Here is a 112,131-nt window from a genome sequence, read left to right as displayed (position 1 = left end):
CGGACGGCGGCGGAAACCGGGGGCCGTCACGCCGGCGCATTCGCCGCATGGATGGCACGAAAAACGCCCGCCGGTCTCCCGGCGGGCGTGTCTCGCGATCAGGTCGGGCGTCGTCGGCTCACATGCGCGAGGCGACGTTCTCCCAGTTGACCAGCTTGTCGAGGAAGTTCGACAGGTAGGCCGGGCGCTTGTTGCGGAAGTCGATGTAGTAGGAATGTTCCCACACGTCGCAGCCGAGCAGCGCGGTCTGGTTGAAGCAGAGCGGGTTCACGCCGTTCTCGGTCTTGGTGACCTTCAGGCTGCCGTCGCTGTCCTTGACCAGCCACGCCCAGCCCGAGCCGAACTGGCCCGCGCCGGCGGCGGAGAATTCTTCCTTGAACTTGTCGACCGAGCCGAACGCCTCGGTCAGCGCCTTCTCGAGCTCGCCGGGCATCTTCTTCTCGCCCGGGCCCATCATTTCCCAGAACTGGTTGTGGTTCCAGTATTGCGAGGCGTTGTTGAAGATGCCGTTCTGGGCCACGGCCTTGGGATCGTAGGTGCCCTTGATGATCTCTTCGACGGACTTCCCTTCCCACTCGGTGCCGGCAATCGCCTTGTTGCCGTTGTCGACATAGGCCTTGTGGTGGATGTCGTGGTGGTACTCCAGCGTCTCCTTCGACATGCCCAGGTCGGCGAGGGCGTCGTGGGCGTAAGGCAGATCGGGAAGTTCGAAGGCCATGATGACTATCCTTTCGGCTTTGGTCAGAGGGTGTTGCCCCTACATGTTACTCCTCGCGGCGGAAGGTCAAGGGCGGCCCCGGTGAAGAGAGGCGCCGCAGGGGTGTGGACCTCCGCACAGGCCTTGCGCGGAACCCGCGGAGCGGGGCGCGCTCGGGTGGCGCTGCGCCCGGGCCCCCGGCATGTCGCGGGAAGGATCACCCGGTGGGGCCAGCGCTTCCGCCGGGCGGGCGCCTTGACCCGCCGCGGCAACCCCTTGAGGAGGCGGGCGTTTCAGAACATCCCGACCCGGCCATCCGACGCGGCCGAGACCGAGAGCGCCTTGAAGACGTATTCGGCGACCGACCGGAAGCACATCACGCCGAAGCTGCCGTCGGGCTCGCACCAGAAGGCCGCCGGCACCTGAGCGAGGCGGCTGCGGCGGAAGGTCCCCGGCTCGAAGGCGGCGGGGGAGAAATCCACCGGGGCGAGCTTGGCGAGGCTTTCGCGCACCGCCGCCGGTTCGCCCGAGACGGCGAAGAGCGCGCGGGCGTCGGTGACCTCCACCGCGAGGTGATGGACCCCGCCGAGGGCCCCGGCGAGACGGTCCAGCACCGCCGCGACATCGGGGGCGGGCAGCATCAGGATCAGCTCGTCCGGCGACATCCAGCCGAGGCGCGTCTCGCCTTCGGCCGAGACCCGCCCGCGGCCGGGCAGCGCCAGCCCCGCGACTTCGGCGACCGCCTCGGAAAAGGCCGGGTCCCCGAGATCGCCGCGCAGGGTGATCATGCCGCGGCGGGGCATCTCGGCGACCCGTGCCGCCCCTTCGTGCACCGCGCCGCCGAGCGGCGTGACAGGCTCAGACATTCTGCTTCTCCCCGTCCTTGTCGTAGAACACCGGATCGACGATCCGCGCCGGCACGCGGCCGCCGTCGATCCTGCCGAAGTCGATCACCTCGCCCATCCGGTCGGGCCCGTTCAGCACGAGCCCCATGGCGATGCCCCGTCCGAGCGTCGGCGAGTGGTAGGTTGAGGTCACCCGGCCGATCACCCTGGCCTGGCCGTTCGCGTTGGTCCCCTGCCCCACGGCATAGGCGCCCTCGGACAGGACGGAGCCGTCGAGCGTCTCGAGCCCGACGAGCTTCCACCGCGACGGGTCGGTCATGTGCGCGCGCTGCTGCGCCCGCTTGCCGAGGTAGTCGTCCTTCTTCTTCGAGATCGCCCAGTGCAGCCCGAGGTCCTGCGGGATCACCGTCCCGTCGGTCTCGTCCCCGATCATGATGAAGCCCTTCTCGGCCCGCATCACGTGCAGCGCCTCGGTGCCGTAGGGCATGACGCCATGCGCGGCGCCCGCCGCGTGCAGCGCCTCCCAGAGGGCAAGGCCCTGAGACGCCGGCACCGCGATCTCGTAGGAAAGCTCGCCCGAGAAGGAGATCCGGTAGATCCGCGCCGCGATGCCCGCGACCGTGCGGTCTTCCCAGGCCATGAAGGGGAAGGTCTGGCTGTCCATGCCCTCGGCTCCGAGCGCCTCGATCACCTCGCGGGCCTTCGGGCCCACCACGGCGATCTGGGCATATTGCTCGGTCACGTTCGCGACGTAGACCTTCCAGTCCCACCATTCGGTCTGGAGCCATTCCTCCATATGGGCATGGATGCGTTCCGCCCCGCCGGTGGTCGTGTGGCAGAGGAAGGTCTCCTCGTCCCAGCGGGCCACCACGCCGTCGTCGATCAGGAACCCGTTTTCCGAGCACATCAGCCCGTAGCGGCATTTGCCCGGCTTCAGGGTGCTCATCATGTTGGTGTAGAGCATGTCGAGGAATTTCCCCGCGTCCGGCCCCTTCACCACGATCTTGCCCAGCGTCGAGGCGTCGAGCAGGCCGAGCGCCTTGCGGGTCTGGGTGATCTCGCGCGCGACGGCGTCCTGGTGGCTCTCCCCGGCCTTCGGGTAGCAATAGGGGCGGCGCCAGTGGCCGACCGGCTCCCAATGGGCGCCGTGGGCCTCGTGCCAGGCGTGCATGGGGGTGCGGCGGAGGGGCTGGAAGATCTCGCCCCGCGCCTCGCCCGCGATGGCGCCCATTGAGATCGGCGTGTAGGGCGGGCGGAAGGTCGTCGTGCCGACCTGCGGGATCGGCGTGTTGAGGCTCTGCGAGAGCACCGCCAGCCCGTTGATGTTGGAGAGTTTCCCCTGGTCCGTCGCCATCCCGAGCGTGGTGTAGCGCTTGGCGTGTTCGACGCTCTCGTAGCCCTCCTGCGCGGCGAGCATGACGTCCGAGACCTTCACGTCGTTCTGGTAATCGAGGAAGGCCTTGGCGCGCAGCTCCCTGCCGGCGCCCTGCGGCATCATCCAGACCGGTTCGATCGGGGTCTCGTCCCTGGCGGTGGCCTCTGGCGCGGCCTCCGCCTCGGCGGTCGCTCCGGTGCGCTGCGCGGCGGCGAGGCCGGCGGCGCGGGCGTTGGCGAGGATGGCAGGGAGGGAGAATTCACCGTCCGCGCTGCCCGCCGGGATCACGAAGGGTGCGCCATCGGCGCCCGTGGGGGCCTGCTCGGCGTTCGGGCGGAACATCGCGCCCGCCTCGTCCCAGGTGAGCTTGCCGCCGCAATGCGACCAGAGGTGCACCACCGGGGACCAGCCGCCGGACATGGCAACGGCGTCGCAGGAGATCGTCTCAAGCACCGCGCCCTCGCCCGCCTGGTGGCAGATGGCGACGCCGGTGACGCGCTTGCCGCCCTCCACCTTGGCGATGCCCTTGCCGTTTTCCACGCGGATGCCGGCCGCCCGGGCCTCCTCGGCCAGCGCGCCGCCGCCGCCCGCGCGGGCATCGAGGATCACCGGGACCGAGAGCCCCGCCGCCTTGAGCGTCAGCGCGGTGCGGTAGGCGTCGTCGTTGTTCGTCACAACCACCGTCCGGTCGCCGGGCGAGACCGCCCAGTTGGTCGCATAGTCACGCACGGCGGAGGCCAGCATGACCCCAGGCACATCGTTGCCCGCGAAGCTGAGCGGGCGTTCGATGGCGCCCGTCGCCGTCACGATCTGGCCCGCCCGGATCCGCCACAGACGATGGCGCGGACCGTCATGGCCCGGCACGTGGTCGGTCAGCCGCTCGTAGGCCAGCGCGTAGCCGTGATCGTAGACGCCCGCGCCCATGCAGCGGTTGCGCATGGTGACGTTGGGCATGGCCTCGAGCGCGGTGACCAGCGCCTCGACATGCGCCTCGGCCGCGCCGCCCGCGATCTCTCCGCCGTCGACCATGGTGCGGCCGCCCCAATGGGCGGTCTGCTCGACCAGCAGGACCTTGGCGCCGGCCTCGGCGGCCGCCTTGGCGGCCGTCAGGCCGGCCAGCCCGCCGCCGATCACGAGAACATCGGTGAAGGCGTAGAAATGCTCGTAGCGGTCAGCATCGCGGTCCTTCGGCGCTTTGCCGAGGCCCGCGGACTGCCGGATCACCGGCTCGTAGATGTGCTTCCAGAAGGCGCGCGGGCCCATGAAGGTCTTGTAATAGAACCCGGCCGGGAAGAAGCGCGAGAGCCTGGAGTTCACCACGCCCACGTCGAAATCGAGGCTCGGCCAGTGGTTCTGGCTTTCCGAGGCAAGCCCCTCGAACAGCTCCTGCGTGGTCGCGCGCTGGTTCGGCTCGAAGGTGCCGTCCGCGCCCAGCCCCATCAGCGCGTTCGGCTCCTCGGCCCCCGAGGCGACGACGCCCCGCGGGCGGTGGTACTTGAAGCTCCGCCCCGCGAGCATCTGATTGTTGGCCAGCAGCGCCGAGGCGAGCGTGTCGCCCGCGAACCCGCTCATCCGCTTGCCGTTGAAGGTGAACCCCACCCGGGCGCCGCGGTTCAGCAGCCGCCCGCCCCTGGAAAGCCGCGTGCTCATGCCCCGACCTCTTTCTTCATCATTGCCTGCATCACGAGAACTCCCGCCACGTCCAGCCGGGACGTTTCGCACTGATCTTGTCGCGGATCTCCTGCGGCGGTTCGGAGCATTGCGCCGTGTAGGTCCCGAAGACCTCGAGCGTGCGCGTGCAGCGCGCCGCGTGGAACCACTTGCCACAGCCGTTCACATGCCGCCAGCGTTCGAGATGCACGCCCTTCGGGTTCTCGCGATGGAAGAGATAGCCCTCGAAATCCGCATCCGAGCTCTCGGGCCCGTGGCGCTTGAGATGCGCCTCGCCGCCGCCGTGGAATTCGGTCTCTTCCCCGGCGACGCCGCAATAGGGACATTCAAGAAGCAGCATGGCACACCTCCAGCCCGCGCCCGGAACCCCCGGGAACGGAACGAAAAAAGGGGCGGAGGCTCAAAGCCTCCGCCCGAGGGGACAGGTAAGGGACAAGGGAAAACTGGCAATCCCGTTGGGGGCAGACCCGCAGGGTCAGTATCTTCCCAGGCAGTGACGGAGAAACGTCACAGGCGAACGGAAAGTTCCGGCCGCCCTGCAAAAAATCATGCGCCCCGATGGACGGAGTTTGCAAAGGCGCTACGGCCGCTTTGCAAAGGCGATCCGGGGTTTGCAAAACCGCGCCGGGAACGTTGCAAAGTCGCGAACAGCACGAAGGGCGGACGCCACGCGCCCGCCCTTCCACTCCGCCGGAGACGGAATTGCGATCAGTTGCCGCTGTCTGCGCCAGCCGTTGCCGCAACGCCCGAATCGCCGGTCGTCGCGCTGCTGCCGGCAGCGGCGTCGGACGAGCCGGTGTCCGCGGTTGCGGCCGCGCCGGTGTCGGTGCCTTCGTCAGCGGCCGCGCCGGCCGAGCTGTCGGAGGTTGCGTTGATCTCGACATCGGTGCCGCCACCGGCCGCGCCGGTCTCGATGTCCGAACCGCCGAAGACCCAGAACAGGATGAGGCCGACCGCGACGACGAGGCCGCCGACGATGAACGCGATGGTGCCGGTGCTGGTGCCGGTGGATGCGGGACGAACCTCTTTGGTTTCGTGATAGTGGTGTTCGGCCATGGGAGGACCTCCGTTGATGTGTGAACTCGCCGGCAAACGCCGCAAGTGCACCGGGGGTTCCCGCCTATGGTCCCGCAATCATCTGCGGATATTTTTGTCACTTTCACGTCAAAGTGTCGGCAGACGCCAATCCCGAGCCGCAAGATGTTGGAGGGACCCCGGAATCCGGTAGGCTTTTTCCACATCCTCTCAATATGCGGAGCCGTCCCATGCCCGACACGCAGACCGCCTTTGCCCGGCAGATCCACCTTGGCGGCGCGTCCGGCCGCATCTACGCCTTCACGCTCTGCCCCTCGCTGCAGCACCTGCCCGACAGCCCCGGCCTCTTCGCCTATCTCGCGATGCCGCCGGACGGCATCGCCCCGGCCCGCGCATTGTTCTTCGGCCGCGCGGAATGCGGGCTCGCCGCGACGATCCCCCGGCACGAGCGGTTCGAGCCGGCGCTCCGGCTGGGCCTCAACGCCTACGCGGTCCTGCCCATGGGCGGCCTGCTGGACGACGTCCAGGACGACCTTGTCGCGGGCACGCCCACGCCGCTCAACCTTCAGCGCGACGCGCTGCGCGAGATCAGCGAACTGACCGACCGGCACCGCCGGCTGACGCGGCGCGTGGCCGCGGAATAAGTCGGGCCGCAAGGCCATCAGTGCGCGACCCCCGCCGCGACGCTCTCGTCGATGAAACGGCCCTCGCGGAAACGGTCCATGCCGAACTCGGCGCAGAGCGCGCCCGGCGCGCCCTTCGCCATCATCTCTGCCATCGCCCAGCCGGAGCCCGGGATCGCCTTGAACCCGCCGGTGCCCCAGCCGCAGTTGATGTAGCACCCGCCGAGCGGCGTCTTCGAGATGATCGGAGACCGGTCCCCGGTCATGTCGACGATCCCGCCCCATTGCCGCAGCATCTTGAGGCGCGAGATCATCGGGAAGGTCTCGACCAGGGCGCGCACGGTCTCCTCGATATGGTGGAAGGATCCGCGCTGCGTGTAGTTGTTGTAGCCGTCCGCGCCGCCGCCGATCACCATCTCGCCCTTGTCGGACTGGGACATGTAGCCGTGCACGGTGTTGGCCATCACGACCACGTCCATGCAGGGTTTGATCGGCTCCGAGACCAGCGCCTGAAGGGCCACCGATTCGATCGGCAGCCGGAAGCCCGCCATCTCGGCCAGCACGCCGGAATGGCCCGCAACCACGATGCCGAGGCTGTCGCAGCCGATCTCGCCCTTCGTGGTCTCCACCCCCGTCACCCGGCCGCCTTCCGAGCGGACGCCGGTGACCTCGCATTGCTGGATGATGTGCATCCCCATGGCCGAACACGCCCGCGCATAGCCCCAGGCCACCGCGTCGTGCCGCGCGGTGCCGGCGCGCGCCTGCCAGAGCCCGCCGAGGACCGGGTAGCGCGGCCCGTCGAGGTTGATGATCGGCACAAGCTCCTTCACCCGCTCGGGGCTGATGAACTCGGTCGTCACGCCCTGCAGCGCGTTGGCATGCGCGGTGCGCCGGTAGCCGCGCACCTCGTGCTCGGTCTGCGCCAGCATGATCACGCCGCGCGGGCTGAACATGATGTTGTAGTTCAGATCCTGGCTCAGCCCCTCGTAGAGGTCGCGCGACTTCTCGTAGATCGCCGCGGACGGGTCCTGGAGATAGTTCGACCGGATGATCGTCGTGTTCCGCCCCGTGTTGCCGCCGCCAAGCCAGCCCTTCTCGATCACCGCGACATCCGTGATGCCGTGGTTCTTGCCAAGGTAATAGGCCGTGGCCAGCCCGTGACCGCCGGCGCCGACGATGATCACCTTGTAGCGTTTCCGGGGTTCGGGCGAGGCCCAGGCGCGTTCCCAGCCCGTGTGATGGCGCAGGGCTTCCCGGGCGATGGCAAAGGCGGAATAGCGTTTCATGGGCGGACGACTCCGGTGGTTCTGAGCGGCTTTCTGGACCGATAGCGAAGATCGGACCGGGCCGGGAGCGTCATGTCACATCACCTTTGCGACATGGCATCACGGCGCGGCCATTTGCCCTTTTTCCAAAGGCCCGGCCACGGTAAAGGATCGGTCGCAAAAGGAGTATCCATGCTCTTCTGGATCATCGCCGCAGCCCTTGCCTTCGCCGTCGCAGGCCTCATCGCCGCGACCGCCCTGCGCGCGCGTGCCGCAGACGAACCGGGCGGCGCCGACGTGGCCGTCTACCGGGCGCAGCTGGCCGAGGTCGACCGCGACCTGGCGCGCGGCGTGATCGGCGAAGACGAGGCCGCGCGGCTCAGGAACGAGGTCTCGCGCCGCCTGCTCGCCGCGGATGCCGAGGCGCAGGGGGCCGCGGCCACGGCACGGCGGAGCTCTCCGCTGGCGCTGGCCGGGCTCGGGCTGGTGCTGGTCGCGGGCTCGCTTGGCCTTTACGCCGTGCTCGGCGCGCCGGGCTACCCGGACCTTCCGCTGGCCGAACGCCTGGCCCGGGCCGACGAACGCGCCGCCAACCGCCCCGGTCAGGCCGAGGCCGAGGCGGAGGTGCCCCCCCGCCCCGCGCCCGAGGTCGAGGCGGATTTCGCCGCGCTGATGGACAAGCTCCGCACCGCCGTGGCCGAGCGTCCGGACGACGTCCAGGGGCTGCGGCTGCTGGCCCGGAACGAGGCGACGCTGGGCAATTTCGCCGCCGCCCATGCCGCGCAGGCCCGCGTGGTCGAAGCGCTCGGCGACGGGGCCCGCGCGCAGGATTACCTCGCGCTCGGAGAGATGATGGTGCTGGCCGCGGGCGGCTACGTCTCGCCCGAGGCCGAGGCGGCACTGAATGCCGCGCTGGCCCGCGCGCCCGACAACGGGGCCGCGCTCTATTACATCGCGCTGTCGCGCTGGCAGACCGGGCGGCCCGACCTCGCCTTCCGCATCTGGGAGGCGCTGCTGCGCCGCGGCCCCGAGGACGCGCCCTGGATCGCCCCGATCCGGGCCCAGATCGGCGACGCCGCGCGGCTCGCTGGCGTGCCCTACGACCCGCCCGCCGCAGCCCCCGCGCCGCGCGGCCCCTCGGCCGAGGACGTGGAGGCGGCCAGCGAGATGAGCGACGAGGACCGCGCCGAGATGATCCGCGGCATGGTCTCGGGCCTGTCCGACCGGCTGGCGACCGAGGGCGGCCCGCCGCAGGACTGGGCCCGGCTGATCGGCGCCTACGGCGTTCTGGGCGAGCTGGAGCGCGCGCGGGCCATCCATGCGGAAGCGCTCGAGATCTTCGCGGGCGACGAACAGGCGCTGGCACTGATCCGCGAGGCGGGCACGCGCGCGGGGGTCGACGGATGATACACGAGACGCTCGAGGATTTCGCAGCCGAGCTGCCGCCGATGCGGGCCATCGCCGGGCTCGACCTCGGCGACAAGACGATCGGCGTGGCGGTCTCGGATCGCCTGCTGTCGGTCGCGACGCCGATCACGACGATCCGGCGGAAGAAGTTCACGCTCGACGCGCAGGCGCTGGCGGCGCTCCTGAAGGAGCGCGAGATCGGCGGGATCATCCTCGGCCTGCCGCGGAACATGGACGGCTCGGAAGGGCCGCGCTGCCAGTCGACCCGGGCCTTCGCGCGCAATTTCCGGCAGGTGCTGGAGATACCGACCGCCTTCTGGGACGAGCGGCTCTCGACCGTGGCCGCCGAACGCGCGCTGCTCGAGGCCGACACCTCGCGCCGGAAGCGGGCCGAGGTCATCGACCATGTCGCGGCGGGCTACATCCTCCAGGGCGCGCTGGACCGGCTCCGGCACATGCGGGGGGCCTCATGACCGACGAGGTCTGGCGGCGCTCCGGCATCGAATCGCCCTGCGTGAAGATCTGCATGATCCACCCCGAGGCCGGGCTCTGCGCAGGCTGTCTGCGCACCCGTGACGAGATCGCGATGTGGTCACGTTACAGCGATGCGGAACGGGCCGAGATCATGGAGGCGCTGCCCGAACGCCGCGCCCGCCTCGTGCGCCGCCGGGGCGGCCGCCAGGGACGGCTTCACCGCAAGGACTAGGCCGCGTTGTGAAGCGGTCGCAGCTCGATGTGGTAGGGCTGGACAAGCCCGTAGCCGCCCGGCACCAGCGCCACCACCTTGCCGCCCAGCGTCACCCGCGCGGTCCCGGGCCATGTCGGGTCTTCCGAGATCCCGATGCGGCCGTCGCCGGCTTCGTCCGGGCTGTAGCCAATCACGATCTGGTCCTCGTCGGGGTCGAATTCGTCGATGACCGGCGGGCCCGCCCGATCCGGCCCCCGGCGCGGCGCGCGCGCGGCGGTGGCGCGGTCGGATTGCTGTTCCTCGAACTCGGCCCGGATCGCGGCGCTGATCGCCGCGTCGAAATCGGGATCCTCGTCCTCGCCGGGGGTGTCTGCCGCCGCCGCGTCGGCTGCGGCACCCTCCCGGTCCTCCTCGGGCGGCGGCGCGGTCGCGGAGACCGGCTCCGGTGCGCCTTCGGTTTCGGCGATCTCCGCCGGCTCGGCCGCGCGGTCGGGACCGCTCCCTGCCGTCGCGGGGGCGGCGGTCGCGTTCCGGGCCACCAGCGGCGGGATCGGCGCGTCGCTCTCCTCGTCTTCATCGTAGGTTTCGGCGCCAGCCGGGGCGACGCCCGCGCCGCCCTCGTCCCACTCGGCCCCCGTCAGGACCGAGCGGATCGCGGCGTCGGTCTCGGCATCGGACACGGTCGCATCCGCCACCGGCTCCGGCGTCCGGCGCAGCATCGCGACGCGTTCGCGCGCGGCGATGCGCGCCTTGCGGATGTGCTTGCGCTTGCTGCCGACGTCGATGCCGAGGATGCCGATGCCGCCCTCGTCCTCCGGCGCGCCCTCGTCGTAGAAATCGTCATCCACGTTCTTCCGATCCATCGACTCGGGCGTCGTGGTGGTGAAGTAGATGCCGATCGTCGCAAGGACGAAGACGATGAGGAGCTCGATCATTGGGCCGGTTTCCAGCTTGTTCAGACAGGATATGTCGGCGGGAAATCTGACCCTATCGTGGCACGGCTTGGGCGTTCTGCGGGAATTATCTTGCCGGGATCAGCCGAATATCGCCTTGCGCAGCATGTTCAGCGCCACCAGCAGCAGGAAGACCGCGAAGATGCGCCGCAGCGGCTTGGGGTCGGTCGCATGCGCCAGCTTCACGCCGAGCGGCGCCGTCAGCAGGGTCATCGCGATCACCAGCCCGAAGGCCGGCAGATTCACCGCGCCCAGGGTATAGGGCGGGACGGGCTGGCCCTCGGGCAGCGTGTAGAACAGGAAGCCCGTCACGGAGGGCACCGCGATGGTCACGCCGAAGCCCGCGGCGGTCGCCACGGCCCGGTGGATCGGCCGTCCGTAGAGCGTCATCAGCGGCACGCCGAAGCTGCCCCCGCCGATGCCCATGAGAACCGAGAGAAACCCGACCATCGGCGAGATCAGCAGCCGTCTGATCCCGCGCGGCATCTCGTCGCCAAGGCGCCATTCGGCCCGGCCGAAGGCGAGGTAGAGGCCGACCACGATGCCCAGGACCCCGAAGAGAACCTGCAGCGCCAGCGACCGCACCAGCGTCGCCACGAGCATCCCCGCGATCGCGCCCAGCACGATGCCCGGCGCCCAGCTTCGCAGGATGTCCCAGTCGACCGCGCCTTTCCTATGATGCGACTGCAGCGAGCGCAGAGAGGTCACGATGATCGTCGCCAGCGAGGTGGCCAGACAGATCTGCATGAGGTTCGGCCCGGCGAAGCCCAGCGTCGTGAAAGCGTAGAAGAAGGCCGGAACCAGCACGATGCCCCCGCCCACGCCGAGCAGGCCCGCCAGCACCCCGGCCAAGGCGCCGATCAGCGCCAGCAACGCCACCATCATGCCCAGCACCGCGGGATCGTCCATCGCCTCAGCCTCCTGCCCTAACTGCCGCCAGCTGAACCACTTTTCCGCTCAGCCCGCAAGCCGTCCGCCGATCGCTGCACAGCAGCATCCGCGGGCGTGCGGGAATGCGCGATTGGCAAGTGTCCGACACTTCCGTAATCAGGCGCGGTTTTTGCCCCCGCCCCCTCGGGCCCCCTATTGTCGGGAAGGACCTTCCATGCTTCGGCTCGCCATCATCCTGGGCCTTCTGGGCCTCGTCGGTCCCTTCGCGATCGACATGTACCTGCCCGCCCTGCCGCGGATCGCGGGCGATCTGAACGCGACCGAGGCGCAGATCCAGGCGACGCTGACGGCCTATTTCGTCACCTTCGGCCTCGGCCAGCTGTTCTACGGCCCGATGGCCGACCAGACCGGACGCAAGGCGCCGATCGTGCTGGGGCTCGCCGTCTTCCTTGCCGGTTCCGTCGGCGCGATGGCGGCCGGCGACGCGACCTCGCTCATGCTGTGGCGGGCCTTCCAGGGGCTGGGCGGCGCGGCGCTGATGGTGGTGACGCGGGCCGTGATCCGCGACCGCTACACCGGGTCCGAGGCGACGAAGCTGATGGCGATGCTCATGCTCGTGATCTCGGTCTCGCCGATGCTGGCGCCGCTCGCGGGCTCCGCGGTGATCGCGGTCTCGGGCTGGCGCATGGTCTTCGGCGTGCTGGCCGCGCTGGCGGCCGTGAACCTCGTGCTCGCGCTCTTCGTGATGCCCGAGACCCTGCCGAAGGAGCGGCGGGTGCCCGTCAACCTCGCCTCCATGCGGCGCGGGGCGAAGGTGCTGCTGACCGACCCGGCCTTCATGGGGCTGACGTTCATCGGCGGCTTCGGGATGGCGAGCTTCTTCGTCTTCATCGCCTCGGCCAGCTTCGTCTACACCGGCCAGTTCGGGCTCAGCCCGACCGGGTTCTCGCTGGCCTTCGCGATCAACGCGGTCGGCTTCTTCGGTGCCTCGCAGGTTGCCGCGATGCTCGGCGCGCGCTTCGGGATCCGGCGCGTGGTGCGGCTGGCGGTGACGGGGTTCTTCCTCTTCACCGGCACGCTCGCGCTGGTCGCGCTGGCGGGCTTCGCCTCGCTGCCGGTCATCACGGCGCTCCTGTTCTGCGGCAATGCCTGCCTCGGGCTGGTGATCCCCACGACGATGGTGCTGGCGCTGGACGATCACGGCGACATCGCGGGGCTCGCCTCGTCGCTCGGCGGCACGCTGCAGATGCTGGCGGGCGGGGTGATGATCGTGGTTTCCGGGCTCTTCTTCGACGGCACCGCGACGCCGATGCTGGTGGCCATCGCGCTCTGCGCGGCGATCAGCTTCACCCTGACGCTGATCAGCCTGCCGCGCCGGGCGGAAGCCGCCGCCTAGGCGCCGACCGGGGTCGCGCCCGCCACCTCGGCAAGCGCCCGCTCCACCAGCTCGGGCCCCGCGCCGGGGCGGTGCGCCCCCTCCGAGAGCACGCGCCGCCAGAGCCGCGCCCCCGGCTGGCCCGCAAAGAGCCCGAGCATGTGCCGCGTCACCTGCGCGAGCTTGCCGCCCGCCGCGAGATGCGCCTCGATATAGGGGAGCATCCGGGCCACCACCTCGGCCGGGTCGCTGTCAGGCACTTCCTGGCCGAAGATCACCCGGTCCGCGGCCGCGAGGACATCGGTCGGCGCGTGGTAGGCCGCGCGCCCGATCATCACCCCGTCCAGCCCCTGGTCCAGCAGATCCCGCGCCTGCGCGAGCGAGGCGATGCCGCCGTTGATCGAGACATGGAGCTCCGGGAACGCCCGCTTCATCCGCAGCACCAGCGGGTAGTCGAGCGGCGGGATGTCCCGGTTCTCCTTCGGGCTCAGCCCCTGAAGCCAGGCCTTGCGCGCATGTATCGACACCCGCCGGACGCCCGCCGCCATCACCTTCCCGAGGAAATTCGGCAGCACCTCCTCGGGCTCCTGCTCGTCCACGCCGATGCGGCACTTCACCGTGACCTCGACATCGACGGGCGCGCGCATCGCGGCCACGCACTCGGCCACCAGGTCGGGCTGCTTCATCAGCACCGCCCCGAAGGTGCCCGACTGCACCCGGTCCGAGGGGCATCCGACGTTCAGGTTGATCTCGTCATACCCGGCCGCGGCGCCCAGCCGGGCCGCCTCGGCCAGCTCCGCCGGGTCCGACCCGCCGAGCTGCAGCGCGACCGGATGTTCCTCGGGCGAGAAGTCCAGCAGATGCACCGCGCCGCCCCGCACCAGGGCGGGCGCCGTCACCATCTCGGTATAGAGCAGCGTCTCGCGGCTGAGCAGCCGGTGAAGGAAGCGGCAATGCCGGTCGGTCCAGTCCATCATGGGTGCCACGCTTAGGCGCGCGGCACGCCGGACATCCGAAACCCCTTGTTTTCCTGGCTCTGCGCTCATGGTCACCTGAACGATTATCCTCGATTTCCGGGCCTTTTGCCCCCATTTTCGGGGGTGTTGCAACAAATGTTGCGCCGAAACCCGAAGTGTTGCACCGCCCTCCAGTTCCTTCGGAGCCTCGGCCTCATCGCTGCGAAGGCGAGGTCTCCGCCGGGTGCGTCGACGCGATATCGAACCCTGGACAGATTTCCGGCCGCCGCGCGCCGTCCGGTTCGATCTCCCGACCATCGGCAACGATTTCCCGAAAGGAGACCCGGTTGGGTACCATCATGGTGCGCCAGAAGATAGACGGCGCGAAGAGCTTCACCGCGGCGATCCGCAAGGGCAGTAACCTTTGATCTGCGTCAAGGAGACATCCTGCGGGGACGTCCAGAAGGAATGTCAGTCGGAGAGAACCGGAGAACGATGTGAGTCGCACCAGCCCGCTTGGCCTGCTCCACGCAGTGACCCGCGCCCTCGCGCTGGTCACCGTGCTGCTTGTCGTCGGGTTCGGAACGTCGCTGCACGCCCAAGGCTTCCTGGTCGACGACGCGGTGCCGCACACGGGCTTCCTTGAGGACGTGGACCATGACGGCTCGCACCAGGACATCGGAGTCCTCGCTTCGGAGACACATTGCGGCGGCGGCGCCGTCTGCCTAGCGGCGCTTCCGTCAGCGACGCTCCTTCTGCCGGCACCAGAGACGCGCGATGCCGATTTCGCGATCGTCGATTTCCCTGGAGCGTCATCTCGGACTTGCGAGCTCTTGCGGCCTCCCCGCATCGGATAATACCGCGCCGCGCGGGAGACTGTCGTCCGCTCCTCGAACCTGACCTCCGGGCACGACGGGTCCTCAGCGGCCTCACGGGCTGAAACGTCCCGCTTGGTAGCGTCGGCGCTTCCGCCCCCTGGGGCGATCCACGCCGTCCGTCAGCAATCGCAACGGACACGTTCACCCCTGCAGATTCAGCAACCGACAGCTCTGAGCCCAAGCAGGTATGGCACCGTCCACCCGGGCCGCAGAGTCACCGAACCATAGACAAGGAACCAGACATGAAGACGATAACCACCTTCGCAGCCGCGATGAGCCTCTCGATTGTCGCCGCGGGCCATGCCGCCGCCGATAGCCATCATGGTCATTCCGGCGGACCGCTCGCGAACGACAGCGGACCCGCAGCCCCCCAGGGCGAGATGATGCACGACATGATGCGGATGATGATGCAGATGCATGGCCGAATGATGGACGCCGGTCCGGCCGGCGGATTGTCGATGATGGACGGCGACATGATGCGCATGATGATGGCGCCGGGCGGGATGGGAGACGGTCTGGCGGCAGATCCCGAACCTGAAGCTGCGCGTTCGGCGATGCTGGCCCGTCTCGCCGAGTTCGATGCCGATGGCGATGGCAAATTGTCGCTGGCCGAATTCGAGGCCCTGCACGCGGCGGTGACCCGCGAAACAACGGTGGACCGGTTTCAGCATCTCGACGCCGACGGCGACGGAAGGATCACCGAGACCGAGATGGGGGCGCCCGCTCGGCGGATGGAGATGCGGCGCGGGATGCCCGGGGCACCGGGCATGATGAGCGACCGGATGCCGTCCGGCAACTGACGCCTTCGATATCCGTTTCCCGACCCGGTCTGGAAATGCCGGGTCGGGATCGGGACTGGCCGACACCGAAAGGATCCGGACAATGATCCCAATCCTCTAATTCGATACGCCTCCTGCGGCCAAACAGCTCCCTCCAAGCGGCCATCCTTCAGGACGGCCGCCTGGCTATTCCATATGGTGGGTGGTCCCTTTGCCAGATGCGGGGCACCGGGCCTGCCGCCGGAAGCTGAAACACGACCTCAGCAGCAGCCGCTCCGTCCCGATGGCTTCGAGATCTCTTGCACCAGCTCCGCGGTTTCAGAGCCGTCGGCGCGCCGAGCGATATCTGCCTGGGCCACCATTCCGCAGCATTTGCCTTCGCTATCGGTCACGACGGCGCGCCTGATCTGCGTCTTCTCCATCCTGTTGCAGCAGCTGTCGAGATCCTCGTCGGGGGAGGTCGTCACGACATCCTCCGACATCACATCCGATACCTTGGTATCGGCGCCCTTTCCTTCTGCAACGGCGCGGCAGCAGATGTCCCGGTCCGTAACGATACCAACTGGCCGACCGTCATCATCGATCACCGGGATGGCGCCGATGGAATTCTCCGTCATGGCTTTTGCCACGTCCTGGATCGAATCCTCGGGCCCGCAGCAGGTCGGCTTGGATGTCATGATGTCTTGCACCTGCATGATTTCCTCCTTCGGTTGCTATGTCCGAAAACGAGCAGGCAGGGAGGCATGTTCCGGGGAGTCCGACCTGTCGGCGGCGATACGCTGAGGATACGGCGCCATCGCTGACGCCAGTTCTGCCCGACGTCACCGCGATCCCGCCATGTCGAGGAGAGTAACAACGGTCGTCCTCGCAGGCGCCGAGGCTCGGACCATGGGCTGGTCGCAGGATTTCCTTGGACCGACCTTGAGGCTCACCAGCAACCACAATTCGGTCCGATCCCGCGCCGAGGCGATCGAACCTCGCTTTTTCAGACCGGCGCGCGCGGGCCGACCATGATGATGGCGGCGCCCAGAAGGCAGAGGCTGACGCCGATCAGGTCCCATCGATCCGGCCGCACGCCTTCGACAGCCCAGAGCCACAGCAGCGAGGCCGCGATGTAGATGCCGCCATAGGCCGCGTAGGCCCGTCCGGCGGCGGCGCTGCCCGACAGCGTCAGCAGGTAGGCAAACAGGGCCAGCGAGGCCAGGCCGGGGCCGATCCACCAGACCGGCTTGTCGAGCCGCAGCCATGCCCAGAAGGCGAAGCATCCGGCGATCTCGGCGAGGGCGGCGCCGATATAGGCGGCAACGGTCGTCATAGGCGTTCGCTGTCCCGTGGTTCTCGTGCGCTCTACCCGGCGCAGCAGCTCAGGGCGGCCACGTCCTTCTCGAAGGTCTGGGCGGCGAGCTTCAGCCCCTCGACGGTGGTGAGGTAGGGCATGATGGTGTCGCCCAGCTCATCATAGGTGAGCCCGGCTTTCAGCGCCATCGCCGCCGTCTGGATGCTGTCGGCGCCCTCCGGGGCGAGGATCTGCGCCCCGAGCAGCCGCTTGCTGCCCGCCTCCGCCACCAGCTTGATCAGCCCGCGCGTATCTCGGGCCGCCAACGCGCGCGGGACGGCGGCGAGCGGCAGGACCGAAGTGACCACCTCGCGCCCCGCGGCGCGGGCCTGCGCCTCGCTCAGGCCGACGCCCGCCACCTGCGGATCGGAGAAGACGACCCAGGGCATCGTGCGGTTGTCGTAGCTGCGCGTCTCGCCCGCTGCGGCGTTCCGGGCGGCGATCTTGGCGCCATAGGCGGCCATGTAGACGTATTGGTCCCGCCCGGTGACATCGCCGGCGGCCCAGACCCAGGGGTTCGCCGTGCGCATATGGGTGTCGATGACGATCCCGCCGCGCGCATCTGTCTCGATGCCCGCGGCGGCGAGGTTCAGACCATCGCTGTTCGGCACACGGCCGGTGGCAAGCAGGAGCCGCTCGGCCTGAATCACTCCACCTTCCGCGAGATGAAGCGCCATGCCGTCTTCCTGCTGCTCTACCCGGCGGTACTCTCCTGTCCGCACCAGTCGGATGCCCTCGTCGGCGAGGTATCGCTCCAGCACCTCCGAGACCTCCGGCTCCGCCTCGGGCAGCACCCCGCGACGGCTGATCAGCGTGACCGAAACCCCTGCTCGCGCGAAAAGCTGCGCCAGCTCCACGCCGATATAGCCCGCACCCAGCACCAGCATCGAGGCGGGCAGTTCAGTCAGCTCCAGCGCCGAAGTGCTGTCGAGCGCGCCGACGGTCTCGATCCCCGGTATCGCCGGCACATGCGGGCGGGAGCCGGTCGCGATGACCACCTTCGCCGCCGGGAAGGCGGCTCCGTCCACGGTCAATCCACCGGCGTCGTCGAACCGGGCGCGCCCTTCGACATAGGTGATGTCCTCGTAGCGCGGCAGCACATCGGCGTATTTCGCCGCACGCAGCTCTTCCACCAGCGCCTGCTTCTGCGCCACCATGGCAGCCCAGTCGGTCACGCGCGCACTGGCCTTGATACCGTCGAACCGATTCGCGGCACTGGCGTGATGCAGGCCCTCCACCGCGCGGATCAAGGTCTTGGAGGGCACGCAGCCGAGGTTGACGCATGTCCCGCCGATGGTCCCGTCGCCGATCAGGGCCACCCGTACCCCGGCTTCGGCAGCGGTGATGGCGGCCGAAAACCCGGCCGATCCGGCGCCAATCACGGCGAGGTCGCAGGGCCCGCCCCTGGGGGTACAGCAGTTTTCCATGTCAGCCTCTCTTCGATCGGTGCGTTGGCGCCGCCAGAGCGCGTAGAGGGTTATGCCGATGAACACCACCAGCGCCGGCAGCAGCACGAGGATCAAGGAACAACACGATGGCCGACAGTCACGCTCCCGCGAGCGAGTTGAAGCGCTCGGATCTCGCCCGGATGACCGGCTGCAATCCGGAGACGATCCGATACGACGAGAGCGTCGGCCCGGGATCACGAGGGGCTTCCCTTGGCGGGGAATGTCGCGATGCCTCTGCCTTCTTCTTGTTTCGCCCGGCCGCTCTTTTGTACAGTCCGATCTTGCCAAGCTTCAGCAATGGAGGTCTGCATGCCCTGGAAGGAATTCGAGAAGCACGCCGAGGCTAACTCGCCGCAGATTTACCGCACCGTGATTGAAGGCGCGCCCGCGATGCTCTGGCTTGGTGACGCCGAGGGCAAATGCATCTTCCTGAACAGGATGCAGCGAGAGTTCTGGGACGTCGCCTTGGAAGACATTCCCAATTTCGACTGGTCCAACTCGCTGCATCCCGAAGACGTCGCCCAACTGGCCGAACCATTCCGAAAGGCTATGGAGACCCAGACCGAGATGCAGGTTGAGGCCCGGTATCGTCGCGCCGATGGCGTGTACCGGATCCTGAGGACCGTCGCTGAGCCCCGTTTCTCCGAGACCGGCGAGTTCCTCGGGATGGTCGGCGTCAACACGGATGTGACCGAACAGCGGGAGAGCGAAGACAAGTTGCGGCGCGCGATGGAGTCCCTGACACTCGCCACGAACGCCTCCCGGCTCGGATGGGGGGTCTGGGACACGGGTGCCGACATTGCCGAGTGGGATCCGCGGGGCCGCGAGATACTGGGTCTGACCCCGCACGAGACAACGGCCGAGGCGTGGCGCCGGCATATCCACCCGGAGGACCGGGCCGCGGTGTGCAGTGAACTTGAAGCCTGCGCGGAGAGTGGCCGCACCTTTGATCTCGTCTACCGTGTTCTTCACCCGGGCGGGAAGGTGATGCGCGTGCAAGGCACCGGGGTCCTTCAGAAAACGCCGGAAGGCGTGAGGGGCACCGGGCTGGTCCGGGACGTGACCGATCAGGCGAGGGAAGAAGAATTTCAGCAACTCGTCATCCAGGAACTCAACCACCGGATCAAAAACCTGCTTGGCCTGGTTAACTCGCTGGTCTCGCAGACCAGCGCCACCGGGGACGCAGCCAGTTACAAGACCACTCTCCAAGGGCGGCTGCGCGCGCTGGCGACGACCGTCGGGATGTCCGCTTACGGATCCTCGAGCAGTACCAACCTGCAAGGGCTCGTCGAGGCGGTGCTGAAACCGTATCTCGTCGACCGCCCGGACAGCATCCGGATCTCCGGACCTCCTTCCCGCTTGCCAGAGCGCTATGCGCGGATCGTCGGACTGGTCTTGCATGAGCTGGCCACGAATGCGGTCAAGTACGGTGCGCTGTCATGTGTCGAAGGTCGCGTCGAACTGGGCTGGAACCGCGTCAGCGAGAACGGTTCCGACCGCCTGCAGATCGTCTGGTGGGAGACGGGCGGTCCGGCCGTGAAGCCCGCGTCGAGAAAGGGTTTCGGTTCGCGCCTGCTTGAGGACCTTGTTGCGATGGAAACCGGTGCCCATTCGGAGCTCAGCTTCGACCGGACGGGTATTCGGTACAGGCTCGAACTTCCGATCGAGCAGCCGTCTTCCGCGCCCGCACGCGAGAAGATCCCGGCGCAGCAAGTACCGTAGGCTGCCCCACCTTCACCCCCCGGATGACGAGGTCATTTGCCCGTCGAAGCCGATTTGGGACCTGTCCGCGAAAGGACACTGCCCGGGCAGGTCGCGTGTCTCACCCAATGCAGGCGTGATGCGACCTCCGCTCGGCACGGAGAGAGGTCTTGCGTCGAGGGGCCTGTACCTGTGGACCACCCTGCGGGCCCGCGTCGGGGTTCCCCGGGCCCGAGTGAGGTCGGTGGTGATGTAGTCGTGCTGCCATGCCTGGACCCGCTCGCGGGCATCGTCGGTCGGGCCTGCGCTTCGCCCGGCATGCCGCCGCGGATGCGGTGCAGACCGGCCGCCTGGTCAGAGCTGCGAGGCCCATCGGGGGTGCTGGTCGTCGACCACAAAGCTGTGCGCGTGCCGGCGGTGGCCCTTCAGGTGCGGGTGGTCCAGCGGCAGGTTCTCGTGCGTGTGCTCCATCACCTCAGGGTCGTCTTTTGGCCAGATCCGTAGCGCGATTGCCGCGCCGAGGGCTGCGAGCCCCGCAAGCACGACCAGGGCCGCAACCGTCCCGAATTGCGTCAGGAGCCAGCCGGACAGCGGGTAGGTCACCAGCCAGCAGGCATGGGACAGGGCGAATTGGGCGGCGAAGACCGCCGGGCGGTCCTCAGGCTGCGACGACCGCCGCAGCAGCCGCCCCGAGGGCGTGAGCACCGCCGAATATCCCAGGCCCACCAGAAGCCACGCCCCCAGGAGCAGGGGCCAGCCCAGGCCGGACAGCGCGACACTCGCGGCCAGCCCCAAGAGGGTGGCCACCATCAGCACGGCACCGGCCAGCATCACCGGCCTGTCGGAGATCCGGTCGAGAATGCGCGGCAGGATCAGTGCCGCCAGCATGGACCCGGACCCGAAGGCGAACATCGTCCAGGCGAGAGCGCTCTCCGGAAGCCCGAGGGACCCTCGGACCAGCACCACCGTGTTGACCAGGACCATCGCTCCCGCCGACGCGGCCGCAAGGTTCAGCGCCAGCAATCCGCGCAGGCGCGGCGTGGCGAGGTAGATGCGGATGCCGCGCGTTGTCCGGTCGTGGATGCCGCGCGGCTCTGAAGGCCTGGGGTTGGGCAGCAGGACCGACACCACCAACAGGGCAGAGGCGGCGAAGCCCGCCACCGTGCCAAGGAACAGGGTGTTGTAGCTCATGACCGCCAGCAGCAGCGCCGCGAGCGTCGGACTGACGATGTTCTCCAGGTCATAGGCCAGTCCCGAGAGCGACAGTGCACGCGTGTAGCGCGCCTCCTCGGGCAGGACATCCGGGATGGTCGCCTGGAAGGTCGGCGTGAAGGCGGCCGAGGCCGATTGCAGCAGGAAGATAAGCACGTAGACCTGCCAGACCTCTGTCACGAAGGGCAGGCAGAGGGCCGCCCCGGCTCGGATCACGTCCAACGCGACCAGCAGAACACGGCGGTTCACCCGGTCGGCGAAGGCACCGGCGACCGGCGCGATCCCGACATAGGCGACCATCTTGATCGTGAAGACCGTGCCCAGCACCATCGCCGCGCCGTCGCCGGCGAGGTCGTAGGCCAAGAGTCCGAGCGCCACCGTGGCGAGGCCCGTGCCGAGAAGAGCGACCACCTGGGCCAGGAACAGGTGGCGGTAGGTGCGGTCGGCGAGGATTTCGAGCATGGACCCCTCAGAGATAGCGGGAGATGGCCTTCAACTCGTTCCGGTCGCCGGCATCGTCGCCGTCGAGGCAATGATCCATATGATCGTGGATGAGGGCCTGCTTGGCATTGCGCACGGCCCGCTCCACCGCCTGCAACTGCTGCGCGACGTCGAGGCAGGGCCGACCCTCCTCGATCATGGCGATGACCGAACGGAGATGCCCCTCGGCGCGTTTCAGCCGGGACGCGACCCTGGGGTGACTTGCGTGGACATGCGGTTCTGTCATAAGCGATGGCTATCCTCCCGAGGGGGATACCGCAAGATGCCGCCAAGACGCATCACGAGGGACAAGGGCAGTGCAGAAGGCGATCAAAAAGCGGGTTGGAACGCGGATCGGAGCGCCGTCCTTCGCCGTGCTGATCTGCTTGGCCCTGACCTTCTGGACCGTCTCACCGCACGCGTCGCATGTGCCGCAGGTCATCGAGACCTTGCAGGACCATGCGGAGATGATCGCCGAACATGGCCACTCCCACGGACTGGAGGAAGACCTGGTCTGGGCGATGCACGGGCACAGCCACGAAGTCGCCGATCACGACCACAGTCATGCCGCGCTGATGTCGGCGCGGCGCGACACCGTGCCGGTCGAGACGCGCGCCCTCTGGCATGGCTATGCCCTGGCCCACTGGGCCCCCCCCGTGTTCCGCCTGGAGCGTCCGCCACGCGCATGAGCCTTGCCCGTCACGGGCAGATCACAGCGCAACAACGGACAATCCAGGGAGACCCACATGCACTCCGCTTTCGCGGATGGCCGGCCATGGCGCAGCTCTCGCGCCGCCGCCATCCTGACGGCTCTCGCGGCCATGATGCTCCATGCCACGGCTGCGGCCGCGCATAACGTCACCGAGGGTGACGCAGGCTACATCCAGGAAATCTGGGGGGTCAACATCATCCCCTTCATGTATCTCGGCGCCAAGCACATGGTGACCGGATACGACCACATCCTGTTCCTGCTCGGCGTCGTCTTCTTCCTCTACAAGATGAAGGACGTCGGCATCTACGTGAGCCTCTTCGCCCTCGGCCACTCGACCACGATGCTGCTCGGCGTCTGGTTCGGCTGGGGCATCAACGCCTACGTCATCGACGCCATCATCGGCCTGTCGGTCGTCTACAAGGCGCTCGACAACCTCGGCGCCTACCAGCGGTGGTTCGGGTTCCAGCCCGACACCAAGGTCGCGACCCTGATCTTCGGCTTCTTCCACGGCACGGGCCTCGCCACCAAGATCCTCGACTACGACATCGCCCCGGATGGGCTCCTGCCCAACCTGCTGGCCTTCAACGTCGGCGTCGAGCTCGGCCAGATCATGGCACTCGCCGTGATCCTCATCGTCATGGGCTACTGGCGCCGCAGCCCCGCGTTCCTGCGCCAGGCCTACACCGCCAACGTGGTGATGATGTCCCTGGGGTTCATCCTCATGGGCTACCAGATCACCGGCTTTTTCGTCGCCTGAAACTCAGACAAGGAGACACGACATGTTCAATTCCAACCGCCCCTCGCTCGAAGAGCTGCCCAGCTCGGCGCAGCTTCTGAGATCCACCGTCATCGCCGGCGTCTCGGCCGTGGCGATCCTCGTCACCGTGGTCCTGCCCGCCGAATACGGCATCGACCCGACCCGTATCGGCGGCGTGCTCGGCCTCACCGAGATGGGCGAGATCAAGACCCAGCTTGCCGAAGAGGCCGAGATGGACCGGCAAATGATGGAGACCGAAGGCGAGCAGTCGAGCCTGTTGAACGATATCTTCGGCCTGTTTGTGGGCGCCGCTCACGCTCAGGAGGCCACACCGGCCGAAGAGAGCGAAGCGTGGCGGGATGAGATCACCTTCACGCTGGCACCTGGTGACTCCGCCGAATGGAAGCTGGTGATGGAAGAGGGCCAGACCGCCGAATACCTGATGATTGTCGAAGGCGGGCGGGTGAACTTCGACCTGCACGGTCACGGCGGCGGCGATTCCGTCACCTACGAGAAGGGCCGCGGCTCGACCGGAGGCGAAGGCGAGATCGTCGCCGACTTCGACGGCGAGCACGGCTGGTTCTGGCGCAACCGCGACAGCACAGAGGTGACCGTGACACTCCGGGTCCGCGGCGCATACGCCGAGTTCAAGGACGCGAGCTGACGTCAGGAGCTGCCATTCGCGCCCAATGCGGCGCATGGCAGCTCCCCGCCCTCAGTGCCTGCGGCGAAATTCCGGACACCCCCTCCTCCCCGTGTGGGCATCTACCGCTTCTGGCGCGACCTCGGCTATGCGATCGGCGGCCTCGGGCTCGGCCTCGCCGCCAGCCTCACCGGCCTGGCCGAGCCGGCCTTTTGGTTCGTCGCAGGCTCCATGTTCCTCTCCGGCGGGCTTCTGTTCTGGCTCTCCGAGGAGACCCACCCGCGGCTCGATCCCGCCGATCCTCCGGAGCCGGCAGAGGCCTGACGCCCCTGCCCGCCGACCCGGACCGCCCGTCGCCTGGAGCGCAGGGTGTCAGGCGGCGGCGTAGCTCGTGAACACCTCGGTGCGACCGTCCTTGCGGATCAGGAAGACGTAATAGGCTTCACGCTCGGCCTCGGGACCCATGCCGGGCGAGCCGTAGGGCATGCCGGGGACAGCAAGGCCGACGGCATCCGGGCGTTCGGAAAGCAGTCTTCGGATGTCGGCAGCCGGCACGTGTCCTTCGATCATGTAGCCCTCGATCTCACCGGTATGGCACGACGTCATGTTTTGCGGGATGCCGTTCTCGAGCTTGTGCTGCATCAGCAGCGTGCCGAGACTGCGCTCGGTCGTGACGGAGAAGCCATCTTCGCGCAGGATCTCGATCCAGGAAGTGCAGCATCCGCAATTCGGGTCCTTCAGGACGTGGATCGCGGGGCCGCCCTGGGCTGCCCCCGCGAGCGGAGCGGAGGCGGCGAAGCCTGCGGTGACTGCCATCATGGCGCGGCGGGTCATGGTCATCGGTGTATCCTTTCAGCTGGTCGCGGATGCGCTCTCTGACGTTGCATCAGATGTATGTCTTGAGGTGGGTTCTGCCACGGATCCCGCGCCGGACGGCCGAAAGAGCAGCAGCCGGAGCGCGTTCATCGTGACCAGCACCGTGGCGCCGGTATCCGCGAGGATGGCGATCCAGAGGCCGGTGATCCCGAGCACGGTGGTCACGAGGAAGACCGCCTTGAGCCCGAGCGCGATGGCGATGTTCTGGCGGATGTTCGACATGGTGGCCCGGGCGAGGCGGATCTTGGCCGCCACATCGGTCACGCGGTTGCGCAGGATCGCGGCGTCGGCCGTCTCGAGCGCCACGTCGGTGCCCGAGCCCATGGCGACGCCCACATGCGCGGCAGCGAGCGCCGGCGCGTCGTTGATCCCGTCGCCGATCATCATCACGCGGGCGTCCGTCGTCAGATCGCGGATCGCCTTCACCTTGTCTTCGGGCATGAGTTCGGAGCGATGCGCGATCCCGAGCCCCTCAGCGATGGCCAGCGCCGTGCGTGGATTGTCGCCGGTCAACATGATCGAAGAGATGCCAAGGTCGCGCAGCTGCGCGACCGCATCCGCCGCATCGGCGCGCGGCTCGTCCCTGAGCGCGATGAGGCCCCGAGGCACGTCATCGCAGAGCACGATCACAACCGTCTTGCCCTCGGCTTCCAGCGCCGACACGCGGGTCCGCAGGTCGTCCGTGAGCGCGCCGCGCTCGTTTGCCAGCCGCGGAGAGCCGACGCTGACGATCGCGCCGTCGATGGAGGCCTCAGCCCCCTTGCCGGGAAGCGCGCGGCCGCCGGTCGCCGCCGCCGCGTCCACGCCCCGCCTTTCGGCCTCGGCGCAGATCGCCTGTCCGAGAGGGTGGCTCGCGCCGCTCTCGACCCCGGCGGCGAGCGCCATGAGGTCGTCCACGCTTCCGCTCAGCACCGAAACGTCCGTCACGCGCGGCTTGCCATGCGTGAGTGTCCCGGTCTTGTCGAAGGCGACATGGGTGGTGCGGGCCGCGGCCTCGATCACCGCGCCACCCTTCATCAGCAGGCCGTTGCGGGCCCCGGTCGAAAGCGCCGAGGCGATCGAGGCGGGCACCGAGATCACCAGCGCACAGGGGCACCCGATCAGCAGGAGCGCCAGCGCGCGGTAGACCCATTCGCCCCAGGGCTGCCCGAAGAACAGTGGCGGCATGACCGCCACCAGCAGCGCGGCCCCGACCACGGCGGGCATGTAGACCCGGCTGAACCGGTCGATGAAGCGCTCGGTGGGCGCGCGGGCGCTCTCGGCCTCCTCCACGAGGCGGATGATGCGGGCGATGGTGTTGTCCTCGGCCGCCTTGGCGACCCGCACGCGCAGAAGCGCCTCGGCGTTGATCGACCCGGCGAAGACCTCGGCGCCCGGCTCCTTGAGGCTCGGGACGCTCTCGCCGGTCACCGGGCTTTCGTCGACGCCCGAGGTGCCGTCGATCACCTCCCCGTCGCAGGGCACGCGGTCGCCGGGCCGGACCTGCACGACCTGGCCCACCTGGAGCCTGTCGGCCGAGACCTCGCGTGTCCTGCTGCCCACCTCCAGCCGCGCCGTCTTCGGCACGAGTTTCGAAAGCGCCCGGATGCTGTCGCGTGCCTTGCCCGCCGAGACGCCTTCCAGCAGCTCGCCCAGGGCGAAGAGGAAGACGACCAGCGCGGCTTCCTCCGCCTCGCCGATCACCAGAGCGCCGCCGGCGGCGATCGTCATCAGCATCTCGATGGTGAAGGGCATCCGGGCACGCGCCATGGCGAACGCACGCCGCGCCACGGGGACGAGGCCGATCAGCGTGGCGAGGACAAAAGCCCAATGGGCGATCTCGGCGGGGAAAAAGAGCCGCGACGCCCAGGCCACCCCCAGCAGCGCGCCGGTGCCGAGCACCAGCCGGCCCTTGGCGGTTCCATACCACGAGGGAGCGGTGGCCTCCTCGGACGGTGGCGTTGCTGCCTCGGTGCCACTCTCGGCCTCCGAAGGCTCGGCCGCTCCGGGAAACGCCCCGTCCGGCAGCACGAAGCCCCCCGTGGGCTTCTCCGGCCGCGCCCCCCAGGGCGCAATGCCGAAGCCGACCCCGCGCACGGCCTTCTCGACGCCCTCGGGCGAGGTCTGCGCTTCGTCCAGTGTCAGCCGCAGTCGTTCGGCCATCAGCGCAACCTCCACCTCCGCGACACCCGGAAGACGTTCGACCGCGCCGCGCACCTTGGCCGCGCAGGATCCGCAATCCATCCCCGTCACGCGCCATTCGCGTTGTCCTGCGCTTCGGTCGGCCATGATCTTTCTCCGTCGTGAGTCCCGCTCGGATGGCGATATACGATCTACAGCGACTGTAGGTTCAAGGGTCTCAACTCATTGTCCGCGCGGACGCATGAACCTGCATTGAGTGTAGATACCGGAAGGAAGACGGACCGTCATTCTTTCCGCCCCTCGGGCCGGGTGACGCGAAGCCCGATACTCCTGCCGGCTCAGGCGCGTCACGCATCTGCACAAAGGTCTACCCCGTCCGTCCGCAGCAAGTGCATCAGCAATGCGACCGATGCTACGGTGACACTGCAGTCACGTCCTATTACGCCAAGTAAGGGGCAACACCGAGTGCACCAGATTTCACGGCGGGCGGACACGAAACGGCGATGGCACGGCCCGGCGTGGTCAGGGCCGATCCCGGGCCGGGTCCCCGCGCCGTGACCCCCGCGGGCTCACCGTTTCGCCTGCCACATATCCGCCATGCGCACCATGCCGCCTTGCAACGGCGGCGGGAGTCTCTAGGTGAACTGAACCAAACAGTTCAGAGGACCGATATGTCGCCCAGTGACCCGACCCCCGCCCCCGGCACCGAAGCCCTGTTCCGCCCGTTCCGGGTCGGCGCGCTCGAGATGAAGAACCGGATCGTCATGGCGCCGATGACGCGCAACATGGCGCCCGAGGGCGTGCCCGGCGCGAAGAACGCGGAGTATTACCGCCGCAGGGTCGAGGGCGGCGTGGGTCTCATCCTCTCCGAAGGGACCGTGGTCGACCGCCCCGCCTCGCGCAACCTGCCCCATGTGCCGTTCTTCCATGGGGACGACGCGCTCGGCGGCTGGAAGCAGGTGATCGACTCCGTCCACGAGGCGGGCGGCCGGATGGGTCCGCAGATCTGGCACACCGGCTCCACCCGCGGCTCCGCCGGCTGGGAGCCCGAGGCGCCGGTCGAGAGCCCCTCGGGCATCGTCGCGCCCGAGGATCCGCGCGGGGCCACCATGTCCGAGGAGGACATCGCCGACCTGATCGACGCCTTCGCCAAGGCGGGGGCCGAGGCCGAACGGCTGGGCTTCGACATGGCCGAAATCCACGGCGCGCACGGCTATCTTCTGGACCAGTTCCTGTGGGACGGCACCAACCTCCGCACCGACCGCTGGGGCGGGCCGAGCCTGCCCGAACGTTCCCGCGTGCTGGTCGAGCTGGTGAAGGCGATGCGCGCGGCCGTCAGCGCCGATTTCCCGATCTTCCTGCGCCTGTCGCAGTGGAAACAGCAGGATTACAAGGTCAAGCTCGCGCACAGCCCGGACGAGATGGCGGACTGGCTCCAGCCCCTGTCCGAGGCGGGCGTCGACGTCTTCCACTGCTCGCAGCGCCGCTTCTGGGAGCCGGAATTCCCCGAGCTGGACGGCGAGGACGGCCTGAACTTCGCGGGCTGGGCCAAGAAGATCACCGGCAAGCCGACGGTCAGCGTGGGCTCGGTCGGGCTGGACGGGGACTTCTTCCGCGCCTTCCGCGGCGACAGCGCGCCCGCGGCCGGGATCGAGAAGCTGACCGCCCGGATGGAGCGCGACGAATTCGACCTGATCGCCGTCGGCCGCATCCTGCTGAGCGACCCGGCCTGGCCCGAGAAGGTGCGCACCGGACAACCGGTGGACGGGTTCGACGCGAAGGCCCTGGCCGAACTGGTCTGAGCCGCGCCGCCTTCGGTGGACAGGGCACGCCCGCGCAGCGACATGCGCGGGCGGTCCGGCGTGCCGCCCCGATCCATCCGGCGCCCAAGGGGCGCGACCCGTACCGAAACCGGTCGCGAAACCGCGCCGTGTGATCATTTCCCGCGATCCTTCGGTAGCCTTCGCCCGCCAAACCCTTCTATATGCTCTGGCAGCCGGAGGGTGCTGAAGGCCGTGAGGCCAGGTGAAACGAAGGGGCCGAGGGGAAGGCAATGCAGACGTATCTCGACGCGCTCAGGACGGTCCGGGACCAGGGCACCCGGTCCACGGACCGGACGGGGACCGGAACGATCTCGTATTTCGGGATGCAGTGCCGCTACCCGCTGTCCGAGGGATTTCCGCTCGTCACCACCAAGAAGCTCCATCTCCGCTCCATCGTGCACGAGCTTCTGTGGTTCCTGTCGGGCGACACCAACATCCGCTACCTGAAGGAGAACGGCGTCTCGATCTGGGATGAATGGGCCGACGAGAACGGCGACCTGGGCCCGGTCTACGGGGCCCAGTGGCGGCGGTTCCCGGTCCTGCGCGAAGAGGACGGGCGCGTGGTGGCGGGCAGCGTCGACCAGATCGCCACCCTCGTCGAGGCCATCGCCCGGACGCCGGATTCACGGCGGCTGATCGTCTCGGCCTGGAACCCGGGCGAAGTGGACCAGATGGCCCTGCCGCCCTGCCACACGCTCTGGCAGGTCCGCCTGCTCGACGGGAAGCTGCATCTGCAGCTGTACCAGCGCTCGGCCGACATGTTCCTCGGCGTGCCGTTCAACATCGCCTCCTACGCGCTGCTGGCGCATATGCTGGCCCATGTGACAGGCCACGAGCCCGGCGATTTCATTCACACGATGGGCGACGCCCATATCTATCTCAACCACCTCGAGCAGGTCGAAACCCAGCTCTCGCGTGCGCCGCGGCCCGCGCCAAAGCTGCGCATCGCGCGGCAGGTCCCCTCGATCTTCGATTTCCGGTACGAGGATTTCGAATTCGAAGGCTACGATCCCGCGCCCGCGATCAAGGCGGCGGTGGCGGTATGATCACCCTGGTCGTGGCCCGCGCCCGGAACGGCGCGATCGGCAAGGGCAACCGGATCCCCTGGCACATCCCGGCGGATCTGAAGCTCTTCCAGCGCGAGACATCGGGCAGCGCGATCCTCATGGGGCGCAACACCTGGGAGAGCCTGCCGGTCAAGCCGCTGAAGAACCGGATGAACATCGTGGTCTCGCGCGACAGCGGCCTGGCCGAGCACGTCGTGCCCACGATTCCTCAGGGGATCGAGCTGGCCCGCACGGCAGGCCACATGCGGATCAGCGGCATCGGCGGCGAAGGGATCTACCGCGAGATGCTGGGCATCGCCGACCGGCTTCTGATCACCGAGGTCGATCTGGAGGTCGAGGATGCGGACGCCTTCTTCCCCGACTTCGACGAGAGCGCGTGGCGCAGCCTCGCGGAGATGCCGCTGGAGAGCGAGTCCGTCCGCTGCACCGTGCGAGAGCTGATCCGGCGGTAGCCGGGGTCCGGCCCGCAGCGCCCGGCGTGGCGGCAGGACGGCAAGCGAAGGCGTCACGCCTCCAGCTTGCCCACCTCCACCAGCGCCGAATGCGCCGAGCAGCCCTGCCCCAGCCGTGATGTCCCGACGTCCAGCGTCAGCACGTTCGGGTTCCCGTCCGGGTCGATGTTGCCGCCCGGGTCGCCGAACCAGGCGCCGGTCGGCATCGCGACCACGCCCCTGCGGATGTCGCCCGTCAGGGCCGCCCGCGCCCGGCAGGCGCCGCGGCTGTTGAAGACCTTCACGACCTCGCGGTCCGCGATCCCGCGCGCCGCCGCGTCCTCGGGGTGGATCGCCAGCGCCACGGGGCGGGCGCCCTCGATATCCGCCAGCGCACATTCGAGCTGGCTGTGCAGCTTGTCGCCCGGCTGCGGCGAGACGAGGTGGAGCGGATGCTCTCCGGCCGCGCCCAGCCATTCCTGCGGCGGCAGCCAGACCGGGTGGCCGGGGCAGTCGGCGTAGCCGAAGCCGTCGATCACCTCGGAGAAGATCTCGAGCTTGCCCGAGGGCGTCGGCAGCGGTGCGCCCTCCGGGTCCTCGCGGAAGGGGGCGAGCAGCGTGCGGTTCGGCGCCTCGGCGCGGATCGGCAGGCGCATCCAGTTCCGCTCCTGCAGGTCCTCGAAGGTCGGAACCTCGATCCCCTTGCCCGCCGCGTTCTCGCGGTACTGGGCATAGAGCAGCGGGATCCATTCGTCGCTCGTGCGACCTTCGGTGAAGGTCTCGGAAATGCCCATCCGCTCGGACAGGCCCGCGAAGATGTCGTAATCGTCGCGCGCCTCGCCCACGGGCGGGATCAGCGCCGGCATGTAGAAGAGGTAATCGTCGAGCGGCGAGCGCCCGATGTCCTGCCGCTCGTAGGGCGTGGTGGCCGGGAAGACGATGTCGGCGCGCTTGGCCGTGGCGGTCCACCAGGGTTCGTTGACGATGATCGTCTCGGGCCGCTGCCACGCCTCGTGCAGGCGGTTGAGGTCCTGGTGGTGGTGGAACGGGTTGCCGCCCGCCCAGTAGACCAGCCGGATATCGGGATAGGCCTCGCGCCGCCCGTTGAAATCGTAGGCCGCGCCCGGGTTCAGGAGCATGTCCGCGATCCGGGCCACCGGGATGAAGCGCCCGACCGGGTTCTCGCCCTGCGGCAGGGTCATGCCGTTCAGCCCGATGAGCGGTTTGCCGACCCCGCCGATGGCGCCGTAGCCATAGCCCACGCCCGCCCCCGGCAGGCCGATCTGGCCCAGCATCGATGCGAGGACCACCGACATCCAGTAGGGCTGTTCCCCGTGCTCGCCGCGCTGGAGCGACCAGGCGAGGGTAATCATCGTCCGCGTCCGCGCCATGTGGCGGGCAAGCTCGCGGATCGTCCCGGGATCGGCCTCGCAGAGCGGCGCGGCCCATTCGGGGGTTTTCGGCGTGCCGTCGCTCTCGCCCATCAGGTAGGGGCGGAACCGCTCGAACCCGGAGGTGTAGCGGTCGAGGAAGGCGTGGTCGGTCAGCCCCTCCTCCTCCAGCACGTAGGCCAGCGCCAGCATCAGCGCGGTGTCCGAGCCCGGGCGGATCGGCAGCCACTCGCAGCCCTCGGGCGCGTCGGTGCGCTGCGGGCCGATGTTGACCAGCCGCATCCCCTTGGCGCGGAACTTCTCGAACCAGCCGGCGGTCTCGTGTTCGGTCACGCCGCCCATGCTGACCTGCGAGTTCTTCGGGTTGATGCCCCCGAACATCACCAGCGTCTCGGCATTGTCGTGGATCGTCGGCCAGCCGTCCTGATGCTCGTAGAGGAACTGGATGAAATTGACCCCGAAGACATGCGGCATGATCGCCTGCGCGCAGCCGGTGGAATAGCTGCCGAACGAGGCGACATAGCCCCCCGCAGCGTTCAGGAAGCGGTGTGCCTGGCTCTGGGCGTGGTGGAAGCGCCCGGCCGAGGACCAGCCGTAGGAGCCGCCGAAGATCGCCTCGTTGCCGTGGGTCTTGCGGATGCGGTCGATCTCCTCGGCCGCGATGTCGAGCGCTTCGTCCCAGGGCAGTTCGACGAAGTCCTCCGAGCCCCGCCCCTCGCGGGTGCGGGTCTCGAGCCAGCCCTTGCGGATCGAGGGCCGGGCCACGCGGGAGCGGTGGTGGACGGCCGCCGGAACGATGGAGGGCACGTCATGCGGGTCCGGGTCCGCCGCGAAGGGACGCGTCGCGACGATGCGGTCCCCCTCCGTGTCGACCTCGAAGGCCCCCCAGTGGCTCGATGTGACCCGGGTCTGCCGTCCGCTGCCATCCGCCATGTCGCGACTCCTTCAAGGCTGTTCCGGGCCGGAGCCTATATCAGCCGCCGCGCGGGTGGAATGCCCCGACACAACGGCCCATGAGCCTGGGCAGAGCGGGGCAGGAACGGCTATTCGACCGGCTCGGCCGCGGGGAAGGTGATCCGGCAGACCAGCCCGGTATCGGCGAAGTCCCGCGTCAGCGTGCCGCCGAGTTGCCCCTCCACCACCAGCGGCAGCAGGGTCGAGCCGAAGCCCGTCCCGCGTTCGGGCGCCGAGGGGGCTTCGGAGAGATCGACGCGCTCGTGCCAGTCGATGCCCACCACGCCGCCCGGCAGCTTCTCCCAGGCCACGTCCAGCGTGCCGCCGAGCCCGGAGAGCGCGCCGTGCTTGGCAGCGTTCGTCACCAGTTCGTGCAGCACCATCGCCACGGACTGGGCCCGCTCCGAGCTGAGGATGACCGACGGTCCCGAGACCGCGATCCGCTCCCCTTCCGGTGCGCCGTAGGGTTCCAGTTCCTGGGTGATCAGATCTTCCAGCGTCACCTCGTGCCAGCGCTTGCGGGCCAGCAGGGTGTGGGTCCGGGACAGGGCGAGGATACGGTCCGAGACCTTGTCGCGCAGGCTTTCCGCATCGTCCGCCCGCGTCAGCCGCAGGATCGAGCGCACCACCGACAGGAGGTTCCGCGCCCGATGGTCGATCTCGCGCAGCATCACCTTCTCGCGCGACAGCGCGCGCTGCTGCTCGGCCCATGTCTGGCCGCGGTTGAGCGTGTCCTCGGCGGTCGCGACCTCCACGGCGGTCCAGCGGCGCGGCCGCGTCGAATGTATGGCGAGCACACTCTCGAGGCGGCCGTCGTGCATCCACGGGATCAGCAGGGCGGCCGAGGCCCCGCAGAGCAGCGCTTCGGCGCCGGTCTCCCCTGTGCCGCTGTCGAGCCGGACCACCCGGCCCTCGAGCAGCGCCGCGCCGGGGTCTCCCAGCTGGTCGACATCCACCTCACGGTCGAAGGCTCCGAAGACGCCGTCGGTCCACTGGTCGACGGCGGCGAAGGCACTGCCGCGCTCGCCCGTGCGGGACATGAGGGCCACACGCGCCGCACGCAGGAAGGTGCCGAGCTCGCGGATCGTCGTTGCGAGTGTCCGGGTCTCGTCCCCGGACTGCCGCAATCCGTCGCTCAGGGTCAGCAGGAACTCGGCCCGCCGCCGCTGCAGCACCCGCTCCGTCGTCTCGCTGCCCGAGTTGAAAATCCCGGCCACCGCCCCGTCCTCGCCCCGGATCGGGGTGAAGCTGTAGTTCCAGTAGGTCTCTTCCTCGAACCCGTAGCGCCGCATGGGCAGCATCTGATCCTCGACGAAGAGACCCTCGCCGGTGGCGAACACCTTGCGGAACTGCGGTTCGATGACATGCCAGATGTCGGCCCAGACCTCGCGCGCGGGCGCGCCGAGCGCGGCGGGATGGCGTGGGCCGGGGATCGAGGACCACGCGTCGTTGTAGAGCAGACGCAACTCGGGCCCCCAGTAGATCGCCGTCGGAAAGGCCGAGGTGAGGCAGATGCCGAGCGCGGCGCGCAGCGATTGCGGCCATATCTCGGGCGGCCCGAATGGATGGGTCGACCAGTTGAAGTCGCGGGTCCGCTCTGCCATCTCGCTCGAGCCGGCGAGAAAGCTCATGGGGTCGAAGGAAGAAACCTGACGGAACAGTTGGAACGTCTCTCTGTGGGCCGTCTGGAGACGGTCGGCCCCGCCGGTGCGGGCGGTTTCACCTTCTCAACATTCCGCCTTCACTGCAAGCATCGCCGTAGTGGAATACCTTAGGATGGCATCACTTTCCGCTCCGTTCGGGCCGGCCGACCAGGATCAGGGCAAAGTCGTCAGGGTCAGCCCGCCGATCCGCCACCGCGCGCCCGCGTGGTCCGGCCGGGGCAGGAAATCCGCGACGGTGGCGCGCGCTGCGCCCAGGCCAAGGGACCATGGCGCCGCGCGCCACGACCGCATCGCGACGCAGGCACAGAAGCCCGCGGGACACGGCGATGCCCCGGAGGAGGAAGCCCTGCGCCGCCGGCCGGATCGCGTCGCCGGTGCTCACAGGTCGAGGATCGCGTCGAAGCCGCCGAAGATCATGCGTCTGGGGTCCATGATCCGCGGCATCTCGTCGTCCATCCGCATCCGGGGATCGGCAAAGCTCTTTTCCATGCAGGCATCGTGGGCGGCCTTGTCGGGAAACTCCATCCACGAGAAGAGCACCGTCTCGTCCGCTTCGCGCCCGACCGCCATCGGGAAGGACGTCACCTCGCCCTCCGGCACCTCGTCGCCCCAGCATTCGACCACCCGGGTCGCGCCGTAGTCGCGGAAGACCCCGGCCACCTCCCGCGCGATCCGCAGGTAGGTCTCCTTCTCGGCCGTCTTCACGGCCAGCACATAGGCGCCGACGTACATGGGTCCCCTCCTCGCGCGCAAGTTCATCCCCAGCATAGCCGAATCCGCGGCACCGAGCACGGCGTATCACCCCGCGCCGCCGTGCCTCCCGGCCCGGCAGGCGTGCATCCTTGCTTGGCACAGGGCGGTTACGACGGCATAAACAACGCAGGGACAAATGCAGGAGAGGGCTCAGCATGGCTGGCAAATTCGAACTCTACACCGACAAGGCCGGCGAATACCGGTTCCGGCTCAAGGCCGGGAACGGAGAGATCATCCTGGCGAGCGAGGGCTACAAGCAGAAGGCCAGCGCGCTGAACGGGATCGATTCCGTCAAGAAGAACTCGGCCGTCGACGAGCGTTACGAGCGCAAGGACAGCGCGTCCGGCAAGCCGATGTTCAACCTGAAGGCCACGAACGGCCAGGTGATCGGCACCAGCGAGACCTACAGCTCGTCCAGCGCGCGCGACAACGGGATCGCCTCGGTCATGAAGAACGCGCCCGAGGCGACGGTCGAGGACATGACCACCGCCTGAGCGCGGTCCGAACCGGGGCCGCAGCAAGCGCGGCCCCGCCAGGACGGCCCGGGGCTCAGGCGAGGATCCGGACCGGCGTGCCCTTGTAGGCGGGCGTCTGCGAATTCTTCTCGTGGTAGCCGAGCGGCACCAGCGGGTTGAGTTCGGGGTAATAGCCCGCCACGCATTTCGGCGGCAGGTCGTAGGCCGTGACCTTCAGGCCCGGCACCCGGCGCTCTCCCCCGTCCTCGACGGCGCATTCCAGCGTGACCAGCTGGCCCTCGGCCAGCCCCAGCCGGGCCATCTCGTCCCGGTTCACCAGCACGATCATGCGGCTCCCCTCCAGCCCGCGCAGCCGGTCGGAAAACCCGTAGATGGTCGTGTTGAACTGGTCGTTCGAGCGCAGCGTCACCAGCGTCATCAGCTCCGCCGCCTCCGGCTCCTGCCCGAGCGCCGAGAGCGTCGTGGGCACCGTGAACCGGGCCTTGCCGCTGTCGGTCTTCCAGTCGAGGTCGCGCACCGGGTTGCCGCGGTAGAAGCCGCCCGGCTGGAAGAGCTTCGCGTTGAAATCTGCGAAATCGTCGGGGAAGGTCTCGGCGATCAGGTCTCGGATCAACCCGTAATCCCCGGTCCATTCCCGCCAGCGCAGCCGGTCGTTCGGCGGCAGCGTCGCCGCGGCGATGCCCGCGACGATGGCCACCTCGGAGCGGACCGCATCGCTCGGCGGCCTCGCGATCCCGACCGAGCCGTGAATATGGGAGAGCGAATCCTCGACCGACACCGACTGCCTGCCCGTCACCTGCACATCCTCGTCGGTGCGCCCGAGACACGGCAGGATATAGGCCACCCGCCCGGGCGCGAGGTGCGACCGGTTGAGCTTGGTCGCGATGCTCACCGACAGGTCGAGCCGGGGCCAGGCCGCCTCGATGCGCTCCCGGTCCGGCATGGCGCGCAGGAGGTTGCCGCCGAGCGAGATCATCGCCTTCACGCGTCCCTCCAGCAGGGCTTCGCAGGCATGAACGGCATTCATCCCCTCGGCCTCGGGCGCGTCGATCCCGAAAAGCGCCCTGAGCTTTTCCGCGGGCATGTGGGCGCTCTTTTCGCCCACGCCCACCGTCCGTTGGCCCTGCACGTTCGAATGGCCCCGGACGGGCGAGATGCCGCTTCCCTTCCGGCCGAGATTGCCGCGCATCATCAGAAGGTTGCAGTACATCCCGAGGTTCAGCCAGCCATGGACGTGCTGTGTCAGCCCCATGCCGTAGATGCCGATCACCCTGTCGGCGGAAAGATAGACCTCGGCGGCGTCCTCGATCATCGCCCGGGTCAGGCCCGACTGCGCCTCGATCTCGTCCCAGCCGAACGCCGCCACCGCGGCGATCATCTCGTCATAGCCGGTGGTCTGGTCGCGGATGAAATCGTGGTCGATCGTCCCGGGCCGCGCCTCTTCGGCGGCGAGGACGCATTTCATCATCCCCGCCATCACCGCGATGTCGCCACCGGGACGCACCTGGAAGTACTTCTCCGAGATCTCCGTCGGCTTGCCGAAGGTCATCTGCGACGCGCTCTGCGGATCGGCGAAGGAGATCAGCCCCCGCTCCCGCACCGGGTTGAAGGTGACGATCCGGCAGCCCCGGTCCACCGCGGCCTTCAGCGTGTGCAGGAAGCGCGGAGAATTCGACCCGGTGTTCTGGCCGAAGAAGAAGATCGCGTCGCAATGGTCGAAATCCTCGAGCGTGCAGGTTCCGACCGGGGTGCCGATGAAGGTCTTGAGGTTCACGCTCGTGGTTTCGTGGCACATGTTCGAGGATTGCGGCAGGTTCTGATGCCCCATGGCCCGGGCGAAGAGCGCGTAGAGATACGAGGCCTCCAGCCCCGCGTGGCCCGAGGCGTAGAAGACCGCCTCTTCCGGCGCGACCGCCCTGAGGCCCGCGCCGATCTCGGCGAAGGCCGCCTCCCAGCTGACGGGCAGGTAACGGTCGCTCTCCGCGTCGTAGAGCAGCGGCTCGGTCAGGCGGCCCGCCTTCTCGAGGTCGTGGTCGTGCCAGCCCCGCAGATCCGAAACGCTGTGATCCGCGAAGAAGGCCGCATCCGCGCGGTTGCCGTCCAGCTCCCAGAAGGTGGCCTTGGCGCCGCTCTCGCAGAATTCGAACTTGTGCGGCCCCTCCGGCTTGGTCCAGGCGCAGGCCGTACACATCACCCCGCCCGGCTTGTTGAGCTTCGAGAGCACCTCGAGCGCCTCGGCCTTGCGGCCCGGCTCTGCCATGAAGCGCGAGACGCCCTTGAGCGAGCCCCAGCCACCGGCCGGCCTGTCGTCGAAGGGCGTGTCGGCGTCCTGGCCGGCGGGGTCGTGATGCGGGGTGTCGGGCGTGCGGCTCATGGCGGGGTCCTCCGGCGGTGGCTGTTCAGCCAACGGCACCCGCGGGCGGGGGTTCCACGAAACCTGCCCCGGCGCCCCTTGGCCGAATGCGGTGCGCGGGGGCAGGATCGATGCGTCTGGACGCCGCTCATCCTTTTTTTTACCACACGACCGGATAACATAGGTAAATTCGCACTAGTCGGCGGGAACCTTTCCGGCCAAATAAGTGTTTCGACAAACTTCCGCAGATCCTGCGCGGACACGATGCCGGAAAGGGCGATTTTCAGGATATGGCGACAGAACGCCGGGGCGCTGCCGACCGGACACTCAGACAGGACCTGCGGACCGCGACGGCTCCTTCCCACGAGCGGCTTGACCACAGAATGATGGAACTCGACCTCGGCGATGCTGCCGACCGGGCGTGTTTCGACCTGATCCATCTGCGCGCCTACGACCGGATCGCGCGCGCCTGCGACCGCAGCGCGGCCGAGGCGACGCCCGTGCTCGCCCGCACGCTCGATGCGCTTTCCGCCTCCGGGCCTTCCGACCCCGATGCGCCCGGGGATGACCCCAGGCTCCATCCCGACGCCGTGGCCTACGTCACGCTGGGCTCCCAACTCGGCCTGACGGTGCTGCGCAAGCGGATTGCCCCCGATGCGCGCACCGGCCTGTTTTCACTCGAACCCGACCTCGCCGCGTGGAAGGCCTTCCTGCGCCGGATCGAGGTCACACCCCCCTCATCCGAAAGCGCAGCCCGCATTTGCCAGGATGCCCTGCGTGCTTTCGACATCTTCCTCTCCGAGGCGGACCGCCAGCTATCCGCGAGACGACAAGCCACAGTATGAACGATTCCTTCATTTCCACCGACACGCCGGTAGATCTCACCAATTGCGACCGTGAACCGATCCACATTCTCGGCAACGTGCAATCCTTCGGGGCGCTGATCGCCATCTCCGCCGACTGGATCGTGCAGCATGCCTCGGTCAACACCGGCGACGTTCTGGGCGTGGCGCATGACCAGATGATCGGCCTGCCGCTCGTCCGCTTCCTTCCGGCGAGCTCGGTCGAAGCGCTGCGCGAGAGGCTCGGCGGCTCCTCGCACGAGAACGCCGTCATGCGGCTCTTCGGCTTCGACCTCTTCGGCGACGGGCGGCTCTTCGACATTTCCGCCCACCAGTCCGGGCTGAGCTTCGTCTTCGAGTTCGAGCGCAAGACGCGCGGCAGGGATCATGACGAGCTGGCCATCGTCACGCCGATGATGCGCAAGGTCGCCGCGGAGACCGACCTGACCGGTGTCAGCCAGGTCGCGGCGCAGCAGCTGCGCGACCTCACCGGGTTCGACCGGGTCATGGTCTACCAGTTCGGCCCCCAGGGAGACGGCACCGTGATCGCCGAGGCCAAGGCGGCTTCGGACAGCGAAAGCTACCTGGGCCTGCACTTCCCGGCCTCCGACATCCCCCGGCAGGCGCGCGAGCTCTACAAGCGGAGCCTTCTGCGCCTGATCTCGGATGTCGACGGCGAGGTCTGCCCGATCGAGCCGCAGTTCAGCCCCGAGGGCACGCCGCTCGACCTGTCGCTGGCGGTCACGCGGGCGGTGTCGCCGATCCACCTCGAATACCTGCGGAACATGAAGGTCCGGGCCTCGATGTCGGTCTCGATCGTCATCAACGGAGAGCTCTGGGGCCTCTTCGCCTGCCACCACCGCGAACCGCTCTACGTCGATTACGAACGCCGCACCGCGATCGAGCTGCTGGCCCAGTTCTACGCCTACGAGCTGGAACGGCAGGAGGCACGAGGCGTGTCGGAGACCGCGGGCCGCGCGCAGCGGCTGCACGACCGGCTGATGATGAGCCTCAGCTCGGGCGAGGACCTCGTGCGCGGCTTCCCCGGCATCGCGCGCGAGATCGCCAAGGTGATCCCGCATGACGGCATCGCGCTCTTCTCGGACGGGAAGTACGTCACGCTCGGCAACGCGCCCTCCGAGAGCGATTTCCACACCATCGCGCGGTTCCTGAACACCGCCGCCGCCTCGCGCGTCTATGCGACCGACCACCTGATCTCGCGGCTGCCCTCGATGGCGCATGCGGTCGATTGCTGCGCCGGTATCCTCGCGATCCCGGTCTCGCGCTCGCCGCGCGATTACATCGTGCTGTTCCGGACCGAAGTGGTCCGGCAGGTGAACTGGGCCGGCAACCCGCACAAGCCCGTGGAGGTCGGCGGCTTCGGCGTCCGCCTCACCCCGCGCAAGAGCTTCGAGATCTGGAAGGAAGAGGTCGGCGCCCGTTCCGAACAATGGTCGCAGACCGCGCTGCGCGCGGCCGAGGCGATCCGCGTCACGCTGCTCGAGGTGGTGCTGAAGCTGTCGGACGAGGTCAATGCCGAGCGCAAGCGCGCCCATGACCAGCAGGAACTGCTGATCGCCGAGCTCAACCACCGGGTCCGCAACGTTCTGGGCCTGATCCGCTCGCTGGTGTCCCAGTCGCGCAAGTCCGCCACGACGATCGAGGATTTCTCCTCCGCGATCGACGGGCGGATCCACGCGCTCGCGCAGGCGCATGACCAGCTCACCCAGACCGAATGGAAACCGGTGGCCTTCCGCGACCTGCTGCAGGTCGAGCTTCAGGCCTATCTCGCCGGGGAAGACGAGCGGGTGATGGTCGAGGGCCCGACCATCCTGCTCGCGCCCGAGGCGTTCTCGACCATGGCGCTGGTGTTCCACGAACTGGTCACCAACTCGGTCAAGTACGGCGCCCTCTCGACCCACGCGGGCCGCGTCGCGGTGAAGATCGAAGAGGATCGCGACGGATTCTTCCGCATCCGCTGGTCGGAATCCGGCGGCCCCGCCGTCCGTCCGCCCGAGCGGCGCGGCTTCGGGACGACGATCATCGAGAAATCCATCCCCTTCGAGCTGAAGGGCCATGCCGAGATGACCTTCGAACTGACCGGCATGCGCGCGGAATTCCTTCTGCCCGAACGCTTCGTGAAGGTGCAGACGGAGCCCGCGCCCGTGGCCCCGAGCCCGAGCCAGACGCCCGAGCCGGTGAACCTCTCGAAGCTCTCGGGCGTCGCTATGGTCGTCGAGGACAACATGATCATCGCGATGGATGCGGCGGACATCCTCGGCGATCTCGGGGTGAAGACCGTGCACACCGCCTCCACCGTGGCCGAGGCGCTGCGGATCGCGGAATCGAACAAGCTGGTCCTCGCTGTGCTGGACGTGCACCTCGGAACCGAGACCAGCCTTCCGGTCGCGCAGGTGCTGGAGGCGCAGAAGGTGCCCTTCATCCTCGCCAGCGGTTACGGCGGACAGGGCGACTCGCTCGCGCATTTCCCCGCGGCCCCGGTCATTCCCAAGCCCTTCACGGTCGAAACCCTCTCGGCGGCGATCCTGCGGGCGACGGCGGGCGAGTGAGGCGCCGTCCCTAGCTGCGCCTGTCCGGCGGCACGTGCCGGCGCAGGTCTTCCACCGTGCGCGCCGCCCGCCTGCCGCTTTCCTCGAGATGGTCGGCAAGCGCGCGGGCGCGGTCGGGATTGACGCCCCGCCGCAGGATGTTCGCGGCACTGCTGGCTGCCGTCGCCAGGTTCGAGATGGTGTGTAGCGTTTCCCGAAGCACCTCCGCCGGGTCCGCGTCCATGGGCGCGCCTTCGGCCTGATCGGGTCTTTCCGACGGCGACAGGATCGCCACGACGCTTGCCGCGCCGGTCTCTCCGCTGTCGGAGGGAAACAGCTCGACCTCCCATCCCGCCACGGCCGCGGCGCCGGCGATGCGCCCGGCAAAGCTGACGGTCTCGCCGGACAGGGCAGCGGCGAGCGCCGCCTCGGCCCGCAGGCGGGACGCCGGTTCCCAGAGCGCCGCCCAGTCCCGGCCGCAGACGCCGTCGGCGTCGCGGCCCAGCAGGTCCAGACCGTGGCGGCTGACGGCCACGATCGTGCCGGACCGGTCGAGCAGCTGCACGCAGACGTTCGTCCGCCGCGAGAGGTATCCCGCGAGGCTGGCGATGGCAGAGGTCTTGAGGGACGGGTCGGCGAGGATCATGAACGGGACAGGCTGGGGTATGCGCCGGATGTGTATCCCCTTCCGGCGACCGGCGTTAATGACTTTCTGATTTTGGTTAATAATAGTTAATCGCAGCGCAAAGGCTGCCGGGACGGGGCATCGCCCCGTCCCGCCGGCGGGATCAGAAGTCCCAGTCGTCGTCTTCGGTCGCGACGGCCTTGCCGATCACGTAGGAGGAGCCCGAGCCCGAGAAGAAATCGTGGTTCTCGCTGTCGGGCGACAGCGCGGCCATGATCGCCGGGTTCACGCGGCAGGCCTCGTCCGGGAAGAGCGCCTCGAACCCGAGGTTCTGAAGCGCCTTGTTGGCGTTGTAATGCAGGAAGTGCTTCACGTCCTCGGTCAGCCCCAGGGGATCGTAGAGCTGCTGCGTATAGCGCGCCTCGATGTCGTAGAGGTCGAACAGCAGCGCGAAGGCGAAATCCTTGAGCTCGGCACGCTCGGCCTCGGACAGGCGCTCGGCGGCGCGCTGGAACTTGTAGCCGATGTAATAGCCGTGGATCGCCTCGTCCCGGATGATCAGGCGGATCAGGTCGGCGGTGTTGGTCAGGCGCGCGCGCGAGGACCAGTGCATCGGCAGGTAGAAGCCCGAGTAGAACAGGAAGCTCTCGAGGAAGACGCTGGCGATCTTCTTGCGCAGCGGGTTCGAGGTCGCGTCGTATTCGTCGAGGATCAGCCGCGACTTGGCCTGCAGGTGGCTGTTCTCGGCCGACCAGCGGAAGGCCTCGTCGACCTCGGCGGTCTGGCAGAGCGTCGAGAAGACCGAGGAATAGGACCGCGCATGCACCGCCTCCATGAAGGCGATGTTGGTCAGCACAGCCTCCTCGTGCGGGGTCTGGGCGTCGGGCATCAGCGAGGGCGCGCCGACGGTGTTCTGGATCGTGTCGAGCAGGGTCAGCCCGGTGAACACCCGGATGGTCAGCTGGCGCTCGTCCTCGGTCAGCTGCGACCAGCTCTGGATGTCGTTCGACAGCGGCACCTTCTCGGGCAGCCAGAAGTTCACCGTCAGGCGGTTCCAGATCTCGAGGTCCTTGTCGTCCTGGAGCCGGTTCCAGTTGATGGCGCGCGGGACGGGGCGGGTCTGGGTCAGGTCTTTCATCGGAACGCTCCTTCGGGAGTGCGGCGGTGCGTGCAGCGGCACGCATCCGACGGGCAGGTGGCAGGGTGCGTGCCTGCACGCACCCTTCGGGTCACAACGAACAGGAAACGCAGCCCTGCACCTCGGTCCCCTCCAGCGCCATCTGGCGCAGGCGGATGTAGTAGATCGTCTTGATCCCCTTCTTCCAGGCGTAGATCTGCGCGCGGTTGATGTCGCGGGTCGTCGCCTCGGCCGGGAAGAAGAGCGTCAGGGACAGGCCCTGGTCGACGTGGCGGGTGGCCGCCGCATAGGTGTCGATGATCGCCTCGGGCCCGATCTCGTAGGCATCGCGGTAATATTCGAGGTTCTCGTTCGTCATGTAGGGCGCGGGGTAATAGACCCGGCCGATCTTGCCTTCCTTGCGGATCTCGATCTTCGCGGTGATCGGATGGATCGAGGAGGTCGCGTTGTTGATGTAGCTGATCGAGCCGGTCGGCGGCACCGCCTGCAGGTTCCGGTTGTAGAGCCCGTGCGTCATGACCTGGCCCTTCAGCGCCTGCCAGTCCTCACGGGTCGGGAGCTTGATGCCGGCCTCGGCGAACAGCTCGGTCACCCGGTCGGTCTCGGGCAGCCAGTCACGGTCGACGTAATCGTCGAAGAAGCTGCCGTCGGCGTATTTCGAGGTCTCGAAGCCCTTGAAGACCGTCTTCTTCTCCTGCGCGATGGCGCTCGAGGCGCGCAGCGCGTGGTAGAGCACCGTGCAGAAGTAGATGTTGGTGAAGTCGATCCCCTCGGGCGAGCCGTAGTGGATGCGCTCCCGCGCGAGATAGCCGTGCAGGTTCATCTGGCCCAGCCCGATCGCGCGGCTCTCGTCGTTGCCCTTGCGGATCGAGGGGACGCTCTCGATCGCCGACATCTCGCTGACCGCGTTGAGCGCGCGGATCGCCGCCTCGACCGTCGCGCCGAGGTCGCCGCCGTCCATGGCCCTGGCGATGTTCATCGACCCGAGGTTGCAGGAGATGTCGGTTCCCATGTGGGCGTAGGAGAGATCCTCGTTGAACTCGGACGCCTCGTTCACCTGCAGGATTTCCGAGCAGAGATTCGACATCGAGATCCGGCCCTGGATCGGGTTCGCGCGGTTCGCCGTGTCCTCGAAGAGGATATAGGGATAGCCGCTTTCGAACTGGATCTCGGCGATCGTCTGGAAGAACGCGCGGGCGTTGATCTTCTTCTTCCGGATCTTCGGATTGTCCACCATGTCGTGGTAATGCTCGGTCACCGAGATGTCCGAGAAGGGCTTGCCATAGACCTTCTCCACGTCATGCGGCGAGAAGAGGTACATGTCCTCGTTCTTCTTCGCGAGCTCGAAGGTGATGTCGGGGATCACCACGCCGAGGCTCAGCGTCTTGATCCGGATCTTCTCGTCCGCGTTCTCGCGCTTGGTGTCGAGGAAGCGCAGGATGTCGGGGTGGTGCGCGTTCAGATAGACGGCCCCCGCCCCCTGCCGCGCGCCAAGCTGGTTGGCGTAGGAGAAGGAATCCTCGAGCAGCTTCATCACCGGGATCACGCCCGAGGACTGGTTGGCGATCTGCTTGATCGGCGCGCCGTGCTCGCGGATGTTGGTCAGCATCAGGGCCACGCCGCCGCCGCGCTTCGACAGCTGCAGGGCCGAGTTGATGCCGCGCCCGATGCTTTCCATGTTGTCCTCGAGCCGCAGCAGGAAGCAGGAGACGAATTCGCCCCGCGCCTTCTTGCCGGCGTTGAGGAAGGTCGGCGTCGCGGGCTGGAAGCGGCCCTCGATGATCTCGTCCATGATCTGCATCGCCACGCCTTCGTCGCCGCGGGCGAGCGCGAGGGCGACCATGACGACGCGGTCCTCGAAGCGTTCGAGGTAGCGCTGCCCGTCCCAGGTCTTGAGCGTGTAGGAGGTGTAGTACTTGAACGCGCCGAGGAAGGTCGGGAAGCGGAACTTCTTCGCCCAGGCGGCATCCCAGATCCGGCGCAGGAAGGCGGGATCGTATTGCGCCAGCACCTCGGGCTCGTAATAGCCGTTCTCGGTCAGGTAGCGCAGCTTCTCCTCGAGCGAGTGGAAGAACACGGTGTTCTGGTTCACGTGCTTCAGGAAATACTGCCGCGCGGCCATCCGGTCGGCGTCGAACTGGATGTTCCCCTCTGCATCGTAGAGGTTCAGCATCGCGTTCAGCGCGTGGTAGTCGAGAGTGGGGTCAATCCCGTGATCAAGCATCGTCCCAGAGCTCCTCTGCCAGGCGGACCACCAGCTCGAGCTTGCGCTTCTGGTCGTCCGGGGTGATCGCGTTGCCGTGTTCGGTCGAGGCGAAGCCGCATTGCGGCGCAATGCCGAGCTGGTCCATCGCGACGTATTTCGACGCCTCCTCGAACCGCCGCTTCAGGGCGTCCATGTCCTCGAGCTCGGGCGTCTTGGTGGTGATGAAGCCGGGCAGCACCCGCTTGCCGCCCTTCGGCAGCAGGCCCAGCGGTTCCAGCCCGCCTGCCCGCTCGGTGTCGTATTCCATGAAGTAGACGTCCACGTCGGTGCGGTTGAAGATCGCGTCGGCCGCGGCGTCATATCCGCCGGTGGCGACGAAGGTCGATTTGAAGTTGCCGCGGCACATGTGCATCCCGATCGTCATGTCGGCGGGCCGGTCCTTGATCGCCTCGTTCAGCATCCAGGCGTAGCGGTCGATCAGCCAGTCGGGATCGTGGCCCATCCCGGCGCGGATCGCGCGCTGCTCGGGGTCGCCGAGATAGGCGAAGAAGATGTCGTCGAGTTGCAGGTAGCGGCAGCCCGCGGCGTAGAAGGCATTGACCGCGTCGCGATAGGTCGCGGCGATGGCGGCGAAGAAGGCCTCCTGGTCGGCGTAGGGCTTGTGCAGGTTGTTCTCGGGCGTGACCCGGAAATGCACCGCCGAGGGGCCGGGGATCGAGATCTTCGGCGTGACCTTCGTGTGTTCGGCCACGAAGCGGAAATGATCGAGCATCGGGTGGTCGGCCGGGAAGGACAGCGGGCCGGTCACCTGCGGCACGATCGAGATCGTCGCGCCCTTGAAGCCGAGCGCGTCGCGGTTCGTGTCGACCATCTCGAGCCCGTCGAGCATGCCCATGAAATCGTAATGCCAGAAGGCGCGCCGCGCCTCGCCGTCGGTGACGACCTTGAGCCCGACGTCCTCCTGCATCGCGATCAGGCCGGGGATCTCGGCATCCTCGACGGCCTTCAGCTCGGCCCCGGTCTTGCCGGCGTTGCGGGCGGCGGCGACGGGAGCGGGGCGCAGCAGGCTGCCGACATGGTCGGCGCGGAACATCGGTTTGGTCATCGGGTCTTTCCTGTCGGTCGGGGTCAGGCGGCGTCGGCCTCGGACGCGGCCCAGAAATCGTGCAGCCCGGCGCGGATCCGGGCGATGTCGGTCTCGGTCCCGGCCAGCTCGAAGCGGGTCAGCACCGGAACGCTGCATTTGCGGGCGATCACCTCGCCCGCAAGCGCGAAGGTCGCGCCGAAATTGCGGTTGCCGCTGGCGATGACCCCGCGCAGGAGCGCCCGGTTGCCGACGACGTTGAGAAACCGGATCACCGGTTTCGGCACCGCGCCCCGGCCCGCGCCATCGGCGAAGGTGGGCGTGATCAGCACGAAGGGCAGCGCCGGTTCCGGCAGGGGCGCCTCGGGCAGCCGCGGAATGCAGAGCGCGGGCAGGTCCAGCCGGTCCACGAACCGGCGGGTGTTGCCCGACCGGGACGAGAAATAGACGATCCGCGCCGCGCCCCGCATCGGCTCAGGCCAGCTGGCCGATCATGTCGGGGCGGAAGCCCGCCCAATGCGCCTCGCCGGCGACGACGACGGGCGCCTGGCGATAGCCCATCTCCTGCACGAGCGACATCGCGGCATCGTCCTCGGTCAGGTCGATCACCTGGAAGTCGAGCCCGCGGGCCTCGAGCGCACGGGTGGTCGCGGTGCACTGCACGCAGGCGGGCTTGGAATATACGGTGATGGTCATGCTCTGTCCCTCAGGGTTTGGCGCGCAGGAGGGGACACGGGACCGGGGCACCGGGGGTGCCCTGTCACGCGCCCGGGCCCTCCGCCCGCGGTCGTCGTCTATCTCGCCCTGGCAGGTTTCCTGGCTCGCGGCTCGGACGCTTCGGCCCGCCTTCCCGGCGCGTCTGCACCAGTGGATTCGGACCTCGGCTTGCCGCTTACAGTTGCGGGGGCAGCGTCGGTTTCGCACCGTCTTCCCTCTTCCCGCGAGTCACCCCGCAGGCACCAAAGCATCATCATCTTGGGGCGACGCGGGGGGTGGTGTCAACATATGGGCCGAACCATCCACAGAAATTTTCCGCCCGATTTGCGTCCGCGTCGCATCACGCGCCGCCGAAGTCGCAATCGGCGCGTCGCGCCCGGCGGGCGGTCTCTATCAAGCAACCCAGCAAGGTGCGGACGCATGTCCGAGAATTGGGAAGCCGGTGCGAAACCGGCGCTGCCCCCGCAACGGTAACGGAGCGACGGGCGCGGCAGACGTCACTGGGGTGGAGGAGCTCCGGGAAGGCGCCGCGTCCTGGCCGGAAGGCCCCTCCGCAGCCCGGAAACCAGCCTTGCACGCCGTCAAGCCGCGGGTGGCGGTGCGGACGCCGGTGACGACCGCGGCTCCTCGCCCCGCCGCGGCCCGCGGCGTGCCGTGCCATCCGTTCAGAAGTTGTTTTGCCGCGGGGCGCGGCCGGAGGGCAGTGAAGCCATGCCGACACACGTTCAGGACCTACTCGCCCGGCGGACGCCGCGCCACGCGCTGGAACAGCCGTTCTACGGCGATCCCGACATCTACCAGGCGGATCTCGAAGCGATCTTCTACCGCGAGTGGCTGTTCGCCATTCCCGCCTGCGAGGTCCCGAAGGCCGGGAACTATGTCACCCACCAGGTCGGCGCCTACCGGGTCGTGATCGTGCGCGGCGCGGACGGGGCGATCCGGGCGTTCCACAACACCTGCCGGCACCGCGGCTCGATCCTGTGCAAGGCGGCCAAGGGGACCGCGCCCAAGCTGGTCTGCCCCTACCACCAGTGGACCTACGAGCTGGACGGCCGGCTGATCTGGGCGCGCGACATGGACGCCGATTTCGACGCCTCCCGGCACGGCCTGCGCCCGGTGCATTGCCGCGAGCTTGCGGGCCTCGTCTACATCTGCCTGGCCGAGACGCCGCCGGATTTCGACACCTATGCCGATCTCGCCCGGCCCTACCTCGAGCCGCACGACCTGGGCAACGCCAAGATCGCCTTCGAGTCGAGCATCATCGAGGAGGGCAACTGGAAGCTCGTCTGGGAAAACAACCGCGAGTGCTACCATTGCGGCGGCAACCACCCCGCGCTCTGCCGCACCTTCCCCGACGACCCGGCGGTGACCGGCATCGAGGACGGCGCGACCCCGCCGCACCTGATGGCGCATTTCGACCGCTGCGAGGCCGCGGGCCTGCCGTCCCGCTTCCACATCGCCGAGGACGGCCAGTTCCGCATCGCTCGGATGCCGCTCAAGGTCGGCGCCAAGAGCTACACGATGGACGGCGGCCTGGCCGTCCAGCCATGGCTGGGGCGCGTGCCCTTCGACGATGCGGGCAGCCTGCTGAAGTTCCACTACCCGACCACGTGGAACCACTTCCTGCCGGACCACGCGATCGTCTTCCGGGTCACGCCCGTCGGTCCGAAACAGACGCAGGTGACCACGAAATGGCTGGTCAACAAGGACGCGATCGAGGGGCGCGACTATGACCTCCAGCGCCTGACCGAGGTCTGGATCGCCACCAACGACGAGGACCGGCGCGTGGTCGAGGACAACCAGCAGGGCATCGACAGCCCCGCCTACCGCCCCGGCCCCTATTCCTCGACGCAGGAGAGCGGGGTGATCCAGTTCGTCGACTGGTATGCCCGCGTGATGGGCGAACGGACGGGCGGCGCGGCCGCCGTGGCGGCGGAGTAGCACCGATGAACGACCTCTCGCCGCTGCGCGCCCGGGCCATCTGGCGGGATGACGAGATGCTGGAATGCGTCTCGGTCATCCCCGAGGTGCCGAACTGCGCCACCTTCACCTTCCGGGCGCCCTCGGGCGCGCTGTTCGATTTCCAGCCGGGCCAGTTCCTGACGCTCGAGGTGCCGGTCGCCGGCGGCGCGGTGCACCGGACCTGGACGATCTCCTCCTCTCCCTCGCGGCCGCGGTCGCTCTCGATCACCGCCAAGGCGCAGGACGGCAGCCTCGCGACCCGCTGGCTGCTCGACAACCTGCGCCCCGGCATGCGGCTGCGCGCGATCGGCCCGGCGGGCCGGTTCAGCCACCTCGAACATCCCTCCGAGAAGTATCTCTTCATCTCCGCGGGCTCGGGCATCACGCCGATGATGTCGATGACGACCTACATGTTCGACCTCGGCGCCGAGCCCGACGTCGTCTTCGTCAACTGCGCCCGGGCGCCTTCCGAGATCATCTTCCGCGAGCGGCTCGAGCACATGGCGAGCCGGGTGCCGGGGATCGACCTGAAATGGGTGATCGAGACGCCCGACCGCTACCACCCCTGGACCGGCTACCAGGGCCGGTTCAACCAGCTGATGCTGGGGCTGATGGCGCCCGACTACCTCGAGCGCGAGGTCTTCTGCTGCGGGCCGGACCCCTTCATGACCGCGGTGCGCGAGGCGCTCGCGGGGCTGGGTTTCGACATGGAGCGCTATCACCAGGAAAGCTTCTCGGCCCCCGCTGCGACCGAGCTGCCGCTGCCCGAGGACGTCACCCCGGACGAGGCCGCGCAGGCCGAGATCGTCTTCGCCGCCTCCGGCAAGCGCACCGCCTGCGCCGAGACCGACACGATCCTCGCCGCGACGCGGGCGGCCGGCCTCAACATCCCCTCGGGCTGCACCTTCGGGGTCTGCGGCACCTGCAGGATCCGCAAGCTCGAGGGCGAGGTGCACATGGTCCACAACGGCGGCATCTCGGAAGACGACATCGCGGACGGCTACATCCTGGCCTGCTGCTCGCACCCGATCGGGTCGGTGACGGTCGAGGTCTAGCTCCGCTTCGGGGCGGAGCGCCCGCCCCGAAGCGCCACGGAGGCCATCCAGTCGCGTGCGCCGGCGAGGACCGCGTCGTAGCAGGCCCGCCCGACGACCTCGCCTGTCGCGGTGTGAAGTCCCGCGTATTCCGCGCCCCCCCGCGGCGCCGCGATGGCGAGGCAGTCGGTCCCGGTGCCCGTCGCCCGTCCGGTCGGCAGGTCCAGCCCCACCTCGATCACCGCCGCGGTGCGGGCCTCGGCCGCGATGGTCATCGCCTCGAGCAGCGCCTCGGGCGCGAGGCCGCCGTCGACCCGGACCGCGACGTTGATCGTGCCCCAGGACTGTCCGGTCCGGTCGAGCCGGGTGCCGACACGCTCCGCGTTCGACAACCCCACGGTCGCGACAGCCGTGGCACGGGCGGTCCCGCTCTCTGCCGCGCGCAGGACATGGGCGCCGATGTCGCGCGAGGTGAGAAAGCAGACCGCATCCGCCGCCGCGCGCGCCGCCAGTTCCCCCGCCAGCCAGTCGCGGGCGTCGAGGTCCTCGGGCAGATCGGCGTTGCGCACCTCGCGCCAGAGGATGCGCCGCGCGGTCACGGCCCCGGGGCGATGCGGGGCGAAGCTCAGCACCGGCATCTCGGAACCGAGGTCGAAATCGAGCCAGGGCGCGGACAGCGCGACGCTCACCGGATCACCCGCAGCGGCTGGAAGACCGGGCCATCCGCCGTCTCGGCGTGGAAGGCGGAGATGTGGAAGGCGCGGGCCAGCAGATCCGCGGTCATCACCTCCGAGGGCGGGCCCTCGGCGATCATCCGGCCCTCGGCCAGCACCACGACGCGGGTGCAGTGCCGCGCCGCGAGGCCGAGGTCGTGCAGCGAGACGATGATCCCGTGCCCGTCCCGCGCGAGGTCGCGGAAGACCTCCATCGTGGCGATCTGGTGGGCGGGGTCGAGCCCGGCGATCGGCTCGTCGGCCATCACGAGCGGCGTGTCCTGCGCCAGCGCCCGGGCGATCAGCGCGCGGGCCTGTTCGCCGCCCGAGAGCCTTGTCGCGGTGCGGTGGCGGAAGGGTTCCAACGCCATGCGGGCAAGCGCGGCATCCACGGCGGCCCGGTCGGCCGGTCCGGGGCGTCGCCCGTGCGGCAGGCGGCCAAGCGCGACCAGCGTCTCGACCGTCACCGGCCAGGCGATCTCGCGCGCCTGCGGCATCCAGGCGGCAGCCTTCGCGCGGGCCTCCGGGGACAGGGCGGCGAGCGAGCTTTCCCCGGTGGCCCCGATCAGCCCGAGCGCCGCCCGCATCAGCGTCGTCTTGCCCGCCCCGTTCGGACCGATGAGCCCCACGAGCTCACCGGGCCCGACGTCGAGCGAGACGCTGTCGAGAACCTGGCGCTCGCGCAGGGTGACGGAGAGGGCCCGGAGGCTCAGAAGGCTCATGCCCGCTCCCTCCGCACCTTCCAGACGAGATGCAGGAAGAAGGGTGCCCCGACCAGCGCGGTCAGCACGCCGAGCTTCAGGTCGCGCCCCGGCAGGATCACCCGCACCGCGATGTCCGAGGCCAGCAGCATCGCCGCCCCCCCGAGCGCCGAGGCCAGCAGCAGCGCCCCGGGCCGCCCCCCGGTGAAGGGGCGCAGGATATGCGGCACCACCAGCCCGACGAAGCCGATGGCCCCCGCCACGGCGGTGCCCGCGCCCACGACGCAGGCGGTGGCGATCACCACGCCCCATTGCAGCCGGACCAGGTTGATGCCCATCGAGGCCGCCGCATCCTCGCCCAGTGTCAGCGCGTCGAGCCCCCGGCCGACGGTTCCGAAGATCACCCAGCCGAGCGCCATGAAGGGCAGCGCCAGCCAGACATGCACCATCGAGCGGTCGGCGAGCGAGCCCATCATCCAGAACACGATCTCGTTCGCCGCGAAGGGGTTGGGCGAGAGGTTCAGCACCAGCGAGGTCAGCGCCGCCGCCAGCGCCGAGATCGCGATGCCGGCAAGGATCAGCGTCAGCGATCCGCCGCGCGGGCCCGCCATCGCCAGCAGGATCAGCACCGCCGCGAAGGCCCCCGCCAGCGCCATCAGCGGCAGCGCCAGCGCAAAGGCCGCCGAGAGCCCGGTCTGGATCGCGATCACCGCGCCGAGCGCGGCGGAGCCCGAGACGCCGATCAGCCCCGGCTCGGCCAGCGGGTTGCGCAGGTAGCCCTGCATCGCGGCGCCCGCCAGCCCGAGAGAGCCGCCGATCATCACCGCGAGCAGCATCCGCGGCAGCCGGATCTCGCGCATCACCAGCGTCATCGGCCCCTCCCCGCCCGCGAAAAGCGCGCGGAGGCTCTCGGCCATGCCGACGTCAGCCGGCCCGGTGGTCAGCGACACGACGCAGAGCACCACGACGAGCGGCACGAGTAGGGCGTAGAGCCGCGTCATTCGGCCTCCATCCTCCGGCGGATGTCGCGCATCTCCTCGATCGCGTTCAGCACCTGCGGCGTACCGCAGACCCAGTCCCGGTCGGTCAGCACCGCGCCGACCGCGGTGTCGCGGAGCGCCCGGACCACCGGGTGGCCGAGGATCTCCTCGGAGCGGGAGGCGCCGGGATAGGGCTGGCCCGAGATCACGATGTCGGGGTCGGCCATGGCGAGGATCTCGAGCGGCATGACGCCGCCCATGGGATAGCCCGCCTCGGCCGCGATGTTGTCGAACCCGGCAAGGGCGATGATCTCGCCGGCCAGCGTCCGGTCGCCCGAGGTATAGCCGTTCGCGTGGTAGATCGCGGCACGCGGGCGCGCCTCCACCTCGTCGCGCAGGGCGTCGAGCCGGGTCTCGAACGCCGCCACCGCCGCCTCGGCCTCGGCCGCGCGGCCGAGGACGCGGCCCATCTCGTGCATCAGGTCCGAGACCTGCGCCAGCGAATAGGCGGGCTCCATCACCGCGACCGGAACGCCGAGGCGCCGCAGCATGTCCACCGTCGCGCGGTTGGTGAAGGAGCCGGCGATGACGAGGTCGGGCTCCATCAGCCAGATCTCCTCGGCCCGGCCATGGTTGACCGCGTAGCCCGCCGCCTGCTCGGCCATCGGCGAGCTGCGGGGATCGGTCGACAGCGCGCTCACCGAGACGAGCTGCCCGGGCGCGGCCAGCATCATCGCCAGCTGGTCGGTGCAGAGGTTCATCGACACCACCCGCCGCGGCCTCTCCGGCGCGGCGTCGCTGGCGACGGCGCCGGTCGGCCTGAGCGCACCGCCATGCCCCTGCCCCGCGACGGCGGAGGGCAGGAGCACGGCGAGCGCGACGAGGGTGGCTCTCAGACCCACGCGTGTCTCACCATTGCGAAGAGACGCCGATATAGGCCGTCCGCCCGCGCGTGGCATAGCCCCAGCTTTCGGAGTATTCCTCGTCGAAGAGGTTCTCGACACGGGCGTTCAGCATCAGCGCATCCGTGACCGCATAGGTCGCCGCGACATCGACCTTCCAGTAGTCCGGCAGCTCCGCCGTGGCATAGGATCCGAAGAACTGCGGATCGTAATTGCCCGCGACATAGCGCGCATCGGCGCTGATCGTGCCCCTTCCGTCCGCGGAGCGCCAGGTCGTGCCGAGCCCCAGCTCGTGCATCGGGCGATTGGGCTCGACCGAGCCGTCGGGGTTCTCGGCATCGAGGTAGGTGTAGGACAGGCGGAACGACAGCGCGTCCGTGGCGTCAAAGCTGCCCTGCACCTCGACCCCCTGCCGGTCGCTCTCGCCGGTCTGGTTGATGTAGGTGTTGCCGCCACCGCCCAGGCTCACCGCGGTGATCTCGTCGGTCAGCGTCTCGTTGAAATAGGTCACGTCCACCAGCCCGCGGCCCGAGGCGAAGGGCATCTCGAGGCCGATATCGTAGGAGCGGTTGCGCTCCGGGTCGAGGTCCGGGTTGCCGACGTAGCCGAAGGCATTGGCGTAGAGCTCGAAATAGGACGGGTTGACCACCCCGGTCCCGGCCGAGGCGTGCAGCCGCATGCCGTTGGTCAGGAGCCACGAGGCGCCGACGTTCCAGGTCGTGCTGTCGCCGAAGACCGAGTTGTCGTCGTGCCGCACGCCCAGCTGAAGGTCGACCGCATCGGCAAGCGTCGTGCGGTATTCCAGCGCGACCGAACGGTTCTCGCGGTTGTAGGCGGGGTTGGCCGAAGAGCTGTCCTCTTCGCGTTCCACCAGCACGCTGACGACGTTCCCGCCCGCCGCGATCGGACCCGAAAGCCCGTAGCTGACCCGCAGCTTGACGGCCTCGGATTCGGTGTCGGTCGGGGTGCCGCCGTTGTAGCTCTGGTCGAAATCGGTGCGCTCCCAGCTCAGCCGGCCCGAGGCGCGGCCGTCCGGCGTGACGTATTCGCCGTAGACCTGCGCCAGCCGTTCGTCGCGGTCGCTGAACTGGGTCGGATCGTCGATGACGTAGTCGTCCGCGGTCGTGGCGCTGAAGCTGTTGCTGTCGTAATCGTAGGTCTCGTCCGACAGGCGGTAGGTGAAGCCCAGCGTCAGGCCCTCGGCCACCTCGTAATCGCCGGAGAGCTGCAGGGTCCGCCGTTCGATCCCGTCCTTCTCGCCGTCGGAGCCCGAGTAATCCCAGCCCTCGTCGTCGCGCCGCGCCAGGCTGAGCGCCACGCCGCCCCGTGCGTCGCGGTAGCTGGCGAAGGCATTGGCGGCCCATCCGCCGCCGTTTTCGAAGCCGCCGCCGGCGCGGGTGCCCTCCCCGCCCTTGCGGGTGATGATGTTGATGACACCGGCCGAGGCGTTCGATCCGTAATAGACCGACTGCGGCCCGCGCAGGACCTCGATCCGCTCGACATTCGCGGTCTCGAGCCCGGTGAGGATGTATTCCCCGTCGCCACCCGCGGCCTGAACGCCGTCGATCAGGATCAGCGTGTGGTTGGATTCGCCGCCCCGGATCCGGACCTTGGTGAAGGAGGCGCCCGTCCCGCTGACGGATACGCCCGGCACGCCGCGGAGCGCGTCCTGCACCGAGAGGATGCCGCGTTCGCGGATCTGCGCGCCGTCGATCACGGTGACGGAGCGGCCGTAGCGCTCGGCCTGCAGCGGCGTGAGCCCTGCGGAGACGACGATCGGCGCGAGGCTGATCGGCTCCTGTGCCGCGGCGGCGGTGGCGATGGTGGCGAGGGCCGTTCCGGCGGCCAGCAGGTGTCTGTTCATCTCGGTCCCTTCCTGCCGCTTTGCGGCTGAGATGGCGGTTGCGCGCCGACGGAAGAGACGGATCCGGCCGGCGCATGAGGTGCCACCGCGACGGAAAGGTCCGTAGCCTCGCACGCGCCCCGCATGCGGACTGGGTGATCGGCCTCGGCAGGTCTCCTGACTCGCGGGTCGATGCTTGGCCGGGTCTTCCCATCCTCTGAGGGACAGTGACATGGTCCGGCTTCGCTCACCGCCTACAGTTGCGGGGGCAGTTGCGGCATGGGCCCGAGACGGGCCGCACCGCATTCCCTTTCACCGGACATTCGTCCGGACCGAAGCATTGGCCTGATAGACGCGCGCGGGCCGCCGCGCAAGGGCGTCGGAGGTGCCTCGGATGCGCTGTCGGCGGCCGGGATCGGGGCGCGCGCGCGCCCCGGCCTGTCGCGTCCGGGCCGGCTCAGACGCCGTCCAGCAGCTCTGCCCAGTTCTCGGAGGTGATCCAGTCGCAGAAGGCTGCGATCGTCTTCACCCGCCTGTGGGCCCGCGGCAGCACCAGGTAGAAGCCGGGCACATCCGCCTCGGCCATGTCCGACAGCGCCTCGGTCCCGAAGGGGGCCACCAGCCGGCCGGCGGCGATGTCGTGAAGCGCGTCGATGCGCGAGACGAGGCCCACGCCGAGCCCGGAATGCGTCGCCCGCCGCATGGTGGCGGCATCGTGGAACTCGATCACGCTGGCCTCTTCCGCGTCCCCCGCCGCAAGATGCCGCAGCACCCGGGTCCAGAGGCTGCGCGACCGGACCGGGTGCAGCAGGGTCTGGCCCAGCAGGTCCCGCGGCGTTGTCAGAAGGGCGGCGAGATCGGGATTGCAGCAGAGGATCTTGGGATCCTGCACCAGCAGCGTCACGTCGTATTCGGTCCAGTTGCCGAAGCCCCACTGGATCGAGGCATCGACCTCGTCCCGGGCGAAATCCGGCATCTCGACCATGGTGGTCATCCGCAGGTCCGCGCCGGGCAGACGGTCGCGGAACCGCTCGAGCCGCTGCATCAGGTAGCGGGTGGCGAAATAGGGGCTCACGTTGATGTTGATCCGGTTGCGCCCGGCCGCGCTGGTGACGCGGCGGATGCCCTCGGTGAACTCGGCGAAACCGGCCTCGACGAAATGCGACAGCACGATCGCGGGCTCGGTCGGGGCGATCACCCGGCCCTTCCGCTCGAAGAGCGTCACGCTCAGGATGTCCTCCAGCAGCTTGATCTGCTGGCTGACCGCCTGCGGCGTCACCCGCAGCTCGTCCGCGGCCGCCCGGAAACTGCCCCGCCGCATCACGGTCCGGAACACCCGGAGCGCATTCAGCGGTGGCAGCCGGACCGTCTCGGTTGCCATGCTCCTGCCCCTCCTGCTGTGCCGCCGGGCAGGATAGCCGCTTTTCGCAGGGCGGACCATCGCTGACGCTCCGCCCCTTGCCGGCCCAAGGTCGGCAGGATGTCAGGCGGTCTCGTCGTCGTCCGGGTGGCCGAGGTTGACGAACCAGCCGCCGATCCGCTGGGTGGCGGGATCGTCCGGATCCTGGATCGGGGTCTTCGCCTCGACCTTGGCGCGGAACGGCTCGGCGCTGTCCTGCGGCACATAGCCCAGGTGGCCGGCGTGGGACATGTCCACCGGCTTCACCCTGTTGTCCGACATGCCCGCGGTGATCGTGAACCCGAGGTGCGGCGCGGTCAGGCAGGCCGTCACCAGCCGGCAGCAATCGTCGAACGACAGCCAGGACCAGAGCATCCGCCGGTCGGCCGGCTCCGGGAAGGAGGAGAAGATGCGCACGCAGGCGCTCTCGATCCCGAACTTGTCCCAGTAGAGGCTCGCCAGCGATTCCACGAAGCACTTGGACACGCCGTAGAGGCTGTCCGGCCGCCCCATGGCGTCGCCCCGGATGTGGTCGGCCAGCGGGTGGTAGCCGATGGCATGGACCGAGGAGGCATAGACCACCCGCCGCACCCCGTGCTCCCGCGCGCCTTCGTAGACGTGGTAGGAGCCGCGGATATTGCTGTCGAGCACCTCCTGCCACGGGCGCTCGTGCGGGGCGCCGCCCATGTGCACAATGGCGTCGCAGCCCGCGATGGCCGCCCGCGTCGCCGCCTCGTCGGCGAGGTCGAAGACGACGCCTTCCTCGTGCGGCTGGAGGTCTTCGCACGCGACCCGGTCGGCCAGCCGGAGCGTGTCAGCCAGCGGCGCGAGGCCCCGGCGCAGTTCCGAGCCGAGGCGGCCTGCGGCGCCGGTGATGAGGATTTTCTTGAAGGGTTTGGTCATGGGGTCCTCTGAGCGTTCGGGGTGGGCGACCGCGCCGCCACGCCGGGCGACGGCATGTCGACAGGCCTAGCGTCGGTGGCGGCCGGACGGAAGGCGGAGGTCGGGCGTTCCGTGGCGGGAAGGATCATTCCTCCTCCCCGCTGACATAGCCCTTGCGCAGGTCGTCGGCACGGGCCGCCTCTGTCCGGTCCGCCGGATCGCCGAAGCCGCCGCCGCCGGGGGCCTCGAGGATCAGCCGCCGTCCGGCGGGCACGAATTGCCAGCCCTTGGGCCGGAACACCGTGCCGTCGTCGAGCCCGACCTTGCCGGGCGCCCCGTCGGTGCCGCCGTCCCGGCCCCGGGCGGGCGTGGAGACGCGGTCGAACATGGCGGAGAATTCGAACTCGTGCCCCTCCAGCGGGGCGATCTCGATGATCTGGCCCAGACCGCCGCGGTATGCGCCGTCACCGCCCGAATCCGGACGCAGCTCCTTGCGCCAGATGACGATGGGGCCGGTGTGCTCGGTCGCCTCGATGGGCATCGTGTGCACGCCCGAGGGGAAAGCCGTCGCCGACAGCCCGTCGAGCCCCGGCCGCGCCCCCATGCCGCCCGAGTTGAACATCAGCACCTCGGCGCGGCGGCCCTCCTGCCCCGCGACCGGCCGGGCGGAGATGTGGATGTTCCAGAGCGCCCCGGCCCCCTCGGCCAGGATCTGCCCCGGCAGCGCCTGCGCCAGCGCGCCCAGCACCACGTCGGGCACCATGTGTCCGATCACGTGCCGCAGCGAGACCGGCGCGGGCCGCCCCGCGTTCACGATGTTTTCGGGAGAGGTCACCTCGATCGCCGCCAGCGAGGCCGAGTTGTTCGGGATGTCGGGCGCCACCACGCATTTGATCGCGTAGGAGGCATAGGCCTTGGTGTAGATCATCGGCACGTTGATGCCCCAGCGGCTCGGCGCGGAGCAGCCGTCGAAATCCACCAGCACGCCGTCCTCCCCGATCGTCACCGCCGCGGCCAGCCGGATCGGATCGTCGTAGCCGTCGGTGAGCATCTCGTTCGACCACGTCCCCTTCGGCAGCGCGGCAATCCGCTCCATCATCGCGGCGCGGGTGCGCGAGAAGATGAAGGCGCCGAGACTGTCGAGGTCGGTGAGCCCGATCTCCTCCAGCATCTCGATCAGCCGCCGGTGCCCGACATCGTTGCAGGCCGCGAGCGAGTAGAAATCGCCGATCACCTGGTTCGGTTCGCGCACGTTGGCCCGCAGAAGCGTGAGCAGCGTGCGGTTCACCTCGCCCCTCTCGGCGAATTTCATGATCGGGATCTGGATGCCTTCCTCGTAGACCGACTTGCCGTCCGCCCCGAAGCCGCGCCCGCCCACGTCCACCACATGCGCCGTGCAGGCGAAGAAGCCGATCAGCTCGCCCTCCATGAACGAGGGCGAGACCATGGTGATGTCGTGCAGGTGCCCGGTCCCCTTCCAGGGATCGTTGGTCACGTAGGTGTCGCCGGGAAACATCTCCTCGCGCGGGATCTCGGCGATGAAGTGCAGCACCGCCTCGGCCATCGTGTTCACGTGGCCCGGCGTGCCGGTCACCGCCTGGGCGAGCATCAGGCCCTGCGGGTCGAAGACCCCGGCCGAGAGGTCCCCCGCCTCGCGCACCGAGGTCGAGAAGGCGGTCCGCAGGAGCGTCATCGCCTGTTCCTCGACGACCGAGATCAGGCGGTTCCACATCACCTGCATGCGGATTTCCTCTACCTGGGACATGGCTCAGGCTCCTTTCCGGATCAGAAGGATGGTGCCGTCGGGCTGGATCACGGCGTCGAAGGGCGAGGTCACGATGGTCGAGGTCTCGGCCTCGACGATGACCGCCGGCCCCTCGACCCGCGCGCCGGGGGCAAGGCTGTCGCGGGCCAGGGTGGCGGTGGCAAGCGCCGCGCCCCGCGCCGGGTCGAAGACGGGCCGGCTGTCCGCGGCCGGAACCCGCGCCCCCGCGGTGTCCAGCCGCACCGTCGCGGGCGCGGGCCGGATGTCCTGCGCCTTGACCGAGAAGGTCACGAACTCGATCTCGGGCCCTTCGACGGCGCGGCCGAAGAAGGCGGCGTAGCGGCTGCGGAACGCCTCGGCGATCATCTCGCGGTCGGCGTCGGCGAAGGCCCGGTCGGGCAGCACGACGGGGATCTCCCAGCCCTGGCCGGCATAGCGCATGTAGGCCGTGATCTCGCGCTCGATCTCGCCCGAGGTGCCGGTGCGCACGAAGCTCTCGGCGGTGGATTTCAGATCATCGAGCAAAGCATTCAGCGTCCCCGCCTCGAAGCGCGAAAGCGCCATGATCCGCGAGGCGAGCGCCTCGTAGCCGAAGGGCGCCCTGAGGAAACCGATGGCCGAGCCCACGCCCGCGCCCTGCGGGATCAGGCAGCGGTCGATCCCCAGCTTCTCGCACAGCCGGGCGGCGTGCAGGGGGGCGGCGCCGCCGAAGGCGATCATCGTGTTGTCGCCGATGTTCCTGCCATTCTCGACCGCATGGACCCGGGCCGCGTTGGCCATGTTCTCGTCCACCACCTCGACAATGCCGAAGGCCGCGGCCTCGGCATCGAGGCCCAGCGTCTCGCCGACATGGCGGGCGATCGCGGCGCGGGCGTTGTCAGCCGACAATCTGATCTTGCCGCCCGCGAAATTCTCGGGATCGAGCTTGCCGAGCACGAGGTCCGCATCGGTGATCGCCGGCCGCTCCCCACCGCGCTGGTAGCAGGCGGGCCCGGGTTCGGAGCCGGCCGATTCCGGCCCGGTCTGGATCCGGCCCATGGCATCCACCCAGGCGAGCGATCCGCCCCCTGCCCCGATCTCGATCATCTCGATCACCGGGATCGAGATCGGCATGCCCGAGCCCTTGGCGAACCGGTAGGTCCGCGCGACCTCGAAGGTGCGGGCGGTCTGCGGCTGGAACTTCTCGATCAGGCAGATCTTGGCGGTGGTGCCGCCCATGTCGTAGCTGACCACCTTGTCGAGCCCGAAGCGCTGCGCCACGTCGGCGGCGAAGATCGCGCCGCCCGCGGGACCGGATTCGACCAGCCGCACCGGGAAGGCCGCGGCCGTCTCGACCGAGATCAGGCCGCCCCCTGAATGGATCATGAAGACCGGGCAGGACGCCCCCATCTCCTTCAGCCGCACCTGCAGCCGGGCCAGGTAGCTTTCCATCTGCGGGCGCACGTAGGCATTGGCGCAGACGGTGTTGAAACGCTCGAACTCGCGCATCTGCGGCGAGACCTCGGACGAGATCGAGATCGGGATGTCGAGCTTGCGCGCAAGGATCTCGCGCGCCCGCTCCTCGTGGGCGCCGTTCGCGTAGGCGTGGATGAAGCCGATGGCGACCGCGCCGAACCCCTCGGCGGCGATGTGGTCGGCCAGCGCCTCGAGCGCCGCCTCGTCGAGCGGCGCCAGCTCCTGCCCCTGCGCGCCGATGCGGCCCGCCACGGTGAAGCGGTCCTCGCGCGGGATCAGCGGCGGGGGCAGACGGATGTTCAGGTCGTATTGCTCGAACCGGTTCTCGGTCCGCATCTCGATCACGTCGCGGAAGCCCTCGGTCGTGACCAGCGCCGTGCGCGCCCCGCGCCGTTCGATCAGCGCGTTGGTGGCCAGCGTGGTGCCGTGGATGACGATGTCGATGTCCGCCGCCGTGATCCCCGCCTCGGCCGTGACGATGCCGATCCCGTCGAGGATCGCCTGCTCGGGTGCCGCATAGGTCGTCAGGACCTTGGTGCTGTAGAGCCGGCCGCCGACCTCGACCGCGATGTCGGTGAAGGTTCCGCCGATATCGGCGCCGAGGCGGATGTCCTGCGTGCTCGTCATGCGTCGTCCTTTGCGTGCAGCCCGGGGCTGCGGGGGTCACGGAGTCCCGCCCAGCCTGCCACGAAGCGCGGCCCGGATCCCCCAAGAAGAACTTGCGACAGACAAGAAACGCTTGTCGATGCCGGGCGTCCCCCCGCGAGGCGCGCGGGATTTGCGCACGGGGAAACCCCTCAGGCCGGATGTCACGCATATTTTCCCCGGCAGGGCGGAACTCTGCGCATCCTGCGCGTCCCGGCTGGGGTACCATCGCCCGAGATCCGGAATCATGAAGCCAGAGAGCCCGCCGCATGTACGTCTACCAATCCATCGCCCAATCCCTCGCCGATCATGAGCTCGACACGATGTTCGGGTTGATGGGGGACGCCAACCTCTTCATGGTCGATCACTTCGTGCGGGCCGGGGGCGGCACCTTCGTGCCGGTCGCCTTCGAGGGCAGCGCGGTGCTGATGGCGCTGGCCCACGGGCGCGTCGCGGGCAGGGTCGGCATCGCCACGATCACCCACGGCCCGGCCCTGACCAATTGCGTCACCGCCCTGACCGAAGCGGCGCGCGCGCATATTCCGATGGTCGTGCTGGCGGGCGATACCGCCGTGTCGAACCCGCAGAACCTGCAGAACATCGACCAGCGCGAGACGGTCAAGATCACCGGGGCCGGGTTCGAACAGATGCGCGCGCCCGAGACGGCCTCCTACGACGTGGCCCATGCCATCTACCGGGCGCAGGTCGAACAGCGCCCCGTCGTCCTGAACATGCCGGTCGATTTCATGTGGCAGGAGGTCGAGCACACCCGCCACGTCTTCCCCGCCTACACCGCGCGCTCCTACGTGCCCGAAGGCGACGATCTGGACGCGGCGATCGGCATGATCGCCAGCGCGAAACGCCCGATCATCCTGGCCGGGATCGGGGCCAAGGACGCCGTCGCGCAGATCGAGAGGCTGGCCGACCGGCTCGAGGCGCCGCTGGCCACCACGCTGAAGGCCAAGGGGATGTTCAACGCGCATCCCCACAACATCGACATCTTCGGCACGCTCTCGACGCCCGCTGCCTATGAGGCGATCGGCAAGGCCGATTGCATCATCGCCTTCGGGACCTCGCTGCACCATTTCACCACCGACAAGGGCGCGCTGATGAAGGGCAAGCGCGTGGTCCAGATCAACAGCACGGTCACCGAGGTCGCCAAGAACTTCCACCCCGATGCGGCGCTGGTGGCCGATGCCGGGCTGACCGCCGACAACATTGTCTGGTGGCTGGATCAGGCCGAGGTCCCCGGCAGCGGCTTCACCGCCGAGCTCGACATCGCCGCGCTGACCGCGCATCCGAAAGGCGACCCGGACAAGGCCGCACCGGGGTTCGTGAACTACGAATACGCCCTCGACCGGCTGGAGGAGGCGCTGCCGAAGGACCGGTTCCTGACCACCGACGGCGGGCGCTTCATGACCGAGGTCTGGTGCCGCATCTCCTGCCCGAGTGCCGAACGCTTCTTTGCCACCACGAATTTCGGCTCCATCGGGCTCGGGCTTCAGGTGGCCATCGGTGCGGGCTTCGCGGTGCCCGACCGTCCGGTGGTGCTGTTCACCGGCGACGGCGGTTTCATGATGGGCGGCATCAACGAGTTCAACACCGCCGTCCGGATGAAGCAGGACCTGATCGTGATCGTGGCCAACGATTCCGCCTATGGCGCGGAACATATCCAGTTCCTCGACCGCAAGATGGACCCGGGGCTCGCGATGTTCGACTGGCCGTCCTTCGCCCAGATCGGCACCGCCCTGGGGGGCCAGGGCATCCTGGTCGAAAGCAACGACGATCTGGACAAGGCGCTCGCGGCCATCGAGGCGCGGGACAGGCCGCTGCTGATCGAGCTGCGGCTCGACCCGAACGACGTGCCGCGCATGCGGATGTGACCCGACGCGCGGTGCCGCCGGCCGCCCCGTCAGGCGGCGCGGCGGCGCCGCATGATGGCGGATGCAACCGGGTAGACGATCAACCCGAGGGTGGCGAGCGCGATGACCGCCGAGATGGGCCGCGTCACCAGCTCGGTCACATCGCCCCGGCTGATCAGCAGCGCGCGACGCACGTTCTGCTCCGCCATCGGACCGAGGATCAGGCCGAGCACGATCGGCGCCAGCGGCACGTTCACCTTCTCGAAGACATAGCCCGCGAGGCCCGCCGCGAACATGATCCAGAGGTCGACGACCCGCCCGTTGATGACATAGACGCCGACCGCCATCAGCACGAGGATGGTCGGCACGAGCAGCACGCCGGGCAGCCGCTGGACCTGGGCGAAGACCTTGGTCGCTGCCGCGCCGCCGACGGCGAGGATCAGCAGCGACGTCAGCAGCATCTGCACCATGAACCCGCCGACGAGGCCGGGGTTCTGGTGGAACAGTTGCGGCCCGGGCTGCAACCCGTGGATCAGCAGCGCGCCGAGCACCAGCGCGGCGATCACGTTGCCGGGGATGCCGAGGGTCAGCGCCGGGATCATCGACGCCGCGTTGTCGGCGTTGTTGCCGCATTCCGCCGCCGCAACCCCGGCGGGATTGCCCTTGCCGAAGCTGTCGGGATCGTCGCTGGCGCTCTTGGCGGCGTTGTAGCTGAGAAAGGCCGCGATATTGCCGCCCGCGCCGGGCAGGATGCCCACGCCGATGCCGATCAGCGACGAGCGGATCCAGGTCGGCACGAAGCTGCGCACCTCGGACCACGGCACCTTGGCCGGTTCGAGCTTCAGCTGCGCGGCCGACAGGCCCTTGAGGTCCGCGGCCTCGGCCAGCGCGATGACCGGCGGGAGGGCATAGAGGCCGACGAGGATCACGATGAGGTCCAGACCGCTCAGCAGCCAGACCTGGTCGAAGGTGAAGCGCGGCGTCCCGGACAGCTGGTCGAGTCCGACGGTGCCGAGCAGCAGGCCCAGCGTTGCGGCCATGAGGCCCTTGATCGCGTCGGTGCCCACGAGCACGCCGATGGACGCCATGCCGAACATCGCGATCCAGAAGTATTCGGCCGGGCCGAAGGCCAGCGTCGCCCGGGCGAGGATCGGACCGATGGTCATCAGCGCGATGGCCGAGGCGGTGCCGCCGAGGGCCGAGGACCAGCACGCGATCTTGAGCGCGCGCGAGGCCTCGCCCCGCTGCGCCATCGGGTAGCCGTCGAAGGTGGTCGCGATGGCGGCGGGCGTGCCGGGGATGCGCAGCAGGATCGCGGGGATCGCACCGCCGTACATCGACCCGTTGTAGATGCCGGCGACCATGCCGAGCGCCACGAGCGGCTCCATCGAATAGGTCAGCGGCAGCAGAAGCGCGATGGCCATCACCGGGTTGAGGCCCGGAAGCGCTCCGATGAACACGCCGAGGATCGAGGCGCCGATCATCGCGGCCACCGGCCCGACGGCGAAGACGCCCGAAAGAACTTGGGTCACGATGTCCATGAAACGGCCCCGATCAGAAGGTTTGCCAGAATTCCGCCGGCAGCGGCTTCTCGAGCACGATCGAGAAGACGACCCACACGATGGCGATGAAGACGGCGGTCGTCAGCGCCAGGAAGACCGGCTGCCGGAACCCGAGCGCGAGCGGCAGCGCAAGGACGACAAGCGCGGATGCGGTGTAGAAGCCGAGGATGGGCACCAGCGCGAGGTAGACCGCGCCGATCGCCACGGTGATGGCCACGCGACCGGCATGAAGGGTCAGCGGACGCGGCTCGGGCTTGCCGCGGAGCACGGCCTTCCCGGCGACGAGGATGCCGAAGCCGGACAGGGCGAGGCCGAGCACCATGGGATAGGTGCCCGAGGCGCCCGCATAGGCGGCGGCCCTGACCGCCGCGAAGAGACCGAGGGCGGCAAAGACGACGCCGAGGACGATATCCTGCCGCCGCTCCATTACTGGCCGAGACCCAGGTTGGCGGCCACCTTGGCCAGCGCGTCGTATTCGTTCCGCAGCCGCTCGGCGAGCGCCTCTCCGGTCACGACGTTGGGGACCTCGCCCTTCGTCGCGAGGAATTCGACATAGGACGGATCGTTCACGGTCGTCTCGAGCGCCGCGGCCAGACGGTCCGCGATGGCCTGGTCCAGGCCGGCGGGCGCGAGGACCATGCGCCACAGGAGCGTTTCCTCTGCCCCGAGGTCCAGCTCTTCGAGGCCGGCGGCCTGCGGCAGGGCCTCGACCGGCGCGGCCGAGGTCACGATCAGGCACTTGGCCTCGCCCGACTCGGTATAGGGCAGCACCGGCGAGATCGACCCGCCGTAGATGTCGACATGCCCGCCGAGGAAGTTCTGCAGCGTCTCGCCCGCGCCGCCGAAGGGGATGGCCACGGCTTCGATGCCCCTGGCCTGGAAGATGCGTTCGGCGGCCATCTGCATCGTGCCGCCGATGCCGTCGTTGCCGTAGGTGTACTTGCCCGGCTTGGCCGCGAGCTCGGCCAGGAACGCCTCACCGGTCTCGGCGGGGAAATCCGGAGAGACGCACATCGTGTAGGCGGTCTCGGAGGTCGAGGCGATCGGCGTGAAGCTGTCGACGTCGTAGGCCACGTTCTGCACCTGCGGGACCGTGGTGATCGGGCTGTTCCAGGTCGCGAGCAGCGAATAGCCCGTGGGCTTGTCCATCATGAACTGCGTGACGCCGACCGAGCCGCCGCCGCCCGCGACGTTGAGGATGGCGATGGAGGTGCCCAGCTCTTCCTCGAGCAGGGTGGCGAGCTTGCGCGCGCTGGTGTCGGTGCCGCCGCCGGCGGGGGCCGGAATGGTCACCTCGATGGCGCGTTCGGGGTATTCGGCAAGCGCCGCCGTGGCGGACAGGGCCAGCGCGCTCGCGCCGATGAGCAGGGTCTTCATGGGTTTCCTCCCTCTGATGGTGACGTCAGCCGATGCGGCTGCGATAGCGGAATCGGTCGGCCCGCCCGGAGGCGACCCGCCATTCGATGGCCTCGCCGGTCATGGCAAAGGCGGTACGTTCGATCCTGGCGACGGCATCGCCTTCGGTCAGACCGAGCCGCGCGGCGATGGTGCGATCGGCCGCGCCGAAGCTGACCTCGTCCTCGGCCCGCGCGACGAAGACGCCGAAGCGCTCGAAATAGACCGGGTAGAGAAGCGGCCCGATGTCTTCCGCCGGAATCGCCTCGAACCCCGGGAAGCGGGCCTGCGGGATGTAGATTTCCTCGAAGAGAAGCGGCTGCTTGGACAGGCAGCGCAGGCGCTCGATCCGGATCACCTCGGCGGTTCCCAGGGCGTCGGCGGCATGTTCCGGCGCGATCGCCAGCTCGCGCGAGATCAGTTGACTGGAGGGGATGCTCTTCTCCGCCCCGTGTTCGTGCACCTGGAAGAACCGGAAGAGCGTCGCGTCGAAGGCGGGCTTGCGCAGGAACGTCCCCGCCCCCTGGCGCCGTTCGAGAAGACCCTCGTCGGACAATTGCTGGAGCGCCTTGCGCACGGTGCCGACGGAGAGCGCATGTTCCGCGGCAAGCCGGTTGTCGGAGGGAAGCGCCTCGTCCGGCCGCCACTCGCCCGCGGCGATACGGCGGGCGATGTCGTCGCGCAGGCGCAGATAGGCGGGAAGCCGGTCGTCGCTGACGGTCAGTGAATGGGCCATGAGATCTCCTCCGGAGTCGGGTGTAGCCATGTTGACCCGTTCAGTCAACTAGTTCTATATATAAGTGGATAACTAGAGGTCTTGCGGTGATCGCCTTCGATTGTCATGCCCATGTCTATGAACGGCTCGAACCGGTGCCCGGCGCGCGCTACGTGCCGGATGCGCCTGCGCCGCTCGAGACATGGTTGCAGATGCAGACAGACCACGGGCTGCGCGGCGGGGTGATCGTGCAGGTGAGCTTTCTCGGCACGGACAATTCCCAGCTTCTGCAGGCGCTCTCGCGCCTCGCCCCGTCCCGCTTTGCCGGGATTGCCTGCATCGGGCTCGACGCCACGGAGGCAGAGGTCCGGGACCTCGCGGAGGCAGGCGTCCGCGGCGTGCGCTGGAACCTCGTCTCGGGCGCGGCGCTGCCCGATGTGGCGGATCCGCAGGTGCGGCGTTTCCTGAGCCTCCTGCAGGCGCACGACATGCATGTCGAGGTGCAGCTCGAAAGCCCCCGGTGGGAGGCGTATCTGCCCTCCCTCGCGCCCTCGCCCGTGCCGGTCGTCATCGACCACATGGGCCTGCCGGCCTCGGCCGATCCCCGGTCCGAACCGTGGCTGAATGCGCTCGAGGCCTGCACGGATCGCGATCCGTTCTTCGTGAAGCTGAGCGCGCCCTACCGCGGCGTTCCGGACGCCCGCGCGCATCTCGACCGCCTGACCTGGCTTCTGCCCGAGGACCGCTTCGTCTGGGGCAGCGACTGGCCGCACACGCGGTTCGAAGACGTGGCCTCGTATCCCGGCGACCTCGGGGAGCTGGCCGACCGCCTCGACGACCGGGACGCGGCGCGGGTGCTTTACGGCCTGTCCACACCGGGGTGAGCCCGGAACCCGGCGCCCCCGGGGGCCCAACCGCGGCGAGGCAGGCAGGCCAGTGTCCTGACGGAGAGTTTCGACGGGCCGCCGGCGCAGGGAGTGATTGCATCCGGCCCGGGTCAGGATCCGGCAGCGCAGCCGCAGCGAAGGTCGCGCCTTCCGCGACGCGCGGCCGTCAGCCCGTGGGCGTGAAGGTGAGATGGCATCGAAAGCCATGCGGATCGTAGGCCAGATCGACCTCCGCATCCGGCAGCGACGACCGGATGACCGTCGTGCCGAAGCCTTGGTGATCGGGCGCGGCGACCGGGGGTCCGCCACTCTCGGCCCAGAGCAGCCGGACCAGGCCATCGGCGTCCTGTGACCACGTCACCGAGACCCGGCCATCGGGGTCCGACAGGGCGCCGTATTTGCGCGCGTTCGACGCCAGTTCGTGCAGGACGAGGCCGAGCCCCGAAACCTGCCTGCTCACCAGGCGGACCTCCGGGCCCTCGACGCTCAGCGCGGCTTGCTCGTTCGGCATGAGCAGGCCGCCGACGGTCTCGCTGACCACGCGATGCAACGGCGCCGCCTGCCAGTTGTCCTCGCGCAAGGTGTCGTAGGCGCGCGTCAGCGCCTGCATCCGCGCCCGGAACGCCTCCCGGAAGGCTTTCGAACCGTCTGTCGCCGCCTCCGTCATGACGCCGATCGCCGACACCATCGAGAAGACGTTCTTCAGGCGGTGGCTCAACTCCTCGAACAGGAACTCCGCCCGCTTTTCCGCCTGGCGGTGCCGTTCGATCAGCTCGGCCAGGTCGTATTGCCGCCGCCGTGCGAGCAGCGCGCTCTGGACGGCCGACGCGATCTCGATGGGGGAGGATGGCCGGATCAGCACCGTCACCGGCAACCCGTCGCGCGCGGCCACGAGCTGTCGGCCCCAGGTGACGGCCCGCTCCTCCGACTCGCCCAGCAGGATGACCGGCGGGGTGGACCAGAGCGGCTCTCGCCCCAGCAGGTCCGTCAGCGCGTCCAGCGTCGCGGGTTTCATCGCCTCGGCGGTCAGCAGGAAAGCACCGACCTGCAATCCGTTCTCGCCGCGCAGTGCCTCGTCCAGCAGGGCGCATGAGGCGACGTCGAACGACCACTCCCGCAGAACCCGGTCCAGCACCGCCGCATCGCGCGCGAAGGGGGCGAGGACGACGATCCGTTCCGACCTGACCGCGCCGGTCCGAACGGTCACGTCGGCACGTCGTCGGTCTTGTCGGCGGTCACGTGGAACGCGCCCTCGATCGGCCTGACCGTGACGCCCGGAGGGTCGATATGCAGCGCGCGGATTTTCCGGGAGTGCGCCCCATACCGCTTCTTGCCCACCCATATCGACCGACCGATCGCTCCGTCCTGGCGATATTGCGACAGCCGGATCACGTTGTCGGTGAGGAAGCTGAAGTCGATCTCGGATTGTCCGGCCGGATGCTCCGCCCCCTCGTTCAGCGTCATCACGCTCGCCACGCCCAGCTGCTTGAGCGAGTTCAGCAACGCGTTGAACTGCGGCAGCAATTCGCCGCCCGCGCGCAGGGTGCGCACGAAGCCGGTCAGGCTGTCGAGGACGATCAGCCGCGCCCCGTCCGCGACGACCTCCTCGATGCGCCGGAAGATCTGGCCCTGCGTGGTCTCTGTCGGATTGAAATGTTCGAGGTTCAGAAGGCCCTGCTCGATATGGTCATCGAAATCCAGGCCGATGATCCGCGCCCGTTCCAGCACATCCGCGCGCATTTCCTCGAACAGGAACAAGCCCGCCTTGATGCCCCGCCTCGCGGTCGCGTCGGCCAGCTTGGCCGACAGGATCGACTTCCCCGCGCCGGTGTCCCCGGTGATGAGCGTGGTGCTGTTGCCGGGAAGCCCGCCGCCGAGGAGATCATCCAGCGTCTCGTCGCCGGTCCTGAGCTCCCAGCGCTCGACCTCGCGGGGTTCGGGGCGCGGCACCAGACGGGGGAACACCACGATGCCGCCCGTTTCGATGGTCATGTCGTGAAAGCCCTCGAAGAAGGGCGAGCCGCGCATCTTGATGACCTGAAGGCGCCGGTGCGTCACCCCGAAATCCGGGGTCGTCCAGTCCAGCCGGATCGTGCCGTGGGTGGTCAGCTCGGAACTCTCGACCGTGCCCATCCCGTCGAACGCCTCGATCAGAAGCGCCGTCGTCCTGGCCTTCGCGAGGTTGCCCTTCAGTCCCAGGATCGCCCGCCGGAAGCGCAGCATCGACGAGCTGATGAGCCGCAGCTCGGCCAGGCTGTCGATGACGACGCGCCGGGGCTGGTGCTTTTCGACCTCTGCCCCGATCGTCTCGATCAGATCGGCAAGCTCCTCCTCGGCGGTGCCGATCACGGTCTGGGTGTGCGACAGGTCGGTCACCTCGGCGGCCAGCAGTTCGACGATCTCGATGCCCGTCAGGTCCAGACCATGAGATTCGGCGATGCCAAGAAGTTCCTCGCGGCTCTGCGACAGGGTGAGATAGAGGCAGGAGCAGTCTTCGTCCCTGTCCACCCCGGCAAGCAGGAACTGAAGCGCGAGAGTGGTCTTGCCGGTGCCCGGCCCGCCTTCGACCAGGTAGACATGGCCTTCCTCCAGGCCACCCTGAAGGATGCTGTCGAGCCCGGGGGCCCCCGTTGAAATTCTCTTGGCCAAGCCCTGTCCCCGCCTTACCGGGAGACCCGGTTCCGCAAGGCCTCCGTTTATCGTACCGAAGAAACAACTTAGAACTGTCCGCGCAGCGGCTGTCCAGCAAAGACGTCGCCGCACCGCCCGAGAGGACCGTCCGACCGTTTCATCCGGACGACGGCCTTGACCGGGAAACCGCGATGCGGCCGACCGGGGGCCGGCAGGCGTGTGCGCGCGCACCGATAAGGTCCGCTGTGGTGCATATTTGCCTTGCTCGCCGACCCTGCGGTTCGCAAGGTGGCGGTCAGGAATTGGAGGCTGGGGAAAAATGAGTGAATTGCCTACGGTGGTTGGTATCGGAGCCTCTGCCGGAGGCCTCGAAGCCCTCCAGGACTTCGTCCACGCGATCCCGAACGACAGCGGGATCGCCTATGTCGTGATCCAGCACCTGGCGCCGGATCAGCCGTCGCTCATGGACAAGCTTCTGAGAGCGCATACGCCTGTTCCGGTCTCGCGCATCGAGGACGGCGGGGCGATCGAGCCCGATCATATCTACATCATCCCGCCGGGACCCTTTCTCGAGATCGAGGAGGATCGCTTCAAGCTGATCGAGCACAAGCGGGAGGAAGGTGTCCGAACCCCGATCGACCGGTTCTTCACCTCGCTGGCCGAGGCGGCGGGGCGCAAGGCCTTCGCGGTGGTGCTCTCGGGGACCGGCTCTGACGGGACGATGGGGGTGCGGGCGATCAAATCCAGCGGGGGCATCGCGCTGGTCCAGGAGAGCAAGAGCGCCCGTTTCCCGGGCATGCCCGATAGTGCGGCCGCGACGGGGCTGGTGGACTTCGCGCTTCGCGCCCAGGACATGCCCGGCCGGATCTTCGATATCGTGCGCCATCGCGAGCAGATCGAGGATGATGGCGGGCGAGAGAATCTGCTCGACGCCGTCGAAGCGCGGCTCGACGAAGTCCTCGACCGGATCGAGGACGAGGCTGGCAACTCCTTCGCCGGCTACAAGCCCGGAACCCTCGTCCGGCGCGTGGCGCGGCGCATGACCCTGCTCCGGCAGAGAACCCTCGACGGCTATCTCAAGACACTCGAGTCGAAATCGGAGGAGCGTCAGCTGCTGACGCAGGACTTTCTCATCGGTGTCACGCAGTTCTTCCGCGACCCCGGGGCTTTCGACACCCTGCGGGACCAGGTGCTGAAGCCGCTGCTCGAGAGCGACCGCCCGGGCTTCCGCATCTGGGTGCCGGGATGCTCGACGGGGGAAGAGGCCTACTCCATCGCCATTCTCGTGACCGAGCTCGCAGAGGAGATGGGTGACAAGAGATCGTGGAAGATCTTCGGAACGGACATCGACCTCGATGCGCTCCGGCACGCAAGGGTCGGACGCTATTCCGAGGCGGCGGTCGAGACGCTGGGGAAAGAACGTCGCGGGCGCTTCTTCACCCAGGACGAGGACATATGGCAGCTCGACAGCCATCTCCGCGAGATGTGTGTCTTCGCCCCGCACAACCTGTTGTCCGACCCGCCGTTCTCGAAGCTCGATCTCATCTCCTGCCGGAACGTGATGATCTATCTCAACGCCGACAGTCAGGAGAGCCTGCTGCCGCGCTTCCACTACGCTCTCAATCCAAACAGCTACCTCTGGCTGGGACCGTCGGAGTCGCTGGGTCGCAATGAGCGCTTCTTCCGAACGGTGCATCGAGGGGCTCGGCTCTTCCGGCGGGATGACAGTGTATCACCTGCCTTTTCCTCGCTCTCCGCGGGACGGCGACGCGAAGGGCCCATGGGCTTGCGCAGCGGACTCACACCCGAGCAGCAGCAGCCGCGATCGAGGGACGACCTCGAAAGCCAGTCCGAACAGATCTTCCTACAGCGCCGTGCCGCGCCCTTCGCCACGATCAACCGCCAGAACGAGGTGGTCTATGTGTCCGAGGCGATGACATCCCTCGTGAAGCCGTCCCGCGGGACACCGAGCACGGCACTGGACGACTACCTGACGGCGGATCTGCGGTTGCCGGTTCACTCCGCCCTCGACGAGGCGCGGGAGAGCGGGCTCGATGCCGAGGTCAAGAACGTCGTCGCGCATGTGGGGGACACCCCGAGACTGTTCGACGTGGGCGTGACGCCCTTCGGGGCCGACAGCGAGCTGATGCTTGTCTCGCTGAACGAGGTCCGCTCCCGGGACATGGACAAGGCCCTCGACGTGGACGTGAGCCGGCGCGGCGAGGTGCACGAGCAGGAGTTGCTCCTGACGCGCAAGCGGCTGAGCTCCCTGGAGAAGGAATTCGAGACCTCCGAGCAGGAACTGCGCAGCGCGAACGAAGAACTCCTCAGCATGAACGAGGAACTCCAGAGCTCCAACGAGGAACTGGAGACGAGCCGCGAGGAGCTCCAGTCGATCAACGAGGAGCTCGAGACCATCAATGCCGAGCTTTCCGAAAACAACCGGCAGCTCACCCGCGCCAACAGCGACCTCAAGAACCTGCTGGAGAGCACCGACATCGCGACGCTCTTCATCGACGAGTCGGATTGCGTGCGGCTCTACACGCCCGAACTCAGCCGGCTCTTCGGCGTGCAGGAGCGTGATGTCGGCCGCTCCATCCACGATCTCGCCAGCAAGGTGGACTACCCCGAACTCTCCGGCGACGCCGAGAAGGTGCGAAAGACGCTCCAGCCCGTCGAGCGCGAGCTTCGCATCGAGTCCACGGACGAGACCTTCCAGGCCCGGGTGCGGCCATACCGGACAATCGACAACCGGATCGACGGCGTGGTCATCACCTTCATCGACGTGACAGGACGCAAGCGCAACGAGCGGCAGCTCGAAGAGAATGCGCGCGTCCTGCGCGAGCAGTATTCGGAACTCGCGACGCTCTACGACACGGCCCCGATCGGCCTGAGCCTCATCGATCGGGACATGCGTTATGTCCGCATCAACGAGCAGCTTGCCGCCATGAACGGCTTCTCGGTCGAGGAGCACATCGGCAAGCTCCAGGAAGAGATGGTCCCGGAGGCGCACGCCTCGGTGGCTGAAATCCAGCGGAAGGTCATGGAGACCGGCGAGCCGGCGCATGGCCTCAACGTGCGCACCGAGACGCCCTCCGCGCCCGGGCGCAGGCGGGAATTCCTGGTCGACTTCTATCCCGTCTTCGACGGTCCGGACGTGGTCGCCATCGGCACCTGCGTTCGCGAAGTCACGAAGGAACGGGAGCTGGAGCGCCGGATCGAAGAGAGCGCCGTCCGCCAGGGCATCGCCGTCGATGCCGCAGGGCTCGGCGTCTTCGAATGGCGCATGGACGAGGATGAGGCGCTTTGGGAGAATGACCGCCTCTACGAGATCTTCGGACGCTCCCGCGAAGAGGGTCCGCTCAGCTTCGCGGACTTCCGCGAGAGCGTTCTGCACCCGGATGACGTCGAGCGCTTCACGCAGGACATCGCGGAGGCCAGGAAGACGGGTGCGCTCGACACGGTGGTGCGGATAGCTCACCCCGCCGACGGCACCGAGCGCCACATCCAGTATTTTGCCAGCGTCAATCGGGACGAAGACGGCACTGACTGCATGGTGGGGGTGATCGCGGACGTGACCGAGCAGAAGCTCGCCGCCCAGCGGGAGGCAGAGCAACGCCAGCGCCTCCAGACCCTGCAGGACAGCCTGAGCAGCTTCGTCGGCATGCTCACGCCCGACGGGACCGTTGTGGAGGCCAACGCCACTGCGCTGGACCGTGGCGGGCTCCGCCGCGCCGATGTCATCGGGAAGAAGCTGTGGGATTGCCGGTGGTGGTCCTTCAGCGCCGAATCCCAGGAGCGTCTCAAGGCCTCCCTGGAACGCGCAAGGCAGGGAGAGAGCGTGCGCTACGACGTCCCCGTGCGCATGGACGGCGAAGAGATGCTCACCATCGACTTCCAGCTTGTCCCGAACATCGACAAGACCGGGCAGGTCACCGAGATCATCCCCTCGGCCGTGGATGTCACGGAGCGCGTGGAGGCGGAGCGCCGCAAGGACATCCTGCTTGCCGAGCTCGAGCACCGCGTGAAGAACATCCTCGCGACGGTGCAGTCGGTCGCGCGGTTCACGGCCCGCATGGCGCGGGACAAGGACCACATGGCGGAGAGCCTCATCAGCCGGCTCGGTGCCATCTCGCGCACGCATGACGCGCTCACCTCCGGCGGCTGGGAAGGCCAGACGCTGAGGTCGCTCGTCGAGGCCGAGGTCGCGCCATATGTCGATCCGCAGAACGGTCGCTTCACCTACATCGGGGACGAGATAGCCCTGAGCCCGAGCACCTCCCTTTCGATCGGACTGGCGCTGCACGAGCTGGCGACGAACGCCGCCAAATATGGCGCTTACGCATCGGATAGCGGCCGGGTCGAGCTCAGGGCGACCACGGACGGAGACGAGTTCGCCCGGATAGAGTGGCGAGAGATTGGCGGCCCCGAGGTGAAGCCCCCGGAGCACGAAGGCTTCGGGACCTTCCTGATCCAGCGGCTCCTGCAACAGGAACTCGATGCCTCGATCGATGTTGTCTACGAGGAAACCGGACTGCGGTGCGTCATCGAGCGCTCCGAGAAGCAGGCAAACGCGTGAGGCAAACTGAGCGAGTGTCGACGTCTCTGTCGCCAGAAGAAGAGCAGAAGGGAGCGCCGAAGGTTCTCGTCGTGGAGGACGAGATGCTGATCGGCATGGACCTTGTCATGCTGCTGGAGGAATGGGGCTGCAGCGCCACGGGACCGGTGAGAACCGTGGCCTCGGCGCTGAGCGCCGTCGAGGCCCAGCGGCCCGATGTCGCGATCCTCGATGTCAATCTGGGCGATGGCGAGACGAGCATTCCGATTGCGATGGAGCTTGCCGAAAGCGGCATCCCCTTTGCCTTTCTGACGGGCTACGATCCGTCGCGTCTGGATGACGGTGCCACCGCACTCAAGGCACCTTTCCTGAGGAAACCGGTGAACGAGCGCGAGCTGCGCGAGGTTCTTTCCCAACTGGTGCCACGGTCAACGACCGCAGGATAGGACAGGCTCGCGCCAATTCGCACGACCGGCCCTGTCCGCCCCTGCGCGTCGCCGACGTCCACGGCATGGCGCAAGCCTTTCTGAGTCCCGCGCATACCGGGCATCGCGGTCTCGTGCGGTGCCACCCCCAAGCGCCCGTTTGGCAGATGGGCATGTACGTGCCTCGGGCGGCCCGGGGACAGGATGCGATACTTGACGGGGTCCCGGGCATGCCTTAGGTGGAGTGCTGCTGAGCGGGCGTCGTATACTGGCTATTACCTCAGCCTTCCAAGCTGATGAAGCGGGTTCGATTCCCGCCGCCCGCTCCACGCCCCCCCCCTCCCCCCGCTTCCCCTTCGCCGCGCCAGCCGGTATGCAGCGCAGATGGCCCGGACCCTTCTTTTCAACAAGCCCTACGGCGTGCTCTCGCAATTCACCGACAAGGGAAGTGCCGACAGCCCGCGTGCGACGCTTTCGGACCATGTCGAGGTGGCCGGCGTCTATCCCGCCGGGCGGCTCGACCGGGACAGCGAAGGGCTGATGGTGCTGACCGACGACGGCCGCCTGCAGGCGCGGATTGCCAACCCGAAGCACAAGATGCCCAAGACCTACTGGGTGCAGGTGGAGGGCCTGCCCGAGGACGCGGCGCTCGAGGCGCTCCGCCGGGGGGTGACGCTGAAGGACGGCCCGACACGCCCCGCCCATGTGGTCCGGATCGACAGCCCGCCCGCCCTGTGGGACCGCGACCCGCCGATCCGCGTGCGCCAGTCCGTCCCCGATTGCTGGCTCGAGATCACCATCTCCGAGGGGCGCAACCGGCAGGTCCGCCGGATGACCGCGCATGTCGGCCACCCCACGCTGCGGCTGATCCGGGCGCGGATCGGGCATTGGCACCTCGGCGGGCTCCGTCCCGGCCAGTGGCGGGACGCGTGACCGGCCAGCGCTCGACAGCGGGCGGCGGATCGGCCAGACTCGGGGCCGAGCCCAGACGGCGGACGAGATGAAGACACCCGCGAAGACACCCCTCTCCCAGAACCCGCACCGCCTGCGCGAACGCCGCGAGAAGACCCTCGAAGCCGCCATCGGACGCGAGGTCCGCACCCAGCGGAAACGCCAGCGCATGACGGTGGCCGACCTCGCCGGGGCGACGGGGCTGTCGGTGGGCATGCTGTCGAAGATCGAGAACGGGGTGACCTCGCCCTCGCTGACCACCCTGCAGACGCTGGCCCATGCGCTCTCGGTGCCGCTGACGGCGCTCTTCACGGGGTTCGAGGAGACCCGCGGCGTCATGCATGTGAAGGCCGGCACGGCGGTCGAGATCGAACGGCAGGGCACCCGCGCCGGGCATCAGTACAACCTGCTCGGCCATATCGGGGCGAACAGTTCGGGCGTGGTGGTGGAGCCCTACCTCATCGTGCTGAACGAGACCTCGGACGTCTTCCCGACCTTCCAGCACGAGGGGATCGAGCTGATCTACATGCTCGAGGGCCGGATGGAGTACCGCCACGGCGACAGCCTCTTCACCATGGAGCCGGGCGATTCGCTCTTTTTCGACGCCGATGCCGCGCACGGGCCCGAGGTGCTGGGCACGCTGCCGATCCGCTACCTCTCGGTCATCTCCTACCCGCAGGGCGCCTGAGCCTCAGCGGTAGCGGCGGCCCGGATCGAAGGCGGCGACGGGCAGGTTCGGCTGCCGCCCCTCGGCCATGTCCGCCACGATCCGGCCGGTGATCCCGCCCAGCGTCAGCCCGAGGTGCTGGTGCCCGAAGGCATGGATGATCCGGTCGCTGCCGGGCGCATGGCCGATCACCGGCCGCGCATCGGGCATCGAGGGGCGGAAGCCCAGCCAGTGGCTGGTCGGCTCGGGCAGCGGCCCGAGCAGCTCGGCCCCCTTCCGCGCGATATAGGCCAGGCGCTTGTGGTTCACCGGCGCCTCGGGCGCGGCGATCTCGACCGTGCCGGCAAGACGCAGGCCGTGGGCCATGGGGACCGAATAGAAGCCCGCCTCGTTCCAACCGACGGGCCGCGTCAGCCGGTGCCCCTCACCGGCGAAGAGCAGGTGATAGCCGCGCTCCACGCCCAGCGGGAGCGCCTCGGCACCGCTGCCGGGGATGCGGCCCGAGAAGGCGCCCGCCGCGATGACCACGCGCCCGGCGGTGACCGTATCGGCGCCGAGGGCGACCTCCGCCAGGGTCGGCGTCGTCCGGACCCCCGTCACCCGCTCCTGCCGCCAGAGACCGCCCAGCGCGACGAAACGCGCGTGCAGCCGCCGCACCAGCGCCTCCGGGTCCGTCACCTGCCGCGCACCGGGGAAATGCACCGCCCGTTCGATGCCGATGCGCAGGCCCGGCTCCAGCGCCTGCGCCTCGTCGCGGGTCAGCTCGCGCGCCTCGACCCCGAGCGCGCGCTGGCGGGCCAGGTCGGCCTCCGCCGCCCGTGCGCCCGCGGCCGTGGACCAGATCGTGAGCTGCCCCCGCGCCGCGATCAGATCCTCCGCCCCGGCCTCCGCGATCAGCGGATTGAGCCCCGCATCGGCATGGGAGAGCAGCGCGGCAAGGTCCTCCGCAATCCGCCGCGAGGGCGCCGCACGGCAATTGGCGAGGAAGGACAGCATCCAGCGCGGGTGGCGCAGCGCATGGCTCCAGTCCACCGAGAGCGGCGAGTCCGATCCGAAGAGCAGCCCCGGCAGGCCGGAGATCACCGAAGGGTCGCACATCGGCAGGCAGCCGTAGGTGGCGATGGTGCAGGCGTTGCCGGAACTCGTCCCCGCGCCCGGCGCCTCGGCATCCACCAGCAGGACCGAGAGCCCGCGCATCCGCGCCCAGAGCGCCGCCGAGACCCCGACGATCCCCGCCCCCACGACGACAAGGTCGACGTCAGTCATCCCGAACCTCATGCTTCATCGTTCCAGAATTGCGCCCGCGCGGCGCGCTTCGGCCCCAACTGGCCGAACTCCACCCTTACACCGGCAGCGCCGTCGTCGACTTGATCTCTTCCATCGACAGCAGCGCCGTCACGTTGTGCACCTTAACCTCCGAGATCATCGCCTGGTAAAAGGCGTCATAGGCCCGCGCGTTCTTCACCCGGACCTTGAGGATATAGTCGATCTCGCCCGCAAGCCGGTGCGCCTCCTGCACCTCGGGGCGCTTCTTCAGCACGTCGAGGAAGAGCTTCTGCCACTCCGCATCGTGCTCGGCCGTCCGGATCAGCACGAAGAAGCAGGCCTCGAACCCGAGCGCCTCGGGATCGAGGATCACCGTCTGCGCGCCGATCACGCCCGCATCGCGCAGCTTGCGGATCCGGTTCCAGACCGGGGTCTTCGAGGACCCCACCTTGCGGGCGATCTCGTCGAGCGACTGGCTCGCGTCCTGCTGCAACTGCGAAAGGATTTTCCGGTCTGTTTCATCCAAACGGACGGACATTTCGCCCCACTCCATTTCCCCGGGACACTGGCCCAAGCGGGCGCCCTCTCCGGAACCGTGTTCTTATTTCCCCGCCCCACTGGCGTCAAACCGGGAATATTTCCTAGATTGAAGGGCAAGTCAAACCACCCGAGGGGCAGCCCGAATGCGGCACTTCCCGATCTTCGTGAACACCGACAGCGCCCGCATCCTCCTGTCCGGCGGCGGCGAGGCGGCACTGGCCAAGCTGCGCCTTCTGATGAAGACCACCGCGCGGATCGAGGTCTATGCCGAGGACCCCGCGCCCGAGCTCGAAAGCTGGGCCCGCGACGGGCGACTCGCGCTCCTGCGCCGCCCGCTCGTGGCGGCTGACGTGACAGGCGCTCGGCTGGTCTATGCCGCCGACGAAGAGCCCGTGCGCGACGCCGAGATCGCGGCGCTCGCAGAGGCCGCCGGCGTGCTCGTGAACATCGTCGACAACCTCGACGACAGCGCGTTCATCACACCCGCGATGGTGGACCGGGATCCGGTCTGCATCGCGATCGGAACAGAAGGCGCGGCGCCGATGCTCGCGCGGTCCATCAAGGCCGATCTCGAGGCACGGCTTCCCGCCTCGCTCGGTCTGCTCACGCGGGCCGCGCAGGGTTTCCGGAAGGCGGCCATGGCGCTCCCCCACGGCCGCCCCCGCCGTGCCTTCTGGACCGAGTATTTCGACCGCGCCGGCCCCGAGGCCTATGACGCGGGCGGCGAGGTCGCGCTCGACCCGGCGCTGACGCTTCTGCTGGACCGGCACCTGAAGACCGAGACGCCCGCGGGCCGGATCACCCTGACCTGGACCGGCTCGGACGATCCGGACCTGATGACGCTGAAGGCCCGCAAGGCGCTCGATCTGGCGGACGTGGTGGTCCATGACGCCGGTGTCTCTCCGGCGGTGCTGGAACTGGCCCGCCGCGAGGCGCGCTTCATCGCGCTGGAGCGGCCGACCGACGTGCCGCCGATGCCGAAGCTCCTGACCGGGCAGGCTTCCCGGGGTGCGCATGTGCTCTACATCTCGGCCTCCCCCCTGCCCGCCGCCCTCGCCGAGGGCTGTCGCGCGGGGGATATCACCGTCACCGAGATCCCGGGCCTCCCCGGCCCCGCACATGCTCCTGCACTCAAGGAAACTGCCTGATGCCCCGTGCCTTCACTCCCAAGGTCATCACCGCCAACGCGCTGCTCGAAGGCGACGTCGTCTACCTGACCCGCGACGACCGCTGGACCCGCGACCTGAAGGAAGCCGAGCTTCTGACCGACGAGGCCCATGCCGACCTGCGCCTGATCGAGGCCGAGCGCCGCGTGTCCGAGGTCGTGGGCGCCTATCTCGCCGAGATGAAGCCCGGCCCCGACGGCCCCGAGCCGACCCACTTCCGCGAGGATTTCCGGCGCACCGGACCCTCCAACTATTTCCACGGCAAGCAGGAAGAGCGCGCCTGACCGCGCCCCCGGAGCAAGCATGTACCAGTATACCGAATTCGACCGCGATTTCCTCGCCGCCCGCAACGCGCAGTTCCGGGCCCAGGTCGAGCGCCGCATCGACGGCTCGCTGACCGAGGACGAGTTCAAGCCGCTCCGGCTGATGAACGGCCTCTACCTGCAGCTGCATGCCTACATGCTCCGGGTCGCCATCCCCTATGGCACGCTCAACTCCGGCCAGATGCGCCAGCTCGCGATGATCGCGGACCGGTGGGACCGGGGCTACGGCCATTTCACCACCCGGCAGAACATCCAGTACAACTGGCCGAAGCTGAAGGACGTGCCCGACATGCTGGACGCGCTGGCCGAGGTCGGGATGCACGCCATCCAGACCTCGGGCAACACGATCCGGAACGTCACCGCCGACCATTTCGCGGGTGCGGCCAGGGACGAGATCGCCGATCCGCGGCCCGTGGCGGAATTGCTCCGCCAGTGGTCCACCGACCATCCGGAATTCCAGTTCCTGCCCCGGAAGTTCAAGATCGCCGTCACCGGCTCCCCGCATGACCGCGCCGTCATCAAGGCGCATGACATCGGCATCCGCGTGGTCGAGCGCGATGGCCAGACCGGCTACGAGGTCCTCGTCGGCGGCGGCCTCGGCCGGACGCCGATGATCGGCAAGGTCATCAACGACTTCGTCGCGGCGGAGGACCTGCTGCCCTATCTCGAGGCCATCGTCAGCACCTACAACGTGCTCGGCCGCCGGGACAACAAGTACAAGGCGCGGATCAAGATCACCGTGCACGAGAACGGCATCGACACGATCCGCGAGAAGGTCGAGGCGCGCTTCGCCGAGCTGAAGCCGCGCTTCACCGGGGTCGACCAGGAGATGCTTGCCACTATCGAGGCCCAGTTCGCCCCGCCCGCCTTCCGCGAGGCGCCGACCGACGCCTATGACGAGACCTACGCGAAGAACCCGCTCTTCCGGTCGTGGTGCGACACCAACCTGCACCCGCACAAGGCCGAGGGCTATGCCATCGTCTCCATCTCGCTGAAGAAGCACGGCGCGACCCCGGGCGACGCGACCGGCGACCAGATGCGCGTGATGGCCGACCTCGCGCAGGCCTACGGTCACGACGAGCTCCGCATCAGCCACGAGCAGAACGTGATCCTGCCGCATGTCCACCGCTCGGACCTGCCCGCGCTCTATGCCCGGCTCAAGGCCGCCGATCTCGCCACCGCGAACATCGGGCTGATCTCGGACATCATCGCCTGCCCCGGCATGGATTACTGCGCGCTGGCGACGGCGCGCTCGATCCCCGTCGCGCAGGAGATCGCCGAGCGCTTCGCCGAGCTGAAGCTCGAGCATGACATCGGCCCGCTCAAGCTGAAGATCTCGGGCTGCATCAACGCCTGCGGCCACCACCACGTCGGCCATATCGGGATCCTCGGCCTCGACCGCGCCGGCGTCGAGAACTACCAGATCACCATCGGCGGCGACGCCACCGAGGACGCCGCCATCGGCGAGCGGATGGGGCCGGGCTTTGCCTATGACGAGGTGACCGACGCCATCGAGCGGATCGTCCGCGCCTATCTCGACACGCGCGAGGGGCCGCAGGAGACCTTCCTCGAAACCTTCCGCCGTCTCGGCGCCGATCCCTTCAAGGCGGCGCTCTATCCCAAGGAAACGGTCGATGCCTGAAGCAGCCCTCGATTTCGCGGGCGAGCCGCCCGAGGCGCAGGCGGCCCGGATCGCCGCGCTCAACGATCGCTACCGCCACCACGGCGCGACCGCCGTGCTGACCGGGGCGCTGAAGGACCCGCAGGCGGGCAGGCTCGCGCTGGTCTCGTCCTTCGGGGCCGAAAGCGTCGTGCTGCTGCACCTCGTCTCGGTGATCGACAACCGCACGCCGGTCGTCTTCATCGACACCCGGATGCTCTTCCCCGAGACGCTGGTCTACCAGTCCGAGCTCTCGGAACGGCTCGGCCTGCAGAACGTGCGGATCATCCGCGCCGCCGACGAGGCGCTGGCGGCCGGGGATGCGGACGGCACGCTCCACCAGCGCGACACCGACGCCTGCTGCGACCTGCGCAAGACGCGGCCCCTGCAGCGGGTGCTCTCGGAATACGACGGCTGGATCACCGGGCGGAAACGCTACCAGGGCTCGACCCGCCAGGCGCTCGAGTTCTTCGAGGCGGACGGGCCGGACCGGATCAAGGTCAACCCGCTGGCGCACTGGGCGCCCGAGGACATCCGCGCCTACATGGACGAGAACCGCCTGCCCCGGCATCCGCTGGTGGCGCAGGGCTATCCGTCGATCGGCTGCGCGCCCTGCACCTCGCCGGTCGGGCCCGGCGAGGATCCGCGCGCCGGACGCTGGCGTGGGCAGGACAAGAACGAATGCGGCATTCACATCGTCGATGGGAAGGTCGTGCGCACAGGAGTGGACGCATGAGCGTGATCGTGACCGACAGCGGCTTCGCCGCGGACGACTGGCCCGAGGGCGCGAACGAGGCGGTGCTCGACCTCGCCTCGGACGCGGATCCGGCCGAGGTGGTGCTGGATCCCGCGCCGGCGATGATCCGGGTGAACTTCCCCTCCTTCTCGGACGGGCGCGGCTTCACCATCGCGCGCCGCCTCCGCGTCCTGGGCTATTCCGGCCGCCTGCGCGCCAAGGGCCATGTCATCGCGGACCAGTACGCGATGGCCCGGCGCTCGGGCTTCGACGAGGTCGAGATCAGCGACGAGCTTGCCGCCCGCCAGCCCGAGGACCAGTGGAAATTCCGCGCCGACTGGCAGGCCCACGACTATCAGTCGCGCCTTCGTGGGGCCTGAGACCCTTCCCAAGACCGGACCGAGACTTTAGAGGGGGCCGTGACCCGGCCCAGATGATGACATGACGATGGTAGACACCCGCACCGACATCCCGAAGACGCCCACGCTGCCCGACGCCCAGACCGTCACCGAGGTGACGCACTGGACCGACCGGCTGTTCTCGTTCCGCGTCACGCGTCCCGCCTCGCTGCGGTTCCGCTCGGGCGAGTTCGTGATGATCGGCCTGATGGGCGACCCGGACCCGAAGACCGGCAAGCAGAAACCGCTGCTGCGCGCCTATTCCATCGCCTCGCCCTCCTGGGACGAGGAACTCGAGTTCTACTCGATCAAGGTGCAGGACGGCCCGCTGACCTCCCGCCTTCAGCACATCAGGCCGGGCGACCAGATCATCCTGCGGCCGAAGCCCGTCGGCACGCTGGTCCACGACGCGCTGCTGCCCGGCAGGCGGCTCTGGTTCTTCGCGACCGGCACCGGCATCGCGCCCTTCGCCTCGCTGATCCGCGATCCCCAGACCTACGAGGATTACGACAAGATCATCCTCACCCACACCTGCCGCGAGGTGAAGGATCTCGAATACGGCCGCCAGCTGGTCGAGACGGTCAGGTCGGACGAGATGCTGCGCGAGCTGATCGGCGACGGGCTCGACAAGCTGGTCTACTACCCGACCACGACCCGCGAGGAGAGCCCCCGCATGGGCCGGATCACCGACCTGCTGCGCGACGGCACGGTGTTCCGCGACCTCGGGATCGAGGATTTCGGCCCCGAGACCGACCGCGCCATGGTCTGCGGCTCGATGGGCCTGAACCTCGACATCAAGGAGATACTGGAGAGCCACGGTCTTCGCGAGGGGGCGAATTCGGACCCCAAGGAATACGTCGTGGAAAAGGCGTTCGTGGGGTGAGCGGCGTCCCGGAAAGCCTCCAGTGGAGGCTTTCAGCCGCGAACGCGCGAAGCGCAGGGGCGAGCGGCGTCCCGGAAAGCCTCCAGTGGAGGCTTTCAGCCGCGAACGCGCGGAGCGCCGGCTAAGGCCGCAAAACCTCCACCGGATGTTCTCAGGGCCGAGCGCGCGGCGCGCCGGCCAAGGCCCGTCTCGTACAGCCTCCACAGGATGTTCTCAGGGCCGAAGGCGCCGCGCGCAGGGGCGACCGGCGTCCAGGCAGGCCTCAAGCGGCTCTCGCAGCCCCGAACACACGACGCCCGGGACCACCTCCCCCTTGGCGCACGTCCACAACCGCACCCGCTGCCGAGCGGCGCTCCACCCGTGATCTGCACGGCTCCCACCGCCCCCTCCGACAAGCCTCCCGCACCCGCCCCCTTCCTCTGGTCCCGTATCCTCGGGGGCGCCCGGCGGCCTGCCGACGGGCGGAGGGGGCAGACAGCCCCCGCGCGCGGGCTTCGGCCTCGATGGCCGGAGCCCGCGCCCCCCGCGCGACGGGCACAGCCCGGCGCAACACGGCCACGGGACCGGCGCGGCACTCCGGCCGTCGGCGGTCTTCCGCCGGGATCCCGGATGTGACGGGCAAATGTCACGCTTGGGCCGCACTCGCCCGCCCCCGCACCTTCTGCCCCTTGATCCGCTGCAGGAAAACGCGGCAACATCTCTCCGATACTTGATTATTCTGGAAAGGAGACGGCGCGGCTCCACCATAACGCGCCAGACCGCCGGCCGACGGCCAAGCTTGACCCACCAAACACTCGGATGCTGCCAATGATCCCCTCCCCCCTCCGCGCCCTTTTCCTCTGCTGTGCCATCGGCACGATCGCCGGTTGCGCCCCGGGCCCCTACCAGGGCGCGATGGAAGCCGTCGAACCGGGCGGCCACTACGCCGCGATGGAGGACGGGGACATCACCCTTCCGGCGGTCGATCCGCAGTATCTGGTCGAGCCCAACCGCATGACGCAGGTCGCCTACAACGGTCCGGAAGAGCCCGGCACCATCGTGGTCGATCCCTATGCCAAGTTCCTGTATTTCGTGGAGGGCCCGGGCCAGGCGACCCGCTATCCCATCGCCGTCGGCCGCGAGGGGCGGGGCTTCTCGGGCAGCGCGACGATCCAGCGCAAGGTCGAATGGCCCGGCTGGACGCCGACCGCCAACATGCTGCGCACCGAACCCGAGGTCTACGGCCCGTTCCGCGGCGGCATCCCGGGCGGCGTGGCCAGCCCGCTCGGCGCCCGCGCGCTCTATCTCTACCGCAACGGGCGCGACACGCGGTTCCGGATCCACGGCACCAACGACATGGCGTCGATCGGCAATTCCAGCACCGCGGGCTGCATCCGGCTCTTCAACCAGGACATCATCGACCTCTACAACCGGGCGCCCATGGGCACGCGGGTGGTGGTCCGGACCTATGACGAATCGGTCGCACTCGAGGATCCGCAATACGTGAACCGCGGGGTCGAGCTGCCGCCGACCATCGTCGATCCCGACGTGATCTATGCCGCGGTCGAGGAACAGAAGCTCCGAAAGGCCCAGTAAAAGGCCCGGTCGTCCCGGCCCGACACGGCCCGGCGCCCCAGGCGCCGGGCCTTTTTCATGCCGGCTGCCGCCGCGCCGCCGCCCGCGCCCGCCGGCGGGAGGCGGTCAGGGTCAGGCCGAACTGCCCGCGGAAGGCGCGCGACAGCGTCGCGGCGGAAGAGAACCCCGTCCGGGCCGCGATCGCATGCACCGGCAGGCTGGTCTCGGCCGCGAGCGTCTGCGCCTGCCCGAGCCGGAGCGAGCGATAGTAGCTGCCCGCGCTCACCCCCAGCTCGCGGGAAAACATCCGGTCGAGCGTCCGCGGCGCGACGCCCGCCCGCTCGGCGATGGCGCCCAGCGGCAGGGGCTCCTCGATATGCTTCAGCATCTCGCGCACGGCCCGGCCGAGCAGCGGCGACAGCGCCCCGCTCTCGGCACGGCGCGCCTCGGCCGAATCGTAGACGAAGAGCGTGCTCACGTCATAGGCCAGCGCGTCGCCGGCCGCGCCGCGGATGACCTCGAGGATCAGCGACATGGCCGAGGTCGCGCTGCCCGCGCTCATCCGGTCGCGGTCGATCACGTGGCTCCGCGCCACCGCCTCCACCTCGAGGAATTCCTCCGCGAAGGCGTCGAGCTCCTGCCAGTGCACCGTCGCGCGCCGCCCGTTCATCAGACCCGCGGCGGCGAGGATCCAGGCCCCCATGTCCAGCCCGACCACGCTCACCGCGCGCCGCGCGGCGGCACGGACCAGCCGCCGGACCTGCGGATCGGCCGCCTGTTCGCGCGCGCCGTAGCCCGCGACCAGCACCAGCATGTCGGCAGCCCCGGCCGCCGCGGCCGGGGTTTCCGCCTTCAGGACGAGGCCAGAGGAGCTGCGCACCGAGGCACCGTCCAGCGTGGCGATGCGCCAGCGGAACAAGCCGCGGCCGGACAGGTTGCAGGCCGCGCGCAGCGGCTCGACCGCATTGGCCAGCACCATGTTGGAAAAGCCGTCGAACAGCAGGAAGGTGATCCGGAGCGGGATTTCTGACGCCATATGCAAACAATATGACGCGTCATGCAAAATGAGGAGTCGGTTTCGGCTCTAGCCTTGCCGCATCGAGACAATTCATCAGATTCGGAGGCGGAACCGTGAACTGGGACGCATTCATCACCTGTGCCGTGACCGGCTCGGGCCTGAGCCACCACAAGAGCGACAAGGTTCCGGTCACCCCGCAGCAGATCGCCGACGCCTGTGTCGAGGCCGCCAAGGCCGGGGCTGCCGTCGCCCATGTCCATGTCCGCGATCCCGGGACCGGCATGCCCTCGCGCGATCCCGCCCTCTACCGCGAGGTCGTGGCCCGCGTGCGCGACAGCGGCACCGACGTGGTGCTGAACCTGACGGCGGGCATGGGCGGCGACATCGTGCTCGGCTCGCCCGAGGCGCCCTTGCCGCTGAACGCGGACGGCACCGACCTCGTCGGCGCGACCGAGCGCCTCGTCCATGTCGAGGAACTGCTGCCCGAGATCTGCACGCTCGACTGCGGCACGATGAACTTCGCCGAGGCCGATTACGTGATGACCAACACGCCGGGCATGCTCCGCGCGATGGCGCGCCGCATCCAGGCCGCGGGCGTGAAGCCCGAGATCGAGATCTTCGACCTCGGCCACCTCTGGCTCGCGAAGACGCTGGTCGACGAGGGGCTGATCGACGATCCGGTCCTCGTGCAGCTCTGCATGGGCATCCCCTTCGGCGCGCCGTACGACATGAATTCGCTCTCCGCGATGCTCAACAACATGCCGGAGGGCTGGGTCTACTCGATGTTCTCCATCGGCCGGATGCAGCTGCCCTATGTCGCGCAGGCCGTGCTCGCGGGCGGGAACGTGCGCGTCGGGCTCGAGGACAACATCTGGCTCGACCGCGGCGTGACGGCATCGAACGGCGATCTGGTGGAACGCTCGGTGACGATGCTCTCGGCGATGAACGTCTCGGTCATGACGCCCGCGCAGGTGCGCGAGAAGCTGGGCCTCAAGAAACGCTGGTAATCCGGCCGAAACCGGAACGGGCCGCTCGGGCCCGCAAGACAGGGAGAAGACCAATGGCACTTTCCAACCTCGACCGCCGCGGGTTCCTCAAGGGGACCACGGCCGGCGCGCTGGCGCTCGGCCTCGCGCCGCGCGCCTTCGCGCAGGAGACCCCGAAACGCGGCGGCCATGTCCGCATCGGCCATTCCGGCGGCGCGACCTCGGACACGATCGACCCGGCGACCTACACCGGCGGTCCGGTGGTCACCGCGATGATCGGCGGCGTCTGCAACAACCTCGTCGAGATCGACGAGACCGGCGCGGCGAAACCCGAACTGGCGGAAGAGATCACCCCCTCGGCCGACGCGAAGACCTGGACGTTCAAGCTGCGGAAGGTGACGTTCTCGAACGGCCGGCCGCTGACGGCGGGTGACGTGATCGCCTCGTTCCGCCACCACATGGGCGACGACACGAAGTCCGGCGCCAAGGAACTGCTGAAGGACGTCATCGACATCCGGGCCGACGGCGACAACGTCGTGGTGTTCGAGCTGGGCTCGGGCAACGCCGACTTTCCCTTCGTGGCCGCCGATTACCACCTGCTGATCATGCCCGCCGCGGCGGATGGCACGATGGACTGGAAATCGGGCATCGGCACCGGCGGCTACACGCTGGAAGAGCACGAGCCCGGCGTCCGCATCGGCCTGAAACGGCGCGAGGATTACTGGAAGTCGGACCGCGCCTGGTTCGACGAGGTGACGCTGCTGACGATCAACGACCCGACCGCGCGGCAGAACGCGCTGGTGACGGGCGAGGTGGACATCATCAACGGCGTGCCGACCAAGACCGTGCACCTGCTGGAACGGCGCCCGGGGATCGACCTGGTCGAGGTCACCGGCACCGCGCATTTCCCCTTCCCGATGCATTGCGACGCCGCGCCCTATGATGACGTCAACGTCCGGCTGGCGCTGAAATACGCGATGAACCGGGAAGAGATGGTCGAGAAGATCCTGCGCGGCCACGGCTCGGTCGGCAACGACCACCCGATCGCGCCCGCCTACCGCTTCCACAACGCCGATCTGGAACAGCGCGCCTACGATCCGGACAAGGCGAAATACCACCTGAAGCAGGCCGGGCGGGACAGCCTCGACGTGACGCTGGCGACCTCGAACGGCGCCTTCGCGGGGGCGGTCGACGCGGCGGTGCTGTTCCAGGAAAGCGCCGCCAGGGCCGGGATCACGGTCAACATCAAGAACGAACCGGCCGACGGCTACTGGTCGAACGTCTGGCTCAAGGCGCCGTTCTGCCAGGGCTACTGGAACGGCCGGCCGACCGAGGACTGGATGTTCTCGATGGTCTACGCCGCGGATTCGAGCTGGAACGAGACCCATTGGCAGAACGCGCGCTTCAACACGCTGCTGCAGGAGGCGCGGATCGAGCTGGACACCGCAAGGCGCGCCGAGATGTACAGCGAGATGCAGCAGCTCTGCCGCGACGACGGCGGGGCGATCATCCCGATGTTCGCCAACTTCATCGACGGCAAGTCCGAGAAGGTGAAGCACGGGGCGCTCGCCTCGAACCGCTTCCTCGACGGCTGGAAGGCCGTCGAACGGTGGTGGCTGGCCTGACGGCGCCCCGGCCCCGCCGGTCGCGGCGGGGCCCCTTCCCCCAATTCCTCAAGGACCAAGAGGCTTCAATGACCCGGATCCGGAAAGCCGCCTGCGTGGGCGGTGGTGTCATCGGCGGCGGCTGGATCGCCCGCTTCCTGCTGAACGGCATCGACGTCGCCGTCTTCGACCCCCACCCCGAGGCGCAGCGCATCGTGGGTGAGGTGCTGGACAACGCCCGCCGTGCCTATGGCCGGATGATCCAGGCCCCGCTCTGCGCAGAGGGAAAGCTGAGCTTCCACGACGACCTCGCCACGGCGCTGGACGGCGCGGAGTACATCCAGGAAAGCGTGCCCGAGCAGCTCGCGCTCAAGCACAGGGTCCTCGGCCAGATCGAGGCGCATGCGAGCCCCGAGGCGCTGATCGGCTCTTCCACCTCGGGCTTCAAGCCGTCCGAGCTCCAGGAAGGCGCGCAGCACCCGGAGCGCATCTTCGTGGCGCACCCGTTCAATCCGGTCTACCTCGTGCCGCTGGTCGAGCTCGTGGGTTCGCCCGCCAATGACGAGGCCGCGCTGGCCCGCGCGGCCGACATCCAGCGCGAGACCGGCATGATGCCCCTGCGCGTCCGCAAGGAGATCGACGCCCATATCGGGGACCGCCTGCTGGAGGCCGTCTGGCGCGAGGCGCTCTGGCTGGTGCATGACGACGTCGCCACGACGCAGGAGATCGACGACGTCATCCGCTTCTCCTTCGGCCTCCGCTGGGCCCAGATGGGCCTGTTCGAGACCTACCGGATCGCCGGCGGCGAAGCCGGGATGAAGCACTTCATCGAACAGTTCGGCCCGGCGCTCGCCTGGCCCTGGACGAAGCTCATGGACGTGCCCGAGATGACGGACGAGCTGGCGACCAAGATCGGCGACCAGTCCGACACGCAATCGGGCATGCACTCGATCCGCGAGCTGGAGCGCATCCGCGACGACAACCTCATCGGCATCTACCAGGCGCTGAAGGCCAACGACTGGGGCGCGGGCCGGACGCTGCGCGAGATGGAGGACCGCTATTTCGAGCGCGCCAAGGCCGGGGCCGGGGCCGCCACGCCCGACTACGCCGCACCGCTGACGCTGCACCGCTGCCGCGTGTCGGGTGACTGGCTGGACTACAACGGACACATGACCGAATACCGCTACCTCCAGGTCTTCGGCGACGCCACCGACGCCTTCCTCGGGCATATCGGCATGGACGCGGCCTATCGCTCCGCGGGCCGCTCGGTCTACACGGTCGAAAGCCACATCCGTCACCTGGCCGAGACCAGCGCGAACACCGCGCTCACGATCCGCACGACGGTCCTCGGCCACGATGCCAAGCGCATCCGCATCCATCACGAGATGCTGGACGAGGCGGGCACCCTGCAGGCCACGGCCGAACACATGCTGATGCATGTCGACACGCAGGCCGGCCGTGCGAGCCCGATGGCGGCGCCGCTGACCGACCGGCTCGCCGCGCTGTCGCCCGGCCAGCGCGGGCTGGCGGCCCCCGACCACGCCGGGCGCCCGATCCGCGACATCGGCTGGCCGGATCCGGGGGCGGCATGACGCTTCACCCCCTCGCCTTCATGATCCTCAAGCGGCTGGCCCTCGGGCTGGTGACGCTCCTGGCGATCTCGCTCTTCATCTTCCTCGCCATCGAGCTTCTGCCAGGGGACATCGCAGAAGAGGTCCTCGGCCAGTCCGCCACCCCCGAGACCGTCGCGGCCTTCCGCCGCGAGCTCGGCCTCGACCAGCCCGCGATCACGCGCTACCTCGCCTGGCTGACCGATGTGCTGCACGGCGATTTCGGAACCTCCCTGGCCAGCGGGCGCGAGATCTCGGAGCTTCTGGCCGGGCGCTTCGCCAACACGCTGTTCCTCGCGCTCTATGCCGCCGCGATCTCGGTGCCGCTGGCGATCGGGCTGGGCCTGCTCGCCGCGCTCTACCGGGGCAGCTGGTTCGACCGGACGGTGAACATCGCGACGCTGTCGTCGATCTCGTTCCCCGAGTATTTCGTCGCCTACATCCTGCTGCTCTTCTTCTCGGTCAAATGGGGCCTCTTCCCCTCGATCGCCGATTTCGGCAGCGATGCCTCGCTCGGCACGATGCTCTACCGCACCTTCCTGCCCGCGCTGACGCTGGTGCTCGTCGTCACCGCGCACATGATGCGGATGACACGCGCGGCGATCATCAACCTGCTCGCCCAGCCCTATATCGAGATGGCGCGGCTGAAGGGCGCCAGCCCCGCGCGGGTGATCCTGCGCCACGCGCTGCCGAACGCGCTCGCGCCGATCATCAACGTGGTCGCGCTGAACCTCGCCTACCTCGTGACCGGCGTCGTGATCGTGGAGGTGGTCTTCGTCTACCCCGGCCTCGGCCAGCTGATGGTCGATTCGGTCGCCAAGCGGGACATCCCCGTGGTGCAGGCCTGCTGCCTGATCTTCGCGGGCATCTACATCCTTCTGAACCTGAGCGCGGACGTGCTGGCCATCGCCACCAACCCCCGCCTGATGCACAGGAAGTGACGCCATGACCGCCATTTCCCTCCGCTCCGTTCCCCTCACCGCGATCTTCGGCATCGTCGTCATCGCGGCCTTCGCGCTGACCGGCATCTTCGCGAACCTCCTCGCGCCCTATGGCGAGACGCAGATCGTCGGCATGGAGTTCGAACCCTGGGGCGGCGATTTCGTCCTCGGCACCGACAGCCTCGGCCGCGACATGCTCTCGCGCCTGATCTACGGCGCGCGGAATTCCATCGGGATCGCGCTGGCCACCACCATCATCGCCTTCGTCGTCGGCGCGGCGCTCGGGCTTCTTGCCGCGGTGCTGGGCGGCTGGATCGATCAGGCGCTGTCGCGCTTCGTCGACCTGATGATCGCCATCCCGGGGCTCGTCTTCGCGCTGCTGCTCCTGTCGATCTTCGGCACCTCGATCCCGATGCTGATCCTCATCATCTCGGTGCTCGAGCTGACCCGCGTCTTCCGCCTTGCCCGCGCGGTGGCGATGGACATCGTCGTCATGGACTACGTGGAGGCCGCCCGCCTGCGCGGCGAAGGGCTCTGGTGGCTCGTCCGGCGCGAGATCCTGCCCAACATCATGGCCCCGCTGGTGGCCGAGTTCGGGCTGCGCTTCTGCTTCGTCTTCCTCGCGATCTCGGCGCTCTCGTTCCTCGGGCTGGGCATCCAGCCGCCCACGGCGGACTGGGGCTCCATGGTGCGGGACAACGCGATGATGATCACCTTCGGGGACATCACGCCGCTTCTGCCCGCGGCCTGCATCGCGCTGCTGACCGTGAGCATCAACTTCGTGGTGGACTGGATGCTGCACCGCGCCTCGGGCCTGAAGGACTGATCCCATGAGCGACACGCTTCTCACCATCCGGGACCTGAAGATCGAGGGGCGCCAGGGCGACCGCTGGCAGCCGATCATCAAGGGCGTGAACCTCGAGCTGAAGCGGGGCGAGGTGCTGGGCCTGATCGGCGAATCCGGCGCCGGGAAATCGACGCTGGGGCTTGCCGCCATGGGCTACACGCGGGACGGCACCCGCATCTCGGGCGGGTCGGTCCTGTTCGACGGGCTGGACCTGCTCTCGCTGTCCGAACGCCGCCGCCGGAGGTTGCGCGGCAAGCGCATCGCCTATGTCGCGCAATCGGCGGCGGCGAACTTCAACCCGGCGCACCGGCTGATCGACCAGACCGTCGAGGCGCCCGCCGCGATCCACCGCATGATGGGCCGTAGCGCCGCCGAGCAGGAGGCGATCGAGCTCTATGCCGCCCTGCGCCTGCCGAACCCCGACGAGATCGGCTTCCGCTACCCGCATCAGGTGTCGGGCGGGCAGCTCCAGCGGGCGATGACGGCCATGGCCATGGCCTGCAAGCCCGACCTGATCATCTTCGACGAACCGACGACCGCGCTGGACGTGACCACCCAGATCGAGGTGCTTTCCGCCATCCGCACCGCGGTGCAGGAGATCGGCACGGCGGCGATCTACATCACCCACGACCTCGCCGTGGTGGCGCAGATGGCGGACCGCATCAAGATCCTGCTCCGCGGCGACGAGGTCGAGGAACAGGAGACGCGCGCGATGCTCGCCGCCCCGAAGGAGGAATATTCCAGATCCCTCTGGGCGGTCCGCAGCTTCACCTCGGAGGAGCGCCCCGCCCCCGAGGCGGCGACGCCGGTGCTGCGGGTCCGGGACGTGACGGCGGAATACGTGCCGGGCACGCCGGTCCTGCAGGACGTGAGCTTCGACATCCACGCCGGCCGCACGGTCGCCGTGGTGGGCGAGAGCGGGTCGGGCAAGTCGACCACCGCACGGGTCATCACCGGGCTTCTGCCGCAGGTCCGCGGCACGGTCGAGCTTGACGGCCAGGCCCTTCCGCCGCGGCTGCCCGACCGCAGCAAGGACCAGCTCCGGCAGGTCCAGATGATCTACCAGTCGGCGGACACCGCGCTGAACCCCAAGCAGACGATCCGCGAGATCATCGGCCGCCCGGCGCGCTTCTACCTGGGCCTCACCGGACGCGCGCTCGAGGCCAAGGTGCGCGAGCTCTTGGAGGCGATCGAGCTCGACCCCGACACCTTCATCGACCGGTTGCCGGGCGCGCTCTCGGGCGGGCAGAAGCAGCGCATCGGCATCGCCCGTGCGCTGGCCGCGGAGCCGAAGTTCATCATCTGCGACGAGGTCACCTCGGCCCTCGACCAGCTCGTGGCCGAAGGCATCCTGCGGCTTCTGAAGCGGCTGCAGGACGAACGCGACCTTGCCTACATGTTCATTACGCACGACCTTGCGACGGTGAAGGCCATCGCGGACCATGTCGTCGTCATGCAGCAGGGCCGCGTCGTCGAACAGGCGCCGAAGTCCGAGATGTTCACCCCGCCCCACCATCCCTATACCGAGCTGCTGCTGAGCTCGGTGCCCGAAATGGATCCGGACTGGCTCGACCGGACGATCCGGGCTCGCAGGAAAGGCTGACAGATGCAGATCACCGACCCCGAGGTCCTTCGGTTCATCGCCGACACGCAGGCGGTCTATCCCGACGAGGCGAACCACGCCTCCACCGCCGAGAACCGCCGGATGTACGACGCCATGTGCGCCGTCTTCCGCCAGCCCCGGCCCGAGGGCCTGCCGGTGGCCGACGCGGTCGTCGCGGGCGTGCCGGTGCGGCGCTACACGCCCACGGGGTCCGAAGCGCGTCCGTTCCTGCTCTATTCGCACGGCGGCGGCTTCGTGGTCGGCGGGCTCGACAGTCACGACGATGTCTGCGCCGAGCTGGCGGTGGCGACAGGCTGCGAGGTCGTCTCGGTCGATTACCGGCTGATGCCCGAGCACCCCTTCCCCGCGCAGATCGACGACGTCTCCGCCGTCTGGGAGGCCGAGACGGCAAAGGGCCGCGCGGGCATTGCCATCGGGGACAGCGCGGGCGGGAACCTCTCCGCCGCCCTCTGTTTCCGGATGCGGCGCACGGGCGGGGCGATGCCGCTGGCGCAGGTGCTGATCTACCCGGGGCTCGGCGGACCGACCGACGCGCCCTCCTACACCGAGAACGCCGAGGCGCCGATGCTCAGGGCGAAGGACGTGCTGGCCTACAGGAAGACGATGAGCCCCGAGGCGCTGGAGATCCGACGCACCGACCCCGAGGCCGCGCCGCTGGTGGCCCGGAGCTTCGACGGCCTGCCGCCCGCCTTCATCGTGACGGCGGATGTCGATCCCCTGCGCGACGACGGCCCGGCCTACCAGGCCGCGCTGCAGGCGGCGGGGATCCGCGCCGACTGGCGGAACGAGCCGCAGCTCGTGCATGGCTACCTGCGCGCGCGACATTGCGCGCGCCGGGCGGGCGCGAGCTTCCGGGCGATCTGCGACTGGATCAACGCGGCCCTCGCCCCGGCGTGAGCACAGGAAAAAGGCCCCCGCCCGCGGCAGCGGGCGAGGGCCGTTTCCCGAAGCGGCGCAGGCCGCCGGCGCTACATCGACATCGGCAGGATCAGCGAGATCGCGGGCACCAGCACCAGCAGCGCCAGCACCACGATGTCGATGGCCAGGAAGCGGACCAGCCCGCGGAAGATCGTGCCGATCTCGACCGTCTTCTCCTCGATGACGCTGGCGAGGACGAAGACGTTCAGGCCCACCGGCGGCGTGATCAGCCCGATCTCGAGCAGTTTCACGATCACCACGCCGAACCAGATCAGGTTCATGTCGTAGCTTTCGACCATCGGGATCATCAGCGGCAGCGTCAGCACCATGATCCCGACGGGATCGAGGAACATGCCCAGCACCAGGTAGATCACGCAGACCATCACCAGGAACATCCCCGGCCCGAGGTTCGATTCCCCCAGCATCCCCACCAGCGAGTTCGACAGGCCGGTCAGCGCGATCAGCGCCACGAAGATCTTGGCGCAGGCCGCGATGAAGAAGATCGAGCCGGTGGTCACCATCGTCTCGCGCAGGAGCGGGATGATGTCCTGGACCGACATCCGCCCCCGCAGGATGCCGAAGATCGTGGCAAAGAGCAGCGACAGGGCGGCGGCCTCGGTCGCGGTGAAGATGCCGCCGTAGATGCCGCCGATCACCACCACGAAGAGCAGCACCGCCGGCCATGCGCCGAGCGCCGCCTTCATCTTCTGCGCGCGGGTGAAGACCTCGTCCGTCACCGGCGCGATCTCGGGCTCGCGCTTCACCCAGATCACGATGACCAGCGCGTAGCCCAGGAGCGAGATCACCCCGGGCAGGAACCCGGCGAGGAAGAGCTGGCTGATCGAGCTTTCGGTGAAGATGCCGTAGATGATGAACAGAACCGACGGCGGGATGAGCGAGCCCAGCGTGCCGCCCGCCGCGACCGAAGCCGTGGCGAGGCGCGGGTCGTAGTTGAGCCGCAGCATCTCGGGCGTGCAGATCCGGCCCATGGTCGAGGCGCAGGCGATGGAGCTGCCCGAGATCGCCGAGAACCCGCCGCAGCCCGCGACCGAGGCGATCGCCACCCCGCCCGGCAGCTTGACCAGCCAGACCCGCGCGGCCTCGTAGATCTCGGTGGTGATGCCCGCCTTGTAGGCGATGTGACCGAGCGCGATGAAAAGCGGGATCATCGACAGGTCATAGCTGTGCACGAGGTCGAAGGTCGATGAGAACGACAGCGACAGCGTCGCCCAGAACGCCCGTTCGGGCATGAACGTCCCGGTGCGGAACGCGAAGACGAGGAAGATCCCCACGACCGCCACGCCGCCGATGGCGTAGGAGATCGGGACGCGGATCGCCAGCAGCAGGATGACGAGCGCGCAGGAGACGTAACCGATGGTTGCCAGATCCATAGTGGTCCCTCCGGCTCAGAGTTTTTCCGGGGCGGGTTGCCCGGTGATCGCGGCGCGCAGGTCGACCCAGAGGATCTGGACGAGGCGGATCAGGAAGAAGACGAAGGCCAGAACGAAGAGCAGCCGGCTGGGCCACTTGGGCCAGTGGAAGGTGCCGCCGTAATGGGAGGGCGAGTTGAAGGCCTTCCAGAACTCGAACCAGCCGGCCATCAACAGGACGCAGGCGAGCCCCACGCCGATCAGCGCGGCGAAGACGGCGATCCAGCGGTTCAGCGCGGCCGGGAAGAGGTTCGCGATGACCTCGATCGCGATATGCGCGCGGGCGGCGGTGGCCGAGGCGAGCGGGAAGAGGATCGTGGCCACCATGAGCTCCTGCACGGCGATCATGATGTCGGGCATCCCCATCAGGAGGAATTCGCGCGACACGATGTTGGCCGTGATCAGCAGGCAGAGAAGGACGATGGCGACAGCCGCCGCCGAATCGAGCACGTACTCGATGCGTTTCATGTCGGATACCGGTCTGAAGTGTCGGAAGGCCCGGCGCAGGGGGCTGCGCCGGGCGGTGGCGTGGGCTCAGCTCCGTTCCCAGGGCAGGCCCTCGTCCTCCATCACCTTGTTCCATTTGGCGATCAGGGTCAGCAGTTCCTCGATCATCGCGTCGCCATCCATGCCCACGGCGGACATGTCGGCCTTCCACTTGTCGATCGACGGCTGCGCCATCTCGGTCATCTTCTCGTATTCGGCATCGGTCAGCTCGACGAATTCGACCGGATCGTCACCGGATTTCAGCGATTCCACGGCCTTCGCATCGGCATCGACAAGGCGCTCGCCGTAGAAGTCCATCGTGTCGCGGCCGACCTGCTTGACCACTTCCTGCTGCTCGGGGGTGAGCATCTCGAACGTGTCCTTGTTGATGAACGTGCCGAGGCTCGCGAGGCTGGCGAAGCGCATGTCGGTGATCGTGTCGATCAGCTCGTCCAGCTTGGACGCGACGGTGTAATACGCGTAGGTGACCGAGCATTCGACCAGGCCGGTTTCCATGCCCTGGTAGACGTCGTAGATCGGCATCGAGACGAGGTTGCCGCCCAGTTCGCCGAAGATGTCGGTGGAGGCGCCGGTATGGGCGAACTTCGTTCCCGGCACGTCGTCGAGCGAGCGGATCCCTTCGCCCGAGCAGGCCATGATCCCCGGCGACAGCGAGAAGGTCGAGATGTACTCGATGTTCATCTCGTCCATGCGGGCCTGGAGCTGTTCGTTCGTGGTGAAGAGCTCGTAGACGGCCTGCATCATCACCCAGGGGTGCGCGGGCTCGAGCTGAAGCCCGGCCATCTGGAGCTCGGGGAATTCCGACGCGGCATAGGCGCCGATGACAACGCCCATGTCGGCGACGCCGGTCGAGAGCGATTCAAGCGCCGCATTGGTCTTGAACAGGGCGCCGCCCCAGTTCTGGTCCACCCGGACCTCGCCATTGGTGCGCTCTTCGATCTGCTCGGCGATGTAGCTTACCGCCTCGGCACGGACGCCGCGGTTCGGCCCCGGCTCGTTCGCGATGAGGACGGTTTCGGCATGGGCCGCAAGCGCAATGGCGGACACGGAACAGGCAGCAAGCGTCGTCTTGAGAATGGTCTTCATGCAATCTCCTCCCAGAGTCGGATCGGACAGGGGTGCCGATCAGCTGGAATTTAGATAGCATGGTAACAATAACCAAGCAATATATAAGTCAGCGAATCTATTTGAGAATCGAGGATCGGACCCGGATCGCCTTCGACCCGGGCCCCTGCCCTCACGCCCAGCCGGTGTAGCGGGCGGCCTGCGTGTCGAGCCGGGCGCGGGCGGCGAGGAATTCGGCCTCGAGCCGGTCGACCAACGTGGCGACGGGCACCACGTCGCTCACCGCGCCGATGCCCTGCCCCGAGCCCCAGATCTCCTTCCAGCTCTTCGGCTTCTCGCGGTTCTCGGCGAAGTTCATCTTCGACGGGTCCGACCGTTCGAGGTTCTCGGGATCCATTCCCGCGGCCGAGATCGAAGGCTTGAGGTAATTGCCCCAGACCCCGGTGAAGAGGTTGGAATAGACGATGTCGTCGGCGCCGTGATCCGCGATCATGCGCTTGTAACCCTCGGCGGCATTGGCCTCCTCGGTGGCGATGAAGGCCGACCCGGCATAGCCGCCGTCCGCGCCCATGGCCATCGCGGCCAGGATGCTGTCGCCCTTCGCGATCGCGCCGGACAGGAACAGCGGCCCGTCGAACCACGCCCGGATTTCCTGGATCAGCGCGAGCGGCGAGAGCGCGCCGGCATGGCCGCCCGCACCGGCCGCGACGGCGATCAGCCCGTCCGCGCCCTTTTCGATGGCCTTATGGGCGAAGCGGTCGTTGATGACGTCGTGCAGCACGATGGCACCGACCGAATGCGCCGCCTCGTAGACCCATTCCTGCGCGCCGAGCGAGGTGATCCAGACCGGCACCTTGTGCTTCACGCAAAGCTCGATGTCCCGCTCGAGCCGGTCGTTCGAGCGGTGCACGATCTGGTTCACCGCGAAGGGCGCGGCGGGGCGGTCCGGGTTCTCCTGCCGGTGGCGGTCGAGCTCCGTTGTGATCCGGCCGAGCCATTCGTCGAGGCTCTGGCCGTCCTTCTCGCGCGCGTTGAGTGCCGGGAAGGAGCCGACGATCCCCGCCTTGCACTGGGCCATGACGAGGTCGGGGTTCGAGATGATGAACAGCGGGCTGCCGATCAGCGGCAGGCGCAGATTTTCAAGGATGGCGGGCATGGTCATGGGCGTTCTTCTCTCCTCGCAAGAACGGATGGCGGGTCAGGCGACGGCGCCCGACCCGAACAGGGATTCGATCCGGGCCGCGTCGAGTCCGGCCTCCTCGAGCACCTTGCGGCTGTCGGCCCCGGCCTTCGGCGGCGCCGGGGGCAAGGGCGTCGCGGCCTCGGCGAAACGCGGCGCGGGCATCGGCTGGGCCGGGCCCTCGGGGGCAAAGATGCCGCGGGCGCGGTTGTGCGGATGATCCGCCGCCTCGGCCGGGCTGAGCACCGGGGCGAAGCAGGCGTCGGTCCCTTCGAGCAGGTCGCACCAATGGGCACGCGGCTGGCTGAGGAAGGTCTCGGACAGCCGGGCGCGGATCGCGGGCCACTGGCTGCGATCCGCGCGGTCGCCGATCTCCTCGGGCGCGATCTCCAGCTTCTCGAGCAGGCAGGCCCAGAACTGCGGCTCGAGCGCGCCGATGCTGACCCATCCGCCGTCGGCGCATTCGTAGATGCCGTACCACGGCACCCCGCCGTCAAGCGCGTTCGCGGCGCGTTCGTCCCGCCAGACCCCCATGGCGCGGCGGGAATGGATCATCGTCATCAGCGACGAGGTGCCGTCGCAGATCGCCGCGTCGACCACGTCGCCCCGGCCGGTCCGCGCGGCCTTGAGCAGGCCCGCGACCATGCCGAAGGCCAGATACATGCCGCCGCCGCCGAAATCGCCCAGCAGGTTCAGCGGGAAGGTGGGGGCACGGCCGGCCTCGCCGGTGGCCCAGAGCGCCCCGGACAGGGCGATGTAGTTCAGGTCATGCCCGGCGGTGTGGGCGATCGGCCCGTCCTGCCCCCAGCCGGTCATCCGTCCGTAGACGAGCCGCGGGTTGCGGGCGTGCACGACTTCGGGGCCGAGGCCGAGGCGTTCCATCACGCCGGGGCGGAAGCCTTCGATCAGCCCGTCGGCTTCGGCCAGCAGGTCCAGCGCCAGCTCCACCGCGTCGGGAGACTTGAGGTTCAGGGCCAGCGACCGGCGGCCGCGGGCCATGAAGTCCAGCGCCGGATCGAAGCCCCCGGCCGAGGGGCTTCCCTGTCCGCCGGGGCGGTCGATGCGGATCACCTCGGCGCCCATGTCGGCCAGCATCATGCCGGCGAAGGGGCCCGGGCCGATGCCGGCGAATTCGATGATGCGCAGTCCCGCGAGCGGGGGCGCGGCGGAGGGCATGTCCGTCACGGCTCTGTCCTTTGCGATATGGAAGAGGGGCGGCAGGCGCCGCCCCCGTGTCTCTAGCGTCGCGAGATCGCGTCCCTGAGGTTTTCCTTCATCTGCCGCAGCACGCGCAGCGAGGTCCGAAGGTCCGCCTCGGGGATGCCGCGGGTCGCCAGCTCGTCCACCTCGAAGATGGTCCGGGTCATGATCTTCACGACCTCCTTGGCCGGCGCCAGCGCATAGACCCGGTTCGACCGCCGGTCATCGGGGTCGGAGCGCCGTTCGACGTAACCGCGCGCCTCGAGCCGGTCGATCAGCTTGGAGATCGTCACCGTGGCGATGTCCATGCGGTCGGCCAGGTCGGACTGGCGCAACCCGTTCTCGCGCACGAGATGCACGAGAACCCAGCCCTGCGACATGGTCATGTCGTGCGGCTTGAGCAGGGAATCGAACAGAATGGCACGAAAGCGCGCGATATCCTGAAAGATCGGATTGTTGTCCTCGCTCAGGGAGCTGCGCTTTTCCATCTCCGGGTCCTCGGCCAAGGGCATGCCAGCGGGCTTGGGAAGCTCTAGCCCAGCCGGCAAGCCCTTAGCAAGCTTGCGATCATGCGCGGCGCTGCGCGGCACTCAGACCGGATCCCAGGTGAAGATGTCACCCGAGCGTTCCAGCGGATAGAAGTCGGACTTCATCGCCGGGAGCGCATGGTCGCGCACGGTCTCGGGCGTCCAGCCTTCGGAGCGGTGCGCCGAGCGGATCGGGCGCGGCTGGCTGAACAGGAAGATCTCGTTGTTCCGCACGCCGAAGATCTGGCCCGTCACGTCGCTGGTCGGATCGGCCAGCGCCACGCAGAGCGGGGCGATCTTCGCGGGCGTCATCTCCTTGATGCGCTCGACCCGTGCCTTTTCGGCGTCGGTCTTGGCGGGAATCGTGCCGATCAGGCGCGACCAGGCGAAGGGCGCGATGCAGTTCGACCGCACGTTGAACCGCGCCATGTCGAGCGCCAGCGACTTCGACAGCCCCACGATGCCCATCTTGGCCGCGGAATAGTTCGCCTGCCCGAAGTTGCCGATCAGGCCGGAGGTCGAGGTGAAGTTGATGAAGCAGCCCGAGGCCTGCATCTTGAACTGGGCGGCAACCGCATGGGCCATGTTGAAGCTGCCCTTGAGGTGGACGGCGATCACCGAATCCCAGTCCTCCTCGGTCATCTTGTGGAAGATCACGTCGCGCAGGATGCCCGCGTTGTTGACCACCACGTCGATCGCGCCGAATTCGTCCATGGCCTGCTGGTACATGGCCTGCGCGTCCTCGGCCTTGGCCACGTTGCCGAAGTTGGCAACCGCCTCGCCGCCCGCGGCCTTGATCTCGTCCACGACTTCCTGCGCCGGGGTCGCATCCGCGCCCGCGCCGTCGGCCGCGCCGCCGAGATCGTTCACGATCACCCGTCCGCCGCTCTTCGCCATCATCAATGCGATGTCACGCCCGATCCCCCGGCCCGCGCCGGTGACCACGACTACTTTTCCGTCGAGCATCCGCTCTCCTCCTCACTTGGCTTTCCACCCGGTTTATAATTAGCTTGATTACTGTTTGCAAGCTAATTACAGTCTCCTCCGAATACGGCCCTCAGCGGGCCGCAGGAGGAGAATCCCATGTTCAAACGTACGATTTATTCCGAGGAACACGAGATGTTCCGCGATCAGGTCCGCCGCTTCGTCGAGGCCGAGATCACCCCGCATCATGCCGCGTGGGAGAAAGAGGGCCGGGTCAGCCGCGAGGCATGGCTGAAAGCCGGGGAGAACGGCCTGCTCTGCGCCGCCATGCCCGAAGAATACGGCGGGGCGGGCGCGGATTTCCTGTTTTCCATGGTCGTCATGGAAGAGCTCGCGAAGGCCGGCGCCATGGGGCCTGGCTTCTCGCTCCATTCCGACATCGTGGCGCCCTACATCCTGCATTACGGCTCCGAGGAGCTGAAGCAGGAATGGCTGCCGAAGATGGCCCGGGGCGAGGCGATCGGCGCCATCGCCATGACCGAACCCGCGGCAGGGTCCGACGTGCAGGGCATCAAGACGACCGCGATCCGGGACGGCGACGAGTATGTCATCAACGGTCAGAAGGTCTTCATCACCAACGGCGGGAACTGCGACATCCTGATCCTCGCCTGCAAGACCGACCCGTCGCAGGGCGCCAAGGGGACCTCGCTGATCCTCGTCCCCGCCGACACGCCGGGCTTCCGGAAGGGCAAGCTTCTGGACAAGGTCGGCTGGAAGGCGCAGGACACCGCCGAGCTCTTCTTCGACAACGTCCGCGTGCCGGTCGGCAACCTGATCGGCGCCGAGGGCCGGGGCTTCTACCAGCTGATGGAACAGCTCCCGCAGGAACGCCTGCTGCAATGCGTCCGGGCGTCGTCGGCGCTGGAGGCCGCGCTCGAATGGACCGTCACCCACGTCACCGAGCGCAAGGCCTTCGGCAAGACCATCGGAGATTTCCAGAACACCCGCTTCAAGCTGGCCGAGATCAAGAGCCAGGCCGTCCTGATGCGCGTCTTCACCGACCGCTGCCTCGAGATGCACGTCGCCGGTGAGCTCGACGCGGTCGACGCGGCGATGGCCAAGATGCTGACCGCCGAGACGCTCTGCAAATGCCTGGACGACATGCTCCAGATGTTCGGCGGCTACGGCTACATGTGGGAATACCCGATCGCGCGGGCCTGGGCGGATGCGCGGGTCGGCCGGATCGCGGGCGGCACCGGAGAGATCATGCGCGAGATCATCGGCCGTCAGGTCACGGGGGGCCGGTGATGATCCGCTACCCCGACCTGATCCGGAAATACGCCTTTCACCGCCCCGACCACATCGCCACCCATTACGAGGGCCGCGACCATTCCTGGCGCGACTTCAGCCGGCGGGTGCACGGCATGGCGCAGGTGCTGGTCGAACGCGGCGTGGCCCCGGGCGACCGGGTGGCCTACCTCGGGCTCAACTCGCACTGGCTGGTGGAGATGTATTTCGTCCCCTCGGTGATCGGCGCCATCTCGGTGCCGATCAACCACCGCCTGTCCGAGGACGAGATGGTCGAGGTGGTCGCGGATTGCGCCCCCGCCATCCTCATCGTCGACCGCCACTTCGCCGACCGCGCCGCCGCGCTGATGGAGCGCTGCCCCACGCTCACCACGTTGATCTATGCCGACTGGGACAAGCCCGGCGCAACGTTGCCCGAGGGGACGCTGCATTACGACACCCTCGCCGATGCGGCGGGCGAGGTTCCCGACCACGCCTTCGACGACCGCGCCAGCCGGTCGGACGAGACGATGATCCTCTTCTACACCTCGGGCACCACGGGGCGTCCGAAGGGGGTGATGCTGAGCCACTCCAATTTCCTCGTGAACGCCACCGGTTCGGGCCATCTCTACGGCTACCGGCAGGACGACGTGCTGCTGCTCTCGGGCCCGCTCTTCCACCTCGGCACCGGCAGCCGCGTCTTCACCGCGGTGGCCTATGGCACCACCATGGTCGTGCAGCCGAAATTCGACGTGGAGGAAACCATGCGGATGATCGAGGAGCGCAGGATCTCGACCATGACCATGGTGCCGACGATGCTGCGGATGGTGATGGACCACCCCGATTTCGAGAAGTTCGATTTCTCCTCGATCCGGGTGCTGACCTACGGCGCCTCGCCGATGCCCGTCTCGCTGATGGAGCGCGCGATCGAGGCGATCCCGGGCATCACCTTCTGCCAGGGCTACGGGCTGACCGAGACCTCGCCGGTCCTGTCGGTGCTGGAACCCGCCGACCACGTCCCGGGCAACCCGATGATCGGCAAGCTCTCTTCGGTGGGCCGGCCGATCCTCTACAGCGACCTCCGGATCGTGGACGAGAACGACCGCCCCCTGCCCCCGGGCCAGCCGGGCGAGATCGTCGTCCGCGGCCCGCAGGTGACGCACGGCTACTGGAACCGCCCCGAGGAGACCGCGCAGGCGATGCGGAACGGCTTCTTCCACACCGGGGATGCCGGCTACATGGACGAGGACGGCTATCTCTACATCGCCGGCCGCACCAAGGAGATGATCATCTCGGGCGGCGAGAACGTCTATCCGATCGAGACCGAGAACGCGCTCTGCAAGCATCCCGCCGTGGCGCAGGCCGCGGTCTTCGGTGTCCCGCACGAGAAATGGGGCGAGATGGTCTATGCCGTGGTCGCCCTGCGCACCGGGCAGAGCGTCACGACGGAGGAGCTGATCGCCTTCTGCCGCGAGCGGATCGCCCATTACAAGGCGCCGCGCGGGATGACGATCTGGGCCGAGGCCCTGCCGCTCTCGGCCACCAACAAGATCGACAAGACCGCCCTGAAGCGGGCCGTTCTGGAAGGCGTGCCGGCATGAGCGCGCTGAATGTGACCCGCGAGGGCGGGATCGTCCTGCTCGAGATGGCCGAGCCGGGCTCGCGCAATGCGCTGTCGGACGCGCTGAAGGCCGCGCTGAGCGAGGCGGTCCATGACCTGACCGGCGACCCGGAGGTCCGGGCCGTGGTCCTGACCGGGAGCGGCGGCGTCTTCTGCGCGGGGGGTGATCTGAAGAAGATGCTCGCCAATCACAAGGCCGGCGCGGTCGGCGGGGCCGAGGACATCACCCCGCGCATGACGCAGCTGCACGGCTGGCTGCGGCTGCTGCGCGACCTGCCCGTCCCGGTGATCTGCGCGGTGGACGGCCCGGCCTATGGCGCGGGGCTGGGCCTCGCACTGACGGGGGACATCATCCTCGCCTCGGACCGGGCGAGCTTCAACGCCTCGTTCTGCAAGGTCGGCGCGGTGCCGGATGCGAACCTGTTCTACTCCCTTCCCCGGATGGTCGGCCTCCAGCGGGCGCGCGAGATGTTCTACACCGGCCGCACCGTATCGGCGGAGGAGGCGCAGCGCATCGGCATCGCGATGGAGGTCACGACGCCCGAAGCGCTCCTGCCCCGCGCGATGGAGATGGCGGCGATGATGACCGAGGCTTCGCCGACCGCCTTCGCGCTCACGAAGTCGATCACCGCCCGGTCGCTAGACCTCGACAGCGAGGCGCTGCTGACGCTGGAGGCGCAGGCGCAGTCGATCTGCCTGTCCTCCCGCTATCACCAGGACGCGCTGGAGCGGTTTACCAGGAAACTGCCGCCTCGGTTCGATTTCCGCTGAGCCTGTGCCGGGCTTGAGCCCGGCAAGCACCTTGCGTCGCCGCGATGCCCCCGTCCCCGGCCAGGCAATGGGGACGGGTCGGACAGGCGCCGGCCCGTGCGCCGGCGCCTGTCCGACGTCAGAGCCTCTTGATCTGTCCCGGCCGTGATCGCGCCCGCGCCGACGCGGCTTGCGACACCAGGGCGGCGCGCGGCGGCCTCGATCCGGACATGGGCAACAGGCTCGCTCCGCGCAGACGCGAGGCCGCCCGCGCCCCCGAAATGCCGAAGGCCGGGCTTGCGCCCGGCCTCGCCAGCCTCGGTAGGAGTCGTGCTCCGAACGCACCGACCCTCACGCTCCGCAGGTCAGCGCAACACGCCCTGCTCCGCCAGTTCCGCGACCGCCATCGGGTCCATCCCCAGCATGTCGCGCAGCACACGCTCCCCGTCCCGCCCGTAATGCGGCGCGGCCATTCGCGGCGCCCCCGGCGTTTCGGACAGCTTGAACCGGCAGGCCTCGACCCAGGAGGGCGTCCCGTCCTGCCGCTCGAGCTGAAGGAAATGCCCCCAAGCGGCAAGCTGCGGATCGGCGGCCATGTCGGCATTCGAGGCGACGACATGGGCCGCCACCCCGGCCGCCTGCAGAAGCGCCTCGACCTCGCCGGCCTCCCGCTCCGCGGTCCAGGCGGCGAGGATCCCGTCGATCTCGGCCTCGCGGGCCTTGCGGCCCTCGAGCGTGGCGAGCGCCGGGTCGGCCAGCGCCTCGATCCCCGAGGCGGCGACCAGCCCGCCCCAGGCGGCATCGTCCACCGCGCTCAGCGCGACCCATGCGGTCTCGCCCTCGGGCGCGGCGCAGGGATAGACATTGTTCGGCGCGATCCGCGGATCGCGGTTGCCCTGCGCGACGGTCACATGGCCCGTGACCGCGTAATCGGCGAAGGTCTCGGCGATGAACTGCATCCCCGCCTCGGCCTGCGAGATGTCGAGCCAGCGCCCCTGCCCGGTGCGGCGCCGCATGTCGAGCGCGGCCAGCAGCACCGGCAGCGCGAGGCGCGGGGCGCAGAAATCGGTATAGGGACCGTAGGGGCCGGTCGGCGGCTGGCCCTCGCGGCCCGCCAGCACCTGCAGCCCCGACATGGCCGCGCCGATGTTGCCGAAGCCCGCAAGCGCCTTCCACGGCCCGGCCTGCCCCATGAGCGAGGTCGAGAGCATGACCAGCCCCGGGTTGTCCGCGCGCAGGCTGTCGTAGCCGAGGCCCCAGCGGTCCATCTGGCCCGGCGCGAAGCTCTCCACCAGCACGTCGGCCCGTTTCGCGAGCGCCCGCACGATGTCCCGCCCCTCGTCGGTGGAGAGGTCGAGCGTGACGCCCAGCTTGCCCGCGTTGCAGTTCTCGTAGAGCCCGGACTTGTCCAGGTTCCGCACGCCGCCCGGGAAGGGGCCGGTCAGCCGCGCCACCTCGGGCCGCTTCGAGCTTTCGACCCGGATCACCGTGGCGCCGAAATCGGCCATGCAGCGGCCGATCATCGGGCCCGCGACGACCCACGAAAGGTCCAGCACCGTGAGATGGTCCAGCGGCTGCGCGGCCGGAGTCGGCGCGCCTTCGGGCATGAACGGCACCGCGCTCCGCCCGGCAAGCCACGCGGCCTCGACGGCCGCCCCGCCCTCGCCCGGTTCGGGCGCGGGGGTGATCTCGACGAACCCCGCGTCGAAGCCGAGCGCCGGGACGCCCGGCAACAGCAGGTCGCCGACCTGCCGCATGAAGCCCCGGGCCTCGGCATGGGGGCTGTCGGCGAGGTCCGAGGCGTCCATGATCGGCGCCAGCATCAGGCGATGCTCCAGCGCCATCTCGACGGTCTCGCGCTTGGTCATGGGCGCGAGGAAGGCCGCGACCTCCTCGCGGGCCTGCTCCATCTCTTCTTCGCTGATCTCGTCGTTCTCGATCTTCGGCGGCAGGCTCACCCAGTCCCATTCCGCGAATGTGTCGGAACACGCGCCCCGCGCCTTCATCAGCGCGAATAGGTTGTTGGTGAAGCGCCCGGCCGCCGGACCGAGGGCAAGGTGCATCTCGACCAGCCCGTCCTTCACCGGCCATTTCGACCGCTGCGTGCGCGAGCCGCTGCCCGAGAGGTCGAGCTCGCGCTTCTTCTTCGATTTCACCTCGGCCCGGAAGACGTAATCCGGGTGGCCGATGACGGTGGCGAGGCTCAGGCTCAGCGTGCATTGCGAGGCGGACGCCTGCGCCGAGCTGACCACCCGCTGGCCCCGCCCCGACCGGCGCCGCGCCTCGAGCGCGACCATGACGCCGCAGAGCGCATCGGCCGCGGCATGGTGATAGGCCTGCGGGACAGAGACGCGCGTCGGGATGCCGGCCTGCGATTCCGTGGGCTTGAGCGGCCCGCCCGAGGCCCAGGCGGTCAGGTCGCTGTCGGCATAGCCGGCCTTCGGCCCGTCGAGCCCGAAGGGCGTCACGATGGCATGCACCGCGCCGGGATTGCGCGCCAGCAGCGCCCCGGTGTCAAGGAAGGCGTCCCGCCCGGGATTGCCGCTTTCCAGGATGATGTCGGCCGCGGCCGCCAGCGCCATCAGCCGATCCGCCTCGGCCGCGCGGTCGAGCACCAGCGACCTGCGCCCGGTGCCATAGGCCGCCCAGAAGAGCGACCTCTCGCCGTCGAAAGGCCCCTGCCGGCGGGCAGGGGTGCCCTCGGGCGGTTCCACCTGCAGCACGTCCGCGCCCATCAGGGCCAGCATCCGCCCCGCCAGAACGCCGCGATGGTCGGTCAGGTCGAGCACCCGCAGCCCGGCCAGCGCGCCGGCGCCTGACGTCTCACGCATCGAGGAACCTCGCCATGCGCGTCGGGGTCGGGTTCAGCGTCACGCCCCCGTCCACGGGGATCACCGTGCCGGTGATATAGGCGGCACGGTCGGAGGCGAGAAAGGCGCAGAGCGCGGTCACGTCGTCGAGCGTGCCCATCCGGCCGAGCGGGATGGAGTTCACCCGTTCCTCGACCGCGGCCGGATCCGGCACGAGGCGCTTCTGGCCCTCGGTGTCCGCGATCGGCCCCGGAGAGACCGAATTCACCCGGATGCCGCGCGGCCCCCATTCCAGCGCCAGCGTGCGGGTGAGCATGTCGATGCCGGCCTTCGCCGCGCAGACATGCGATTGCCCCACCATCGCCACGCTGCCCTGCGGGGCCGAGATGTTCAGGACGCAGGCGCCGGGGGTCGCCAGATGCGGGAAGGCGGCATGCATCACGTGATGCGTGCCGAGCACGTCGATCTCCATCACCGCCCGGAAGCCGTTGGAGCTGATCTTCTCCGCCCGGGCAAGGAAGTTGCCCGCCGCACCCGAAACGAGGATGTCGATCTTGCCGAAGAGCTCGGCGCACCTGGCAAGGGCCGCCTCGACCTGCGCGTAATCCCGGACATCGGCGGACATGCCGTCCGCCTCTGCCCCGTGGCCGCGCAGGGTCTCGACCGCGCGCCCGACCTTCTGCGGATCGCGCGAGATGACGAAGACCCTGGCCCCCTGCCCCGCGAAATGCTCGGCGATGGCAAGGTTGATGCCGCTCGTCCCGCCCGAGACGAAGACGGTCTTGCCGGCGAACTCGCTCACCACTGCTCTTCCGTGGTCATCACCACGGTCGCCGCAGCCGAGAACATGCCGCCGACCCCGTGGCAGACCGAGAGCTTCGCGCCCTCCACCTGCGCCGGGGAGATGCCGCGCATCTGCCGGACGCTCTCCTGCAGGGCGTACATCCCGTACATCCCGGAGTGCATGTAGCTCAGCCCGCCGCCGTTGGTGTTCAGCGGCAGCTTGCCGCCGGGACGGGTGTTGCCCTCGGCGATGAAGGCGCCGCCTTCGCCGCGGCCGACGAAGCCGAGGTCCTCGAGCCCGTAGATCGGCAGGTGCGCGAAGGCGTCGTAGATCATCAGGTGATCGACATCCGAATGGCTGATGCCGGCGCTCTCGAAGGCCGCCTTGCCGGAGACCCGGAAGGCCTTGGACGAGGAGAAGCTCTCCATCTGCGAGATCATCGGCCCCTCGGCGCTCTCTCCGCCGTTGCCGCGCAGGTAGACGGGCTTCGTCGGGAAATCCTTGGCGCGGTCCGCCGAGGTCAGGATCAGCGCGCCGCCGCCGTCCGAGACGAGGCAGCACATCATCAGCCGGAACGGATAGGCGATCATCTTGGAATTCAGCACGTCGTCCACGGTGATCGGGTCACGCATCGTGGCACGGGGGTGGAAGCCCGCCCATTCCCGCTGGACCACGGCGACCATGGCAAGCTGCTCCTCGGTGAGCCCGTCATCCTTCATCTTGCGCATGACCGGCAGGGTGAAGCGCGAGGGCGGCACGAGCGGGCCGTAGATCGCCTCGAATTCCTGCTGCTGCATCGAGGGGAAGATCGGCCGGTGGCTGCGGTTGTTCGACCGCCCGCTCTCGCCATGGGTGATGAGCACCGTGGTGCAGAGTCCCTGCTGGATGGCGGCGGCCGCGTGGCGGACGAGGGTGATGAACGAGCACCCGCCCACGGAGGTGCCGTCGTACCAGGTCGGCGTGATGCCGAGGTACTGGATGATCTCGGCCACGTCGTGCCCGCCGGTGGCCACGCCGTCGATGTCGGCGGGCGTCAGCCCGCAATCGGCCATCGCGTTCAGCGCGGCATCGGCATGCAGGCCGGTCTGGCTCAGCTCGGGCACCTTGCCCAGTTTCGTGGTCTCGGCAGCGCCGACGATGGCGACGGTCGCGCGGCTCATTGTGCACCTCCCGCGGGCTTGAACTGGGGCACGGCGATCTCGCCGCGCTGCTCGAAGGTCACTTCGAGCGGCATGTCGAGGATCAGCGCCTCGGGATCGGGCGGGCAGTCGAGGATGTTCGACACCATCTTCACGCCTTCCTCGAGCATCACGACGGCCACGGTGAAGGGCGGCTCGTAGCCCGGCGCGGGCAGCTGGTTGATGATGTAGCTGTAGAGCGTGCCCTTCCCGCTTGCCTCGATCACCTCGACGTCGCGGCTGCCACAGGCGGGGCAGAAGGGCCGCGGCGGGAAATAGGCCTTGTCGCAGGCGGTGCAGCTCTGCAGCAGCAGCTTGCCCGCCTTGGCGCCGTCCCAGTAGAACCGGGTTTCCGGATAGATCGTCGGAACCTGTCTCTCGCTCATTGTCATCCTCCCTCAGCCCAGCCGGGCCAGACCATTGTTCAGCACCACCACGTCGCGTTCGACCACGCGTGCGCGGAAGCTCACCTCGTCGCCGTCGCGCCACATCTCCGTGCGGATCGTCTCGCCCGGATAGACCGGAGAGGAGAACCGCAGCTGCAGGTGCGTCAGCGCCGCGGGATCGCCATCGGCAAGCGCCGCGGTGATCGACCAGGACGCGACGCCGAGCGTCGAGAGCCCATGCAGGATCGGCGCCTTGAAGCCCGCACCCGTCGCGACCTCGGGGTCGGCATGCAGCGGGTTGTAATCGCCCGACAGCCGGTAGATCAGCGCCTGGCCCGGCAGGGTCCGGTGCTCGAACACCGCCTCCGGCTCGGTCTCGGGCAGCGTGTGAACGGGCTTCACCGGCCCCGTGGGTCCACCGAAGCCGCCGTCGCCGCGGGCAAAGCTCGTCCCCTCGACGGTGGCGATGAGCGTGCCGGAGGCCTTGTCGGTCATCCGCCGCTCGGAATAGATCAGGGCGCCCTTGCCCTCGCCCTTGTCGATGATCTCGGTGATCCGCGTCTCGCCGACGATCGTGCCTTCCGCGGGAAGCGGCGCGTGCAGGGTGAAGCTCTGCTCGCCGTGCAGGATCTTCTGCCAGGTCAGGCCGGTGTCCGGCTCCATCGCCCAGAAGCCGGGGCCGGCGAGCACGTTGACCATCGACGGCAGCGCGCAGAAGCCCTCGGCCCGCTCGTAGGTGGCGCGCAGATGCGCCGCGTCCAGCGGATCGCCGCCCAGCCCGAGGCCGAGCGCATAGAGGATCGTGTCCCGCTGCGTATAGCTCTGCTCCACAGGCGCGAAGGCCCGCGCCTTGAGCGTTTCGTAATCGATCATGAACCTCTCCTCCCTCGTCGTGATCCGGTATAGATACCTTGGTTATTGTCTGCAAGCTAATTACTTTTGGCGAGGCGCCGGATCGGGGCCCGAAGCGCCTCGGTTCCTGTCCAGCATGAACCCGGCTGACGGGTCCAGAGGTTTCCGAGACTGTGCGCGGTTCTGCTGAAGGGCTGGTGGCGCGCGGCAAATGAGGAGCAGGGAGCGGTTCTAGAGCGTCCTGACCGAGGAGCTGGAAGCGGCCGAAGGCAAGCTCAAGGAACGACGGCGTGCCTCCCTGCGCCGATCGACCTGCCGAAGACTCCGGCGGCCGCCGAGCCGCACAGGCTGGTCGAGACGGTGGTCGTGTCGTGGGACGAGGAAGCGGACCTCCACACGCTGGAGATCCGTGGCAAGCTGTTGGTGCTGTTGAGCTTTGCGAACAGCAAAAAGGCCGCGACCCTTTCGGGTGCGGCCTGTTCGCTAAAACTGGTTGCGGGAGTAGGATTTGAACCTACGACCTTCAGGTTATGAGCCTGACGAGCTACCGGGCTGCTCCATCCCGCGGCAATATTTGCCTCATGGTCTTAGTGGTGACGAGAGGCTTGATCGTATTGAGAGATATCGTGGGTCTTTTCTAGGTCTGGCGGCGACTTACTCTCCCACGTCTTGAGACGCAGTACCATCAGCGCGACGGCACTTAACGGCTGGGTTCGGGATGGGACCAGGTGTTTTGCTCGTGCTATGACCACCAGACCAAGAAAAGACCCAAGTTGTCCAAGTCATGTACGACTGTATGTAGTGTACGCTTTCTGTCTTGTAGGG

General features: G+C 68.5%; 100 protein-coding genes, 2 tRNA genes, 1 rRNA gene and 3 riboswitches. Of the genes, 44 read left to right on the top strand and 59 right to left on the bottom strand.

Going from position 1 to position 112,131, the window contains the following annotated elements:
• Positions 1–118 precede the first annotated feature (118 nt).
• From Q344_RS0119830 to Q344_RS0119810, 5 genes are all read right to left on the bottom strand, one after another.
• Positions 119–718, bottom strand: coding sequence for a superoxide dismutase (locus Q344_RS0119830; protein WP_028288317.1), 600 nt, complete (start codon positions 716–718; stop codon positions 119–121).
• A 272-nt stretch (positions 719–990) separates the two neighbouring features.
• Positions 991–1,563 carry a sarcosine oxidase subunit gamma gene (locus Q344_RS0119825; protein WP_028288316.1) on the bottom strand — a complete coding sequence of 191 codons (573 nt, stop codon included), beginning with the start codon at positions 1,561–1,563 and terminating at the stop codon, positions 991–993.
• Positions 1,556–4,567, bottom strand: a complete 3,012-nt coding sequence (locus Q344_RS0119820) for a sarcosine oxidase subunit alpha family protein (RefSeq protein WP_028288315.1) — start codon at positions 4,565–4,567, stop codon at positions 1,556–1,558. Before Q344_RS0119820 ends, Q344_RS0119825 begins: the two co-directional genes overlap by 8 nt.
• A 31-nt stretch (positions 4,568–4,598) precedes the next feature.
• Complete coding sequence (locus Q344_RS0119815) at positions 4,599–4,928, bottom strand: sarcosine oxidase subunit delta (RefSeq protein ID WP_028288314.1); 330 nt, start codon at positions 4,926–4,928, stop codon at positions 4,599–4,601.
• Between the two features lie 368 nt (positions 4,929–5,296).
• Complete coding sequence (locus Q344_RS0119810) at positions 5,297–5,644, bottom strand: hypothetical protein (RefSeq protein ID WP_028288313.1); 348 nt, start codon at positions 5,642–5,644, stop codon at positions 5,297–5,299.
• Between the two features lie 209 nt (positions 5,645–5,853).
• Here Q344_RS0119810 and Q344_RS0119805 point away from each other — a divergent pair, with 209 nt between their 5' ends.
• A complete protein-coding gene (locus Q344_RS0119805; protein WP_028288312.1) occupies positions 5,854–6,267 on the top strand; it encodes a hypothetical protein in 414 nt (137 codons plus the stop codon).
• A gap of 17 nt (positions 6,268–6,284) precedes the next feature.
• On the opposite strand, the gene Q344_RS0119800 is transcribed toward Q344_RS0119805, so the two are convergent.
• Complete coding sequence (locus Q344_RS0119800) at positions 6,285–7,532, bottom strand: sarcosine oxidase subunit beta family protein (RefSeq protein ID WP_028288311.1); 1,248 nt, start codon at positions 7,530–7,532, stop codon at positions 6,285–6,287.
• 171 nt (positions 7,533–7,703) lie between these two features.
• Between Q344_RS0119800 and ccmI the strand changes: the two genes are divergently transcribed.
• From ccmI to Q344_RS0119785, 3 genes are read left to right on the top strand one after another with little or no spacing between them, the layout of a single operon-like run.
• On the top strand, positions 7,704–8,918 hold the full coding sequence (gene ccmI, locus Q344_RS0119795) for a c-type cytochrome biogenesis protein CcmI (RefSeq protein WP_028288310.1): 1,215 nt from the start codon (positions 7,704–7,706) through the stop codon (positions 8,916–8,918).
• A complete protein-coding gene (gene ruvX / locus Q344_RS0119790; protein ID WP_028288309.1) occupies positions 8,915–9,391 on the top strand; it encodes a Holliday junction resolvase RuvX in 477 nt (158 codons plus the stop codon). Before ccmI ends, ruvX begins: the two co-directional genes overlap by 4 nt.
• Complete coding sequence (locus tag Q344_RS0119785; RefSeq protein ID WP_028288308.1) at positions 9,388–9,624, top strand: DUF1289 domain-containing protein; 237 nt, start codon at positions 9,388–9,390, stop codon at positions 9,622–9,624. The genes ruvX and Q344_RS0119785 overlap by 4 nt, the downstream gene beginning before the upstream one ends.
• Here the strand turns inward: Q344_RS0119785 and Q344_RS0119780 are convergent.
• Together Q344_RS0119780 and Q344_RS0119775 are read right to left on the bottom strand one after the other, a co-directional pair.
• Positions 9,621–10,541 (bottom strand): hypothetical protein, encoded by a 921-nt coding sequence (locus tag Q344_RS0119780; RefSeq protein ID WP_028288307.1) that lies wholly within the window; start codon positions 10,539–10,541, stop codon positions 9,621–9,623. The genes Q344_RS0119785 and Q344_RS0119780 overlap by 4 nt on opposite strands.
• A 99-nt stretch (positions 10,542–10,640) precedes the next feature.
• Positions 10,641–11,468 (bottom strand): sulfite exporter TauE/SafE family protein, encoded by an 828-nt coding sequence (locus Q344_RS0119775; protein WP_028288306.1) that lies wholly within the window; start codon positions 11,466–11,468, stop codon positions 10,641–10,643.
• Positions 11,469–11,664: 196 nt separating this feature from the next.
• Between Q344_RS0119775 and Q344_RS0119770 the strand changes: the two genes are divergently transcribed.
• Positions 11,665–12,846 (top strand): multidrug effflux MFS transporter, encoded by a 1,182-nt coding sequence (locus tag Q344_RS0119770; RefSeq protein WP_028288305.1) that lies wholly within the window; start codon positions 11,665–11,667, stop codon positions 12,844–12,846.
• Here the strand turns inward: Q344_RS0119770 and dusA are convergent.
• Positions 12,843–13,871, bottom strand: a complete 1,029-nt coding sequence (gene dusA / locus Q344_RS0119765; RefSeq protein WP_028288304.1) for a tRNA dihydrouridine(20/20a) synthase DusA — start codon at positions 13,869–13,871, stop codon at positions 12,843–12,845. The genes Q344_RS0119770 and dusA overlap by 4 nt on opposite strands.
• A 124-nt stretch (positions 13,872–13,995) precedes the next feature.
• A complete protein-coding gene (locus Q344_RS26205) occupies positions 13,996–14,193 on the bottom strand; it encodes a hypothetical protein (RefSeq protein ID WP_156954766.1) in 198 nt (65 codons plus the stop codon).
• Positions 14,194–14,278: 85 nt separating this feature from the next.
• Between Q344_RS26205 and Q344_RS0119755 the strand changes: the two genes are divergently transcribed.
• Both Q344_RS0119755 and Q344_RS25265 read left to right on the top strand, forming a co-directional pair.
• Positions 14,279–14,638, top strand: a complete 360-nt coding sequence (locus Q344_RS0119755) for a hypothetical protein (protein ID WP_028288303.1) — start codon at positions 14,279–14,281, stop codon at positions 14,636–14,638.
• 263 nt (positions 14,639–14,901) lie between these two features.
• Positions 14,902–15,459 carry an EF-hand domain-containing protein gene (locus Q344_RS25265; protein WP_051630891.1) on the top strand — a complete coding sequence of 186 codons (558 nt, stop codon included), beginning with the start codon at positions 14,902–14,904 and terminating at the stop codon, positions 15,457–15,459.
• 239 nt (positions 15,460–15,698) lie between these two features.
• Here the strand turns inward: Q344_RS25265 and Q344_RS0119745 are convergent, their stop codons facing one another.
• The 3 genes from Q344_RS0119745 to merA form a co-directional block, all read right to left on the bottom strand.
• Entirely contained in the window at positions 15,699–16,133 is a 435-nt protein-coding gene (locus tag Q344_RS0119745) for a CBS domain-containing protein (protein WP_028288301.1), read from the bottom strand.
• Between the two features lie 290 nt (positions 16,134–16,423).
• The gene (locus Q344_RS0119740; RefSeq protein WP_028288300.1) at positions 16,424–16,753 is read right to left on the bottom strand and encodes a YnfA family protein; all 330 of its coding nucleotides are present in this window, start codon (positions 16,751–16,753) and stop codon (positions 16,424–16,426) included.
• Between the two features lie 32 nt (positions 16,754–16,785).
• Complete coding sequence (gene merA / locus Q344_RS0119735) at positions 16,786–18,201, bottom strand: mercury(II) reductase (RefSeq protein WP_028288299.1); 1,416 nt, start codon at positions 18,199–18,201, stop codon at positions 16,786–16,788.
• A 330-nt stretch (positions 18,202–18,531) separates the two neighbouring features.
• Here merA and Q344_RS25260 point away from each other — a divergent pair, with 330 nt between their 5' ends.
• Complete coding sequence (locus Q344_RS25260; protein WP_028288298.1) at positions 18,532–19,944, top strand: sensor histidine kinase; 1,413 nt, start codon at positions 18,532–18,534, stop codon at positions 19,942–19,944.
• A gap of 333 nt (positions 19,945–20,277) precedes the next feature.
• Here the strand turns inward: Q344_RS25260 and Q344_RS0119725 are convergent, their stop codons facing one another.
• A complete protein-coding gene (locus Q344_RS0119725) occupies positions 20,278–21,597 on the bottom strand; it encodes an MFS transporter (RefSeq protein WP_028288297.1) in 1,320 nt (439 codons plus the stop codon).
• Positions 21,598–21,604: 7 nt separating this feature from the next.
• Positions 21,605–21,862: a metal-sensing transcriptional repressor gene (locus Q344_RS0119720; RefSeq protein ID WP_028288296.1), complete on the bottom strand. Its 258-nt coding sequence runs from the start codon at positions 21,860–21,862 to the stop codon at positions 21,605–21,607.
• Positions 21,863–21,932: 70 nt separating this feature from the next.
• Between Q344_RS0119720 and Q344_RS0119715 the strand changes: the two genes are divergently transcribed.
• The 4 genes from Q344_RS0119715 (at position 21,933) to Q344_RS0119700 (ending at position 24,051) form a co-directional block, all read left to right on the top strand.
• Positions 21,933–22,304: a hypothetical protein gene (locus Q344_RS0119715; protein ID WP_156954765.1), complete on the top strand. Its 372-nt coding sequence runs from the start codon at positions 21,933–21,935 to the stop codon at positions 22,302–22,304.
• A 57-nt stretch (positions 22,305–22,361) separates the two neighbouring features.
• The gene (locus Q344_RS0119710; RefSeq protein WP_028288294.1) at positions 22,362–23,084 is read left to right on the top strand and encodes a HupE/UreJ family protein; all 723 of its coding nucleotides are present in this window, start codon (positions 22,362–22,364) and stop codon (positions 23,082–23,084) included.
• Positions 23,085–23,106: 22 nt separating this feature from the next.
• A complete protein-coding gene (locus Q344_RS0119705; protein WP_028288293.1) occupies positions 23,107–23,748 on the top strand; it encodes a hypothetical protein in 642 nt (213 codons plus the stop codon).
• A 93-nt stretch (positions 23,749–23,841) separates the two neighbouring features.
• The gene (locus tag Q344_RS0119700; protein WP_028288292.1) at positions 23,842–24,051 is read left to right on the top strand and encodes a hypothetical protein; all 210 of its coding nucleotides are present in this window, start codon (positions 23,842–23,844) and stop codon (positions 24,049–24,051) included.
• 48 nt (positions 24,052–24,099) lie between these two features.
• On the opposite strand, the gene Q344_RS0119695 is transcribed toward Q344_RS0119700, so the two are convergent.
• On the bottom strand, positions 24,100–24,567 hold the full coding sequence (locus tag Q344_RS0119695) for a DUF411 domain-containing protein (RefSeq protein WP_188781530.1): 468 nt from the start codon (positions 24,565–24,567) through the stop codon (positions 24,100–24,102).
• A gap of 12 nt (positions 24,568–24,579) precedes the next feature.
• The gene (locus tag Q344_RS24520; protein ID WP_051630889.1) at positions 24,580–26,871 is read right to left on the bottom strand and encodes a heavy metal translocating P-type ATPase; all 2,292 of its coding nucleotides are present in this window, start codon (positions 26,869–26,871) and stop codon (positions 24,580–24,582) included.
• Between the two features lie 524 nt (positions 26,872–27,395).
• Here Q344_RS24520 and Q344_RS0119685 point away from each other — a divergent pair.
• From Q344_RS0119685 to Q344_RS0119675, 3 genes are all read left to right on the top strand, one after another.
• Complete coding sequence (locus tag Q344_RS0119685; protein ID WP_036540089.1) at positions 27,396–28,526, top strand: NADH:flavin oxidoreductase; 1,131 nt, start codon at positions 27,396–27,398, stop codon at positions 28,524–28,526.
• Positions 28,527–28,777: 251 nt separating this feature from the next.
• Entirely contained in the window at positions 28,778–29,593 is an 816-nt protein-coding gene (locus Q344_RS0119680; protein WP_028288289.1) for a thymidylate synthase, read from the top strand.
• A complete protein-coding gene (locus Q344_RS0119675; RefSeq protein WP_028288288.1) occupies positions 29,590–30,066 on the top strand; it encodes a dihydrofolate reductase in 477 nt (158 codons plus the stop codon). Before Q344_RS0119680 ends, Q344_RS0119675 begins: the two co-directional genes overlap by 4 nt.
• 53 nt (positions 30,067–30,119) lie before the next feature.
• On the opposite strand, the gene Q344_RS0119670 is transcribed toward Q344_RS0119675, so the two are convergent.
• The 3 genes from Q344_RS0119670 to Q344_RS0119660 all read right to left on the bottom strand — a co-directional run bounded on the left by Q344_RS0119670 (position 30,120) and on the right by Q344_RS0119660 (position 34,786).
• Positions 30,120–32,369, bottom strand: a complete 2,250-nt coding sequence (locus Q344_RS0119670; protein ID WP_028288287.1) for a molybdopterin-dependent oxidoreductase — start codon at positions 32,367–32,369, stop codon at positions 30,120–30,122.
• A gap of 110 nt (positions 32,370–32,479) precedes the next feature.
• On the bottom strand, positions 32,480–34,021 hold the full coding sequence (locus Q344_RS24515; protein WP_156954764.1) for a sensor histidine kinase: 1,542 nt from the start codon (positions 34,019–34,021) through the stop codon (positions 32,480–32,482).
• A 411-nt stretch (positions 34,022–34,432) separates the two neighbouring features.
• Entirely contained in the window at positions 34,433–34,786 is a 354-nt protein-coding gene (locus Q344_RS0119660; protein ID WP_036540085.1) for a DUF1428 domain-containing protein, read from the bottom strand.
• 176 nt (positions 34,787–34,962) lie between these two features.
• Here Q344_RS0119660 and Q344_RS0119655 point away from each other — a divergent pair, with 176 nt between their 5' ends.
• Positions 34,963–35,301 (top strand): YegP family protein, encoded by a 339-nt coding sequence (locus tag Q344_RS0119655; protein ID WP_028288285.1) that lies wholly within the window; start codon positions 34,963–34,965, stop codon positions 35,299–35,301.
• Between the two features lie 55 nt (positions 35,302–35,356).
• Here Q344_RS0119655 and Q344_RS0119650 read toward each other — a convergent pair whose 3' ends face one another.
• A complete protein-coding gene (locus Q344_RS0119650) occupies positions 35,357–37,657 on the bottom strand; it encodes an FdhF/YdeP family oxidoreductase (RefSeq protein ID WP_028288284.1) in 2,301 nt (766 codons plus the stop codon).
• A gap of 362 nt (positions 37,658–38,019) precedes the next feature.
• Between Q344_RS0119650 and Q344_RS0119645 the strand changes: the two genes are divergently transcribed.
• Both Q344_RS0119645 and Q344_RS0119640 read left to right on the top strand, forming a co-directional pair.
• A complete protein-coding gene (locus Q344_RS0119645) occupies positions 38,020–38,481 on the top strand; it encodes a heme oxygenase-like domain-containing protein (protein ID WP_156954763.1) in 462 nt (153 codons plus the stop codon).
• Complete coding sequence (locus tag Q344_RS0119640) at positions 38,478–41,048, top strand: HWE histidine kinase domain-containing protein (RefSeq protein WP_028288282.1); 2,571 nt, start codon at positions 38,478–38,480, stop codon at positions 41,046–41,048. The genes Q344_RS0119645 and Q344_RS0119640 overlap by 4 nt, the downstream gene beginning before the upstream one ends.
• 10 nt (positions 41,049–41,058) lie before the next feature.
• Here the strand turns inward: Q344_RS0119640 and Q344_RS0119635 are convergent, their stop codons facing one another.
• The 6 genes from Q344_RS0119635 to nrdH all read right to left on the bottom strand — a co-directional run bounded on the left by Q344_RS0119635 (position 41,059) and on the right by nrdH (position 46,776).
• Entirely contained in the window at positions 41,059–41,673 is a 615-nt protein-coding gene (locus tag Q344_RS0119635; RefSeq protein ID WP_028288281.1) for a PAS domain-containing protein, read from the bottom strand.
• 142 nt (positions 41,674–41,815) lie between these two features.
• The gene (gene nrdF / locus Q344_RS0119630) at positions 41,816–42,790 is read right to left on the bottom strand and encodes a class 1b ribonucleoside-diphosphate reductase subunit beta (protein WP_028288280.1); all 975 of its coding nucleotides are present in this window, start codon (positions 42,788–42,790) and stop codon (positions 41,816–41,818) included.
• A gap of 91 nt (positions 42,791–42,881) precedes the next feature.
• Positions 42,882–45,014, bottom strand: a complete 2,133-nt coding sequence (gene nrdE / locus Q344_RS0119625; RefSeq protein WP_028288279.1) for a class 1b ribonucleoside-diphosphate reductase subunit alpha — start codon at positions 45,012–45,014, stop codon at positions 42,882–42,884.
• On the bottom strand, positions 45,007–46,101 hold the full coding sequence (locus tag Q344_RS0119620) for a 5-methyltetrahydropteroyltriglutamate--homocysteine S-methyltransferase (RefSeq protein WP_028288278.1): 1,095 nt from the start codon (positions 46,099–46,101) through the stop codon (positions 45,007–45,009). Before Q344_RS0119620 ends, nrdE begins: the two co-directional genes overlap by 8 nt.
• Before the next feature lie 23 nt (positions 46,102–46,124).
• The gene (nrdI, locus tag Q344_RS0119615; RefSeq protein ID WP_028288277.1) at positions 46,125–46,550 is read right to left on the bottom strand and encodes a class Ib ribonucleoside-diphosphate reductase assembly flavoprotein NrdI; all 426 of its coding nucleotides are present in this window, start codon (positions 46,548–46,550) and stop codon (positions 46,125–46,127) included.
• Positions 46,551–46,554: 4 nt separating this feature from the next.
• Positions 46,555–46,776: a glutaredoxin-like protein NrdH gene (nrdH, locus tag Q344_RS0119610; protein WP_028288276.1), complete on the bottom strand. Its 222-nt coding sequence runs from the start codon at positions 46,774–46,776 to the stop codon at positions 46,555–46,557.
• Between the two features lie 93 nt (positions 46,777–46,869).
• Positions 46,870–47,059, bottom strand: a riboswitch (cobalamin riboswitch).
• A gap of 129 nt (positions 47,060–47,188) precedes the next feature.
• Positions 47,189–47,385, top strand: a riboswitch (cobalamin riboswitch).
• Positions 47,386–47,508: 123 nt separating this feature from the next.
• Between nrdH and Q344_RS0119605 the strand changes: the two genes are divergently transcribed.
• On the top strand, positions 47,509–48,738 hold the full coding sequence (locus tag Q344_RS0119605; RefSeq protein ID WP_028288275.1) for an aromatic ring-hydroxylating oxygenase subunit alpha: 1,230 nt from the start codon (positions 47,509–47,511) through the stop codon (positions 48,736–48,738).
• A 5-nt stretch (positions 48,739–48,743) separates the two neighbouring features.
• Complete coding sequence (locus Q344_RS0119600; RefSeq protein ID WP_028288274.1) at positions 48,744–49,814, top strand: FAD-binding oxidoreductase; 1,071 nt, start codon at positions 48,744–48,746, stop codon at positions 49,812–49,814.
• Here Q344_RS0119600 and Q344_RS0119595 read toward each other — a convergent pair.
• The 9 genes from Q344_RS0119595 to Q344_RS0119555 all read right to left on the bottom strand — a co-directional run bounded on the left by Q344_RS0119595 (position 49,811) and on the right by Q344_RS0119555 (position 61,060).
• A complete protein-coding gene (locus Q344_RS0119595) occupies positions 49,811–50,431 on the bottom strand; it encodes an adenosylcobinamide amidohydrolase (RefSeq protein WP_051630912.1) in 621 nt (206 codons plus the stop codon). The genes Q344_RS0119600 and Q344_RS0119595 overlap by 4 nt on opposite strands.
• A gap of 47 nt (positions 50,432–50,478) precedes the next feature.
• On the bottom strand, positions 50,479–51,228 hold the full coding sequence (locus Q344_RS0119590) for an ABC transporter ATP-binding protein (RefSeq protein ID WP_028288272.1): 750 nt from the start codon (positions 51,226–51,228) through the stop codon (positions 50,479–50,481).
• The gene (locus Q344_RS0119585; RefSeq protein WP_028288271.1) at positions 51,225–52,208 is read right to left on the bottom strand and encodes a FecCD family ABC transporter permease; all 984 of its coding nucleotides are present in this window, start codon (positions 52,206–52,208) and stop codon (positions 51,225–51,227) included. Before Q344_RS0119585 ends, Q344_RS0119590 begins: the two co-directional genes overlap by 4 nt.
• Positions 52,205–53,089: an ABC transporter substrate-binding protein gene (locus Q344_RS0119580; RefSeq protein ID WP_036540083.1), complete on the bottom strand. Its 885-nt coding sequence runs from the start codon at positions 53,087–53,089 to the stop codon at positions 52,205–52,207. The genes Q344_RS0119585 and Q344_RS0119580 overlap by 4 nt, the downstream gene beginning before the upstream one ends.
• 7 nt (positions 53,090–53,096) lie before the next feature.
• Positions 53,097–54,953: a TonB-dependent receptor plug domain-containing protein gene (locus tag Q344_RS0119575; RefSeq protein ID WP_028288269.1), complete on the bottom strand. Its 1,857-nt coding sequence runs from the start codon at positions 54,951–54,953 to the stop codon at positions 53,097–53,099.
• A 129-nt stretch (positions 54,954–55,082) separates the two neighbouring features.
• Positions 55,083–55,284, bottom strand: a riboswitch (cobalamin riboswitch).
• 105 nt (positions 55,285–55,389) lie between these two features.
• Positions 55,390–56,313, bottom strand: coding sequence for a LysR substrate-binding domain-containing protein (locus tag Q344_RS0119570; protein WP_028288268.1), 924 nt, complete (start codon positions 56,311–56,313; stop codon positions 55,390–55,392).
• Positions 56,314–56,415: 102 nt separating this feature from the next.
• Positions 56,416–57,234 carry an NAD-dependent epimerase/dehydratase family protein gene (locus tag Q344_RS0119565; protein ID WP_028288267.1) on the bottom strand — a complete coding sequence of 273 codons (819 nt, stop codon included), beginning with the start codon at positions 57,232–57,234 and terminating at the stop codon, positions 56,416–56,418.
• A gap of 124 nt (positions 57,235–57,358) precedes the next feature.
• Complete coding sequence (locus tag Q344_RS0119560) at positions 57,359–58,978, bottom strand: hydantoinase B/oxoprolinase family protein (protein ID WP_028288266.1); 1,620 nt, start codon at positions 58,976–58,978, stop codon at positions 57,359–57,361.
• Positions 58,979–58,981: 3 nt separating this feature from the next.
• Complete coding sequence (locus Q344_RS0119555) at positions 58,982–61,060, bottom strand: hydantoinase/oxoprolinase family protein (RefSeq protein WP_028288265.1); 2,079 nt, start codon at positions 61,058–61,060, stop codon at positions 58,982–58,984.
• Positions 61,061–61,347: 287 nt separating this feature from the next.
• On the opposite strand from Q344_RS0119555, the gene Q344_RS0119550 reads away from it, so the two are divergent.
• Entirely contained in the window at positions 61,348–62,961 is a 1,614-nt protein-coding gene (locus Q344_RS0119550) for a thiamine pyrophosphate-binding protein (RefSeq protein ID WP_028288264.1), read from the top strand.
• A gap of 29 nt (positions 62,962–62,990) precedes the next feature.
• On the opposite strand, the gene Q344_RS0119545 is transcribed toward Q344_RS0119550, so the two are convergent.
• From Q344_RS0119545 to Q344_RS0119530, 4 genes are read right to left on the bottom strand one after another with little or no spacing between them, the layout of a single operon-like run.
• Positions 62,991–64,481: a tripartite tricarboxylate transporter permease gene (locus tag Q344_RS0119545; protein ID WP_028288263.1), complete on the bottom strand. Its 1,491-nt coding sequence runs from the start codon at positions 64,479–64,481 to the stop codon at positions 62,991–62,993.
• A 13-nt stretch (positions 64,482–64,494) separates the two neighbouring features.
• Entirely contained in the window at positions 64,495–64,929 is a 435-nt protein-coding gene (locus Q344_RS0119540; RefSeq protein WP_028288262.1) for a tripartite tricarboxylate transporter TctB family protein, read from the bottom strand.
• Positions 64,929–65,879 carry a tripartite tricarboxylate transporter substrate binding protein gene (locus Q344_RS0119535; RefSeq protein ID WP_028288261.1) on the bottom strand — a complete coding sequence of 317 codons (951 nt, stop codon included), beginning with the start codon at positions 65,877–65,879 and terminating at the stop codon, positions 64,929–64,931. The genes Q344_RS0119540 and Q344_RS0119535 overlap by 1 nt, the downstream gene beginning before the upstream one ends.
• A gap of 25 nt (positions 65,880–65,904) precedes the next feature.
• Positions 65,905–66,633, bottom strand: coding sequence for a GntR family transcriptional regulator (locus Q344_RS0119530; protein ID WP_028288260.1), 729 nt, complete (start codon positions 66,631–66,633; stop codon positions 65,905–65,907).
• Positions 66,634–66,719: 86 nt separating this feature from the next.
• Here Q344_RS0119530 and Q344_RS0119525 point away from each other — a divergent pair, with 86 nt between their 5' ends.
• On the top strand, positions 66,720–67,496 hold the full coding sequence (locus Q344_RS0119525) for an amidohydrolase family protein (RefSeq protein WP_028288259.1): 777 nt from the start codon (positions 66,720–66,722) through the stop codon (positions 67,494–67,496).
• A 169-nt stretch (positions 67,497–67,665) separates the two neighbouring features.
• On the opposite strand, the gene Q344_RS0119520 is transcribed toward Q344_RS0119525, so the two are convergent.
• Both Q344_RS0119520 and Q344_RS24510 read right to left on the bottom strand, forming a co-directional pair.
• Positions 67,666–68,706: a sensor histidine kinase gene (locus Q344_RS0119520; protein ID WP_028288258.1), complete on the bottom strand. Its 1,041-nt coding sequence runs from the start codon at positions 68,704–68,706 to the stop codon at positions 67,666–67,668.
• Positions 68,703–70,148 (bottom strand): ATPase domain-containing protein, encoded by a 1,446-nt coding sequence (locus Q344_RS24510; RefSeq protein ID WP_051630887.1) that lies wholly within the window; start codon positions 70,146–70,148, stop codon positions 68,703–68,705. The genes Q344_RS0119520 and Q344_RS24510 overlap by 4 nt, the downstream gene beginning before the upstream one ends.
• Before the next feature lie 301 nt (positions 70,149–70,449).
• On the opposite strand from Q344_RS24510, the gene Q344_RS25255 reads away from it, so the two are divergent.
• The 5 genes from Q344_RS25255 to Q344_RS0119490 all read left to right on the top strand — a co-directional run bounded on the left by Q344_RS25255 (position 70,450) and on the right by Q344_RS0119490 (position 76,752).
• The gene (locus Q344_RS25255; RefSeq protein ID WP_084178504.1) at positions 70,450–74,709 is read left to right on the top strand and encodes a chemotaxis protein CheB; all 4,260 of its coding nucleotides are present in this window, start codon (positions 70,450–70,452) and stop codon (positions 74,707–74,709) included.
• Positions 74,670–75,134, top strand: a complete 465-nt coding sequence (locus tag Q344_RS0119505; protein WP_308423373.1) for a response regulator — start codon at positions 74,670–74,672, stop codon at positions 75,132–75,134. The genes Q344_RS25255 and Q344_RS0119505 overlap by 40 nt, the downstream gene beginning before the upstream one ends.
• Before the next feature lie 233 nt (positions 75,135–75,367).
• A tRNA-Gly gene (locus tag Q344_RS0119500) sits at positions 75,368–75,442 on the top strand.
• 55 nt (positions 75,443–75,497) lie between these two features.
• Positions 75,498–76,046 carry a pseudouridine synthase gene (locus tag Q344_RS0119495; RefSeq protein WP_028288256.1) on the top strand — a complete coding sequence of 183 codons (549 nt, stop codon included), beginning with the start codon at positions 75,498–75,500 and terminating at the stop codon, positions 76,044–76,046.
• A gap of 67 nt (positions 76,047–76,113) precedes the next feature.
• The gene (locus tag Q344_RS0119490; RefSeq protein WP_028288255.1) at positions 76,114–76,752 is read left to right on the top strand and encodes a helix-turn-helix domain-containing protein; all 639 of its coding nucleotides are present in this window, start codon (positions 76,114–76,116) and stop codon (positions 76,750–76,752) included.
• Between the two features lie 3 nt (positions 76,753–76,755).
• Here the strand turns inward: Q344_RS0119490 and Q344_RS0119485 are convergent, their stop codons facing one another.
• Positions 76,756–77,997, bottom strand: a complete 1,242-nt coding sequence (locus tag Q344_RS0119485; protein ID WP_028288254.1) for an NAD(P)/FAD-dependent oxidoreductase — start codon at positions 77,995–77,997, stop codon at positions 76,756–76,758.
• 76 nt (positions 77,998–78,073) lie between these two features.
• On the bottom strand, positions 78,074–78,535 hold the full coding sequence (locus Q344_RS0119480; RefSeq protein ID WP_028288253.1) for an Lrp/AsnC family transcriptional regulator: 462 nt from the start codon (positions 78,533–78,535) through the stop codon (positions 78,074–78,076).
• 145 nt (positions 78,536–78,680) lie between these two features.
• Between Q344_RS0119480 and Q344_RS0119475 the strand changes: the two genes are divergently transcribed.
• The 7 genes from Q344_RS0119475 to Q344_RS0119445 all read left to right on the top strand — a co-directional run bounded on the left by Q344_RS0119475 (position 78,681) and on the right by Q344_RS0119445 (position 85,278).
• Positions 78,681–79,685, top strand: coding sequence for an NAD(P)-dependent oxidoreductase (locus Q344_RS0119475; protein ID WP_028288252.1), 1,005 nt, complete (start codon positions 78,681–78,683; stop codon positions 79,683–79,685).
• Positions 79,685–79,987 (top strand): DUF2849 domain-containing protein, encoded by a 303-nt coding sequence (locus Q344_RS0119470; RefSeq protein WP_028288251.1) that lies wholly within the window; start codon positions 79,685–79,687, stop codon positions 79,985–79,987. The genes Q344_RS0119475 and Q344_RS0119470 overlap by 1 nt, the downstream gene beginning before the upstream one ends.
• A gap of 19 nt (positions 79,988–80,006) precedes the next feature.
• Complete coding sequence (locus Q344_RS0119465) at positions 80,007–81,668, top strand: nitrite/sulfite reductase (protein ID WP_028288250.1); 1,662 nt, start codon at positions 80,007–80,009, stop codon at positions 81,666–81,668.
• Positions 81,661–82,422 (top strand): phosphoadenylyl-sulfate reductase, encoded by a 762-nt coding sequence (locus Q344_RS0119460; RefSeq protein WP_051630882.1) that lies wholly within the window; start codon positions 81,661–81,663, stop codon positions 82,420–82,422. Before Q344_RS0119465 ends, Q344_RS0119460 begins: the two co-directional genes overlap by 8 nt.
• Positions 82,419–82,802 carry a DUF934 domain-containing protein gene (locus Q344_RS0119455; protein ID WP_028288248.1) on the top strand — a complete coding sequence of 128 codons (384 nt, stop codon included), beginning with the start codon at positions 82,419–82,421 and terminating at the stop codon, positions 82,800–82,802. The genes Q344_RS0119460 and Q344_RS0119455 overlap by 4 nt, the downstream gene beginning before the upstream one ends.
• A gap of 61 nt (positions 82,803–82,863) precedes the next feature.
• Complete coding sequence (locus tag Q344_RS0119450) at positions 82,864–83,703, top strand: ferredoxin--NADP reductase (protein WP_028288247.1); 840 nt, start codon at positions 82,864–82,866, stop codon at positions 83,701–83,703.
• An 807-nt stretch (positions 83,704–84,510) separates the two neighbouring features.
• Positions 84,511–85,278 (top strand): L,D-transpeptidase, encoded by a 768-nt coding sequence (locus Q344_RS0119445; protein WP_084178503.1) that lies wholly within the window; start codon positions 84,511–84,513, stop codon positions 85,276–85,278.
• A 55-nt stretch (positions 85,279–85,333) separates the two neighbouring features.
• Here the strand turns inward: Q344_RS0119445 and Q344_RS0119440 are convergent, their stop codons facing one another.
• Positions 85,334–86,293: a GlxA family transcriptional regulator gene (locus Q344_RS0119440; RefSeq protein ID WP_028288245.1), complete on the bottom strand. Its 960-nt coding sequence runs from the start codon at positions 86,291–86,293 to the stop codon at positions 85,334–85,336.
• Positions 86,294–86,388: 95 nt separating this feature from the next.
• Between Q344_RS0119440 and Q344_RS0119435 the strand changes: the two genes are divergently transcribed.
• The 7 genes from Q344_RS0119435 (at position 86,389) to Q344_RS0119405 (ending at position 94,784) form a co-directional block, all read left to right on the top strand.
• Complete coding sequence (locus tag Q344_RS0119435; RefSeq protein ID WP_028288244.1) at positions 86,389–87,282, top strand: beta-keto acid cleavage family enzyme; 894 nt, start codon at positions 86,389–86,391, stop codon at positions 87,280–87,282.
• 53 nt (positions 87,283–87,335) lie between these two features.
• Positions 87,336–88,886: an ABC transporter substrate-binding protein gene (locus tag Q344_RS0119430; RefSeq protein WP_028288243.1), complete on the top strand. Its 1,551-nt coding sequence runs from the start codon at positions 87,336–87,338 to the stop codon at positions 88,884–88,886.
• Between the two features lie 68 nt (positions 88,887–88,954).
• Complete coding sequence (locus Q344_RS0119425) at positions 88,955–90,457, top strand: carnitine 3-dehydrogenase (RefSeq protein ID WP_028288242.1); 1,503 nt, start codon at positions 88,955–88,957, stop codon at positions 90,455–90,457.
• Positions 90,454–91,416: an ABC transporter permease gene (locus Q344_RS0119420; protein ID WP_028288241.1), complete on the top strand. Its 963-nt coding sequence runs from the start codon at positions 90,454–90,456 to the stop codon at positions 91,414–91,416. Before Q344_RS0119425 ends, Q344_RS0119420 begins: the two co-directional genes overlap by 4 nt.
• A gap of 4 nt (positions 91,417–91,420) precedes the next feature.
• The gene (locus Q344_RS0119415; protein WP_028288240.1) at positions 91,421–92,242 is read left to right on the top strand and encodes an ABC transporter permease; all 822 of its coding nucleotides are present in this window, start codon (positions 91,421–91,423) and stop codon (positions 92,240–92,242) included.
• A 4-nt stretch (positions 92,243–92,246) separates the two neighbouring features.
• Complete coding sequence (locus tag Q344_RS0119410) at positions 92,247–93,866, top strand: ABC transporter ATP-binding protein (RefSeq protein WP_028288239.1); 1,620 nt, start codon at positions 92,247–92,249, stop codon at positions 93,864–93,866.
• Positions 93,867–93,869: 3 nt separating this feature from the next.
• Positions 93,870–94,784, top strand: coding sequence for an alpha/beta hydrolase (locus Q344_RS0119405; protein ID WP_028288238.1), 915 nt, complete (start codon positions 93,870–93,872; stop codon positions 94,782–94,784).
• Between the two features lie 71 nt (positions 94,785–94,855).
• Here Q344_RS0119405 and Q344_RS0119400 read toward each other — a convergent pair whose 3' ends face one another.
• From Q344_RS0119400 to Q344_RS0119370, 7 genes are all read right to left on the bottom strand, one after another.
• On the bottom strand, positions 94,856–96,196 hold the full coding sequence (locus tag Q344_RS0119400; RefSeq protein ID WP_028288237.1) for a TRAP transporter large permease: 1,341 nt from the start codon (positions 96,194–96,196) through the stop codon (positions 94,856–94,858).
• A gap of 15 nt (positions 96,197–96,211) precedes the next feature.
• Positions 96,212–96,703 carry a TRAP transporter small permease gene (locus Q344_RS0119395; protein WP_028288236.1) on the bottom strand — a complete coding sequence of 164 codons (492 nt, stop codon included), beginning with the start codon at positions 96,701–96,703 and terminating at the stop codon, positions 96,212–96,214.
• Positions 96,704–96,769: 66 nt separating this feature from the next.
• Positions 96,770–97,828 carry a C4-dicarboxylate TRAP transporter substrate-binding protein gene (locus tag Q344_RS0119390; RefSeq protein ID WP_028288235.1) on the bottom strand — a complete coding sequence of 353 codons (1,059 nt, stop codon included), beginning with the start codon at positions 97,826–97,828 and terminating at the stop codon, positions 96,770–96,772.
• A gap of 151 nt (positions 97,829–97,979) precedes the next feature.
• Positions 97,980–98,969 carry an NAD(P)H-dependent flavin oxidoreductase gene (locus Q344_RS0119385; RefSeq protein ID WP_028288234.1) on the bottom strand — a complete coding sequence of 330 codons (990 nt, stop codon included), beginning with the start codon at positions 98,967–98,969 and terminating at the stop codon, positions 97,980–97,982.
• Positions 98,970–99,005: 36 nt separating this feature from the next.
• Complete coding sequence (locus Q344_RS0119380; protein WP_036540109.1) at positions 99,006–100,163, bottom strand: CaiB/BaiF CoA transferase family protein; 1,158 nt, start codon at positions 100,161–100,163, stop codon at positions 99,006–99,008.
• Positions 100,164–100,225: 62 nt separating this feature from the next.
• Entirely contained in the window at positions 100,226–100,675 is a 450-nt protein-coding gene (locus Q344_RS0119375) for a MarR family winged helix-turn-helix transcriptional regulator (RefSeq protein ID WP_244881793.1), read from the bottom strand.
• A gap of 102 nt (positions 100,676–100,777) precedes the next feature.
• Positions 100,778–101,680 carry an SDR family NAD(P)-dependent oxidoreductase gene (locus Q344_RS0119370; RefSeq protein WP_028288231.1) on the bottom strand — a complete coding sequence of 301 codons (903 nt, stop codon included), beginning with the start codon at positions 101,678–101,680 and terminating at the stop codon, positions 100,778–100,780.
• Positions 101,681–101,797: 117 nt separating this feature from the next.
• Here Q344_RS0119370 and Q344_RS0119365 point away from each other — a divergent pair, with 117 nt between their 5' ends.
• From Q344_RS0119365 to Q344_RS0119355, 3 genes are read left to right on the top strand one after another with little or no spacing between them, the layout of a single operon-like run.
• Positions 101,798–102,946, top strand: a complete 1,149-nt coding sequence (locus Q344_RS0119365) for an acyl-CoA dehydrogenase family protein (RefSeq protein ID WP_028288230.1) — start codon at positions 101,798–101,800, stop codon at positions 102,944–102,946.
• Positions 102,946–104,526, top strand: a complete 1,581-nt coding sequence (locus Q344_RS0119360) for a long-chain-fatty-acid--CoA ligase (protein ID WP_051630880.1) — start codon at positions 102,946–102,948, stop codon at positions 104,524–104,526. The genes Q344_RS0119365 and Q344_RS0119360 overlap by 1 nt, the downstream gene beginning before the upstream one ends.
• Positions 104,523–105,317 (top strand): enoyl-CoA hydratase/isomerase family protein, encoded by a 795-nt coding sequence (locus tag Q344_RS0119355; RefSeq protein WP_028288228.1) that lies wholly within the window; start codon positions 104,523–104,525, stop codon positions 105,315–105,317. Before Q344_RS0119360 ends, Q344_RS0119355 begins: the two co-directional genes overlap by 4 nt.
• Before the next feature lie 344 nt (positions 105,318–105,661).
• On the opposite strand, the gene Q344_RS25685 is transcribed toward Q344_RS0119355, so the two are convergent.
• The 7 genes from Q344_RS25685 to rrf all read right to left on the bottom strand — a co-directional run bounded on the left by Q344_RS25685 (position 105,662) and on the right by rrf (position 112,062).
• Positions 105,662–108,127: a CaiB/BaiF CoA-transferase family protein gene (locus Q344_RS25685; protein WP_084178502.1), complete on the bottom strand. Its 2,466-nt coding sequence runs from the start codon at positions 108,125–108,127 to the stop codon at positions 105,662–105,664.
• On the bottom strand, positions 108,120–108,908 hold the full coding sequence (locus Q344_RS0119345) for an SDR family oxidoreductase (RefSeq protein ID WP_229669231.1): 789 nt from the start codon (positions 108,906–108,908) through the stop codon (positions 108,120–108,122). The genes Q344_RS25685 and Q344_RS0119345 overlap by 8 nt, the downstream gene beginning before the upstream one ends.
• Positions 108,905–110,050, bottom strand: coding sequence for a thiolase C-terminal domain-containing protein (locus Q344_RS0119340; RefSeq protein WP_028288225.1), 1,146 nt, complete (start codon positions 110,048–110,050; stop codon positions 108,905–108,907). Before Q344_RS0119340 ends, Q344_RS0119345 begins: the two co-directional genes overlap by 4 nt.
• Complete coding sequence (locus Q344_RS0119335) at positions 110,047–110,454, bottom strand: Zn-ribbon domain-containing OB-fold protein (RefSeq protein WP_211249935.1); 408 nt, start codon at positions 110,452–110,454, stop codon at positions 110,047–110,049. The genes Q344_RS0119340 and Q344_RS0119335 overlap by 4 nt, the downstream gene beginning before the upstream one ends.
• 12 nt (positions 110,455–110,466) lie before the next feature.
• Positions 110,467–111,327 (bottom strand): MaoC family dehydratase, encoded by an 861-nt coding sequence (locus tag Q344_RS0119330; protein WP_028288223.1) that lies wholly within the window; start codon positions 111,325–111,327, stop codon positions 110,467–110,469.
• A gap of 469 nt (positions 111,328–111,796) precedes the next feature.
• Positions 111,797–111,873: transfer RNA gene (locus tag Q344_RS0119325), tRNA-Met, on the bottom strand.
• A 74-nt stretch (positions 111,874–111,947) separates the two neighbouring features.
• A 5S ribosomal RNA gene (gene rrf / locus Q344_RS0119320) occupies positions 111,948–112,062 on the bottom strand.
• Positions 112,063–112,131: the final 69 nt, after the last annotated feature.

Source organism: Pseudooceanicola nanhaiensis DSM 18065, assembly GCF_000688295.1.
GTDB lineage: Bacteria > Pseudomonadota > Alphaproteobacteria > Rhodobacterales > Rhodobacteraceae > Pseudooceanicola > Pseudooceanicola nanhaiensis.
The sequence above is the reverse complement of the archived record's forward strand: the minus strand, read 5'-3'. Positions and strand labels throughout refer to the sequence as shown.

Excerpts from the sequence above, each read along its gene's own strand:
- Q344_RS0119480 (WP_028288253.1), bottom strand. The coding sequence starts at position 78,535 with ATGTCCGTCCGTTTGGATGAAACAGACCGGAAAATCCTTTCGCAGTTG.
- Q344_RS0119680 (WP_028288289.1), top strand. The coding sequence starts at position 28,778 with ATGCAGACGTATCTCGACGCGCTCAGGACGGTCCGGGACCAGGGCACC.
- Q344_RS0119410 (WP_028288239.1), top strand. The coding sequence starts at position 92,247 with ATGAGCGACACGCTTCTCACCATCCGGGACCTGAAGATCGAGGGGCGC.
- nrdE (WP_028288279.1), bottom strand. The coding sequence starts at position 45,014 with ATGCTTGATCACGGGATTGACCCCACTCTCGACTACCACGCGCTGAAC.
- Q344_RS24520 (WP_051630889.1), bottom strand. The coding sequence starts at position 26,871 with ATGGCCGACCGAAGCGCAGGACAACGCGAATGGCGCGTGACGGGGATG.
- Q344_RS0119415 (WP_028288240.1), top strand. The coding sequence starts at position 91,421 with ATGACCGCCATTTCCCTCCGCTCCGTTCCCCTCACCGCGATCTTCGGC.
- Q344_RS0119405 (WP_028288238.1), top strand. The coding sequence starts at position 93,870 with ATGCAGATCACCGACCCCGAGGTCCTTCGGTTCATCGCCGACACGCAG.
- Q344_RS0119650 (WP_028288284.1), bottom strand. The coding sequence starts at position 37,657 with ATGAGCCGCACGCCCGACACCCCGCATCACGACCCCGCCGGCCAGGAC.
- ccmI (WP_028288310.1), top strand. The coding sequence starts at position 7,704 with ATGCTCTTCTGGATCATCGCCGCAGCCCTTGCCTTCGCCGTCGCAGGC.
- Q344_RS0119470 (WP_028288251.1), top strand. The coding sequence starts at position 79,685 with ATGCCCCGTGCCTTCACTCCCAAGGTCATCACCGCCAACGCGCTGCTC.
- Q344_RS24515 (WP_156954764.1), bottom strand. The coding sequence starts at position 34,021 with ATGAGCTTTCTCGCCGGCTCGAGCGAGATGGCAGAGCGGACCCGCGAC.
- Q344_RS0119390 (WP_028288235.1), bottom strand. The coding sequence starts at position 97,828 with ATGAAGACCATTCTCAAGACGACGCTTGCTGCCTGTTCCGTGTCCGCC.
- Q344_RS0119670 (WP_028288287.1), bottom strand. The coding sequence starts at position 32,369 with ATGGCGGATGGCAGCGGACGGCAGACCCGGGTCACATCGAGCCACTGG.
- Q344_RS0119340 (WP_028288225.1), bottom strand. The coding sequence starts at position 110,050 with ATGAGCCGCGCGACCGTCGCCATCGTCGGCGCTGCCGAGACCACGAAA.
- Q344_RS0119360 (WP_051630880.1), top strand. The coding sequence starts at position 102,946 with ATGATCCGCTACCCCGACCTGATCCGGAAATACGCCTTTCACCGCCCC.
- Q344_RS0119805 (WP_028288312.1), top strand. The coding sequence starts at position 5,854 with ATGCCCGACACGCAGACCGCCTTTGCCCGGCAGATCCACCTTGGCGGC.
- dusA (WP_028288304.1), bottom strand. The coding sequence starts at position 13,871 with ATGAGCGCAGAGCCAGGAAAACAAGGGGTTTCGGATGTCCGGCGTGCC.
- Q344_RS0119575 (WP_028288269.1), bottom strand. The coding sequence starts at position 54,953 with ATGAACAGACACCTGCTGGCCGCCGGAACGGCCCTCGCCACCATCGCC.
- Q344_RS0119440 (WP_028288245.1), bottom strand. The coding sequence starts at position 86,293 with ATGGCGTCAGAAATCCCGCTCCGGATCACCTTCCTGCTGTTCGACGGC.
- Q344_RS0119445 (WP_084178503.1), top strand. The coding sequence starts at position 84,511 with ATGATCCCCTCCCCCCTCCGCGCCCTTTTCCTCTGCTGTGCCATCGGC.
- Q344_RS0119635 (WP_028288281.1), bottom strand. The coding sequence starts at position 41,673 with ATGATCCTCGCCGACCCGTCCCTCAAGACCTCTGCCATCGCCAGCCTC.
- Q344_RS0119720 (WP_028288296.1), bottom strand. The coding sequence starts at position 21,862 with ATGACAGAACCGCATGTCCACGCAAGTCACCCCAGGGTCGCGTCCCGG.
- Q344_RS0119475 (WP_028288252.1), top strand. The coding sequence starts at position 78,681 with ATGCGGCACTTCCCGATCTTCGTGAACACCGACAGCGCCCGCATCCTC.
- Q344_RS0119425 (WP_028288242.1), top strand. The coding sequence starts at position 88,955 with ATGACCCGGATCCGGAAAGCCGCCTGCGTGGGCGGTGGTGTCATCGGC.
- Q344_RS0119560 (WP_028288266.1), bottom strand. The coding sequence starts at position 58,978 with ATGTCCCAGGTAGAGGAAATCCGCATGCAGGTGATGTGGAACCGCCTG.
- Q344_RS0119785 (WP_028288308.1), top strand. The coding sequence starts at position 9,388 with ATGACCGACGAGGTCTGGCGGCGCTCCGGCATCGAATCGCCCTGCGTG.
- Q344_RS0119355 (WP_028288228.1), top strand. The coding sequence starts at position 104,523 with ATGAGCGCGCTGAATGTGACCCGCGAGGGCGGGATCGTCCTGCTCGAG.
- nrdH (WP_028288276.1), bottom strand. The coding sequence starts at position 46,776 with ATGACCATCACCGTATATTCCAAGCCCGCCTGCGTGCAGTGCACCGCG.
- Q344_RS0119770 (WP_028288305.1), top strand. The coding sequence starts at position 11,665 with ATGCTTCGGCTCGCCATCATCCTGGGCCTTCTGGGCCTCGTCGGTCCC.
- Q344_RS0119620 (WP_028288278.1), bottom strand. The coding sequence starts at position 46,101 with ATGACCAAACCGATGTTCCGCGCCGACCATGTCGGCAGCCTGCTGCGC.
- Q344_RS0119545 (WP_028288263.1), bottom strand. The coding sequence starts at position 64,481 with ATGGACATCGTGACCCAAGTTCTTTCGGGCGTCTTCGCCGTCGGGCCG.
- nrdI (WP_028288277.1), bottom strand. The coding sequence starts at position 46,550 with ATGCGGGGCGCGGCGCGGATCGTCTATTTCTCGTCCCGGTCGGGCAAC.
- Q344_RS0119485 (WP_028288254.1), bottom strand. The coding sequence starts at position 77,997 with ATGACTGACGTCGACCTTGTCGTCGTGGGGGCGGGGATCGTCGGGGTC.
- Q344_RS0119585 (WP_028288271.1), bottom strand. The coding sequence starts at position 52,208 with ATGACGCGGCTCTACGCCCTACTCGTGCCGCTCGTCGTGGTGCTCTGC.
- Q344_RS0119745 (WP_028288301.1), bottom strand. The coding sequence starts at position 16,133 with ATGCAGGTGCAAGACATCATGACATCCAAGCCGACCTGCTGCGGGCCC.
- Q344_RS0119725 (WP_028288297.1), bottom strand. The coding sequence starts at position 21,597 with ATGCTCGAAATCCTCGCCGACCGCACCTACCGCCACCTGTTCCTGGCC.
- Q344_RS0119605 (WP_028288275.1), top strand. The coding sequence starts at position 47,509 with ATGCCGACACACGTTCAGGACCTACTCGCCCGGCGGACGCCGCGCCAC.
- Q344_RS0119550 (WP_028288264.1), top strand. The coding sequence starts at position 61,348 with ATGTACGTCTACCAATCCATCGCCCAATCCCTCGCCGATCATGAGCTC.
- Q344_RS0119775 (WP_028288306.1), bottom strand. The coding sequence starts at position 11,468 with ATGGACGATCCCGCGGTGCTGGGCATGATGGTGGCGTTGCTGGCGCTG.
- Q344_RS0119430 (WP_028288243.1), top strand. The coding sequence starts at position 87,336 with ATGGCACTTTCCAACCTCGACCGCCGCGGGTTCCTCAAGGGGACCACG.
- merA (WP_028288299.1), bottom strand. The coding sequence starts at position 18,201 with ATGGAAAACTGCTGTACCCCCAGGGGCGGGCCCTGCGACCTCGCCGTG.
- Q344_RS0119660 (WP_036540085.1), bottom strand. The coding sequence starts at position 34,786 with ATGTACGTCGGCGCCTATGTGCTGGCCGTGAAGACGGCCGAGAAGGAG.
- Q344_RS0119385 (WP_028288234.1), bottom strand. The coding sequence starts at position 98,969 with ATGACCATGCCCGCCATCCTTGAAAATCTGCGCCTGCCGCTGATCGGC.
- Q344_RS0119400 (WP_028288237.1), bottom strand. The coding sequence starts at position 96,196 with ATGGATCTGGCAACCATCGGTTACGTCTCCTGCGCGCTCGTCATCCTG.
- Q344_RS0119495 (WP_028288256.1), top strand. The coding sequence starts at position 75,498 with ATGGCCCGGACCCTTCTTTTCAACAAGCCCTACGGCGTGCTCTCGCAA.
- Q344_RS0119640 (WP_028288282.1), top strand. The coding sequence starts at position 38,478 with ATGAACGATTCCTTCATTTCCACCGACACGCCGGTAGATCTCACCAAT.
- Q344_RS0119540 (WP_028288262.1), bottom strand. The coding sequence starts at position 64,929 with ATGGAGCGGCGGCAGGATATCGTCCTCGGCGTCGTCTTTGCCGCCCTC.
- Q344_RS0119600 (WP_028288274.1), top strand. The coding sequence starts at position 48,744 with ATGAACGACCTCTCGCCGCTGCGCGCCCGGGCCATCTGGCGGGATGAC.
- Q344_RS0119465 (WP_028288250.1), top strand. The coding sequence starts at position 80,007 with ATGTACCAGTATACCGAATTCGACCGCGATTTCCTCGCCGCCCGCAAC.
- nrdF (WP_028288280.1), bottom strand. The coding sequence starts at position 42,790 with ATGAAAGACCTGACCCAGACCCGCCCCGTCCCGCGCGCCATCAACTGG.
- Q344_RS0119675 (WP_028288288.1), top strand. The coding sequence starts at position 29,590 with ATGATCACCCTGGTCGTGGCCCGCGCCCGGAACGGCGCGATCGGCAAG.
- Q344_RS0119555 (WP_028288265.1), bottom strand. The coding sequence starts at position 61,060 with ATGACGAGCACGCAGGACATCCGCCTCGGCGCCGATATCGGCGGAACC.
- Q344_RS25685 (WP_084178502.1), bottom strand. The coding sequence starts at position 108,127 with ATGCGTGAGACGTCAGGCGCCGGCGCGCTGGCCGGGCTGCGGGTGCTC.
- Q344_RS0119535 (WP_028288261.1), bottom strand. The coding sequence starts at position 65,879 with ATGAAGACCCTGCTCATCGGCGCGAGCGCGCTGGCCCTGTCCGCCACG.
- Q344_RS0119685 (WP_036540089.1), top strand. The coding sequence starts at position 27,396 with ATGTCGCCCAGTGACCCGACCCCCGCCCCCGGCACCGAAGCCCTGTTC.
- Q344_RS0119830 (WP_028288317.1), bottom strand. The coding sequence starts at position 718 with ATGGCCTTCGAACTTCCCGATCTGCCTTACGCCCACGACGCCCTCGCC.
- Q344_RS0119450 (WP_028288247.1), top strand. The coding sequence starts at position 82,864 with ATGACGATGGTAGACACCCGCACCGACATCCCGAAGACGCCCACGCTG.
- Q344_RS0119740 (WP_028288300.1), bottom strand. The coding sequence starts at position 16,753 with ATGACGACCGTTGCCGCCTATATCGGCGCCGCCCTCGCCGAGATCGCC.
- Q344_RS0119460 (WP_051630882.1), top strand. The coding sequence starts at position 81,661 with ATGCCTGAAGCAGCCCTCGATTTCGCGGGCGAGCCGCCCGAGGCGCAG.
- Q344_RS0119565 (WP_028288267.1), bottom strand. The coding sequence starts at position 57,234 with ATGACCAAACCCTTCAAGAAAATCCTCATCACCGGCGCCGCAGGCCGC.
- Q344_RS25255 (WP_084178504.1), top strand. The coding sequence starts at position 70,450 with ATGAGTGAATTGCCTACGGTGGTTGGTATCGGAGCCTCTGCCGGAGGC.
- Q344_RS0119330 (WP_028288223.1), bottom strand. The coding sequence starts at position 111,327 with ATGATCGATTACGAAACGCTCAAGGCGCGGGCCTTCGCGCCTGTGGAG.
- Q344_RS0119420 (WP_028288241.1), top strand. The coding sequence starts at position 90,454 with ATGACGCTTCACCCCCTCGCCTTCATGATCCTCAAGCGGCTGGCCCTC.
- Q344_RS0119375 (WP_244881793.1), bottom strand. The coding sequence starts at position 100,675 with ATGGAAAAGCGCAGCTCCCTGAGCGAGGACAACAATCCGATCTTTCAG.
- Q344_RS0119815 (WP_028288314.1), bottom strand. The coding sequence starts at position 4,928 with ATGCTGCTTCTTGAATGTCCCTATTGCGGCGTCGCCGGGGAAGAGACC.
- Q344_RS0119705 (WP_028288293.1), top strand. The coding sequence starts at position 23,107 with ATGTTCAATTCCAACCGCCCCTCGCTCGAAGAGCTGCCCAGCTCGGCG.
- Q344_RS25260 (WP_028288298.1), top strand. The coding sequence starts at position 18,532 with ATGCCCTGGAAGGAATTCGAGAAGCACGCCGAGGCTAACTCGCCGCAG.
- Q344_RS0119530 (WP_028288260.1), bottom strand. The coding sequence starts at position 66,633 with ATGGCCCATTCACTGACCGTCAGCGACGACCGGCTTCCCGCCTATCTG.
- Q344_RS0119490 (WP_028288255.1), top strand. The coding sequence starts at position 76,114 with ATGAAGACACCCGCGAAGACACCCCTCTCCCAGAACCCGCACCGCCTG.
- Q344_RS0119455 (WP_028288248.1), top strand. The coding sequence starts at position 82,419 with ATGAGCGTGATCGTGACCGACAGCGGCTTCGCCGCGGACGACTGGCCC.
- Q344_RS0119370 (WP_028288231.1), bottom strand. The coding sequence starts at position 101,680 with ATGCTCGACGGAAAAGTAGTCGTGGTCACCGGCGCGGGCCGGGGGATC.
- Q344_RS0119710 (WP_028288294.1), top strand. The coding sequence starts at position 22,362 with ATGCACTCCGCTTTCGCGGATGGCCGGCCATGGCGCAGCTCTCGCGCC.
- Q344_RS0119645 (WP_156954763.1), top strand. The coding sequence starts at position 38,020 with ATGATGGAACTCGACCTCGGCGATGCTGCCGACCGGGCGTGTTTCGAC.
- Q344_RS0119825 (WP_028288316.1), bottom strand. The coding sequence starts at position 1,563 with ATGTCTGAGCCTGTCACGCCGCTCGGCGGCGCGGTGCACGAAGGGGCG.
- Q344_RS0119595 (WP_051630912.1), bottom strand. The coding sequence starts at position 50,431 with ATGCCGGTGCTGAGCTTCGCCCCGCATCGCCCCGGGGCCGTGACCGCG.
- Q344_RS0119780 (WP_028288307.1), bottom strand. The coding sequence starts at position 10,541 with ATGATCGAGCTCCTCATCGTCTTCGTCCTTGCGACGATCGGCATCTAC.
- Q344_RS0119590 (WP_028288272.1), bottom strand. The coding sequence starts at position 51,228 with ATGAGCCTTCTGAGCCTCCGGGCCCTCTCCGTCACCCTGCGCGAGCGC.
- Q344_RS0119335 (WP_211249935.1), bottom strand. The coding sequence starts at position 110,454 with ATGAGCGAGAGACAGGTTCCGACGATCTATCCGGAAACCCGGTTCTAC.
- Q344_RS0119395 (WP_028288236.1), bottom strand. The coding sequence starts at position 96,703 with ATGAAACGCATCGAGTACGTGCTCGATTCGGCGGCGGCTGTCGCCATC.
- Q344_RS0119695 (WP_188781530.1), bottom strand. The coding sequence starts at position 24,567 with ATGACCATGACCCGCCGCGCCATGATGGCAGTCACCGCAGGCTTCGCC.
- Q344_RS0119380 (WP_036540109.1), bottom strand. The coding sequence starts at position 100,163 with ATGCCCTCCGCCGCGCCCCCGCTCGCGGGACTGCGCATCATCGAATTC.
- Q344_RS0119820 (WP_028288315.1), bottom strand. The coding sequence starts at position 4,567 with ATGAGCACGCGGCTTTCCAGGGGCGGGCGGCTGCTGAACCGCGGCGCC.
- ruvX (WP_028288309.1), top strand. The coding sequence starts at position 8,915 with ATGATACACGAGACGCTCGAGGATTTCGCAGCCGAGCTGCCGCCGATG.
- Q344_RS25265 (WP_051630891.1), top strand. The coding sequence starts at position 14,902 with ATGAAGACGATAACCACCTTCGCAGCCGCGATGAGCCTCTCGATTGTC.
- Q344_RS0119655 (WP_028288285.1), top strand. The coding sequence starts at position 34,963 with ATGGCTGGCAAATTCGAACTCTACACCGACAAGGCCGGCGAATACCGG.
- Q344_RS0119365 (WP_028288230.1), top strand. The coding sequence starts at position 101,798 with ATGTTCAAACGTACGATTTATTCCGAGGAACACGAGATGTTCCGCGAT.
- Q344_RS0119800 (WP_028288311.1), bottom strand. The coding sequence starts at position 7,532 with ATGAAACGCTATTCCGCCTTTGCCATCGCCCGGGAAGCCCTGCGCCAT.
- Q344_RS0119810 (WP_028288313.1), bottom strand. The coding sequence starts at position 5,644 with ATGGCCGAACACCACTATCACGAAACCAAAGAGGTTCGTCCCGCATCC.
- Q344_RS0119570 (WP_028288268.1), bottom strand. The coding sequence starts at position 56,313 with ATGGCAACCGAGACGGTCCGGCTGCCACCGCTGAATGCGCTCCGGGTG.